This is a genomic window from Mesorhizobium sp. B2-5-13 (assembly GCF_006440535.1).
Classification (GTDB): domain Bacteria; phylum Pseudomonadota; class Alphaproteobacteria; order Rhizobiales; family Rhizobiaceae; genus Mesorhizobium; species Mesorhizobium salmacidum.
In genome coordinates, this window is record NZ_VFUI01000012.1 from 1 (window position 1) to 109675 (window position 109675).

Below are 109675 nucleotides of genomic sequence, written 5' to 3' on the forward strand. Positions count from 1 at the left end.
GACGTTGAATTCGGCCGGCCATGTGCGCTTCTTGGCGTCATAGCTGACCCCGCCGACGCCGTGAGATGTCTGTGCCACGTCTTTGATCCTCCCGTCAGCCGAGATCGCCCTCCCGTCGCGGTCGCGCGACAGGAGAAAGGCGGAGCGGCGCTGTTGTTGTTTGAGCTTAAGCGCCGCCCCCTATCTAGCGGTCTGCTACCTCAGTTCTTCTTCAGGAACTTGTCGATGTTTGCCGGGGTGACGAGCTGGAACGGGACATAGACCTTGTGTTCGACCTTCTCGCCCTTGGCCAGCTTGAGCGCCGCATCCAGCGCACCGGCGCCCTGGCCGGCCGCATCCTGGAACACGGTTACGTCGAGGTCGCCGGCCTGCATGGCGGCAAGCGCGTCCTGAGTGGCGTCGACGCCGCCGACGACGACTGCCTTCATGTCGATGTTGGCGGCCTTCATCGCCTGGATGGCGCCGATGGCGCTTTCGTCATTGTTGGCGATGACGCCGTCGAACTTCTTGCCGGTCGACAGCCAGTTGGTCATCAGGTTCTGGGCCTGGTCGCGATCCCAGTTCGAGGTCTGCTTGTCGATGATCTTGATGAAGCTGCAGTCCGGCGTGGCGATCACCTCTTCAATGTCCTTGGTGCGCTGCACGGCGGCCTGGTTGGAAAGCTCGCCCATGATCACATAGACATTGGCTTCCTTCTTGCCGGCTTCCTTGAACAGGCGGCAGACTTCCTTGGTTTCGAGCGTGCCGGAATCAGCTTCGTTCGAAGCGACAAAGGCCTGGTTGTCGGGCAGCTTGTCGACGTTGACCGGTTCGCGGTTGACATAGACCAGCGGAATCTTGGCCGCGGCGGCCGCATCCGACATCGCCTGGGTGGCCGAGGTGTCGACCGGGTTGACGATGATGGCATCGACGCCCGAAGCGGCGAAGTTCTTGATCTGGTCGAGCTGCTTGGCGACGTCGTTCTGTGCGTCCTCGACCTGCAGCTCGACGCCGCTCATGCCCTTGGCCTGCTCGATCATGCCGTTGCGCAGCACGGTGAGAAAATTGTCGTCGAACTTGGCCATCGAGACGCCGATCTTGGCGGCCATGGCCGATGAACTCATCAGCGCCGCGAAGGCGACGCCCAAAAGCAGTTTCTTCATTGTATCTCTCCTCCACTTTTGGTGTCCGGTTGCACCGATCTCTCCGGAATCCCCGATCTCCCCGGGGAATCTCTCCGCCTCTCATTACGGTCTTGAAGCCACTATCCCGATATTCGATGGCAAAAGAAAAGGATTGCCCCGCGCTTAAGCCAGCGGTGCTCCTTAGATCGATCCGCAACGATAATTGCAGATCATGCATATTCTGCAACGAACTGTGAGTCAATTCGCTTTCAATTTTCTTTTAGGAGAGAACCGATCTGCAAAATTCATTGCGAGAGCAGAGCGCATTGTCTGCCTGCTCTGCAATTGAACTTATGCTGCCACCGCGTGTATCTCTGCCATGGTAAGGGGCAAAAATAGGACTGGAAGCCGACCGGCGAGGTAAGAGGGCTATTGCCCGGTGACTATCGGGATACGCGGGTCAATGCCGTTGTTCTGCAAGCGCGCCGCCAGCGCCACGGTTAGCGCCTGAGCAAGGCACATCGGGGCCGCGAGCGATCTTGAAAACGTGTATTCGTGCTCTGGGACAGCAAAAAGCACGCGTGCGCCCTTGGTCAGCGGCGACAGGGTGCTGTCCGAAATCGCCACGATGGGAATGCCCCTGCTGGCAACCTCCTCCACAACATTCACGACCTCGTTTGCATAGAAGCGAAACGACACCGCGAAAAGCACATCCTGCGGGCGGATCGCACGAGCCATGTGCGTGGCCAGCCCGCCGCCAGGGTCCAGCAACGTGCATCGCTTACCCAGCATCGTCAATATGTAGCGCAGGAGTTCCACCACTGGCGCCGAGCGCAATTGCCCGATCAAATATATGACGTCGGCTTTCTCCAGAAGATTGACCGCTTCGGCCAAGTCCTCCGGCGGGATAGCTGTCAGCATCTCCTGCAGCGAGGCGATGTCACGGACCACCAGATCGTGCATCAAAGCGAATTCGCTGCGGTCGGTTCGCGCCCCCAGTTCCGTCTCCAGCGCCTTGATGCGCGCCTCAAAGCCGGGCGCCGCGGTGGACAATCGCTTCTGGAAAAGGGTTTGCAGATCCTTGAAACCCTCATAGCCCAATGCCTGGCCAAAGCGCACGAAGCTCGATGCGTGAACGCCGCTGCTTTCAGCGATCGCGTTCACGGATCGCACCGCGACATCATTCGGGTTCTGCGTGAGATACAACGCTATCTTCTGGTATGACTTACTCATCTGCTCATACCGATCGTGGATCAAGCGGATGAGTTCCTCGTAGTCCTTTGGGGCTTTGACTTTCTCTTCCACGACCGACATCCTTGCAATTTTCGTTGCATGATGGCTTTTTTGCCCTTGGTTTACCAGTGTTGAAATTACACGTTGAAAACCGGTGGTCCGAGTCTGCGTTACCTTCTGCAATGGCACTTGCAAAAAATCAAAATTTGCAATAAGGATTGAATTCATCATTCGGCATGAGTTGCCGCGATGCCCGGAGGAATCAAATGTCAGTCGTCCGTCTGACCATGGCGCAAGCCCTGGTCCGCTATCTTTGCAATCAGTTCACGATCGTCGACGGGGAGAGAGTTCCGCTCTTTCCGGGCGTCTTCGCCATCTTCGGGCACGGCAACGTCACCTGCCTATCGGAAGCGCTGGAAGCGGTCCAGGATCGGTTGCCAACCTGGCGCGGGCAAAACGAGCAGTCGATGGCTCTCGCGGCAATCGGTTTCGCTAAAGCCAAGCGCCGCCGCCAGATCATGGTGGCCGCGACGTCGATCGGCCCCGGCGCCCTCAACATGGTCACCGCCGCCGGTGTCGCCCATTCGAACCGTCTGCCGGTGCTGATGCTCTCTGGCGATACTTTCATCAATCGCCGCCCTGACCCAGTCATGCAGCAGGTCGAACACTTCGGCAATCCGACCATCAATGTCAACGACGCCTTCAAGGCGGTGACCCGTTATTGGGACCGCATCGTCCATCCTGAAGGCATAATCTCCTCCCTCCCCCAGGCAGTAGCCACAATGTTGGATCCTGCCGATTGCGGTCCGGCATTCATCGCACTGCCGCAGGATGTCCAGGAGATGGCTTGGGACTACCCAGAGGAATTCTTCGCGGAGACGGTGCACGCGATCCCGCGACCGCGCCCCGACGCCAATCGACTGGCGGAAGCAGTGAAGCTGCTGAAGGCAGCCAAGCGCCCGCTGATCATTTCTGGCGGCGGCACCCGTTACTCCGGCGCCGAGCAGGTGTTGGCCGACCTGGCCCTCATCCACGGCATTCCGTTGTGTGAGACGATCGCCGGCAAAAGTACCGTCAGCCACAACCATCCTGCTTATGTCGGCCCTATCGGCATCGTTGGCTCAACCTCGGCTAACGCGCTTGCTGCTTCAGCGGACGTGATCATTGCCGTCGGCACCCGGCTGATGGACTTCACCACCGGCTCCTGGAGCGCTTTCGCAACGGACGCCAAATTCATTTCCATCAACGCTGCCCGCTGGGACGCGACCAAGCATCGTGCCTTGGCCGTGGTAGGCGATGCTCTCGCCACGCTCAGCGAATTGGGGCAGTCACTCGCAGAGTGGCAAGCACCACGCGAATGGACCGAGAAGGGCCGAATAGAGTTCGCCAAATGGAACAAGGCGCTGGACGGGTATCAGCAGCCGACCAACCAGCCCGTTCCCAGTTACGCCCAGGTCATCGGCATAGTGAATGAACGCGCAGGCGAGCGCGACCTGGTCATCACGGCCGCGGGCGGCCTCCCGGGCGAGGTCATGAAGAACTGGCGCGTCAAGTCGCCCAATACGTTCGACTGTGAATTCGGCTTCTCGTGCATGGGTTACGAGATTGCCGCCGGCTGGGGCGCCGCGCTGGCCGATCCCACGCGAACCCCGATCGTGATGATCGGTGACGGCACCTACATGATGATGAACTCGGACATTTATTCCACGGTCCTGTCGGGCCATAAGATGGTGGTGATCGTCTGCGACAATGGCGGGTACGCCGTCATCAATCGTCTCCAGAATGCCAAGGGCGCGGCGTCCTTCAACAACCTGATCAAGGATTGCCGTGTCAAGGAGCCGTTCAGCGTCGATTTTGTGAAGCACGCCGAATCGATGGGCGCGCTCACCCGGCGTGTCGACAGCCTCGCGGACCTCCCGCAAGCCGTCGATTGGGCACTCGGAACGGACCGGACGACGGTCATCACGCTGGTGTCCGATGGTTTCACCTGGACACCAGGCGACGCCTGGTGGGACGTGGGTGTGCCCGAGGTAAGCGCCAGGCCGCAGGTGCGGGAAGCGCATGCGGAACAGGCTCAAGCTCGCAGGAAGCAGCGCGTAGGCGTCTGACTTCTCGCAAAACATCCCTCTCTTCCAACTCACGCTCGTGCTGCCGCATTGGCGACGACAAACACCGAATAGAGCGACTGCCGCGCCGTGATGAACAGGCGGTTGCGCTTGGCGCCGCCGAAGGTGAGGTTCGCCACCGTCTCCGGAATGCGGATCTTGCCGATCAGCGTGCCGTCGGGATCGAAGCAGTGGATGCCGTCGCCGGCGCCCGCCCAGATGCGGCCCGCTGTGTCCACGCGAAACCCGTCGAACAGGCCGGCCGTGCAAGTTGCGAAAACGCTGAGTTCCTTGAGCGCCGCACCTTCGATGGCAAACTTGCGGATGTGCCGCGGCCCATCCTTCTGGTGCGTCACACCAGTATCGCCGACATAAAGGATGCTCTCATCCGGTGAGAAGGCGAGGCCGTTGGGCTTGGCCATCGTCGAGACGACGCGCGCCACCTCGCCCGTTAGGGGGTCGGCGCGGTAGACGTGGCAGCCCTCGATCTCCTGCTCGGAGCGGTCGCCCTCATAGTCGGTCGCGATGCCATAGGGCGGATCGGAAAACCAAACCGTGCCGTCCGAGCGCACCACGACGTCGTTCGGCGAGTTGAGCCGCTTGCCCTCGAAACAGTCGGCGATCACCACGATCGAGCCGTCATGCTCGGTGCGGGTGACGCGGCGCGCGCGGTGCTCGCAGGTCACGAGCCGCCCTTGCCTATCCACCGTGTTTCCGTTGGCGTTGTTGGAGGGTTCGCGGAACACCGAGACCGCGCCACTGGTGTCGTCGTAGCGCATGATGCGGTCGTTCGGGATGTCGGAGAAGACGAGGTAGCGGCCGGCCGCGAACCATGCCGGACCCTCCAGCCATCGTCCACCCGTCCACAGCCGCTCGACCGCCACATGGCCGACGAAACAGCTCTCGAACCGCTCGTCGAGAACCTCGAAGCCAGCACCTTCTGTGTCTCCGAACATGCTTCATCCTCCGCGAAACCGGAGCTATCGATAGCCTTCGGGGCGAGCCATTTTCAAGACTTGACCCGCAAAAATGTTAGCGATAACATCAGTGCCAATTCAGATCCGTTTGTTTGGCTTGGGAGGGCCATGGATGCGGCCCAAGCTCATAGAATTCATCGACATCTCCAAGCGCTTCGGGGGCACGCTGGCGTTGAAGTCGGTCTCGCTCGACATCCACGAGGGTGAGATCGTTGCGCTGCTGGGCGAGAACGGCGCCGGCAAATCGACTCTTATCAAGACGCTGGCCGGCATCTACAAGCGCGACCAGGGCGCGATCCGCTTTCGCGGCGAGGACTATCATCACCGCCCGCCTCGCCCCAACCTGCCGCAAAAGGTCGCGTTCATCCATCAGGATCTCGGGCTCATCGAATGGATGACGGTGGCCGAGAATGTCGGCATGGCGCAGGGTTTCTCGCGCCGCTCGGGCCTGATCGACTGGCGCGACACCGAGCGTCGTGCCGAGAGCGCCCTGGCCCTGGTCGGCTGCGCCTTCGATCCGGCGACGCGCGTCCAGGATCTTTCGCGCACCGAGAAATCGCTGGTTGCCATCGCCCGCGCGCTCGCTACCGAAGCCGACGTGCTGGTACTCGACGAGCCGACGGCAAGCTTGCCCGCGGATGAGGTCGAACGCCTGTTCCAGGCACTGCGACCGTTGCGCGAGCGCGGCGTCGGCATGATCTATGTCTCGCACCGCCTGGATGAAGTGTTCCGCATCGCCGATCGGGTCGCCGTCATGCGGGACGGCCGCATGGTGGCGGTCAAGCCGGTCGCCGAGACGACGCCGCAGGAACTGGTCGATCTCATCGTCGGCCGCCCGGCGCACCAGATGTTCGCCAAGTCGCGCTGGCAGGACGGACCCGAGCGGCTGAAGGTCGAGGATTTGCGCTGCGGCAATGTCGGACCGGTCCACTTCGAGGCGCGGTCTGGCGAACTTCTGGGACTGGTTGGCCTGCGTGGTGCTGGACAGGAGGCCGTCGGCCGCGCGCTGTTCGGCGCCGAGCCTTTCGACGGCACTGTATTACTCGACGGCAAACGCCTCGACCTGTCCTCGGTCGGTGCGGCCCTTGCCGCCGGTGTCGGCTTGATTGCGCGCGACCGCACCGAGGAGTCGGTAGCGCTGTCGCTGTCCGTGCGCGAAAACATGTATCTCAACCCGTCCGCCGTCGGCCGCGGGCTTTTCTCCTTCATGACGCCGGCGCGGGAAAGCGAACTGACGCAGGAGCTCGGTACCCGGCTCGGGCTGCGGCCGAACGACCCGCACCTGCCGATCGAGGCGCTATCCGGCGGCAATCAGCAGAAGGTGGTCGTCGGCCGCTGGCTGGCGACGGGTCGCAAGCTGCTGATCGCCGAGGATCCGACGGCGGGTGTCGATGTCGGCGCCAAGGCCGAAATCTATCGGCTGATCGCGGCAGCTGTCGAAGCCGGGCTGGCGGTCGTCGTCGTTTCCACCGATTTCGAGGAAGTAGCGCATATCTGCCATCGCGCGCTCGTCTTCTCGCACAACCGCGTCGTGCGCGAACTGGCCGGCGATGCCTTGACGACGGCGGCGCTTATCCATGCCGCCTCCGTGTCCGAAGCCGCCTGAGGAGTGTCCATGAACTCGATCAAATCGACTGCGCTGGAGCCGACCCGCTCGGAACTCTCCGGGCTCAGCTTTGGCCAGAGGGCGGCGCGCTACCTGCCGGTCTACGGCCTGCCGATCCTGACGCTGCTGCTCATCCTGCTGTTCTCGCTGCTCCTGCCGCGCACCTTCCCGACGCTGCTCAATTTGCGTTCCATCGTCTCCGACAAGGCGATCATCGCCTTGCTGTCGCTGGCGGCGATGATCCCCATGGCTTCGGGCCGCATCGACCTGACGGTCGGATACGGCATCGTGCTCTGGCATATCCTGGCCATCAGCCTGCAGACCGCCTTCGGCATCCCCTGGCCGATCGCGGTGCTGATCGTCCTGCTGCTCGGCGTCGTCACCGGCTTCATCAACGGCCTGCTGGTCGAGGTGGCACGCATCGATTCCTTCATCGCCACGCTCGGCACCGGCACCGTGCTCTATGCACTCGCGATGTGGTACACGGGCGGCCGGCAGGTCGTCGGCGTGCTTCCCGAAGGCTTCCTCGCCCTCAACGGGACGATGCTGTTCGGCCTGCCGATCACTGGCTACTACGTGATCGTCCTGGCACTGGTGATGTGGCTTGTGCTCGAATACATGCCGATCGGCCGCTACCTCTACGCCATCGGTGCCAATCCCAAGGCTGCAGCGCTCAACGGCATACCGGTGCAGAAATTCGTCATGGGCGCGTTCGTCGCCTCGGGCGCGCTGACGGCGCTTGGCGGCGTGCTGCTCGCCTCCAAGCTCCGCATCGGCCAGGCCAGCGTCGGCCTTGAATATCTATTGCCGGCGCTGGTCGGCGCCTTCCTGGGATCGACCACCATCAAACCCGGCCGCGTCAATGTCTGGGGGACGATCATCGGCGTCGTCATCCTCGCCGCCGGCATTTCCGGCATCCAGCAGTTCGGTGGCTCGTTCTGGGTCGAGCCGCTCTTCAACGGCGTCACCTTGCTCGTGGCGATCGGCATCGCCGGCTACGCGCAGCGCCGCCGCGGCGCTGTCGTGCCGCCGCCATCCACCGGCCAATCACCCGCGCACCAACCAACAAAGAAAACCGACAATGCTTGATGGGAGAAGAAACATGCATCGCAGAACAGTCCTTCAGCTCGGCGTCGCCTGCCTGGCGCTCAGTATCGCCTCGACCGCCCGGGCCGACCCGATGGCCGACGCCAAGGCAGTGGTCGGCAAATATGCCAGTAAGGTCGACAAATGGGATGGCCCGACGACCGGACCGAAGGGCGCGGCCGGCAAGACGATCGTGGTGCTTGGCGCCGACATGAAGAACGGCGGCATCCTTGGCGTCACCAAGGGCGTCGAGGAAGCAGCGGCAGCCCTCGGCTGGACCGTCAAGACACTTGACGGCGCCGGCTCCATCGGCGGCCGCACCGCGGCCTTCGGCCAGGCGCTGGCGCTCAATCCCGACGGCATTATTATCAACGGGTTCGATGCCGTCGAGCAGAAGCCGGCGCTGGAGCAGGCCAGGGCGGCCAAGATTCCGATGGCGGCATGGCATGCGGCGCCGACGGTCGGTCCGATCGACGATCTCGGCATCATCGCCAACGTCTCGACCGATCCGATGGAAGTGTCGAAGGCTGCCGCCGACTGGGCTTTTGTCGACGCCAAGGGCAAGCCCGGCGTCATCATCTTCACCGACTCGACCTACCAGATCGCCATCGCCAAGGCCGACCGCATGAAGAAGGAAATCGAGGATCTCGGCGGCAAAGTGCTCGAATATGTCGACACGCCAATCGCCGAGACCTCGCAACGCATGCCGCAGCTCACCACCTCGCTGCTGCAGAAATACGGCGACCAGTGGACTCACTCATTGGCGATCAACGACCTCTATTTCGACTTCATGGGACCGTCACTGGCGGCGGCCGGAAAGTCCGGCACCGACGCTCCGATCAACGTGGCGGCGGGCGACGGTTCCGAATCGGCTTACCAGCGCATCCGCTCCGGCCAGTTCCAGAAGGTGACGGTTGCCGAACCCCTGAACCTGCAAGGTTGGCAGCTCGTCGATGAGCTCAACCGCACCATGGCCGGCGAGAAATGGTCTGGCTACATCTCGCCGCTGCATGTTGTGACGTCGGACAATGTCGAATTCGACGGCGGGCCGGACAACCGGTTCGATCCGGGCAACGGCTACCGCGACCAGTACAAGAAGATCTGGGGCAAATAGGCTGACCGAAACTCCGGATAGGCTGCAGAACACGGCCCGTGATCATCTCGCCGGCCGTTTGCATTTCCCTGTTGTCAGGCGGTTTGCCGCACGATCACCTTCGGCGTCATGCCGACAACGACCCTATCCCCGGCCACGCGCCGGCCATTGAGCAGGTCGAGCACCAGCTCGGCGGCGCGGATGCCGATCTCATGCGCGCCGACATCGATGGTGGTGATCGGCGGCACCGACTGCTCGGCAAGGTCATAGGCGCCGAAGCCGGCAATGGCGACATCTTCGGGCACGCGGATGCCGCGCCGCACGCATTCCATCAGCGCGCCGAAGGCCGAAAGGTCGGACACACACATCACCGCCTGCGTGTCCGGCCAGCGCGAGATCATCTCGACCATGGCGGCGGCACCCTCGCGCATCGAGATCGGCGGCACGCCGGAGGCGATCACGCGCGAGGCATCGAGGCCGCGGTCCTGCAGCGCCGCGACGAAGCCGCGCCGGCGGTCGAGGCCGCGCGTGTCGCGCGAAGTATCGCCGCCGATAAAGCCCAGCCTCGAATAGCCGCGCGCGACGAAGTGGTCGACCATCAGCCGCCCGGCCTCGGCATTGGAAAAGCCGACGACATGGCCAATCGGCTCGCTCGGCAGGTCCCAGGTCTCCACCACCGGCACGCCGGCATTGGCCAGCATCTTGCGGCAGCGCTGCGTGTGCCGGCCGCCGGTGACGATGATCGCCTCCGGCCGCCGCTGCAGCAACTGCCCGACCAGGCGCTCCTCCTCCTCGACATTATAGTCCGTGAAGCCGAGCAGTATCTCCAGCCCGCTGTCGCGCAGGCCCTCAGTCATGCCGCGCACGGTGTCGGCGAAGTTGGCGTTGTTGATCGAGGGGATTGTGGCCGCTACGAAGCCGGAGCGCCGCGACGACAGGTTGGCGGCGATGCTGTCGAAGACGTAACCGAGCTCTTCGGCCGCCTTCAGGATGCGGTCGCGCGTGTCGGCGCTGACCGAAGCGTCGCGTTTGAAGGCGCGTGACACGGTCATCGTCGAGACGTTGGCGCGATGCGCGACATCGGCCATGGTCGGGCGTTTTGGCGAAGGCTGCATGGCCGTACGTTATCGATATCACAGCGGAATGCAACGCGTCGTTGCAGCTCAGGCGAAGGCAATCTGGACCTTCATCGCCTGGCTGCGGTCGTTGGCGAGTTCGAAGCCGGAAAGCGCCTCGCTGAATGCCACCGTATGCGTGATCAGCGGCTTCACGTCGATCAGCCCCTTGCGCATCAGCTCGACTCCGACGGCGAATTCGGGATGGAAGCGAAACGAACCGTTGATCGTCAGTTCCTTGGCGGTGACTGCCGACATCGGCAGCGCCATCTCGGCACCACCGAGGCCGAGCTGGACTATCGTACCGCGAGGACGCAGCGCCGCGATGCCCTGCGCCAGTGCCGCCGCGGCACCCGAGCATTCATAGAGGATGTCGAACGTCCCCTTGTTGGCGAGATACGGCGCCAGCCCTTCCGGATCGGTTTTTGTGTTGATGGTCTTGTCGGCGCCGGCGCGCATTGCCATCGCCAGGGTGAAATCGGTGATGTCGACCGCGACGATCTCGGCAGCGCCCGCCCGCCGCGCGCTGAGGATCGACAAGAGGCCGATCGGTCCGCAGCCGGTCACCAGCACGCGCTTGCCGAGTATTTCGCCGGCCCGGCGTGTGGCGTGGAGACAAACCGCCAGCGGTTCGGCCATCGCCGCCTCGCCAGCGCTCAATCCGTCGGCCGGCACGCATTGCAGCGCGTCCGCCACAAGCATTTCGCGGAACGCGCCCTGGATGTGCGGAAATGGCATGGCGCTGCCGTAGAAGCGCATGTTGAGGCACTGGTTGTGCATCCCTTCGCGGCAGTAGCGGCAGCCGTAGCAGGGCCGCGACGGCGAGACCGCGACCAGCTGGCCAGGCCGCAGCCCGTCGACGCCGGGGCCGAGCTTTTCGATAACGCCGGAGACCTCATGGCCGAGAATCATCGGCTCTTTCAGGCGCACCGTTCCGAAGCCGCCATGATTGTAGTAGTGCAGGTCGCTGCCGCATATGCCGCCGGCGGCGAGACGCAACAGCACCTGCCCCTGGCCCGGCGCCTCGACCGGACGGTCCTCGATGCGCAGGTCCTTCGCGGCGTGGATGACGATCGACTTCATGGTCAGTGAACTCCTCGGGCAATTCCAGAAACAATGTGCAGCGGTTTTCCGTCCGAATCTGCGTAAGACAAGCCTAGAGCACCGGCGTGAGCAATGGCTGGCCAGCGAAATGGGCGGCAAGATTGTCGCGCACCAGTTTGCCCATCGCCTTGCGCGTTTCGATGGTGCCCGACGCATGGTGCGGCTGCAGCAGCACATTGTCGAGCGCCAGGAAGCGCGGATTGAGTTTCGGCTCGCCTTCGAACACGTCGAGCGCGGCGGAGCCCAGCACCTTCGTCTCGAGCGCATCGAGCAACGCGTCCTCGTCGATGTTGGAGGCGCGCGAGATGTTGATCAGCATGCCGTCCTCGCCGAGTGCCGCAAGCACATCCTTGTTGACGATGTGGCGCGTCGCGGCCGACGCGGCAAGCGTCACGAACAGGAAGTCCGAACGCCTCGCCAGCTCGACCGGATCGGCGACGAACGTCCAATCCGGGGCGAAATCCTTCGGCGCGACGTCGCTGTAGGCGATGTCCATGCCGAAGCCGGCGAGGCGCTTGGCCACCTCGTAGCCGATGCGGCCGAGTCCGAGCACGCCGGCCCGCCGGCCCCAGACGCGGCGCTTCAGCGGGTAAAGCCCCTTCGCCCAGCTGCCATCGCGCACCCAGCGCTCGGCACCGATCATGCCGCGCGACTGGCACAGCATCATGGCGATGCCGAGATCGGCGACGTCGTTGGTCAGCACGTCCGGCGTGTTGGTGACGCGCACGCCGCGCTCCCGGCATGCCGCGAGATCGACCGCATCGAAACCGACGCCGTAGACGGAAACAACCTCAAGCGAAGGGCAAGCCTCGATCATGGCGCGGTTCGCGCCGAGCTCGCCACGCGTGGCTATGCCGCGCACCTGCGGTCCGATCCCGGCGAGGAAAGCCCGCTTGTCGTCGGCCGCGAAATAGCGGTGCACCGTGAAGGCTTCGTTGAGCGGCTCCTCGTCCCATGCCGGATAGGGTCCAACCTGAAGGATGTGAGGCCGCTGCATCGCTATTCTCTCCACTTGACTTGACAGATTATGTTATCGATAACATAAGACGCTCGGCGACAAGAGGCAATCGGAAAATGTCATCCAATCTGTTCAATCTCGGCGGGCGCACCGCGCTCGTGACCGGCTCCTCTCAGGGCATTGGATTTGCTTTGGCCAAAGGGCTAGCCGAGGCCGGCGCCAGAGTGGTGCTCAACGGCCGTGACGAGGCGAAGCTCACGGTTGCGGCTGGGCAGATTCCAGGCGCTGCGACGCTTGCCTTCGACGCGACCGACCACGACGCCGTCAGGGCCGCAATCGACGCCTTCGAGCAAGCCAGCGAGCCGATCGACGTTCTCGTCAACAATGCCGGCATGCAGTTCCGCACGCCGCTGGAGGATTTTCCCGCCGATGCGTTCGAACGCCTGCTGCAGACCAATGTCGCCAGCGTCTTCCATGTCGGCCAGGCGGTGGCCCGGCACATGATTAAGCGCGGTCGCGGCAAGATCATCAACATCGCCAGCGTGCAGACGGCACTCGCCCGGCCGGGCATAGCGCCCTACACGGCGACCAAGGGCGCGGTCGGCAACCTGACCAAGGGCATGGCGACCGACTGGGCAAAACATGGCTTGCAATGCAATGCGATCGCGCCGGGCTATTTCGACACGCCGCTCAACGCGGCACTCGTCGCCGACCCGGCCTTCAGCGCCTGGCTCGAAAAGCGCACGCCGGCCGGCCGCTGGGGCAAGGTCGAGGAACTGGTCGGCGCCTGCGTCTTCCTGGCCTCCGACGCGTCATCCTTTGTCAACGGACACATTCTCTATGTCGATGGCGGCATCACAGCTTCGATCTGACGGGCCGCCGCGCATAGTGGTCATGGGCGTTACCGGTTCGGGCAAGACGACGATCGGCGAGGCGCTCGCCCGCGCGATCGCGGCGACATTCGTGGACGGCGACAAGCTGCACCCTGAGGCCAACATCGCCAAGATGAGCGCCGGCATTCCGCTGGAAGATGCCGATCGGTGGCCATGGCTGTCCAAGGTCGGCGAAATGCTGCGGCTAGCGCCCGCGCCGGTCATCGTCGGCTGCTCGGCGCTGAAGCGCGCCTATCGCGATTTCATCACCGAGCAGGCGGGTGCGCCGGTGCTGTTCATCCATCTCGACGGCTCGCGCGAGCTGATCTCGAAGCGCATGCATGAGCGCACCGGCCACTTCATGCCGACCAGCCTTCTCGACAGCCAGTTCGCGACACTGGAAGTGCCGGACAAGGACGAGAATGCGATCGCCGTGCCGATCGACGCGCCGCTCGATGAGATTGTCGCGGACATAACAACGAAATTCGGGGAGCGATCGTCATGACCCACAAAGTCTCATTGATCGGCGCCGGCGCCATGGGCGGTGCCATCGGCGAGCGCCTGCTTGCCACCGGCAATCGCCTCGCCGTGTTCGATCTCGATAAGGCCAAGGTGGAGGCGCTGGTTGCCAGAGGCGCGACCGCCATGGCGAGCGCGGCCGAGGCCGCCGGCGCGTCCGACTACGTGATCCTCAGCCTCAATTCGGCGGCGATCGTGCGCCGCGCCGTGTTCGGCGATGCCGGCGTGGCGGCTGGAGCGAAGCCCGGCACGCTGATCATCGACATGTCGTCTATCGACCCCGACGCGACGCGCCAACTCGCCGCCGACGCCAGCGAGAAGGATTTGCGCTGGGTCGACAGTCCGCTGTCTGGCGGCGCGCCCAAGGCGCTGACCGGAGAATTGACGCTGATGGCCGGCGGCGAAGCCGAGGACGTTGCCGCCGCCCACAAGGTGCTACGCCACATCGCTACCAACTACACGCATATGGGCCCGGCCGGAGCCGGCCAGACGACCAAGCTGATCAACCAGGTGCTTTGCGCGCTGAACTTCATGGCCGTCGCCGAAGCGACCAAGCTGGCGCTCGACGCCGGCGTCGACGCGCTCAAGATCCCGCAGGCGCTGAAAGGCGGCCGCGCCGACAGCGCCATCCTGCAGGAATACCTGCCGCGCTTCGCCACCCGCGACTACCGGCGAACCGGCCGCATCGACAACATGGTGAAGGACCTCAACGCCGCCCAGGACCTGGCGCGGCGCACGCACACCGCAATGCCGCTGACGGCCGTCTGCGCCGAGGTGCACCGGCTATTGACGGCCGCAGGGCTGGGCGGCGAGGACCAGGCCGCACTGATGGAATTTTTCCAACGCAAGGATGAGGAACCGAGCAGATGATCACGCGCTATGCGTTGTTTGAAGGCAAAGTGAAGGAAGGTCAGATCGAAGCGTTCCGCAAGGACGTGATTGAGACGGTTCTGCCGAAGTGGAAGGCCTTCCCGGGCGCGCTCGACATTCGAGTCAGCTTCGCGGAAAAACGCGACGATGGTGCGCCTGAATTTCCGATGATCTTGGCGATCAACTACCCAGATATGGCGGCCGTCGACGCGGCTTTGGCCAGCCCCGCACGCGCTGAATCGCGTGCCGCGACAGAGGCAGTGTTGTCCAGGTACTTCGAGGGTCGCATTCACCACCACGTCACCATCGCCAACGAGTTTTCATTGGCCGGAGATTGACCAATATCAGGACGAAGATTCGATACTTATCAGCGCTCGATAGGAGACGCAGTATAGAACGCAGTGAGGTCGGTTTGGTGCAATCTTTTGAGTAAGCATGCCAAAGTCATGCCGAACACCGCCGGCAACGCGAAAGTATGGCCCCATTGCTGGCGAGCACTCCTCCGCACCTATTTTGCCGAACTTTCCGTTGTCGACGCGTTCGACGGACGCTTCGATCGGCCCCAAATTGGCCTTCAGCGGCTGACGTAGCTATGTCGGCTTTTGGACGACGGCAATAGCCGATTGAATGACCGAGGTTGAGGCGCTTTACTGACACTCAGTCTATTTGCCCCTGGCAAAGGTCTGCTTCCGATTCAAAAACGGGCGCTTCTCGACAAGGCGCGTAGGGCATGAAATCTTTCGCTAGGTATTTGCGTGACGCGGGACTAGCATCCACTTGGGAGGTGGCGATGACCAATGTCTCGATCCGCCGGGCGGATTTCATGGTGGTCCTCGCCTATGCTTCGGACCTCGCCACCGGCCATTCGCGCTATTTCGCGCTGAAGTCCTGCGTGCTCGCTATGCGGATCGCGGATCTTGCTGGTGTTTCCGAGCTGGACCGGCGCAATGCCTACCACCAGTCGATGCTGCGCTATGTCGGCTGCAATGCGGACACCGATCTTCTGTCGGCCACTTTCGGCGACGAAATTGCGCTCCGCCAGGACCTTGTCGGTCTGGACATGAGCAACCGCGCCGAACTGGGCCGGGTCTTCGTCCAGGCCTTCAAGCGGCTCTATTACGATCTTGACCCCGACGCGCAGGCCAAGGCGATCGACGCCGCGATGTCGCAAGCGCTCGCCGTGGCCCGCCCGGTACTCACTGCCCATTGCGAGGTCGCGCAGCGGATCGGCGAGCGGCTCGGCCTGTCCGACGAGATCCGGCGCAACCTTGGATAGATATACGAACAGCTGGGACGGCAAGGGCCTGCCGCGTGGACTGAGCGGCGAAGATGTCTTGCCCGCCGTGCGCCTGATTACATCCTGATAGCGGCCGATTTCACTAGGATCACGGTTTTCAGCGTCCGCTGAACGAGGCAGTTTGGTTGAAATGGCTTGTGGGATTTCATTCGATATGCCATTTTTAACAGATGTTGAAAACAACTGAATCGATGAAAAATCTGGAACAGCAGGCGGCAGACGCGCTCACCGCGCTTCTGCAACGCGTCCCAGCGCTTGTCGTTGACCATATCGAGATCGAGCCTGTCGGCTGCCCCGACCGCGGAGTTGATATCTTGGCGCATGTGGTCGTTGCTGATCGCCGGCATACGCTCGTCTGCGAGGTCAAGTCGAGCGGCCAGCCGCGCTACGTTCGTATGGGGTTGCTCCAACTGCGCAACTACGCTGCCCATTTCGATGGGAGCGCAGTACCGATCTTCGTCGCGCCGTACCTCTCTCCAGAGGCTCAGTCGTTGTGTAGGGACTACCAGGTCGGATTTCTTGATCTGGCGGGCAACGCCAGTATTGTCTTTGACAGCATCTTCATAGAGCGGCATGTCGAAAGCAAGCCAAGCGCGGAACGGAGGGAACTCAAATCCCTTTTCAAACCCAAATCTGCGCAGGTGCTGCGCGCGTTGTTGCGAGATCCGGACAGGCCGTGGCGCGTTGCTGAACTCGCCGAAGCTTCGGCGGTCAGCCTCGGTCATGTCAGTAACGTCCGTAGCGCCCTTATCGACCGGGAATGGGCAAAAGCATCTTCCGATGGCCTGGCGCTGATCGAGCCCGATGCATTACTCGACGCTTGGCGCGAAGCTTATGAGCCGCCCGCCGGGAGGCGCTTGCGCTTCTATTCGCCACTCCACGGAGCTGGCTTTCAGACAGCCGTGCGCGGCGCCCTTAACGCGAGGCCGGAAGCCGGACTAGCGATCCTCGCGTCATTCTCGGCGGCGCAATGGTTGTCACCATACGGGCGAAGCGGCACGCAGTACATTTATGCCGACGACGACGGGCTCGCACGGCTGAGCGATGCAATGAAGCTGTCTTCCGCATCCAAAGGTGAAAATGTGCTGGTCACATTGCCCAAGGACATCGGCGTTTTCCGGGATGCCATCGAGCCCGTGCCGGGCATTATGTGCACGGGGCCGGTGCAAACGTATCTCGATCTGGCGGCGGCAGGTGAGCGAGGGCGCGAAGCCGCCGACCATTTGCGTCAGGAGAAGCTCATATGGCACCACTGACTCCTGCAGAGCCACAATCGGCAGCGGATTATGACGATCGCACCACAGCGGCTGTGAAGACGGTCCTGGTCGAGATCGGCCAAATTCTGGGAAGTTTCCAAGGCAAGTTCGCGGTTATCGGCGGGGCCGTGCCGTGGCTCTTGCTCGGAAATGAAGACATGCCGCATGTCGGAACACTGGACGTCGATCTCAGTCTTGACGCCGAAGCCCTGGGTGATGGCGAATACACGACGCTGATCGGCGCGCTCCTCGGCCACGGGTATGAACAGCGCGCCGAGTTGAGGCGCTTCCAACTCGTTCGGCAAGTCCCGGCTGGCGATGGCGGAGGTCCGATCGACATCATCGTCGATTTCCTCATGCCGCGGGACGCAGCAATCGTCAAAAACGTGCCGCCTCTGATCAGCGAGTTCGCAGTACAACGCGCCGACGGCGCCGATCTGGCGTTGCGTTTCTATCAGATGGTGGCGATCACCGGGCCAATGCCAGGGGGCGGAACGAACCGCGTCGAAATCGCCGTCTGCTCGATTCCAGCGTTACTCGCCATGAAGGGTCATGCTCTCAACGGCCGCTATAAGCAGAAAGATGCCTACGACATCTATTACTGCGTCCGGAACTACCCTGAGGGTAGCGAGGCGCTAGCCGAAGTCTGTCGGCCATTGCTGGATCACGCCAGCGGCGCGAAAGGCTTCGGCTTCATTGCCGAGAAATTCGATACGATCGACGGTTATGGTCCGACTTGTGTTCGCAAGTTCGTCGAGGAGACGGACATCTTGGGCGATCGCACAGCCGACCAATGGCAACAGGACGCGTTTGGTCAGGTCGACGCCTGGCTCCGAGCGCTCGCGTTGAGATGATGGCGGCTGCCCGAGAGGCTGACAAGATCGCCGTTTCAGACCTGTCCGATCTCATTGCCGGCGCCAACGAGAACCTGGGCGTCGAATTCAAGGCCTGGATGGACACGGGAGAAGCCGAGCACAAGGCCAAACTCGCTCGCCATATCGCGGCCCTTGCCAATCATGGCGGGGGCTATCTTGTGTTCGGCGTCGACGACAAGACTCGCAAGCCCCTCGGCGCTACCGACCTGCCGCTTTCTTCGTTCGGGCAAGACGCTCTGTCCAGTATCGTGAAGAAGTATCTCGATCCACGATTGCAGCTGCTGGTCCAAGGAGCCGAGTTTGACGGAGCGACCTATCCGGTCGTTGTGGTGCCATCGCATGGGTCGCGCCCTGTCGTCGCCATTGCAGATGGCCCGCAAGGCGCAAATGGCAGGCCGATCGGGATATCTCAAGGCACGGTCTACATCAGGGCGGCCGGTCCCGAGAGCGTGCCCATCCGAGGCGCCGATGATTGGAACGCCCTTCTGGAAAGATGCCTCTCGCATCGCGCGGACCTCTTGGGAAAAATCCTGCGTCAGTCGCTCGGAGGACGGTCGCAACCAGACGTCCACCTAGTCGAGTTGCTCGTGGCGGGAGTATCGGAGACGGCCGCTGACTTCACCGCGCAGACCCGCGTCCTGGCAGGGCGGGTGGACTCCAAATATCAACCGCAGATACTTGAAGCAGGCGATAGCTTTTCAGCCATGGGCTATGCGTTAGTCGATGCCGACGGTGACCCGATCAATATTGAGAATGCGCGGGATCTCAACGAGCGCGTCTCCATTGCGATGCATCGCAATGCCTACTACGGATGGGGTTCGTTCCTTCCCCTCACCGTGCCGGAACGCGCGCCGCAGGTACGCATGTCAACATTGGCTGGCAAGGAAACCACCTATCTTGAGGGCATGCGAGTGGAAAACACCGCATTGATCTCAAGCGCCTTCGACTACTGGCGGATCTACGAATGCGGCATCGCCGTCAGCGTGGAATCCTTTCGCGACAACTGGTCAAGAGAGGGCCAACCACCACCACCCAAACATTTGACGCCGCTTTGGACGCTTGTAGCGATCCACTCGTTGCTCGCTTACACTGTCATCTGGTACGGACGACGGGGCATCGTCGACAAGCATACTTTCGACGCCGAGAAGGCTGCGAAGGACTATGCGACCTCCATGTTCCAGACCCGAAAGGGCGACGATGGGGTTTTGTCCGTCGAGGTTCGCAAGGACAACGGGACTGTCGTCATCAGCCACGCGGAGAATTAGGCGCCCCTGGCGCTCGGAGCCCGTTGGTGCGCTCGACAACCCGCTGCCGGCGGTGCTGGCAGCGGGCTATCGGCGGGAATCAGGTCCCCAAACGCGCTATTTGTAGCGCCCGTGGCGCTGCAGAACCTCGATCTGATAGCCGTCGGGGTCCGCCACGAAAAAGAACCGCGCAAGCAGCGCGCCTTCACGGTTGAGCTCGACAATTTTCCGCGGACTGAACCCTGCGGCCGCCAAACGCCTGTGCTCTGCGTCGAGATCGTCGACGCAAAGAGCCAGGTGTCCATAGCCGTCGCCAGGCGCGTAGGACTCTCTCCTGCCCTTGTTGATCGTCAGTTCCAGCTCGAAATCGGCTTCCGCATTGCGCAGATAGACCAGTGTGAACGTGTCGAAATCCAACCGGTCAGCAATATCGAGTCCGAATGCGCTTTTGTAGAAACTGACCGAAAGGTTCTCATCCACCACCCGAATCATCGAATGAATTGCTTTCGCCAAGGGAGTCTCCAGTCTGCCGCGTGGTCTCGGATACCGTGCCTATTGGCTGCAAAAAGGGGTGGCAGCCGGTTACCACGTCTGAAAATTGGCGTGAGGCTGATTCACGCGCTAAGGTAGTCACTGTGAATTGAGCGAAAAAATGCGCTTCGGGTTGGTATCATTGCGGCGAACGGGCGCAGAAGCCGCGCGTCGCCCAGAAGGAAAATCAAACGGGAGGTCTTCGCATGTGTAAGGTCTTTGCCAAGCAGGATCCGGAAGGGTATCGGCTGGTCAACCGCTCAGTTCGAATAGGCGGCCATTCGACGAGCATTCAACTCGAGGCTACTTTTTGGACGCTGTTGGACGAGATCGCCCAGGGACAGGGAATGACGGCGCCAAAATTCCTCTCGACGCTTTACGATGAAGCGCTGGAGATGAACGGCCATATCCCGAACTTTGCCTCCATGCTGCGCACCACATGTGCACTCTACCTGCGCGACAGGCAACCACTTGACAGCGAACCATCGGAGTTTACGAACAAGGCAGCCTGATCCGTCGATGGCATTGCTCAATTCGTCCAAATGGCGGAAATCCAGTGTAGCAGCCGCCTGCTACCACCGATGCGAATTTTGGCGCTATGTGTGTGATATGAATGGCGAACTTCACCGAGGCGGTGTAGGGTTCACCTCAAAAGAAGAAATAAGCTGTATCGACGGCAACGCTTCGCGAATCTGGGAGGATTCATGGTCGAGATCATCTCGAAGCGGGATGGCCCGCGGCGCGAGGACACGCAGGTCAAAAGACTGATCGAGCAGAACCGCTCGACCATAGTGCGCCTCGCCGACCAGATCAGCGGCGGCGGTTATTCGGCTTGCAGGAAGCCACGCCAGCAACCAAAGGCGGAAGGTCTGATCATCCATGTCGGCGGCAGTGCCGCGCCCGCGGTCGAAGCCAGGCCGTCCATCCAGGTCACCATGAACGGCCGTGTGATTTCGAAGGATCAGAACACAGGCCGCCAACTTCATCACATCGGCGACATCCGCAACCGCGGCGGGGAGCAAATCTTCGTGCTGGCGACAAAGCAGAATGGCTTCTTCTCGCCGGTCGACGAAACCGTCGCCGCGGCGCTTGCCGGCCTGGACGGATCACGTCTCGCCACCACCTATACCGAAGAACAGCTTGCCGCCGACATCGGCGTGAAACTTGGCATCGACTGATCAGGCAGACGGCCCGGGCGTGCTCTTCACGTCCAGCCGCGACAGCATACGAACGCGACAGCATACAGAAATGGCATGCCTCGAAGGTTCCGTGATGACTGAATGAAACGCGAGATAGGCCCCAATCATATGAAGATCGATGCTCTTCCGGCGCGTGCGACGGCTGCTGCCGGGCAAATGCTTCTGGGGAACATCGATTATGACGAGCGCGCCACCATGCGCGCCTGGGAAGATTTTCTGGCCGACGAGCCCAAATGTGCCCGCGACCCGGTCCACCCAGGCAACGTCCGCTCCCTCATTCACGAGTCCTGGTATCGCAGCGCGACCGGCGGCATCAACGCTCAAGGGATTGAAGCGCCGCTAAGCAGTGATCGCGACGAGATCGAATATCTGACCCGCGCCAATGCAGAACTGCTTTCGGCGGCGCGCCGGTCGTTCGCCTCTCTTGGCCAGTTGCTGGACGGGACAGGTGCAATGCTGGTTCTGGCCGACAGCGACGGCGTGCTGATCGACGCCATCGGCGACAAGAAAACGCTGCATGACGGCATGGATATCCATCTCGCCATCGGCGGCAAATGGAACGAGGGCGCCGTCGGCACCAACGGCATCGGCACCGCGCTGTGGACCGGAGAGCCGACTTTCGTCCATGCGGCCGAGCATTTCTGCGCCGGCATCAAATCCTGGACATGCGCCGGCGCGCCGATCCGCGATCCGCTCGACGGCAAGATCATCGGTGTGGTCGACCTGTCAGGCTATTCGCCGATCTTTCGGCCGCACAACACCGCGCTCGTCGCCGCCACAGCCCGGCAGATCGAAAAGGCATTGGCCGAACAGCAGCAGGAACAGCGCACCCGCCTGCTCGAAGCTTTCATCTCGTCGGCTCCCAGCTACCGCCAGAAAGACGGGCTGGTGATCGTCGACCATCGCGGCCGCGCTATCTTCTGCAAAAACGTGCCTGACGGCGAGACCACAGAGATGATGGACGGCCCGATGGAGCCAGGTCGTGGCCGCTGGCTGATGAACCTTCCGTCCTCCGGCTCCGACGCCGACCTTGCCAAGGCGCTGCCGGCCCATCTGCGATCCTGCCACATCACGCCTCTCAAGCTCGACGGCGACCTCCGCGGCGCGGCGCTGGTATTCCCCCCCGTGCCGGTAGCCTCCGGCGTGGCGGTGGTCCGCCGGGAAGTGAACAAGCATCTTCAGGATGCTGTCGCCATGATTGTCGGCGAAAGCGAAGCGCTGCAGGCCGCAATCGACGTCGCCTGCCGCGTCGCCCGGTCGGGCAGCGTCACATCGCTGTTGGTCGAAGGTGAAACGGGGACCGGGAAGGAGCTGTTTGCGCGGCTCGTCCATGCCAGCAGCCGGCGTACGGCGAACGATCCGTTCATCGCGATGAATTGCGGGGCAATCACCAGGGACCTGTTCGGCAGCGAATTGTTCGGCCATGTCGCCGGCGCCTTTACCGGCGCCTCGCGTGAGGGAAAACCGGGCGTTTTCGAGCTCGCCAATGGCGGCGTCCTCAGTCTCGACGAGATCGGCGAATTGCCGCTCGAGATCCAGCCCTTCCTGCTGCGTGTGCTGGAAGAGCGCGTGGTCAACCGCATTGGCGACAGCCGAGGTCGCCCGGTCGACGTGCGCCTGGTCGCCTCTACCAATCGCGATCTCAAGCAGGAGGTTGCCTCAGGCCGCTTCCGCCGCGATCTCTACTATCGAATTGGCGCGGTATCGATCACTGTCCCACCGCTGCGCGAGCGCGGCGAGGATGTGCTGCTGCTGATCGAACATTTCAACCGGCAGATCGCAACCGCGGCCGGCGAGGAACCGCTGGAATTCTCGCACAAAGCGCTCGAGGCCCTGCTCGCCTATCATTGGCCAGGCAATGTGCGCGAACTGAAGAACCTGGTTGGGCGGTTGCACATCCTGGCGCGCGGCGGCACTGTCGAGCTGCAGGATCTTCCGGGGGAAATCAGCGCCGGCAATCGCACCATTCACAGCGATCACCCCGCAACCGTGCTCGAAGCACCGGTGTGCACATTCGAGGATGCGGAATGCCAGGCGATCAAGAATGCGCTTGCCGCAGAGGGCGGCAATCTCAGCAAGGTCGCCCTGAGGCTCGGTATTTCGCGGCCGACGCTCTATCGCAAGCTCGGCCAGTACGGCATCCGACGCGGCTTCCTCTAGACCGAGACCCGTTTTCCGGCACGAAAAAACACCGCGGCATTGGCGCCGCGGATTGGGGGAAGTTCGTCACCCGCTGCCTTCAGGCCGCGGTCCTGGGGATCATCAGGCCTTTACGACGGCACCGGTCACTTTCTCCGAGACGTAGCCGAGGATGTTGCCGATGATCAGCGAGACAACCACAGCGGTCGCGACCTTGGTGATGGCGCCGATGCCTTCGCCATAGGCGGCGGCACCAAGCAGAAAAAGCGCGGCAGTTGTCGCATAGCCATAAACCGCCGACGGGATGGCGCTCAGCAATGGCAGCTTGGCGGCGAGAATCAGGACGACGATTGAAATGCCGACGCAAATGCCGGCCATGATGGCCGTAACCCCGATAGATGTCAGTGCAATCAGTGCGCCGGCGGCGCAGACCGCTCCCCAGAGGTTTGCGACCGCCGAATTCTTGAACCCGGCTTCCTTGCCGCCACAGTGATAGAAACTCCCCCAGCCGACAAACACCGCCCAGATCAGCAAATAGGGGTTGCCGATGGTGATCGCTGCCCACGTTGCAATGCCGCCCATAATGCCGATGACGACGGCCAACCCTGTGATAAGATCCATATTGTCCTCCCGTTTTTTCAAAGCCCGAAGCAAAGAAGCTCATTTCAGGATCGCGCTTCGCCTGACGTCCCGACACCAGAACGCCATGGCATCAACCACGGGGTTCAAGAGGAAAAGCCTGCCGGATCCGGCAAGCAGTCAGGCTGGCTGAGCCGCCGGTTCACCCGCGCCGATAACGCCAACGCGCAACGCCAGCCCGGCAGCGGTCGCGCCGAGGCACGGCGCCACGATATAAAGCCAGAGCTGCGACAGCGCCGCTCCGCCGGCAAAGAGCGCCGGACCAAGCGAGCGGGCCGGATTGACCGACGATCCGGAAACCGCAATGCCGGCGAGATGGATCATGACAAGCGTCAGCCCGATCGCCAGGCCGGCTAGGGGGCCGGCACCGCCTTCGGCGGTGGCGCGAAGGATGATGAGCAGAAACAGGAAGGTTGCTACCGCCTCGAACAGGAAGGCCGAAGTTGCCGAATAGGCCGACCAGCCGTTCTGGGCGAAGCCATTTGCCGCCACGTCGTAGCCGCCCCCCTTGCCTTGCACGATCACGTAGAGCACCGCCGATGCGACGATCGCGCCCGCGCATTGCGCGACCACATAGCCGATGAGATCATTGGCTTTCATCCGGCCTGAGACGAAGAAGCCGAGGCTCACCGCCGGGTTGAGATGGGCGCCCGAAATCGGTCCGATCGAATACGCCATCGCCACCACCGACAGGCCAAAGGCCATGGCGACGCCGAGCAGACCGACCTCGGAGCGCATGAACAGGACCGTCGCGCAGCCGAAGAAGACCAGCGCGAAGGTTCCGACGAATTCACAGATGTATTTGTTCATATTTTTCTCTCCCTCTGGACGATAGTGGGGACCGGACGCACTCGTGCGCGCGAAATCCGGTCCAAATGTTTCAGGGCACGATCACGCCGCGGCCGGTGAACCGCCGGTTCTTGAAATCGTCGAGCGCGGTGTTGATGCTGGCGAGGTTGTATTCGGTGTAGTGCATCTTCACCTTGCCGTCGGCGTTCAACTCCATCAGTTCGACGAGCTCGGTGAAATTGCCGACCAGGCTGCCGCCGATGTTGATCTCCTCGATGACGAGGTGCGCGGTCGGCACGTTGACGGTGCCGCCATAGCCGACGACGAACAATTGGCCACCCTTGCGCACCATCTTCCAGCAGATGTTTTCGACGCCAAGTTCACCGACGAAGTCGATGACCACATGCGCGCCGCCGCCGGTGATCTGAATGACCTCCTCAGCAACGTTCGGCCCGCCATCGAGGACGAAGTCGGCGCCAAGATCCTTGGCCAGCACGCGCGCCGCAGGCTCGCGGTCGACAGCAATGATCCGGCAGCCCGAGATCGCGTGAAGCGATTGCAGGGCGATATGACCGAGCCCGCCTATGCCCAGCAGAACGCAGTAACTCCCTGGCCTCAGCAGCTTGGCGGCCCGCTTGGCGGCGCGGTAGGCAGTGATACCGGCATCCGCGAGCGGCGCCACCTCGATCGGCGTCACATTGGCGTTCAGTTTGATCAGCGAGCGTTCGCTGGTGATGAAGTACTCGGCGAAGCCGCCATTCATGCCAAGGCCGGGGAACTGGCCGTTGTCGCAGTACATGTCCTCGCCGTGCCGGCAGTTGAGGCAAATGCCGCACGAGCGAAAGGGATGGCAGATCACCGCGTCGCCGCGCTTGACCGACCTGACGCCGCTGCCGACCTCCTCGACCCAGCCAGCATTCTCATGGCCCATGATGTAGGGCAACAGCCTGCCTTCGGGGTCCATGGTCGGCTTCCACACGCCTTCAATGATGTGCAGGTCGGTGCGGCACAGGCCGGCAGCACCCACCCGCACGATCACCTCGTCGGGGGCGGTGATCGTCGGCGCCTTGACCTCCTCGATCCTGAGCTGGACGTTCATGTGTGGATCGTATTCGTATAGTCTGGCAGCTTTCATCGTCGTATCCTTTCAAGTCGGGATTGTTTGCTTAGGCGCGGCCGAGTTTCTCGGAGCCGCCGCCGCGAGCCGGTCCGGCCGTCGGGTCCTCGTCCTCGGCGAGATGGCCGATCAGCGTTTCGGTGGTCAGGATCAGCGTTGCCACCGAAGCTGCGTTGGCGAGTGCCGTGTAGGTGACGCGGACCGGATCGATAATCCCTGCCTCGAACATGTTCTGGTAGCTGCCGGCGGACGCGTTGTAGCCGTAGCCGCCGTTGATGCGGGTGACTTCCGCCACGACCGCTTCAGGATCGGCGCCGGCATTGGCGGCGATACGCCAGAGCGGCCGCGACAGCACCGACCGCACCAGACGCACGCCTTCGGCGACATCGCCGTCGACGCCGGCCGACACTTTGTCGAGCAGCGGCGCGATCTGGGCAAGTGCCGAGCCGCCGCCGGCGACCACGCCCTCTTCGGATGCGGCGCGCACCGCATTCAGCGAATCCTCGATGAGCTGGATGGTCCGCTTCTGCTCGACCGGCGTGACACCGCCGGCATAGAGGATCGCGGTTCCGCCGGAGAGCTTGGCCAGGCGTTCGCGCAGCTTGTCCTGGTCGATGTTCGGGGGCGAGGCTTCATACTGTCGCTGCACCTGGGCGCGACGCGAGGCGATTGCAGCATGGTCGCCGCCGCCGCGAATGATCGACGTATAGGACGAACTGGTTTTCACCCGGTCGGCCGTGCCGAGGTCTTCGGCGGTGATATCCTCCAGCCGGCCGCCGAGATCGCGTGCGATCACCTTGCCGCCGGTGATGATGGCCAAATCCTCCATCATCGCCTTGCGCCAATGGCCATATTCCGGCGGATGGACGACGAGGTATTTTCCCGGTCCTTGCTTGCCGAGCAGCGTCACCACCACTACCGGCGACATTTCCTCGGACACGATCAGCAAAGGCCGCCCATCCTCGTCGGCGATGCGGCGCGCCGCATCGAGCGCCTCGGGCTCTTTGATCTTGAGATCGGTCATCAGGATATAGGGGCGATCGAGAATAACCTCCATCTTCTCCTGGTCGGTCACCATATGGTGCGAGAGATAGCCGCGTTCGAAGGACATGCCCTCGACCACGTCGAGCGTGGTCTCCGTGGTTGCGCTGAAGTCGGTGGTGATGACGCCCTCGGCGCCGACTCGCTGATGCGCTTCCGCCACCAGTGCGCCAAGCTTGCTGTTGGTCGCGGCGATGTTGGCGACAGCAGCCAGGATGCCATTGCCCTTTGCCGGCTTGGCGGAAGCCTTGAGCGCTGCCACCACAGCCGCCACGGCAAGGTCAATACCCTTGCAGAGATCGACGGATTTGGCACCACGCTCATTGGCTCCGATGCCGGCCTGGATGAGCGCGTTGGCCAGCACGATGGCCGTCGTGGTGCCGTCGCCGGCGACCTCGTTGGTCTGCATCGACACTTCGCGGACCACTTGCGCGCCCATGTTCTCGAAACGGTCGTGCAGTTCGATCTCTGAGGCGATGCTGACGCCGTCGCGGGTCACCATGGGTGTCCCGATCGGCCGGTCGATCATAGCGTTCATGCCTTTGGGGCCGAGCGTCGGCTCGACGGCGGCCGCCAAGCGGAAGACGCCGCGGGCCAGAGCACGACGGGCGTCGGAATTGTGAAGCATTATTTTAGGCATGATTCCTCCTTCCGCCTTACGGGCGGGTTGTTGGTTGGGGGCCTCGTGCGAGGGACGCCGTTGCTCGTCAGTTCTGCTTCAGGCAGCCGGCGCGGCTCGAGCAGGCACGCGATCCATGATGAAATCGACCAGCGTCGGTTCGCCGTCGACCACATCCAGTTCCTTGTATCTTGTGTGTTTGAGCCCCCGGCAAAGCGCGCCGTTGAACTCCATGTTGATGCGCACTCCGCGCAGTTCGCCGAGATAGGCCGTTAATGCCGTGGGCGGAATCTGCTGCCCATCCCATGTCACGAAGACCGGATCTCCTGCCCGGCGGTCGGGAAAACGCTCAAGCAGGACGGCCCTGTACCTCGGCTTTTGCTTGGCCGCTTCGCCCGGTTCGATCCGTGCGACGTCGTACGCAGGCAAGCCCATGCCGAGGATTTCTCCATCGGTCAGACCTTGCGCCTTGAGGCCGCGCAGGACTGCCTCCTGGCGCCGCTTGAATGCCTTCATCCGGAAGGTTTCGCGCAAGGCACTGAGGTCCTGATCCTCCGCAAGTTCGGCGAAGATGTCGCCGAAAGATTTGCCCGCTTCCATGCCGCGATTGACCTCTTCCGCAAACATGTGGTCGTGCAGCTTGACGCAATAGGCAGGCGACCAGGACAGCTGTTCGAGCGCCTGGCGGACGCCGTCCAGCATGAGGAAAGCGAAGTTGGGCGAGCACCAGTAGGTCGGCAACCGGAAGTCGACTTCGACGCTGCCGTCGCTGGTCATCGTGGCCCGCTCGACGAAGCCCATCTCGGTGATCGGTTCGTCGAGTTCCGGGTCGTTGACCTCACCAAGGCGCCGCCAGAGTTCCTTCTCGCGGCTGCTGGACACGCTGGCGGTTGCCATGGTTGCTACTCCGCCGCGATGCTGAAGGGCGAACTGGCGAGCGCCTTCTTCTTGGCTTCGATGTCGATGTTGTAGAGGCGCGCGGCGTTGAGGCCGAGAATCTTCTCCTTGATCTCGTCGGTCAGCTGCACACCGCTTTCCGCGGCGATATCCTGCGGAATCTGGTAGGCCCAGAATTTCTCGACCAGCCAGCGCGGCGTCCAGATCGCGTAGTCGGAACCGAACAGGATCTTTTCCGGCCCGATCCAGAACAGAAGTTCGGCAATGACTTCGCCGAAATAGCGCGGGCGGGAATGGATGAAGGGCAGCGCCACCGCCAGCCCACCATAGACGTTGGTTTCCTGCGTCGCGATCCAGCAGAAATCGTCAAGGCGCGGCAGGCCGCAATGCTCGACGATCCAGTTGAGGTTCTGGAAATCCGTCGCCGCGTGGTCGACGTCATGGACGTCGAAAGCGTCCTTGCTGAGCGGGATGATGGTCGGGCCCTTGTGGACGTGGATGTTCTTGATACCGAGCTTGTCGCAAAGCTCGAAGCATTTGTAGGCATCCGGATCAGTGAGCTTCCAGCCTTTGGAATCGCCATTCCACTCGGCCGTGTACATCTTCACGCCCTTGACGTTGTAGGTCTCCTTGAGGAAGTGGATGTACTCAAGCGCCTTTCCGCCATCGCGCGGATCGAAGGCGCCATTGACGATGAAACGCTCGGGATAGCGTTTGGCCACCTCGGCGTTGCGCTCGATCGTGTTGAAGCCGTTCTTGTAGAAATCCTTGAGATAGGTCGATTGAACAATCGCCACGTCATCGGGACCGTCGATGAACAGGTCGCGGTAGAGATCGTCAGCGCTGTACTTTTCGAACTTGCTCTTCTCCCACAGCTGCTCTTTGGGACTGAGTCCCGTGTGATAGGCATAGAAGCACTCGATGAACTGCTTGCCGTGGACATTTTTCTGGTTCTCGGGGCTGCCGTCCCAGAAATGGGTGTGGCCGTCGACCACGAAAATATCCTTGCCTTCCGGTGTCCTAAACATTCTTCCCTCCGCGAGATGGTTGTTGATCGGCTTGGCGCGCCGCCACCAGGCGACGCGCCGGTTTTTTCGCGTTTATTCGATGTATTCGAACATCTCGTCCATGTTGCCGAACAGGATCACGGTGTTGTCGTCGATGCGCACCATTCGCCCGTAGTGGGTGGAGCTGTTAACCTCGAAGGTTTCCGCCGTCATCTCGCGGCCGAGATATTCGCTGATCTCGTCCATCTTGAAGATCAGCTTGCCGGTGCCATCGATGCGGATCATCGCCGGCTGGTAGGTGACGGTCACGTTCGGCTTCAGGCCCATAAATTCAGCGATGGCCCTCGCTTCCACGGAGTCGTTCATGGTGACGCCGCACTGATGCGAAATCGTCTGCTCGAAGGTGATGTCCTTCATCTCCTTGAAGATGTTGGAATGCGTTGCGTCCCGTGCTGCTAGTGACATGATAATTTCTCCTTGTGTCAGCGCTTGAGACCGAGTTCGCCGAGGATCTGGCCAATCCGTTCCTCGGATTTGGCGCGGACGTCGGCGAACGCGACCGGCTTGGAATGCGGCATCGACCAGACCGGCTGCAGGCCGATGGCTGCCTTGTCGGCGAGCGCGCCGTGCTTCTTGACCCAACCCTGGAAGAGCTTCTTGTTCGCCGCGCCGTGCTTCTCGTCGTTGGCGAGTAAGTGCATGAGGTCGATCGTGTTGGCGAGGTTGCGCTCGTAGTCGGCCTCGGCTGCCGAGATCACCGCAGGCGTGATGAAGTCGTGGTTGGCGGCGGCGATCTGCATCAGGAAGCCCGAGCGGAACACTTCCCCGACCAGCGGTTCGAAAACGATGTTGATGGCAAAGTACTGTTCGAGATAGTCGGTCGCGCCCATGATGGTCTCGACCGCTTCGCGGGTGCCTTGCCAGTTCTTATCCTCGAGCCAGGTCTTCTTGCCGAGTTCATCGTCCCAGCCGGGAAGGTCCATGCCGATCTCGGCAAGGTAGAGCGTGATGTCCTGCGCAAGTCGCAGCTTGTAGGACGAGTTGGTCAGCGTCGCGTTGTTGATCATCTGGGTGTAGCCGTAGCGCTGCGCCTGCATCAGCGAGGTGCCGAGCCCGAATTCGGCGTGTTTCCAGGCGCCGAGCTGCGTCTGCAAAATCTTAACCCAGGCCTTGTCGAAGGTCTTGGGTGCCCCAGACTTGCGGGCATTGTTGATGACGCTCTGCACCATCGTCTCGATCTTCGACTGGCGCTGGTAGTGCGTGCGCTCCCATTCCTGGTCGGGCGCGCGGAAGGCATGCCAGTTGGAGCTCTGCGCGGCGGTGTTCTGCTTGACATAGGCGCCCTTGCCGTCGGCGAAGGAGATGATCCAGTCCTGGATCAGGTAGCGCTCCGGGTCAGGCTGCACGTCGACCGTCATGTCCTCATAGTGGGTGGCACGCTGGCCCTTCGGGTCGAAATACCGGTACTTCCGGCTGTCGGAGTCGGCAAAGATCGCCGCGCCGGCGGCTCCGGATCCGACTGAACTCGAGGTAGCTGGCATAGTCTTCACTCCCTTGTTGCAGTTGTGGGTGCAGTTGCGTGGCCGCCCTCTCAGTGGGCCGGCGTTGCACCTGCCGATGTGGTGAACTTGTCGAAGAAGATCCGCTCCGTCTCGAACCCGTTCATGAACAGAACCGGCTGAAGCGCGTCGATCATCGGCGGCGGGCCGCAGGCATGGACATCGCCCTGCCCGTCGACCGCCAATTGCTTGAGCTTGGCGTCGACACTCTGGTGTACGAAGCCGCGCTCGCCTTCCCATTCGGCGTCATCAGTCGCGTGCGACAGCACGGGAATGAACGTGACTTCCGAATGCTGACCGACCAGCTCGGCGATCCTGTCGAGATAGAATAGGTCGCTGCGCGTCCGGGCACCGTAGAAGAAATAGACCGGACGTTTCTCGCCGCTTTTCAGATGGTCGTTGAGGATCGACCATATCGGCGACATGCCTGATCCGGCACCGACCAGGATCAGGGGTCCTTGCCGTTCGTCGCGACGGAAACAGGTTCCGTAAGGTCCGACGACGGTGACTTCGGCCCCGACCTCGATGCCTCCGGAATCGAGCTCTCCGGAGAACTTTCCCTCAGGGTACTTTTTGATGATGAAGGAGAGTTTTTGGGTTTGGTCCGGCGTATTTGCCATGGAGAACGAGCGCGTAATCGTCTCCCCTTTTTGCGTGGTAACCGTGATGTCGACATATTGCCCCGCCCAGAACTTCATTGGGGAGCCGAGTTCGATCTCGATGCCGCGAATGTCGTGGGTCAGATGCTCAATCCGAGCAATCCGGCCCCTGAACGTCTTCACGGCGATCGCTTTCGCCAAAATCTCCTCGTCATAGTTGAGAAGCTCGACTTCCAGATCGGAGTAGGCGATGCAGCGGCATAAAAGGACGTGGCCGCTCTCCTTCTCCATATCGTTCAGCGCGAAGGTCGAGTACTTGAGCATGTCGACTTCGCCTTCGAGCAACACGCTCTTGCAGGCCGAGCATTGCCCTTCCTTGCAACCGTGCGGCAGCGCGATGCCCTGGCGGAACGCGGCGTTGAGCACCGTTTCGCCATTTTCGACGTCGAATTCGACGCCGACCGGGCTGAGCCTGACCGTGTGGGTTTCTGACATACGGACCTCCAGTGAAAGGAAGGGGCGGGACGAACCCGCCCCTCTGGCCTGATCAGATGCAGGGATTGATGGTGAAGCCGGCCCGGTATTCGGCCAGGTGCTTCTCACGGTCCGCTGCCGACATGCCTCGCAGCGCGTTCAACGGCGATCCGAGCGTGTTGCCGCGCACATCGTCCAGCGTCCACATCTCCTTGTCGTCGAAGCGCATATGCGGCTGCGGGACGAGCGTCTTGCCATCGGAGCGGACGAAGTTCAGGTCCTTGATGGCATCGGCCAGATCCCAGCCGTCATAGAGCGTCTCCCACTCGCGCTTGCCGCTGAAGCGGCCCATCGCGGGCGTCGGACGGCCCTGATACTCGTCGGCGAACGCCACGGTGGCAGTCCACTTGTCGAGCTCGTGGGCGAAGGTGTGCAGCTGACCATCGATCTCGCCGACAACCATATCCTCGCGGATCAGGCAGGGTACGAGGCAGGACCAGCAGCGGTGCGGATAGACGTAGCCGACGTCGCTGTTGAACAGGAGCACCTTCTCGCCCTTGTGGCTGAGCTTGGCATACCATTTCCAGAACTCGCCGAATTCGGCGTACCAGCCCGGATACTTGTGCTCGAACCACTCGAAGTCCTTGTCGGTCTGGGCTTCGATCCGCCAGAAATTGACCGGCCAGCCGACCGCGAAGAACTGTCCGACCTTGTGGACGTAGTTCTTCTTGGTGATGCGCTCCCAGGCCGCCTGGACGTCATCGTGATGGACCTTGATGCCGTATTTCTCGAGCGGCAGCATGTAGGTGCGGTAATAGTCCTCATAGATCCAGCGGTGCCACATTTCCGCGTAGGACTCCTTGTTCTTGTCGCGGTTGGTGGTGCCGTATTCGATGAAGGTGCCGATGGCCGCATCGACGATCGCGTGGTTCTGCCAGAAGGCGTAGCGCAGGTCGCGCTCGAGCAGCAGGTGGTTCTCCGGCTCCTTAAGCGCTGCCATCAGCAGCGAGTGGCCATTACCGATATGCCGGCTCTCATCGGACTGCACCGACAGGAAGACGGTGGGCAGCGCATAGTCGCCGTTGCGGGCGGCTTCCGAAGGCATGGCGACGAACAGCGTGTTGGTGAAAGCGGTCTCGGCGACCACGGTCAGGTACATGCAGGCGGCAGTCATGGTGTCGCCGGTGATGAAGCCCTCGGCGAACTGGCGGCCGATGGTGGTGGCGTAGCACTTGCCGAAGGCCTCTTCGGTGATGTCGAAGCCGGCCGGATCGATGTAGTTCTCCATGTACCATTTCTTCAGATTCATCTGGATCGTCGAGTGACGGAACTCGTCGATCATCTGCATGGTGAAGCCGGTCCGAAGTTCCTCGCCGGGGGCGATGCGCGCGACCATCGCCATCGAACGAGCGGCCGAGATTTCCGGGAAGGGAATGATGGCGAGGAAGAGTTTCATCCACTCGACCCAACGCGGCTCGACATTGCGGAACATGTCGCCGCGCAGCGCCGCATCGAGCGCGCCGTAGACGCGGTTGTCCTTCTCTTCCTGCATCGGGAAATAGGACCGCAGGACCTGCTTCATCGGGTCGCGCGGCGTCTTGTTGATCTTGTAGTCGGTCGGAAACGTCATCGCTTCCTGGACGTAGGAAGGATTCCAGCCGAGGTCGGCAATCTTCTTGGTCGCCTCGCCCACGGAGATGCCGCGTTGCGAGGTGATCTTGTTGAGCGTCAGAGACGTCATCGTCATAAGCCTCCACCAGGTTTGAGCCAAAGGTCCCTTGACCCCGGCATGGAGCGGCGCACGGCACCGCCAGTGAAATTGCGAACGGCACGACAAAGGGTTTGCGCATTCAGGCGCGACTCGTGGTCCGGCCATTCAAGTGGATCGCGGCAAAGGTTTTCGAGGCGTCCGGCAGGGAGCCGCGAGACGCCGACCGCATGTGCGCTGGCGTATCGAAGCGAATGTACCCTGCCCCTGCTTCCTCCGGTCCTTCGTTCTTTTGGCACCGCTCAAGCGCGATGGGCTTCTTATGCAAATAGGTAAAGCAATCGCCGTGCCAGTTTGAAAAACGGAGCCTCTGACCACCGTTCAAAGCGAAACCTCGGGCATTCCGCCCATAAACGCTGGCGCAACTGTAACGTTAATTTACAAATGTATATTACGACTGTAACATTTAGCATTTTTGCAGTGCAATATAAATGGTTCGCTTACGCAATATAATCAAACCCTGTCGAGATCTATTCATTTTCTCTTTCTTCTCTAATATCTATGAGGCAAGCCTTAGACGGTTCAATGCCGGAGAAGATGATGCCGAACGATAAAGACAACCGGGGTCCGGCCCAGCCAATGTCCAACCAGGCCGATGGGGTGACCGGCGACCTGGTCAGGCTGATGCCGCGCGACCTGGTTTTCGTCATGCGGTTCATGGGCGAAAGCCAGTACCGGCTGCAGAGCCATTTCCAGGACTTCATCCGCGCCGAGCTCGCCGCCGGCGGCGTCACAACGCAAACCCATCCGATGATCCATCTGTTCATCGAGAACCATGCAATCCTGCTGCGCGACTTCGTGTTTTCCGGCGTTTCGCTGACGCGCCAGTTCCACGTCGACGAGATCGAGCGCCTCACCGGCGACACCACATCGATGATCCGCGTCGATATCTGGGATCAGCTCAAGAGCCACATCGAAACGGCCGAGAAGCAATTCCAGTCGCAGGCCCACACGCTGCCCAAGCTGCTCTCGGCCTTCGAAAAGCCGACCGGGCCGACAGCCCAGGAGGAAAAATGATGGCGACTTTTGTGAAAGCCGCTACGCGTGAGGTACTGCTCGACCGCCGGCTGGCACTTGTCGGCAATGTCTCGGCGCTCACCGCCGAGGCATTGCGGCTCAATCAGAAGCTCGCCGGCCTCGAGATGGAGGTGCTGCGCGTGGAACTCGAGATCGGCAGGAGCGGCACCAGCCCGCAACTGGTGCAGGATTTGCATGAGGCGGAGGAGAGCGCCGAGGCGATCGTGGACGCGCGCGCGGCGTGCGAGGACCATATCGCCGCTGCCGAAGGCGAGGTCGCGGATGTCGATCGCGAGCTTGCGGCGACGGTGAACGAGGACTGACGGGAGAGGCACAATGAACCAGCAAACGATGCAAAACCTGACCCTGTTCGACCTGCTGGCACGCAGCTGGCGACGCCCGTCGGCGATCGCCGACCTCTGCTTCAGCGCCGATGGTTCGACCGTTGCTTTCACATCCGTGGATGGAACCGTCGCAATTGCCGCGCTCGCCGACCAGGAACCACCGGGATCGCGGATCCGGGTGAGCGGCGACCTCGGCCAGACGACGATCCGCCCGCGCGAGAAGCCGCCGGTGCCGTTGATCGCTTCCGCGGCATTTGGCGACGGCGATGCCCCCCTCGCCGCCTACCTGCATTCAGGCTTCCTTATCGGAACGGCGGCCGGCGAAGCAGTGCATCTGACAGCTGACGGCGACGTTGCGGAAACGCTTATCAAGATCGAAGGGCCCGTCGTCGCCATCGATCATAGTGCCCGGACGACCGTGATGGCGGTCAGTGACGGCCACGATGTCTTCCTGTCGCGCAACCGCGGCGATGTGGCGAGACTGGGACACGCTGCGACATCGTTGACGGGTGCACTGGCCTTCTCGCCGGACGGACGCCGCCTAGCCTGCGGCTCAAGCAATGGGCTGTCGATCTGGGCGATCGAAGGGCCTGCTAACCTGATACGGGACTTTTCCTTTCCGGCGCGCCCGACATCTATTCGCTGGAGCGGCGACGGCACATGGCTGGCTTGCGGGTTGGAGGCAGGGGGTTTTGCGCTGATCGGCCTTGCCGATGGTCTGACCGATACCGTCGCGGGATTTCCCTCGCCGGTACGCACGGTGTGTTGGAGCCCGCCTGCGAATGCGCTGTTTGCGTCGGGCGCGTTCCGGATCGCCGGCTGGTCGATGACCGCGCCGCCACTTGACGGCGGAACGGCCGGAGCATTGGAAACCGGTCGCGCCGGTCTCGTTCTGGTCGAGACGGTGGCGGCGCACCCCCAGAAGAAACTTGTTGCGGCCGGTTACGCCAACGGTCGGATCACCGTCGCCCAGATCGGCGGACGCGACGAGCTTCTCGTCAGGCCGCTGGGCAGCGGGATAACGGCGCTGGCCTGGTCCGGCGACGGCCGGCATCTGGCGGCGGGCATGGTCGACGGCACCGTGGCGATCATCACCTTCCCGGCGCAGATGTTCAAATAGCGGGCGCAGTCCGCGTGAAACAGGAGGATAGAGTGCAGACCGAAATCACCACCGAGGAAGAGAGCAAGGACGCGTTCTTCGAACAACTCGCCAAACTGTCGGAAGAGATGGTGGCCAAGCATGGCAAGGATTTCAGCATGGGCGCATTGGTGCTCGCCGCGCGCTGGATCGCTGAGGGCCGGGTTGGCCAGTTGAAGACGAACTAGGCAGCTCGCCGCTTGATCCTCGAATTGCCGGGCGGCGGCGGCTATGGCGATCCGTCCAGGCGCGGCGCCGACGCACGCGCCAACGACCGCTCCAAGGGATACATTTCGGAGAACGACAAATGAGCTACATTGCCTCGCGCCTGTCGGCGGTGAAGCCCTCCGCCTCGATGGCTGCCTCGCAAGCCGCCAAGGCGTTGCGCGCCAAGGGCGTCGACGTGATCGATCTCGGCCTGGGCGAACCGGATTTCCCGACGCCTGGCCACATCATCAATGCCGCCCATGTCGCGGCCAAGGCGGGACAGACGCTCTATACGGGTGCTGCCGGCACGCCCGAGGTTCGTGAAGCGGTGGCGCAAAAATTGCGGCGCGAGAACGGGCTGGACTACACGGCTGATGACATCGTCGTCGCCAATGGCGCCAAGCAGATCATCTTCAACGCGCTGATGGCGACGCTGGAGACCGGTGACGAGGCGATCCTGCCGGCGCCCTATTTCGTCTCCTATCCCGAAATGGTGAAGCTGCTCGGCGGCACGCCAGTTGTCGTCGAATGCACATTCCGCCCTGTGGCTCGAATCCAAGATGGGATACAAGCGACTGGCGTGGCAAATTGAGCGTGACGGTGTTCCAGGCCTCGCTGCCATTGTTGGCGAAGTAGGTCGCCGGCCGAGCCGAATCCACGAATGCGACATCGCCCGGGGCAAGTTCGACGGCTTGTTCGTTGTGGCTCATCGCAGAGCGGCCAGCGGCCTGAAAGACGGCGAAGTAGTGGTCTACGCTGTCCAGACGAGCATCCCGATAGGTCCGCTCGATTCGCTCGGCGTTGCAGCCCATGTTCAGCGCCATGAACCCACTGACATTGACGGGGGACACCCAACCGGCAAAGGGGTAGGGCCCGGTGCCTTCCGGATTGTACCGCCCACACATAGTTCTGAGCGTATCTCTCCACGCCTCGAAATCCATTGTGGCGCTGCGATACCATCGTCGCGTTGAAACATCATTGGCTTCATTTTTGTGGCTTCTCTGGCAACAAACGACTGGCTGTCGGTCTTTCTGCTGTTTGAACCAGCCAATCGCGGGGACGTGATGAATCGTGAGCGATGCTCAGCGACGTCTTGGCCTTGGCGAGCAGGTCCCGCCAGTTCGCTTGACTGACCAGGACGCACCGCGGAGGCGGCGGCTTGCGCGCAGCCCTTTATCTGAAGCCCGTCAGGCGCTCTGCCGTCCCGCGGCTTCCAGGATGAGTTGAGCAATCTCATGCGGATGAGAAATCAGCGACAAGTGGCTTGCCTTCACTTCGATGGTCTTTGCGTTCATGCGCTTGGCCATGAAGCGCTCGAGATCCGGATTGATCGTGCGATCCTCGGTCGAGACGGCGTACCAGCTCGGCTTCGAGCGCCAGGCCGCCTGCGTCGTCTTGCCGGTGAAAAGCTTGTCTGAAATCGGTGCCTGGGCGGCATAAAGGATGCGCGCTTTCTCACGAGGAATACCGCCGGCGAAATCCCGCAGGAAAGCCTCCTCGTTGAGCTTGCCATAGCCTTCGGACCAGACGAGGCCGGCAGAGGCCGGCGGCGCCGCAAAAGTCTTAGCGAGTGCGGTATAGTCTTCGCCGGCGTCGGGTGCGCGCGCCGCGACGTAGACGAGTGAAGCGATCTTCGGATCCACCCCTGCCTCGGTGACGATCATGCCGGCAAAAGAGTGTGCGACAAGCACGGTTGGTCCGTCCTGAAGCGCGATCGCGCGCCGCGTTGCCTCGACACCGGCCTCCAGAGTGGTCAGCGGATGTTGGACGGCGGTTGCGTTGAGGCCGGCCTTCTGAAGAATGCCAATTACCTCCGACCAGCACGAGCCATCGGCATACGCGCCATGGACCAGGACGACATTGCGAATTTTGGAGCCTGTCTGCGCTCGGGCCTTGTCGGCGCCGGCCAGCAGAGTTGTTGCCATTCCAGCGGCGAGAGCGGTCGAGAAAGTACGCCTGTTGATCATGATTGTGGGTTCCTTGGGAGGACAGCTGAGTTGAATCCACTCGCATCGAAACTTCGAGCGAGGCGAGCCGCAAACGTTTGCCGCTCATACCCAGCCTTCGCAGCGCGCCAGTGTTCGTTACACTCGTCACCGCTTCGTGATGACATCATCTCCTGGATTAACAGCCAGAAAAGGTGCCACGAAACTTTCGATGACGGCCGGTGGCGAAGTGCCAAGGACTATGGCTATGTCGTTCTGATGGCATGCCTACTTGGGCTTGTCGCTGGGCACCCATTTGAAGTGCTCGCCATCTTTCTCGATGGACCCGATGCCTGGAAACGCGAAGTGCGGCGCAAAGATTATCTCGTGATTCTTGGCGAAATAGTCAGTGTTTTAGCTCTGCTCGCTTGCGCTTCCGGCTTGTCGCCGTCAAAGGCAACGGCCCAGTCCGGTTTCGCCAGCGAAATGATTGAGCTGTGCACCGTGGCGCCGATGTCAAAAAGCCGCTCTTCTCCGGATTTGATCTGGCAGCCGACATGGCCGGGTCGGCAAAGCCGATGGCGCCCCTAGCCGGTGTGCCTGAACGTTTGCGACGAAGCGCGGCCAGCATGGACACGATCCTCGATCTGATAGCCCGCGGCGAAGGCGGCCAGGGCCGCGAAGCTGTCATCCATGCCACGAAACCGAGGCCGCGCTGCTTCCTCGATCGCCGCGCGGCCGACCAGAGGCTTGCCCTCCCAGGTCGCACAGCCGCCATCATGCCGTAGATCCGCGCCAGTGCAGATGCCGTCGACTGGCCATTGCCGCCCGGTTGAAAGAAGGTGAAGTGGCTACGCACGATTTTCGCGCCGAAGATATCCCCGCTTGGACGACCTTGACCGAAACTCGTTCAACCTTCGGCACTGGTGAGGCATTCCAGCGCCTCGCCGGTCAAAGTGCCTTTAATATGCGCCACGATTATCTCGATGGCCTCATCGCGGGAAACGTCGTCACCCGCAGCCTTGCGGAGCCACATGCCATCAATCAGCGCACCGACCGCCAAGGAAGCTGCGCGCAGGCTCGGGGGATCAAGCACACCCGCGAACGCCGAACTCAGGTTTGACTTCAGGCGCCGATAAAAGATCGCCTGCAAAAGCGCGAATTGAGAACTGCTGGCAGCCGCCGCGCAGACGGACAGCCAAGCCTTCGCCACGTTCGGTTCGAATGCATTCTCGGGGAAGTTTCCCTCGACCACGGCGATGAACCGCTGCCAGGGTGTCTTCGCTGCCCTCAATTTCGCGACGATGTCCTCCATCAGGATCCGGTTGTTGTGCCGCACCATCCCGAAGAGAACCTCGTCCTTGCCTTTGAAATAATAAGCCAGGATGCCCGGCGACATGCCGGCTTCGCGGCATATGCGGGCCGAAGTCATGCCTTGCAGCCCATGCTCGAGGAACACACGGTGCGCGGCAGCGACCAGTTCGACACGCCGGATGTCCTCGATTTTCGTTCGCTTGCTCTGAGTCGTCATTACTTTTTGTAGCAGAAAAGATTTTTGTATGCATGTACAGGGTTCTGTATTGACATATAGCGCGAGTATCATACGGTCCACGGCCAGTCCGTCTGACCAAGAAAATGGGGAACCTCAATGCGCACCACATTCGTTTTCGCTTTGCTTTCAGGACTCATCGCCTCGCCTGCCCTGGCCGCCGACGCGGCTCAGTGCCAGAAGGTCCGCATGGCGGATCTTGGCTGGACCGACATCGCCCTGACCAACACCACTGCGCAGGTGATCCTCAACTCACTGGGGTATGACGCCTCGCAGACCCTGCTCGGCCTAGGCGTTGCCTATTCGGCGCTGAAGGAGAACGACATGGATGTCTTTCTGGGCAACTGGCGACCGGTCCAAGACGAGGAATACAAGTCCTATTTCGATGAGGGATCGGTCGAAGTGTTGGGCGTGAACCTGGAGGGCGCCAAATACACGCTCGCCGTTCCGCAATATGTTGCGGACCAGGGCGTCAAAAGCTTCGACGACCTCGCTGCCCACGCCGACAAGTTCGGCGCCAAGATCTATGGCATCGAGGCGGGCTCGAACAAGCCGCTGCTCGACATGGTGGCAGCCAACCGACACGGACTGGGCGAATGGCAGATTATCGAGTCTAGCGAAGCAGCGATGCTGACGCAGGTCGCAAACTCCGTGGCAGACAAGAGCTGGGTCGTCTTCCTCGGCTGGGAACCGCATCCGATGAATCTTGACTACAAGATAACCTACCTGTCGGGCGGGGACGTCGAGTTCGGGCCGAATTTCGGCGGCGCCACTGTCCGCACCATCGCCCGGAAGGGCTTTTCGGCGGAATGTCCCAACGCAGCCAAGCTGTTCGCCAATCTGGCATTCGATCTCACTTATGAAAACTATGGCATGCGGATGATCCTGGGGGAGGGAAAATCCGCGGACGAAGCCGCCCTCGGAATGGTCAAGCGCAACCCAGACAAACTGGCGAAATGGCTGGACGGCGTCTCGACCTTTGACGGCCAACCGGGCTTGCCGGCCGTGAAAAGCGCCTTGGGTCTGTAGATGGGCCACAGCATGCTTGCAGCCGTGCTGGAAGGCGCTGGCCAGCCGTTGCGCATCATGAGTGTGCCGCGGCCGGAACCGGGTCCGGGAGAGATATTGGTTCGTCTGGAGGCGAGCGGCATATGCCATACCGATGTGCATGTGTGGCAAGGACATCTGCGGCCGGCGTCAGGGCAACAGACCGCAATTCTCGGCCATGAGGGCATTGGCAAGGTGGCGCAGATAGGCGCCGGGGTCGCGGATTGGCGCCTTGGCGAGCGCGCCGGTATCGCCTGGCTTCACGATACATGCGGCGGCTGCGATGAATGCCGTTCGGACATGGAGTCGTTCTGCCAACACCAGCGGGCGCATGGCTTCGATGTTGCGGGCACTTTCGCTGAATATGTCGTTGCCGATGCGCGTTTTGCCGCGCGAATACCCGGAGACGGCGATGCCGCAGCGCTGGCGCCATTGATGTGCGCAGGCCTGACCGCCTTTGGCGCCGTGAAGCGCGGGGGAGTTGTTGCCGGAGACACCTGCGCGATATTCGGCTGCGGCGGCCTGGGCCTCTATGCGGTCCAGATCGCCCGGCGGCTGGGTGCAACTGTCGTCGCCGTCGATACCGATGAGGCCAAGCTCCGCCTTGCATCCTCCCTTGGCGCCGAACACATCTTGCTTGCCTCGCCCGCTCTGGCTGGCAAGTGGCCGGTGAACCTGCGCGCCCACGTCTGCATCAATTTTGCGCCCACGCCAGTAACCTGGGACGCTATGATCGCAGCAATCCGTCCGCGTGGCAGGATCATCGCAGCTGCGATGGTCTCGCAACCGGTGCCACTCAGCCAAGAGTGGCTCACCGCGACTGGCGTGTGGATAACAGGTACCAGCGTCGGCACGCGCGCGCAAATGCATGAACTCATTCAACTGCACCAGACGCAGCCGTTCGAGGCACAGGTGCAGCGCGTCACGCTCGCCGAGGCGACGAGCGCACTGGACCGGTTGAAAAACGGAAAAGCTGAAGGGAGACAGGCGATTGTCTTTCGTGGCGAGATCTGACGTTCTTGCCGCAACTCAACCGTTGGTCAATGCCAACGTCACACCAGCGGATAGCGCGCCTTTGACGTACCCCAAGAAGACAGCGAACCGTGTACTCACCGGCACTGCCGACCACGGAATCATCGGCGTATCTGCGCGCCGTTTGGAGATCAGTCCTTCAGGGTGTTTTGGAAGGACTTGAAGGCCGACGCGGCCGGCTTGGCGGTGAGTTGCTCCTGGAATCTGGCGAAGTCAGCGACTTCCCAGTGCTCCGCGAGTTTGCCATCGGCGATTCGGTAGAACTGGAAGGCGGCGAAATCGACCCGATTCCCGGTCGCCTTGATATCCCCGAAATCATTCACCTGAGTGCCGCTGACGCGGTTCATCACCGCCACCCGATCGCCTTCGCCGATGATCTGCTCAATGGTCCATGTGAAGTCGGGGAAACTGACCTTCAGCCCCTGGAGGTAGCTCCTGATGACTTCGATGCCTGACGTTTGCCCTTCGAGCTTGTCGCCATAGTCCTCCGACACAATCTCGGCGAGTTGACCGAGGCTGCCGGAATTGAACATCTCGAAATAGCGACGCACGATGGCTTTGTTGGCTTCGGAGTCGGACATGGTCGGATCCTTCTTGTAACGGTGAGGCGGCTAAGCGCTTTGTGGATTTAGGACATGTTTTGCCGAGGCATCGCCGGCGGCGACCGCCTCATAAGCCTGCACCGCATCATCGAGTGGCCAGGTCTTGACCGGCGACGGTCGCAACGCGCCGCTCTCGAAACCCGGGCGAAGCGCGTTCAGGATCGCCGCGATTTCGGCGCCTGTGAGCTTGGCGGTATCAACGCCGATCAAACGTTGCCGGTTGTGATAGAAATCCATCAGATCGAATTCGACGCGGCGCGAACCAACGCTTGTGATCGCCACCTGGCGGCCGTCCAGACACATCGACTTCATTGCTGGCTCGAAGACCGGCCCGCCGACGGCGTCCAGCACAAGGTTCACACCTTTGTTCCCGGTCAGCGCCGCCACCATGGTGGGCAGGTCCTTGGTCTTCGTGTTGATGAAAATATCCGCTTCGGAATCCTGGCTCATGTTGATGTCGGCACCGATCACACGAGCCTTCTTCCAGTGCGCAATCTGGATCGCCGCGCGGCCGACGGCGCCGGACGCACCGGTGATGAGCACCGTTTCGCCGGCCCGGATATCACCTGCCACGACAAGCGCGGACCACGCCGTGACAAAGGGGACGCCGACGGTGGCGGCCTGTTCCATCGAGAGGTTCGCCGGCATCTCCGAAAGCCAATCTTCCGGCACGGCGACGAACTGGGCGTGGGAGCCGTCGCGGCCGATACCGAAGCCCGCGCCGTTGCCCCATACCGACTTGCCCGCCCAAGGGCCCGAAGCTGCGACGATCGTCCCCGCGTAGTCCCGGCCAGGCGTGCGCGGCAGCGTCGGACTGAACACGCCGGAGACAAACTTCACGTCGCTGGGGTTGATCGCGGAAGCATCCACTTTCACCAGCGCCTCGCCAGTTTGCGGGACAGGCCTGGCAATGTCCTTGACGCTCAGGACCGAGGGCGGACCATAGGCCGAGAAACGAACGGCGCGCATCGTGGTCATCGCCAAGGCTCCAGGGATAAGTCTTCAGGAATGCGAACCCCGCCGGGTTACGTCCGATCGAAATCCTTGAGGTCCAGAAGGCGAAGCCCGCGGCAGCTTAACAGCGGGCGTCGCCGTGCCATCAGGCTCCGCCGTGCGAGCCGAGCAATTGCCACTCCCACGCCAAACTGGTGCCGGTCGCTCCACCGTGATCCAGGAGCACCTGCGCTAACGCGGGAACGGTCGATTCCCGCGCCCAATCGCGCTGGAGTTCCGATGCGAACACTATCCAGGTCAGCGGCACGCCGCCGGCCTGGATCATCCGTTGAACGCCGCGGTCATGCGCTTCAGTGCTGACGCCGCCGGAAGCGTCGGTCACAAAATAGACTTCCCAGCCTTCGCCAAGCGCCTGGATCACGGGAAAAGCGAGGCATATTTCGGTCCACAGGCCCGCGATGACGACTTTCTTCCGGCCGGTCTTCTTCACCCAGTCGACGCAGGCCTTGTCTTCCCATGTGTTGATAGTGGTCCGGTCGATCGGCACCTGATCGGGAAACACGTCCTGGATCGCCTTGAGAAGCTCACCACCCCGAGCCTTGATCACAGTTGTCAGAAGTGTCGGGACATTGAAGGCCTTGGCCACCTTCGCGAGGGCCACCGTGTTGTTGATCATGATTTGAGGGTCGATGTTTCGGACACCCGCAACCTGGAACGCCTGATGATCGATAAGCACAAGGACGCAATTTTCGGGCGTCAACATCGCCTCGAGACCAACCTTGGGGAATACTGCAGCGGCCATGTAATTTCCTTTTGTTGTTGTCGCAGACGGCCTGCGCCCATCTGCATGATGGTTCGATCTTCAAATAAAGTGATCGAATATCTGGCTAGTACGGCTCAGATTTGACCGTAATCGTCTGAGGCGAACAGCCAGATACGGTCGCGCGTGACGTTCGATGCGATCGACAAGCGATCACGAGGGGTCCGGACCGTCGGACCTACCGTTGGCTTGCACTGCATGAGAGGAGCGGTCGCGCAAGGCCGGAAAAGGCCGATCGCTTGGCGGACCGATGAAGAGCGGGGACTCTTGGATAGCCACGGCAGGGCGATGCTTCCCTAAGACCGCTGGAGTGGCCGGCGCCTAGCTCGTTTCATTGCTCAATTTGACGTCTGCCGCCCGTGAACGAGCGGGCCTTCGATTTGTGCCACGCGATGTCCGGGGGCATCGACAACGATGGGCGCGCCTGCATCTGCCGATGCTAAGGCATGCAAGCTGCCACCGTTCATACCATGGGATTGCCACTCGAACTGGTTGATCAGGAAAGAGCCAGCCGGGCCTGGAGGCATGTCCGTCCGGTGGATCGCAAAGAAGCGATAGTGACCGCCTTTGAAGTCCGGCAGGTCCAGCAAAACGAGCTTGCCGCATGCGAGGTCTTCGCGGACCATGGGTTCCGGCATCGTCCCCCAGCCAATACCTTCCCGAAGCAGCATGTGCTTCGTGGCCAGGTCGGCGATGCGCCAGGTGTGGGTGCCCATGACGCCCAGGTCCTCACCGGCGGTGCGCGACGTCCGATCGGTAAGGACCAACTGAACATGATGTCGCCCCGCGCCGAGCCCATTTGCCTGGGACACCAGGGGGTGGTCGGGTGAGGCGACAGGAACCAAATTGACACTTCCGACGCCGATCCGCTCCAGCCCGTCGATTTCCACGTCGGGCGGTCCGCGAACACCAATCATCGATGTGCGATCAAGGACGAGCTCCGTCACGGCACCCAAGGCTTCCGCCCTCAACTTGAGCGGTACGGTGGGAAATTCCTCCCGGAAGCTCTTGAGCGCGGCAACAATTCGCGACGCCGGCAGCATCACGTCAAGGGCGACGTGAACTTCCGGTTCGAGGCCTTGATGAAGACCCTTGGCCTTTGCGCGCAATCGATTGAAGCCCAGGGCAACATTGCGCGCTTCTGAAAGCAGCGCTTTCCCGTCGTCGGTGAGTCGGGGCCGGCGGGTGGAATCTCTTTCGAAGAGCGTAACGCCAAGCTGGGCTTCCAAATTGGTGATCGTGTAGCTGATAACCGATGTGGCTCGGTTGAGCTGGCGGGCCGCGCCCGCGAAACTTCCAACATCGATCACTGTCAGAAACACTCGCAACTGATCGAACGTTGGCGTGCCGGGATCAGACATAACGATTTCCTCGAATAGAAGACTCGAAATTTTACAACTTTCGTACCCTAGGTCAGCAGCGCTAGCCTACGCAACCGACCACTCCACCGACGTTTGAGGGAGCGAGCAAAATGACTTATGCGATAATCGGATCTGGTGCCATCGGCCATGCCATCGCAACGCAGTTCGCGCGCCAGGGCATCGATGTAATGGTCGCCAATAGTCGAGGACCGTCGTCGCTCACAGACATGGTCCGCGCGCTTGGTCTCAACATCAGGCCCGCCACCACCGGTGACGCGGCCCATGCGGACGTGGTGATCCTGGCGATTCCCTTTGGTGCCATTCGGCCGTTCGTCGAGGACGCGGATGCCGCGGGTGCAAATTGGGATAACCGCCTGGTGATCGACGCGAGCAACGCGATCGACTTTCCGTCGTTCAAGCCTGCCGACCTGGGCGGCCGGCTCTCAACCGAGATCGTCGCGGAGGCGTTTCCTGGCGCCCGGGTGGTAAAGGCCTTCAATACGGTCCCGGCCGCAAAACTGGAAGCGCCGCCAGCACAGGCGGGCGGACGACGCGTTGTGGCGCTGTCTGGCGATGACGGCAGCGCCAGGTCCCAAGTTGCCGCTCTCATCGAGCGACTCGGCTATGCGGCGCTTGACCTCGGCACCCTGCGGCAGGCCAGCCATCTGCAGCAGTTTGGCGGCACCCTCGTGGCTCAGGACCTGATCAAGCTGGCCTAATCTGGCCGCGCACCGAATAACGCCATTGGCAGCAACGGTGAAAGCCGCTGCCGCGAGAGTGAAGCTTCCGGCAGGAGCACGTCATGTTGAATGATTTCGATGGCAAGGTGGTTTTGGTCACTGGGGCCGGGTCGGGGATAGGTCGGGAGGCCGCCTTGGCGTTCGCCGCTCGCGGCGCCCTTGTCTGCGGCGGGGACGTCAATGAGCAGGGCCTCGCGGAAACCCAGGCTCTCGTCGAAAAGGCGGGCGGTAAAGCGCAGGTCGCTCGGGTCGACGTCTCGTCGGAGGAGGACGTCGCGGTATTTCTCTCGCGCATCGCCACTGAGGCGGGTCGGTTGGACGCCGCCTTCAACAACGCCGGGATCACAGGCGGCGCGCATCGGATCGAAGACTATCCGACGGATGATTTCGACAGAGTTTTGCGCACCAACCTGCGCAGCGTCTTTCTCTGCATGAAGCATGAGCTTCCGCTTCTGAAGCGCGGCGGCGGTGGTGTGATCTGCAACACGGCCTCCGTAGCGGCACTGACTGGCCCAGGCGGGATGTGTGCCTATGCGGCGTCGAAACATGGCGTTCATGGGCTGACGCGGGTCGCGGCGATGGAGAACGCCGCACACGGGATTCGAGTGAACGCCTTGGCGCCGGGGTGGACCGAGACCCCAATGGTCGTAACGGCAAGCGCCCAAAATCCGTCTTTTGCGGCACAGACGACGAACGCCATTCCCGCCAAACGAGGCGCTAAGCCGAGTGAAATTGCGCAGGCCGCCGTTTGGCTCTGCTCAGACGCATCAAGCTATGTGTTCGGGCAAATGCTGGTTGTCGACGGAGGCATGACCATCGGCGGCTTCGAGTTTTGAGCGGAGACCGCTTGACTGCCCCGTCAATCCCTACTGACGCATACTCCTGTCGGAACGGCGAGCCGAGGAAACTGAGGCGTTCCACCGTTGCTATGGCACCAATCTGCCAGCAAAACGAACTGCGTCCTACTCTTCCTTCGCGGCAAGGCGATCTGGCCGATGCTCCGCGCCCGATGATCGCCGCTAACGCGGAATTTTACGATCTCGATAGAGCACCATGCCAGCATGGTAGAGGACTCCATCTCTGAACTCACCATCGGCTGTGAAGCCGGTGTCATCCCAATAATCGATGTGGTTGCCACGGACCTCATAACGGCCCTGGTAAGCACTTTCTCGACAGCCGCGCGCTTCGTCATAGCGACCGTTCTGGAGCAGGTTGTGGCGAATTTGGCCGTCTGCGGTGATCCATAGACCGACATAAGCATGCATTCTGTCGGGTGCGGAGGTTGACTTATATGGGCTATTCATCTGAGCAAATCCTTTGCAGTCGATGATCAGCGTATTTGGTTGGCTGCAAGGCGTAGCGACGGCTTATGGCAATTGCCGCCACTTCGTCATGCGGTCGCTTAGATCAAGCAGGCCGCCGTCGACCATGAAACTGCCGTCACCGCGGTGATGTAGCATCCGGCGTTCTGTCCGGGCTTCGTCAATCCAGATCCGTTTCGCCTCAAGGATGAACAGGTTGTGGGTATCGACAAGGCTCGCGTTGGCGACCCGGCATTCGATGTTGGCTAGGCAGTCAGCGACCAACGGGGGCTTCACCTCCTTTGCCGGGCGCGTCTTCAGCCCAAAACGCTGAAACTTGTCTACGGAATCGCCAGAGCAATTGCCGATGTCGACGACGGTCTCGGCCAGATCGATTGTTGGAATGGCGATGACGCATTCACCGGTTTCTTTCAACGCCCGCTGGCTGTAGTCCCAGGGCCCGACGACGCAGCCGATCAGCGGTGGCGAATGCTGGATCATCATGTGGAAACCCATGGTCATCACATTCGGCTTGCCCTTATAGCTCGTCGTTACCAGAACAATCGGACCCGGTTCGAGTAGGTGATAGGCCTGAGAAGCAGGTATCTCTTTCATCGTAAGCTCCTTTTCGAGGATGCCTCTCCGTGTGCGGGCGGAGAGGCAGAAAGATTTTCTGATTTCAATTACCAACCTTGTTCAACCGGCAGAACGAAAAGCTCCGCAACATTCACGTGAGCGGGGGCCTGCGCGGCAAAAACGATGGTGTCGCCGATGTCCGAGCCCTGCAGGAACGTCATCTGCTTGCCGAGATCGTCCATCTGCTGCCGATAACCGGCATCGGTGATGTGGTCGTAAAGCTCGGTGGCGACGGCGCCTGGCTGGATGCAGGTGACCCGGATGTTGTGCTTCTGGCCGACTTCCATGCGAAGGCCGTCGGACAAGGCGGCAACGGCATGCTTTGTCGCACAATAGACCGCCAGGCCCTTGAAGACCTTGCGACCAGCGATCGAGGACATGTTGAAGATATGGCCGGAATGCTGCTTGACCATCCGGGGCAGCACGGCGGCCGTGACGTTCAGCAGGCCCTTCACATTGACATCGACCATGCGGTGCCATTCGTTGGTCTTGAGTTGATCGAGGTCGGAAAGCGGCATCAACCCTGCATTGTTGACGAGAATGTCGATGGAGCCATAGGCGTCGGCCAGCTTCTTCACGCCAGCCTCGACTGCGGCAACATCAACCACATCCATCGCGATCACCAGGGCCTCACCGCCCTTCGAGGCGATTTCGCTCTTGAGAGCTTCGAGCTTGTCGGTGCGCCGTGCTGCGATACCGACCCTGGCGCCGGCCTTGGCAAGCTTCAGGGCAGTGGCGGCGCCGATGCCGCTCGATGCACCGGTGACCAGTGCGACTTTTCCAGAAATGTTCGTCATTGTTCAACTCCTTGTTGGGCCCGTGCGGGGTCGTTGGAACAAGGACGAACTTAGTTGGAGTGGTCGGCGCCTTCTCACGGCAACCTGCGCGAACTGTCGGGATTTTGCTCTATTGTGGTCGGGGAAAGTCTCAGTCACGGCGATAGGCCCGGGGCGATACCCCCGTTTCGCGGCGGAAGATCTGGGCGAAGTGACTGGGGCTGGAGTAGCCGACGGCCATTGCAACCCCGATGATGCTGGTATCGGTCTCCTGTAGCAATCTCTGCGCTCTGGCGACGCGCAGGCGGATGAACTGATGAGATGGCGAAAGTCCCGTCGCCTTCTTGAACAAGCGGCTGAAGTGGAACTTGCTCATACCAACGCCTCGCGCCACCTGGGCCAGATCAAACGGCTCCTGCAGGTGCGCCTCCATGAACGCAATTGCCCTGCGCAGTTTCGCACCTGGAAGAGCGTTTTGCCGGCGCCCTCTGTTTTCCCATGACGTGTAGTGCCGGACCAAATGAACAGCCAGACTTTGCGCCAATCCCTGGATGAAAAGTGCGCTGCCCGCCCCTTCCGCAGTCAACTCGCGGTGAATGAGCGCCAGCAGGTGAGATAGTTGCTCGTCCCGGCCGCCGGAGATGTCACGCAGGCCCAGCGTAGCTTTGCCTGAAACCTCCTCCGCCACTCGTTCAAACAATGGAACCGAGAGGTAGAGATGCATGACCTGAAACGGTTCGTCGCCGTTGGCAACCCAGCGCAGTTCATATGGCGTCGCGGAGCGCGTGAGGAAGAAATCCCCGACGGCTACCCGGTTGGCAATCCATTCGCCTCCCAGATCGCGCTCCTCGACCAGCGCTTCCCCTGACATCACCCACACGATCAGCGGTTCAGCAACCGCCGGAACCAGGAACGGCTCTTGTATCGTGAGACGAGAGAAGACCTGCACGAACATGTCTGTCCACGCTGGACCATCGCCACTGATCAGCGTGCGACCGGCAATGTACTTCTCATGGCTCTGCGGGGATGTGCGATCGGGAGGTGTATCAAGGCTTCTTGTCGTCTTCGAAGGCCATCTCACCAGTTTGTAATCCAGCTTACCACACGGTTGCAGCGCCATTTCACTGAGTCCGCAAGAGCGCTGTAGAATAAGAAATTTTGCCACTGCTGCAATTATCGCTTTTGCGCGATTTCTATCGCACTGCTGTGTCACAACCACCATCGTCATTCCACCAACCGCTAACTCCTTCATGACTTCGACAGCCTCGCCAACCAACTCCGGGTCGAGTCCATTCGTAGGTTCGTCCAAGAGCACCCTTTCCGTGGTCCTGGTCGGCGTCAGCGATAATCGAAAAGAACGCCGCACGGGCGATGTCTTTCTTTGACGCGTCCGGGTGTTCCTTCCTTGCGCCTTCAATAGGAGCCAGCGCGCGTTCCGGCTGGATCGGCTTTTTTTATAAGGGGGGAAGCGCTTCGCCGTAACGGCGTCAACCCGCCGGCCCGCAATGCCCTCAGAAACGGAGAAGCCTTGCCGACAGTTCAGTTTTCTTTCAAATCTTCGGCTTCGTCCTTGAGCCTAGTCCAGTCGGCACCATGCTTTCGCAACAATGCGCGCGCCTGTTTCGGCGTGACGTCGGCAATTTCCGTCAGGTGCTCTACCTCCAGCTCTTGCCCCTTCACCACGCGGCTCGCCTCTTTCTTTTCTTCTTTGGTAGCCATCACTGTGTGTCCTTCTCTTGCATCATCGGATGAACGAGGACCGGAAAGTGTGGTTCCGGCTGGCGCATTGGGGCCTGTCGCCTCGGTCGGGACGTCCGGTCAATACCTTGCCATCGACATCGCCGGCACGCCGATCTTCGCCATCCGGGGCCGGGACGGGACCTTGCGCGGATTTAAGAACGTCTGCCGCCACCGGGGGGCGAAACTTCTGGCCGATGGCGCGGGCAAATGTGGGCTGATCGTTTGTCCCTATCACAAATGGTCCTTTGCCGACACCGGCCGGCTGGTGCAGGCCCCATGGTATGGCAAGGATCCCGCGATCATCGCCGAAGACTGGCCGCTGGAGCCGGTGCAGTTGTCCGAATCGCGGGCTGCTCTTCGCGGCACTCGACCCGAAGGAAAGTCTTTTGGATCAACTTGGCTCTCTGCCCGCCGAACTGGCGGACGAGCCGTTGGAGACCTATGCCGCCACCGATCAGGCCACTGTCAGCTTTGCGGCGAACTGGAAGATCTACACCGACAATTTCGTCGAAGGCTACCACATCCCTGGCACGCATCCCTCGTTCTACGCTGCCATCGACTTCGAAGCTTTCCAGACCACCGCCCATCCCGGTTATGTCCGGATGACCGCACCGCCGAAAGACGGTCTGTTCTATCGCGGGAATGGCTTTGGATGTGGCCGAACTGGACGCTGTCGCTTTTCGATGGCGGCATGAACGTTAGCCGGATCAATCCGACCTCACCGCTTCACACAGACCAGCATTACCATTTCTACTTTGCCGATATCGCTGCTGAAGCATCCGAGAGCAGGGCGAAATCTGTGCAAGGCACTCTGGCCGTGGTACGCGAGGACTACGCCATCTCGCGCCGATACGCATCGCAACTATGCCGCAGGGGCCTATAGCTCCGGCCCGCTCTCGGGGCGGCATGAGCGGGGAGTGCAGTATTTCCAGGAACGGGTCGCTGCGGCACTGGGCTGTGAGCGCCCCTGGCGTCCTTGTCCGCCGCATAGTGCTCTGGCTCGGCGCCTGCACAAGAGCCCCCCGCCAGCCGAGGGTATAGGGCGGGCACGGTAAGACGAGTTACGAGCGTCGCGGCAATCGGAGCTCGCTCAATGCGGAGAGCAGATCGGCGAACGCGGCTTTGACGACCAAGTTTAGCGGGCGCTCTTACCGGCCGGACCCTTGACGGCTGGAACGGGGCCGCTAGCGGATCGACGGCTTTCGAATGAGAGCATAGAAAGCCGATCGTCCCCGCCTATTGACGTTCATTTGGTAAGCGGTCATCGCCAAGTAAGCGACTTTAGCGATCAGCTTGGTGCGCGATCCCTCTCAGAAATATCTGAAAGCGCTGGCGAATGTCTTGCTTGCGCTGGTCTCTTGCGTCGTCGCCCTGCTGTCGCCTTCTGGGCAACAGTGCTCCAAAGGCGATATCCATCAGCATGCCCGCACACAGCACGACATCATCCATCTCGATCGCGCCACGATCACGCTCGGCCTCCAGCCATTCGATCAGGTCTTCGCGCGTCCGGAGTATCTTTTGCTGGTAAAGATAGTCCGACAGTTCAGGAAACAGAACGGACTGGTGCAAAATGAGGTTCAATAGCGCTTCCCGTTCCTGGTCGCGTCCGCGGTCCATATCAAGGCGGAACACCTTCACAAGTTTGTCAATCATCGGAAGGTCATCGTCGGGTGGGCGTGGCAGATCGAGCAGCAGATGCCGGTACTTCAACACGACCGCCCCGAACAGTTCGGTCTTGCTCGCGAAATGCTCATAGAGGGATCGTTTCGAGACGCTGGCCCTGGCCGCGACCATCTCGGTGGTCGTTCCGGCAAAGCCCTTTTCTAGAAAAACCTTATAGGCCGCGTCGATGACGAGAGCTCGACGCGCCTGTGGCGCGATCGTCAGTGGGCGCCCTCGTCTCTTATGCGTTGGAAGCTGCTCGATCCGTTCGCTCAAAAAAGCCACTCCTCATTGAACCGTCGAACGTCCGCCACAATTATGGTACTTAACAGTACCATAAATTGCACTTTTGTCCAGACGAAGGAACAGCGCCTGTCATGCATACTCTGCCCAGACTCAACGGCCGATACTGGCTCGCGCTGGTGCTGGCCAGTACGTTCGGAACCAACACCGGTGACCTTATGTCAGACGGCCTTGGCCTTGGGCATGTGGCCGGGCTTCCCTGGATTATTGGGGCTCTGGTTCTGGTATTTATAGCCGAACGTGCCAGTCCCTGGAAAACAGCGCTCTTCTTCTGGGCCGCAATTATCATAATTCGCACCGGCGCGACGAACATCGGAGACGCATTCCATGATTACAAGATCGATTTCTCGATTTCGCTTCCCGTTGTCCTAGTTTGCTACGTTGTGAGCGTGCTGCTTTATCGAACCTATTGGCTACGTTCGGGGTCTGCGTCATTAGGCGTCAACCCGATATACTGGATCACCATGGTTCTGGCGGGCGTGTTGGGGACGATCGGCGGAGACGCGGCATCTTTTAGACTCGGTCTTACGCCAGTTGGTACCGCGATCGTGTTCTTTGCCCTGGTCGCGCTTGTAACGACCCTTTGGAGGCAGGACGGCAAGCTGAGCGAGCCGATACCCTATTGGACGACCCTGGCCCTTATCCGCACCGGCGGCACCGGCGCTGGCGATGCCCTCGCCCACAAGATTGGTCTAGTCCCCAGCACGTTGCTGACGGGAGCCGTTTTCGTGGGAATACTTATCTATTTCTATGCCATCGAAACCGACAACTCGGCCCGCGTTTCCCAGGACGCCACAGCCTTACATTGTGAGGACACTCCATGACCAACGTATCGAGACGAGATTTTGTGGCAATCGGCGCGACCTTGGCTGCAGCCGCCTCCGTAGCGACGCTCGGAGTCAAGGAGGCCCATGCAGAGAATGGAAACGGCTTTTCGGCTGCTGCGCCAGACGATGCGGTGAGCTCGGATGGTCATAGAGGTCCCGGCCTGCAGGACATTTATGCGCTCTGCGAAGTCACTGGTGGTGGCGAGAAGGCTTACGGAATTGCAGTTGAGTATGACGTCGATATCGATCCCGCCAGTTTAGCGACTGACACATACGGCGCGGCCGTCTTCCCGGCTGCCGAAGGATTTTTCCCGGGAATGCCGCAGGAACCCGACAAGAACGCTATGACCGGCCCCGCCAAGCCACGGGCGATCGCCACCATCTATACCAACGCCGAGCCTGCGCTGCGTCCCGACCAAAAGAGCGTTGCCGGCCGGTACGTTATCACCGAATTCGAGCATGACCCCGACCTCAGCCTTCCAACCGCAGACAGCGACAAGGTCGCGCTGACACAGGACAAGAGCGTCAGAGCGGCAAGCGGCTCGGTCTACGCCGCAACCGGAACCGTATGGACCAATGCCGGCCGGCGCGGAAACAGGGTCGTCATTCGCGGTGTGGACGCCTGGGAACAGAACCACTGGTGGTGGGACGATACGCGTTCCGCCTGGCTCGAATACAGTATCTACCTGCCAAAGTCGTTCCTCGAGAAAGGCGGCGAAAACAAAGCCTACCCTCTCCTCCTCGCGATCACCCATTCGGGAACCAGCTACGACGGTACTTGCGCTCAGACATTGGCTGAACAATGCATCGCCAGCATCTGGAGCTTGCCGGAAGAGCAAGACAAACATGAGTGCGTGATTATCACCCCGCGCTATGAGCGCACCACGATGAACGATTATTGGGAGCACACGTACGACGTTGAAAATACGTATCGGCTGGTCGATTCGTTGCTCAGCAACACCTGGAATTATGGCAACCCGAATCTAGACGATCGGAGGGACAAGGTCCTGAAGATCGATCCCAAAAGGGTTTACTGCACGGGGTGGTCAATGGGCGCCATGACTTCCCTGTGGCTGATGGCAAAACATCCAGAAACTTTTGCAGCGGGACTCATCATCGCCGGCCAGCAGCGACCCAGCGATGTTGTCACCCTTGCCAAGCAGAAGGTCCTGATCATCACGGGCACCGACGACAATAAGGCGACACCCTGGAATGAGAAGTGCGTGCCAGTGTGGGAAAAAGCCGGAGCCAAGGTAACCCGGCCTGCCGAGCAGTTCGACCCAACGCTCATATTCCCACTAAATAACCAGAAAGCGCTGACCAATCAGATCGACGGCTACCTATCGGAAGACGGCAACATCACATTTCTGACTTTCAAAGGCGTCGACCACATGGGTTCCGCGCGGAAGTTTTTCTACATCAACGCCGCGAGGGATTGGCTCTTCAAGGAGGTGAAGGCGTAAGCTTGCTTCGCAACGCAAAGGCCGAGCCGAATGGGGAACTCATTCATGCAGATGGGTTCAATGTCCGCATCCGAACGCCCGTTCTTGGTTTCCGAACGTCTGAAATGGAGGCGCAAAGCTGGGTTGCAGCGGAAGTCCGTTGCGGGGCCGACTGACAGGCCAGCACGGGATTTTGACTCGCCAAACCATCTCCAATTGCTATCGTGCGGCCGCGCACGAGGAATGACTTTCGCCCTCGTGGGGCACGAGGGAAAACATGGCGAAACACGGACTGTCAGCACTCGATGCGGATATTCTGAGGACGACCTTTCAAAAATCGCTCTTGGAAGAAAACATCCCGGAGAGCGAGTGGCGAAAATACGCTGAGGAACTTGTCCGGGTATATACCGGCTCTCCGATCGTAGATCCCCGATTGTTGGACTGGATCGTAGGCAAATAGCACGGGGAAAGCCTCGGCGCTTACGGCCCGTCTTGGCGGGCACCGCGGCACCACCGCGCCGCGTGGCCAACAGTGGGAAGGCTGAGCGGACGTCCATCCAGACCTTGAGTTTGGGCGCTACCTTGCTCTCACTTGACGGGGTGCGGAACTTGAGCTCCGAGATCACCAACCTCAATTGCCTCGTTCAGGACAGCGACAGTGAACTGGCTGGCTTCAACGCCTGCTCCAGCATTCACAAACTCTGCCTCAATTGCTTCGCCGCCGTCTGTGAAAAGGCAGGCGGCACCGGCCGGGGAGCTGGGCAACTTCCTAGCCGAGGTGCAACGGCTGTCGGCCATAACGTTCCGGGGCGGAAGCTGATGCTGGAGCGGCTGCTTTAGCCGTCCGGCCCGGTTCCTCTCGGCGTCCAGTAGTTCCTCCTCGGTTATCAGGCCGTTCATAAACAGCTTGAGCAGATGGGACGCGATGCGCTGGGCCTGCTGCGATTCAAGGGGAGTGCCGTTCTCGTTGCATACAATGCGGCACACGCGAGAGAGCATGTCGATCTCGCACGGCTCCAAGCACTGACCGGGGTACAACATAGCCTTTCCTCCTCGAAAGCTACGAAACCCGGACAGTGCGACAGGGGTGTGAATTCCGCAATTGATTTTGACGTGATCGGGTGTGCTGTCAGGCGCGCGTGTGCACTCGGGAAATGTGGTGAGTTGACTCTTCTAATAGAGGACATCCCTCCCATTTTAGGAGCTAGCTTCTAATGCCTGCCCGTACAAAGGCTTCCCCCCACAGCCCCTCGACCGCCTTGATGCGAACGATCCGCTTTCGGCATGCCCGCTAGAAAGCCGCATCTTGCCTTCAAGGAGCAGCACCGCTCTGAGCTCAGGACGAGATTTGGTTAGTACAAAACCGATCGATATTGTTGGACATTCAGGGGTCAATTCATCGGCACGAAACATTGGGAGGACGGAGGTGACCAATTCCACCGGGAGTTCTTTGGGCGTCGCTGTCATTACCGGAGCATCCTCTGGAATCGGCAAAGCTTTTGCCGAGCGCCTGGCCAGCGACGGCTACGATGCTCGCCAACTTCATGGGCTTTGTCAAACTTGCCGCTATCGCTATCTGGCTCAGGTAGTTAAATCGTCACTACGCCCTTGGCGTAAACGTTTTGGGTGAGCGTGTTTCCCACTGCTGGCGGTGCTTCTCGTTTTTCCAATCGCTTTCATGCTGCGCAATGTAGTCGCGGGCGAAAGTTTCAAAGGTGTCGCCCGAAGTGCTTTTCGATCGGTTCGCGGTTGCCTCGCGCATTGCAAGGGGATCGATCCCGGCTTTCACTTTGTCGCGATACTCGATTGCGACCATTTCCAGTTCTTTCAGCTTGCGTTCGCTGATCGGGTCGGAATGCGGTTCGAGTCATCACGCGGCACTTGGCGTTGACGGTGTAGCGGATAACCATGACGCCGCTCCGTTCTTGGCGAGCGCGAAGCACAAGCCGTTGCCGTGCGACCAAAGGTTGGGTTTGCCTGCCTTGACGCGGTTGCGGAGTTCGCGGTTGAGAGTGTCGATTTTGGTTGCCATTGCGGAGTGGTCCTTTGGTTAGTTGGCCAGTGCCGTGCTAACCAATAGGAGTCCGACAGATCAATTGAATAGCTACGACAAAATCTAGCGATATCAACGGGTTGGCTACTAGCGACTAATCACGACTAGACCAACTTAAGGTCACACCCTCCGTGCCGGCACGATTGAGCGCAAGGCTAGGCTCCTGGGCGAAGAGTTCGGCGAGGAAATCGGCGAAGACCCGGACTTTGCTAGCGAGGAAGCGGCCCGCTGGCCGCACGGCTGTGATTGCTAATGGCCTCGGCGCATAGTCCGTCAGGATTTCGCGCACTGCGCCTGATGCTATCTCTGCTCCGAACAACCAACCGGGAGCATGAGCGATTCCGATGCCGGACAGGACGGCGGCTCGTATTTGTTCCGCATCGTTGGTGCGGAAGGCGCACTTGGGATTATGCATGACGGGACCAAAGCGATCCCGGAACCCCCATACGCGGGACGAACCCTGCGGCGCGTATATGATACAGGAATGCTGTTCCAGTTCGGCCGGTATTGCCGGCTCGCCGTGAGCCTCGAGATAAGCGGGGGTCGCCACGGTTACGACCGGCGTCTGCGCGATCCTCTTGGCAATCAAACTGGAGTCGGAGAGGTCGCCGTTGTGCACGGCGAGGTCGATACCGTTTTCGATCAGATTCATCATCCGGTCAGCCACGACCAATTCCACCGACACGTCGGGATAGCGGGCGAAAAACTGCTCAAGCCGCGGCACGACGTAGATGCGACCAAAGACCGGGACAACCGTGGCGCGGACCAGCCCCGACGGTGCCACCCGACCCCGGCCCACCCGCGATTCAGCGGCTTCGAGGTCGCCCAGCAGCCGAACGCCGGATTCGTAGAAGTCGCGGCCGGCCTCGGTGAGCGTGAGGCTGCGTGAGGTGCGCTGCAGCAGCTGCGCACCTAGGTGCGCCTCGAGCGCTGCAACTTGCTTGCTGACGGCCGGCTGGCCGACGCCGAGCGAGCGGGCTACGGCCGAAAAGCTGCCACTCTCGACTACCCGAACGAAGAGCCTGATCGCCTCCATCCGATCCAAATGCACCTCCACCATTCCAATTTGGGAATTGTTCCTATTCCATTCACCGTTCTACCCCTCCTTCAAGGGATGGGCTAGCTTCTCCATATCAGGTTGAAGGCAGCCCGAGCAACTCGATGAAGGAGAATGAAAATGACCAAGATTGCTGAAAATCAGCAGGGCGACACGGAAGCTCTGATTGCGATCGTGAAGGAGATGGCGGCTTCCATGACGGGCGAACAAAGCACGCGGCACTGGGCGGACGACGCGCTGTGGTTCGACATCCCGCCGTTTGCCTCGCGCGGCATCCAGCCGGCAATGAAGATGTTCGATCGCGTCTTCAAAGGGTTTAAGTCGTGCGGCATCAATATCCTGCAAGAAGACGTCACCGTCAGCGGAGATATGGGCGTGGTCTGCACCATCCAGGAAGTCAACATCGTCCTCAAGAACGGTGACGCCAAGCACGCGCTCGTCCGCCAGACGGACTGCTTCAAGCGGCGCGGCGGCAGCTGGAAGCTGTTCCATGAGCACGCCTCGGTTCCCTCGGGTGGCGAGTGGGACGGCAAGATCGTGACGGCCTAAGCTCGCGGCGACGGGCCGGCGGCCCTCGGGCCGCACCACTCGCCCCCTCAATCTCATGACACTCGTCTCATCCTCTCTAGCGATACTGAATCAAGACTTCAAATCGCCAGCAGCTCCGAGTTCAAGGACATCCGGCAGTGCCCGGCCGGTGGCATTGCCGCGGGTAGATAGATATTCAACTCGGGGAATTCTGCTCATGCGAGTGTTCGCGCGACGAAATTGCGCACGACCGGCGATGTCTCCTGGCGCCGATGCACCAGAGCTACCGCGTCGATCGGGGCGTCAGCCGCGATCGGTCGATACGCGATCCCCGCAACCTGTAGCCGACTCATCGATGCCGGCACGATCGACACGCCGAGTTCCGCAGCCACGAGCACGACGACCGAGCCAATCACCGGCGCCACCTCGCCGATCACCGGCTCGAACCCAGCCTTGCGGCAAGCGCCAATGATGCTGTCATAGAATGTCGGACCGAACCAGCGCGGCACCAGCAGAAACGTTTCCTTGCTCAACGTTGCAAGGTCGACCTCTTGCTGCGCGGCGGCATGGTGGCTGGCGGGTAGCGCAACGAGCATTGGCTCCTCGGAAAGAACGTGGAGATGGAATGCCTCGATTCCGGCGACGTTGGGCCGCAGGAACGCGGCGTCCAGCGACCCGTCCTGTAGTCCTGTAATAGTTCAAACTATGGATGCAAATCACGCCTGCCAGAATGGCTTTTGAAGTTCCGCCTCGACGGCAGCCAGGGTGAGACCGACGTCGTCGATCCGCTGAGGCCCATCTTGCGCCAGTCGCTTCAGCTCCTCGCGATAGTACATGCGCTCGCGCCAGACCGCGACCAGGCCGCGCAAGGCGATGAGTCTCGCCCAGACCGATGTCGGTCCAGTCGTCCACGTCGGCTGTTCGCTCCAGAAAGACTGGTAGAACCTTGAGGTAAGAAAAAGCTGCGCGCTCATTTGGCTCGTCCTTTGTTGGTGCTGCTAAAATCGATGACGCTACTTTGGCGGATGCGCGGACCTGCGTACTAAAGCGTGGCCGAAACTGTTCCGAAAAATTCCGAAACGTCTAATATGGCGGGATGCAACGGGTTCACCTCGCCTTTGGTCCCTTCGTGCTCGACCCTGAGAGGGGGACCCTCCTGCGGCAGGAGATACCGATCTCCATCGGGCATCGCGGCATCACGCTGCTCGCCACGCTTGCGGCCCGGCCCGGCGACATCCTGACCAAGGCCGAGCTGATGGAAGCTGCTTGGCCGGGCCTGGCGGTCGAGGAAAGCAATCTCACCGTCCAGATTGCGACGCTGAGGAAGGCGCTCGGCCCTACCGACCAAGGTGGCGACTGGATCGCCACCGTGCCTCGCGTCGGCTACCGCTTCACCGCGCCTGTCGAGCGCGTGGAAGGTTCAGTGCAGAGACCGATCGCGCCGTCCGGCAAACCCACCATCGCCGTGCTGCCCTTTGCCAATTTGAGCGGCGATCAGGACCAACAATATCTGAGCGACGGCATCACCGAAGATATCATCACCGAACTGGCGCGATACCGGTCGCTCGTGTTGATCGCGCGCAATTCATCTTTTCAGTTTCGTGGGCCAGCGCTGGACCCCGCGGAAGTCCACCGGCAACTCGGCGCGCGCTACCTCGTCGAGGGCAGCGTGCGACGGCTCGGGGACCGCATCCGGATCACGGCGCAACTGATCGACGGCGCCAGCGGCTTCCATTTGTGGGCTCAACGCTACGACAGGGCGCTTGAGGACATCTTTTCGGTTCAGGAGGAGGTGGCGGCCCTCGTGGCTTCAACCGTCCAAGGCGCTGCCGAGGCAGATGCGACTAGCCGCTCGCGGCGAACCCCGCCGGCCGATTGGGCCGCCTACGACTACTACTTGCAGGGTCGCGCGCACTACCATCAGTATGAAATGGACAAGGGCGAATCCATGTTCGCCCGGAGCGCCGAACTCGATCCGGCTTTTGCTCAAGGTCATGCCTATCTGGCGCAGTGCCTGGTTGCGCGATTCTGGTACGACCGCGATCCTCGCACGCTGCAAAGTGCCTTGCAGTCTGCGCGCACAGCGCTCCTGCTCGACCGGAATGACGGCATCTGCAACCAGAGCATGGGTCTCGTGCTTGTACATATGCGCCAGCATGGGGATGCCGGACTGCATTTCCAGCAGGCCCGCACGCTCAATCCGCACGACGTCAACATTGCCGGAGACTATGCAAGCTGGCTCAACTACGGCGGCCAGCCTCAGCAGTCCTTGGCAGTCCTCGAAAGGGCCATACTGCTCGACCCGTTGCCCCCGGTCTGGTTCTGGGAGGTGAAGGGCAGCGCGTTCTTCCTGCTCGGCCGATATGCCGAGGCCATCGACGCTTATCGGAAGGCCGGCGACCAGTTCTTCATCCATGCCTTTCTTGCGGCGGCCTACGCACATCTGGGCGAGATGGAAAACGCGCGTGTCGCAGTCGAGGCCACACTGAGCCGGCAACCGGACCTCTCGCTTGGCTACCTTGCCCACCTTCCCTTCGCAGACCCGTCATCCTTCGAGCTCTTCCTCTCCGGCTTCAGAAAGGCCGGCTTTTTGTAGGATCCAGTCGGTCCGAGAACCATCGCTGCATGTGGGTGCATGTGAGCAGTAAGAACACGATGGCGATGATCATCGACATGACAACCTGCCATACTGTAGGAACCTGACATGCGGGGTCATTGCTGGATCAGGCCCATCGTCGTGCAACGCACTCATGTTACCTTCGGCAGACCGTCCGATTTCGAGCGAAAGTAAAGTTGCCCAACGTCCGACAAGAGGGCCCATTGCGATCCGGCACGTTGGGGGGCCGGCAAGAGAATGTCGGCTTCTGGCACCCCATAGGCCCTTAGCAGCCATTAAGGTCCGGGGTCAACGATCGGCTGAACCATGTCCGCGCCCGAATAAGCGTTTGTACTCGCGGCTGAATTGCGATGCGCGCTCATACCCACCGAAAATCCGACCGTAGGTTGATCGGCCCAGGGGCGCGTTAGGCGCCCACGCGCGAGCGGCGACCAGGGAATGGCTCCCACTCCTTCCGCAGACACAGCGGCAGCATCTCCCGCTCCTCCTCACGGTTGAACAGGTGGTAAAGGTTCAGGACCCGGCGGGCCGCAAGCGGTGAGCTATGGGGTTTGTGTTTCGGGGTGTGGCAGCAATGCGAGCGCAGGCTGCATGCCAAAGGTCGGCAGGGCTGCTGCAGGCAGGCGTAGTACCTTTCTAAGCGAGTCTTACCCAAACCATCGCAGCCGACCGGTATAACGCCAACTATTGGCTGTTGGAAGTGAGTCATTCTTAAGATTTATAAGGTATGATTTTGCCGTGAACGAAACAACAGAAACTAACTCGAATGATTCGGATGTGACGCCCTTCCGTTTCGGCAGGGGCGCGGCGGTGCTGCGCAATTTCGTAGAAAACGCAACGATCCCGACGTTCCTTTTCAATACTGACGGAGTGATAGTCTACGCCAATCGGGCCGGAAGCCATGTGCTTGGGTACACGGCCGGCGAGTGTGTCGGTATCCATTTCACGACAATTGTCCATCCCGACAACATGGCGACGGCGCGCACGCAGACCGAAGATTTGATTGCCGGAAAGATCCAGGGTTATCAGGCAGAGCGACGGTACATCCGCAAGGACGGCGAGACCATTTGGGCGCTGACTTCCGTGACCCTGATGCATGGCGACGAGGACCAGGTTCGTTACCTCTCTGTGCAGGCAGTGGATATCGACCGCAGAAAACGCGCTGAGGCAGCGCTGTCGGAAAGCGAGCGTCGCCTGCAAGTGGCGCTGGGCGCCTCGCAAATAGGGGTGTTCGAGGGCGACCTGGCAACTGGCGAGCTGTTTTGGGACGACAGGACGCAGGACATTTTTGGCATTCCGCGAAAGCGGAAATCCCTTCGCGCCGCCGACTGGGAGAATGCCCTATATCCCGAAGATGCTGCAAAGACCCTTGAAGCGATGTCACGCGCCATTGAGGAGAAGGGTACCTTCAACGCGAAATTCCGGATCGTAAGGGCCGACGGTGAAATCCGCACTCTTAGGTCCCGCGCAACTTACTTTCAGGACGACGGCGCAACGCCAAAATTCATCGGCGCAAATTGGGACATCACCGACGAAGTTGCCTTGGAAGAGAGGCTCACGACGGCAAAGGCGCTTGCCGAGGCTCGCAACGTAGAACTGGAAGCCGCTAAGGCGCGGATCGAAACCCAGGCCCTCCATGATGCGCTGACCGGGCTCCCCAACCGGCGCTATCTCGACCAAATCTTGAACCAGTACCGCAACCGGTCGCGACTTCCAGGCGATAGCTTGGCATTGCTCCACATCGATCTGGACCGCTTCAAGCAGATTAACGACACACTGGGACACGCGGCCGGCGATGCCATGCTGGTTCACGTTGCCCGGCTTTTAAATGCTAAGGTCGCAGGGCAGCATTTCGTCGCGCGCGTCGGTGGCGACGAATTCGTCATAGCCTGTTTCAATGATGCAGACGCCCAAGGCCTCGCCGATCTTGCCGATCAGATCATCGCCGAGATCCGACAGCCGGTACCATACGAGGGGCACTTTTGCCGCTTGGGCGCAAGCATAGGGATTGCCCTCGAGACGGGCGCGGACATCGACACGCCTCGCGAGTTGATAAACGCCGACATCGCGCTCTATCGGGCCAAGGGCCGCGGCCGCAACCGCCATGAATTCTTTTCAAAGGCGCTGCAAAGTGAAATTGAAACGACCAAGCATATGGCCGATGAAATTCTCAGCGGCATCGAGCGGGGTGAATTCCACCCCTATTATCAGCCGCTCCTCAACGCAACATCCCTCGACATCATCGGGGTGGAAGCGCTTGTGCGCTGGCAGCACCCCAAAGAGGGCATCCTCAGTCCGATCCGCTTCCTGCGGATCGCCGAGGATCTCAATGTCTTGGCTGCGATCGATCGCAGCATCCTGCAGCAAGCGTTGCTCGACCTCGACCAATGGCAGTCGCAAGGCATTGCAGTGCCCTCGGTTTCGGTCAATGTCTCGTTCCGACGCCTTAGCGATGACCGCCTAATTCCTAGCCTTCGCGAACTCAATATCAGGCCGGGCGCGATTTCTTTCGAGCTGCTCGAGTCAATTTTCCTCGACGACTTAGACGATGGGGTCGCATGGAATATCGATGCAATCAGGGAGATGGGTATAGGCATCGACATAGACGATTTTGGCACCGGCCATACATCCATCGTCAGCCTGCTGAAGCTCAAGCCGCGCCACCTCAAGATCGATCGCCAGCTCATCGAACCCATCGTACACAGGCCCGAACAGCGACGTGTGGTTGCGTCCATCATCGACATAGGACGGTCTCTTGGGATCAAAGTCGTCGCCGAGGGCGTCGAGACGATCGAGCAAGCCCGGATTCTGCGAGAATTGGGCTGCGACATTCTGCAGGGGTTCGCTTTCGCCCGGCCGATGCCTGCCGATCAACTGGTGGGCTGGATTGCAGGGGAAAAATGGCGAAAAGCCTCGTAGCCCGGTCCGTAGGTGCCGGGTGGGTGGGACTGCAAGTCGCGCAGGGTCGGCTGGATGTTAGCCCTCGTGGCGCAACCACGACCTTCAGCGTGGTGGCCGGCGATGTCTGCTTACAAGGGGCGAAGCTTATCTCAACGGCCGACCTGGAGGCGCTTTGCGGTGGTTGGCTGCTCACGAATGCAGGTCTACCGAATCCTCAATGGACATAAGCCAGCGGGGATTGGGCCGCAGGCCATCTGATCGCGAAATCCCTACGATTGCGTCGCTATGGGACAAGCAGCGGCGAGTCCTCATCGCTCATAAGTGCACGGTGAGCTGCGGCTAATTCTTGACGCAATCATTCCGAACCCGCCTCATCCTGTTCGACGGGAAGTCCGCAGCTGCGGGTGCGCTCGATCACTCGGTCTTGGACCGAAGCGGCTTCGTAGTGTCGAATGGGTTGATGAGTGGTCGCCTAATGAAGGACGTTGTTTCTTCCCGTTAGGATCAAGGGCATGGTGCTCTCTTCCCACGTCGGATTGCCGTGCTATCCATCCCCAAATCCCGCTTAGGGCATGTTCGCGTCGAACTCAACGATAATTCCGGCGTCGCTAGCGCTTCTGGCTATGTGATCGGCCAGTTCCCAATCCGTTAACTCGCAAAGCGGGAGCACCTCTCTCACGGCATGGAGGACCTCCGATATGGAAACGCTCGGATGGTCGACATTATCAATAAGGTAGCGGACGATTGCTTGGCGAGCGGCCGATGTAGGCGTGACGCCAAGCGGAGACATTTGAAGCCTATGGATGCAGCCGCTGTTCGGAACCATCGACCGTTATGGTGTCAAACGCGACGGGCACATTATGAATGATGCATGCCGCTGCCAATATTTCCTCCAAGTCGTGGTCGGTGGCCTTGCAGGCTGGCATCAGTGTTCGGATGGCGCGGATGGCCTGTGCGATGGAAAGAAACCGGGCTCTGCCTCTGGAAAGGACATAGGCCTCGGCGGCTCTGTCAATCGTAATGGTGTGGAAAGCCTTGGTCATCGAGAATTCCTCTCTGGACCCAAACCGAGGCCATCTACTGCCAATAGTTCGCGATCTTCAAGGCTCTGTCTGTTTCCGACCATTCAGCGGGACGCCACGCCGAAGTGACGTTGCTCCTCGTCGCCATATGCGCCATTTGTGAGTTTTATCATTCCAACGCGGTCGATAATGGTGATCTCGCCGCGCTTAGCATGAACCATCCCCCGATATTCGAGCATTTGGAGGGCGGTGGTAACGCCCGGGCGCCGAGCGCCGAGGATGGTCGCCAGAAATTCGTGCGTCAGGTAAATGATATCTCCTTCAGCGCGATCGTTGACCATCAGCAACCAGCGGGCGAGCCGTTCCTCGATTTTGGAATGGCCATTGACCAACGCCGTTCGCGACGACTGGATCAGGAATGCGTGGGCGTAGCGTAGCAGCGACGGGCGAAGGGTCTGGCTCTCGGCAATCGCGATGCGCAGATGTTCAACCGGCAGGCACCAGCCGTTGCTGGCGACGGATATAGGTTTCATTGGGAGATCGGTCCTGGCCGAGAACGACCGCTATCCCCGTCATGCCGTCGCGGCCGATGATGCCGACTTCGCTTTGCCGCCCTCCGGTCATGGCGGCGACAACCGACGCGATGCCCGTCTCGGGAAAATAGACATGCTCGATCGGCTGATAGGCGATCTCCAGCCCGGCCTTGATGGCCAGTTCGACGTGATGCATCGATGGCCGCAAAAGCGCGAAATCCTCGGGCGTGAGGGTATTCAAGACATGGTTGCGAAAGCTGGATTGAGGCATGGCTCTTCTCCCTATCGGGCAAGAGCACGTACCCTCTCACTGTCGGCAGCATCCGGGCAAATCGGCGACCGATGTCTGAGGCTACGCCCCATTGGCGCGCTTAGCAAACGGCCGCCCATAAAATTGCCAACGGCTCGTTGAGCATGGATTAACCACGACACACAGGCTCACGGATCGTGAATGAACAAGCTTGGAAGGCGGCGGTTAAGCTCGTGCATCCAAAGAGGGACCACGTTTTGTTCGCGACCGCCTTCGCTTTGCTGATCTCGTTCTCGATCAGCGTTGCCCTCGTTTCGTGGGCCGCGCCGACCACCGCGCAAGCTATTTCGCTCGACGTGCAGAAGTCCATAGACGGGTGGCAATTGCGTCAAACAGTGTCCGATGCGCTGCACAGAGAGCCCAAGTGATCGCTATGACAGCTGGATGGGGATGACCGTCCTGGCCATGCTGGAAAACCGGCCCTGGTGTCAGCCGAGACGAGCTCCCCTCAGTTCCAGTGCTTTGATTGGGCAATCGACAGATGTCCAACTCCAAAGCGCGGGGAATGTTCCTGCGGTTGTACAGACTGCCGTGGCGACCCAGCAGGGCCAGCAAAGCTATCCACTAGACGGCAACGGCTGCACAGCCCGTGAGAGATCTGAGACCCAACAGAGGCACTTCGGGCCAATTGCTATTCCTGTACGAATCGCCTCTATTTATTCAAGGATCAATCGCAACACAGTTTGCTGAATCCATGGTCCCTATTCTTGATGGCGACCGGCGTGTACCCCGCCCCCCAACCCGGCGTCGGTCGCCTACTCTCCGGGCAGCTCCAACTTTTTGGCTAAATTTCGAACTCGCTGCTCCTGGTCACGAGCAGAAGTTACGGAGTGGCCATTAACGCAGGTTAATGCGCCAAGTTGGTGACGGATTAGAGTTTGTAGCTGGTGCTTCCGATCCGCTCTTCGGCAGCCTCGTCGGACACGCGGAGAGAAGCATATGAGACGCAAGCGCCCCGTGATCTCAGCCTTTGATTTCGACGTCATAAAAAACGCTCTGAAAGCCATAATCGCACAGGGCGACATCCCCGAATGCGAATGGGACAAGCAAGCTCGCAACCTCGCGAAAACCTTTTCCGGCACCAAGGCAGACGAGACAATGATCAGAGTTCTGCTTGAGACCTGTCGGACCTGCGCGACCAACGCGTCCGAAGAGGAGCGTCTTGCCACGCTCGCTCGTGGTGCTCACGTCGAAGGCAGGCAGCGCAATATTCAGCGTTTACGCGAACTGGTTGCCCGCAGCCGTCATCCTTTGTGCAAAGGAGAAGCCGAGCGCACGGGTTCAGATGGCCCGAAACGCGAAATTCTTCCCGATTAGATCATCGGGTGTGTGGAACGCCTAGAGATCGATTCGACGGCGGCATTGCGGGTTGATATCTGCAGTCCGCGACGATGCCCAAATTCCCGACCTTACAACATCGAGAACGCGAACAACGAAGCGACGAACAAACGGCAGTTATCAGAAAGTTGCGATCAGCGGGGTTGTGGCCGTTATGAGGCGCAATCCCTCTGGGCTGCTTCTGACGGAACGGGGCCGACAGCGGATCGGCAGCTTTGAGCCTCGAAATCCAAAAGAACGGACGTACAACTCGAAGCGACTAAGGTCTCGGATTGGCCCTCAGCCGACATTCGGAATCGACGCGCGGGACCAGACGTCAAGCCGTTTGGTCGGACACACCCTCCGTGCCGGCACGATTGAGCGCAAGGCTAGGCTCCTGGGCGAAGAGTTCGGCGAGGAAATCGGCGAAGACCCGGACTTTGCTAGCGAGGAAGCGGCCCGCTGGCCGCACGGCTGTGATTGCTAATGGCCTCGGCGCATAGTCCGTCAGGATTTCGCGCACTGCGCCTGATGCTATCTCTGCTCCGAACAACCAACCGGGAGCATGAGCGATTCCGATGCCGGACAGGACGGCGGCTCGTATTTGTTCCGCATCGTTGGTGCGGAAGGCGCACTTGGGATTATGCATGACGGGACCAAAGCGATCCCGGAACCCCCATACGCGGGGCGAACCCTGCGGCGCGTATATGATACAGGAATGCTGTTCCAGTTCGGCCGGTATTGCCGGCTCGCCGTGAGCCTCGAGATAAGCGGGGGTCGCCACGGTTACGACCGGCGTCTGCGCGATCCTCTTGGCAATCAAAGGCTGCGTGAGGGGCGCTGCAGCAGCTGCGCACCTAGGTGCGCCTCGAGCGCTGCAACTTGCTTGCTGACGGCCGGCTGGCCGACGCCGAGCGAGCGGGCTACGGCCGAAAAGCTGCCACTCTCGACTACCCGAACGAAGAGCCTGATCGCCTCCATCCGATCCAAATGCACCTCCACCATTCCAATTTGGGAATTGTTCCTATTCCATTCGCCATTCTACCCCTCCTTCAAGGGATGGGCTAGCCTCTCCCATCGGGTTGAAGGCAGCCCGAGCAACTTGATGAAGGAGAATGGAAATGACCAAGATTGCTGAAAATCAGCAGGGCGACACGGAAGCGCTGACTGCAATCGTGAAGGAGATGGCGGCTTCCATGACGGGCGAACAAAGCACGCGGCACTGGGCGGACGACGCGCTGTGGTTCGACATCCCGCCGTTTGCCTCGCGCGGCATCCAGCCGGCAATGAAGATGTTCGATCGCGTCTTCAAAGGGTTTAAGTCGTGCGGCATCAATATCCTGCAAGAAGACGTCACCGTCAGCGGAGATATGGGCGTGGTCTGCACCATCCAGGAAGTCAACATCGTCCTCAAGAACGGTGACGCCAAGCACGCGCTCGTCCGCCAGACGGACTGCTTCAAGCGGCGCGGCGGCAGCTGGAAGCTGTTCCATGAGCACGCCTCGTTTCCCTCGGGTGGCGAGTGGGACGGCAAGATCGTGACGGCCTACTCGCGGCGACGTGCCGGCGGCCCTCGGGCCGCACCACTCGCCCCCCTCAACCCCATATCATGAACGCTCGCCTCATCCTCTCTAGCGATACTGAATCAAGGCTTCAAATCGCCAGCAGCTCCGAGTTCAAGGATATCCGGCAGTGCCCGGCCGGTGGCATCGCCGGCGAGTAGATAGATATTCAACTCGGGGAATTCTGCTCATGCGAGTGTTCGCGCGACGAAATTGCGCACGACCGGCGATGTCTCCTGGCGCCGATGCACCAGAGCTACCGCGTCGATCGGGGCGTCAGCCGCGATCGGTCGATACGCGATCCCCGCAACCTGTAGCCGACTCATCGATGCCGGCACGATCGACACGCCGAGTTCCGCAGCCACGAGCACGACGACCGAGCCAATCACCGGCGCCACCTCGCCGATCACCGGCTCGAACCCAGCCTTGCGGCAAGCGCCAATGATGCTGTCATAGAATGCCGGACCGAACCAGCGCGGCACCAGCAGAAACGTTTCCTTGCTCAACGTTGCAAGGTCGACCTCTTGCTGCGCGGCGGCATGGTGGCTGGCGGGTAGCGCAACGAGCATTGGCTCCTCGGAAAGAACGTGGAGATGGAATGCCTCGATTCCGGCGACGTTGGGCCGCAGGAACGCGGCGTCGAGCGACCCGTCCTGTAGTCCTGCCACCAGCCCGTTTGTGTTGGCCTCCTGCAACGTGACTTCGACGTCGGGATGCGCGCGGCGGAATGCCCGGATCGCTGTCGGCACGACCGCGTTGAACGCCGCGGATGGGATGAAGCCGACGCGAATCGAGCCGGTCTCGCCCCGAGATGCCCGTCGCGCCGCCTTTGCTGCTCGCTCAGCGAGCGTCGGCATCTCCTTCACGCCCTCCAGGAAAGCCTGACCCGCCGGCGTGAGCTCCGCGCCATGGGCGACGCGGTGGAACAGCTGAGTTCCGATCTCGACCTCAAGATCCTTGATCTGCTGGCTGAGAGGTGGCTGCCCGATGCCGACCCTTGCGGCGGCACGCGTGAAGTGACGCTCCTCGGCGACCGCCAGAAAATAGCGGATATGACGCAATTCCATTGTCATCTCCAAAAGCTATCGCACTTGCCGGTTTGATATATTGGAACAATGGCAAAGTTGGGCCCATCTTTGAGCGACGAAAGGAACCGTCGTTGGCACGCTAGGCACCTAGCCGCGCGAGAAGCGAATCTGCCCGGCGGCTCCACTCATCTGAGCGAGAGCCATGGTTTCCGCAAAACGGCAGAAGGACGAGGGGCTGGTGGCGATCCGTGATCGCCAAGCCGCCATGGCCCTCATCGATCGACGAATTGAAGCCGTGATCGATCGCAAGGCGCTGGGCCGGGCCGGCCTGGTCCTGGCACCGCTGGTGCTCGCCACAGCCTTATCGGGTGAGACGGTCTGGCCGCAGGCCGCGCTCGTGACGATCTCCGCCTTTATCGCCGCCGAGCGGTCGGGTCTGGCGCCACTCGGCGTTGTCCTTCATGGACTCGCCATTGCGACCGGCTTCATGGTGCTGCTCACATCGGTTCATCAACCAGCGCTGTTCGTCTTCCTTGCTGTGGCAATGGCGGCTGCCTCGATACTCCTGACTGCGCGGGGCGCCGAGTTGCGCTCGCTGGGAAATTTCACGTTCATTCCTGCGCTCTATCTGGCTTGCGAAATCGCTGAGCAGGCATCCCCGGAGGCACTCGTCTTTCGCGGATTGCATTTCCTGCCCTTTATTGGCTTGGCGATCGTTCCGGTGCTGCTGGTGTCGATTCTTGACCATCTTGAATGCCGCCGTGATCACATCACGCTGCTCCGCCATTTTTCGCAGGTGGTGGGTCAGACGGCGCCGAGGACCTTGGTTCCTTATCGTGAGGCCTTTATCGCTGTGGCGTTTGCCGTGGCTCTCGCGGCAGCTCTCGTGGAACGGTACCACATCGGGCATGGCCAATGGGTGATCTGGTCGGCTGCCAGCGTCGTCACCGGCGACGCAGCAAGCGCTCGGGCGAAGTTGCGTGACCGGGTGCTCGGCGCGGTCGTTGGGGTGCCGGCGGGGAACGCACTTGGGTTGCTGCTGCCGCATAACCGCATCGTTCTTGAACTCACCGCGCTTCTGGCGGTGCTGACCTTGGTCGGCTTTCGCCGATACAATGTTGGCTTCGGCGCCCGCAGCGCCTGCGCTGCGATGGCATTCATCGTCATCAATCAATCCATCTTCGCAGCGGGAGAGCGGGCGGCCAACGTCATCCTTGGGGGTGTCGTCGGCATCGTTTTTGTCCTCGGCGTGCACGTTGTTTTCCAACGCTTGCTCCGATGCAGCGCGATACGGCGGATGGGTTCCATTGCGGCGGACGGAGCCGAGTGCGTCGTTCGGCTCCCAACGAGCCACTGGGCTACAACAGCAGAAGACTGATCAGGAGGCAGCCATGGCAATCCAAACTGCGGTGATGTCTGCTGGCGGAAGCGAGGGGGGTACGGAATCTCGAAGCGACGCACCGGCAGGCGTTTCGCTCGCAATACCGAGCATGCCGAATCTATCAGGGCACGGTGTTCTCAGGCGAGAAACGTCGCCCTGAGTTGAACAAGGAGTGAAGCTCATGTCCGTTACCGCGGAATACGTCAGCAACATATTCAAGGGTCTGGAAGAGGGAGATGGCGCTTCCTTTTTCAGTCATGTCGACGACAACGTCGATTGGATCGTCCAAGGTACACATCCATTGGCCGGCCACTATCATTCCAAGGCGGCTTTCATCGAAGGAACCTTCACGAAGCTGAGCAAAGTCCTGCCGAAAGGGGCGCAACTTCATGTCGAAAACCTCTTGGTCAACGGCGACGCCGCAGTGGTGGAACTTCGGTCACTGGCGACCGCAAAGAACGGCCTTCGATTCGACAATCGTTATTGCTGGATTGTCTATTTCCAGAATGACGTGATTGCGCGCGTGCGCGCCTACTTGGACTCGGCGATGGTTGCCCGGCTGTTCGAGGAAAATCCGATCGGATGATCGGGTGTCGGCGCGGTCTTGCCGCAGGGCCTCGACGCGCCCCTCGGCATTCCAGCCGAACCAAGTCCGTTTCAACAAGAAGAGGAGCGACGATGACAAAAGTCTGGCTCACTACCGGCAGTTCCAGGGGTCTCGGCCGCGCGCTAGCCGAAGCCGTATTGGCGGCAGGTCACAAGTTGCTTGCTACGGCCCGCAACCCGGCGCAACTCACCGATCTTAGCGCGAAATATGGCGACCAGGTGCGCACCTTCTCCCTTGACGTGACCGATCCCCGCGCGGCCTGCGAAAGTGTCGCGGCGGCTGTCGACACCTTCGGCAGGTTGGACGTCCTGGTGAACAATGCCGGTTACGGAAATATCGGAGCCATCGAGGATACCAGCCTCGACGAGATCCGGGCGCAGATAGAGACGAACCTTTTCGGCGTCATCAACATGACAAAGGCCGCAATCCCGTTCATGCGCGAGCAGCGGTCAGGCCGCATTATTCAATTTTCATCGGTTGGTGGCCGCGTCGGCGCCATGGGCCGAGCCGCCTATTCTGCCGCCAAATGGGGCGTTGAAGGCTTCTCCGAGGTACTCGCCAAAGAAACAGCGCCGCTTGGCATCAAGGTCACAATAATCGAGCCGGGCGGATTTCGCACGGACTTTGCCGGTGCGTCAACCAAGCTCGACGCCGGCCGGCCGGAATATGATTCCACGGTCGGAGCCGCTGCGCGGTTCCAGCGCGGCTTTGACGGCAGGCAGCCCGGCGATCCCGCGAAGGCCGCAAGCGTGGTTCTTCAAGTGGCGGGAATGGATGAGCCGCCGCTGCGGCTGCTGCTCGGCAGCGATGCGGCTGCTGCCGTCGAACAGAATGATCTCGCCAAACGCGAAGCGGATCGGAAATGGCGGCATCTGACGGTCTCGACCGACTTTGAGATCGAGAGCTGATGCAATGAACCCAAGCATCGAACACGACCGACCCACAAGAGCGGAACTCTCCCCCGCCCATAGGTCGGGCAGTTATGATTTTTACAAAAACCTACGGCAGAAGGAAGATTATCGTGAAGATGAACAGACGCACTTTCTCGGCCGGCCTTGCTGTTGGCGCTGTGGCCTCACTGATCTCCACTCGCGGGATGGCCGCAAACCCCGCTCCGCCGAAGGCTCGCAATGTCGTCCTTGTGCACGGCCTGTTTGCCGATGGGTCATGCTGGTCCCAGGTGATTGCACGATTGCAGGCGGCAGGACTGAACGCCACGTCGGTGCAAAACCCCTTGACTACGCTGCCCGAGGCGGTTGCCTCGGCCGAGCGTGTGCTGGCACGGCAAGATGGCCCGACGGTTCTGGTTGGTCATTCCTTCTCCGGGATGATCGTCACCGAGGCAGGTATGCATCCGAACGTGTCGGCGCTGGTCTATGTGGCGGCGCGGGCGCCGGATGCGAACGAGGACTACACGGCGTTGGCCAAGACATTTCCGACGCCGCCCGCATCCGCAGGGATCGTCTTCGATGGTGATGAAGGACGCCTCAGCGAGGCTGCGTTTCTGCGCGATTTCGCCGGTGATCTGCCGGAAGCGAAGGCCAAGCTTCTTTATGCGGTCCAGGAGCCGTTCCAAAAGATTCTGCTCACGGGCAAGACCACGCATGCGGCCTGGCGGTCGAAACCGAGTTTCTATGCCGTTTCAACCGAAGACCGGACGATCAATCCCGACCTAGAGCGCTTTATGGCCAAGCGCATGGGGGCCAAGACCATCGAAGTGAAGTCAAGTCATCTGTCGTTGATCTCTCATCCACACGAGATCACCCAACTGATCCTGGAAGCCGCAGGACAGGGCAGCTAGTCTAAACGACCACGCTCAAGGACTGATGACCGAAATCGCGTGTCGCTGCGAATGGCTGCTTCAAGGAAGTTGGAAGACTGGCTTCTAAGACCGATAGGCGGAGAGCTGACCAGGCAAACTTTGCCTGAAGCGGGGCCGTTTGCAGACAGTCCGCTTATCGGCGATCGGAGATCGAAAGGCTGCCACTGAAGCGCGAGGGAGTTGTAGCCTCGACCTCTCCCTTACCAAGGGAGTGCTCTACCACTGAGCTACCGCAGCAACGGGCGTCTGAGAGCCGAGACGCCTTGAATTGCAAGGCGTTGCGCCCCCAATCTGCGCATTCCTGTAAGGCGTGCACTTGTAACCATTGAGGCACCAAGCAAGCACGGAACACCCCGCCAGACGGCACCGTTTGGCCGAGAGCTACACCAGAGTTGTAATAAATGCGGTGCCACATTGGATGCGAATTGACATGGAGCCCCTACAGAGGCTTCTCGCACCCCGGCCTTCGCTCACGACCCGCAAAGGCCCTCGCGCGAGTCCTTGCCCCTCCACGCCCTGAGCTGACGCGGTTCCGAGGGTGAGCTACCGCCGATTCCTGACCCTACAAGCGCTTCGCTAGCGCCTAGTCTGACTGTCTCGGCTGAGTGCCCTCGATGGCTCGATCGTCATCCCCTGAACCTCTCCGTGTACCAGGTGATTTTGCCATCCACCTTCACCGGCTTGTGGATCATCAGACGCTTCGGAAGATGCTCCGGATGGACTTCAAGGAGCGTGATCTTGATCGATGGCTTGCACCGGTTGCAGTCGAATTTCAGCTTCAAAGGATCAACGCCGCCGCCATAGACCATCATGAGATCGGCCGATCTGCAGTAGCGGACGTTGCCGCAACTGCATTCCACCTTCACAAGCATATTGTGCCGGGTCGCCTTCCCCAGCGTGTCAATCGGATCATGCCCCATGAGAACAAAAAAGGAACAAATTCCTCTTTCGTCAAGAGCGCATTCGAACTAATGGCAACGCACGTCCGGCCGGAACAATCCTCGCTTCTCGAGGTTCGTTTATTTTAGCGAACTCAGGAGGCACCTATGTCGTCAGAATCGCGCGAATGGATGATCCAGTGGCTGAGGGACGCCCACGCCATGGAGGAACAGGCCGAGACGATGCTCTCAGGACAATTGAGCCGTATCGAGAATTACCCGGAGCTCAGTGAGCGCATCCGCCTACATCTCGAAGAAACAAGGCAACAGGCTACCCGGCTAAAGACCTGTCTTGACGGGGTCAGCGAAGGATCGTCCACCATGAAGGTCGCAAGCGGTAAGCTCACGGCGCTCGCACAATCCATAAGTGGGGTATTTGCCGGCGATGAGGTGATGAAGGGCTCTCTGGCCAGCTACACATTCGAGCACATGGAAATCGCATCCTATACAATCCTTATCGCGGCCGCCAACGTCGAGGGCGAAACTCAAATCGTGCAAGCGTGCGAGCAGAATCTGCGCGAAGAAGAAGCAATGGCGGAGTGGCTGAAGAGCCATCTTGGCCAGACGACGCAGACCTTCCTGTCGCGTGCCGCCGCTGACAGTGACGCCGCAAAACGGTGATTTACTAGGCCAGTCAAGGCGGGCTGTTGTGTGGTGCTCTGTCTCGCTGGCTACGGCGAGTTCCCAACCTCAGGCCGATCAGACTTCGAACAAGTCGCTCGGCCCCCGCCCGATCTCGTCAATGATGTCGGGCGTGTTGTTGCGCGGCGAACCGACCTTGCTGTCGATCGGCCACATCTTCATCAGATCGGACGGAAAGGGCTTCATCAGGTCGCGAGGGTCCTGCTCCGGCCCAAGCCAGCGCATGTAGTCGGTCGGCGCCAAGATCACCGGCATGCGGTCGTGAATGGTCGCCATCAGATCGTTGGGCTCGCAGGTGGCGATGGCAAAGGTCCGCACGAGTTCGCCGGTCACCTTGTCGGTATACTCTTCCCAGATCCCGGCCATGGCGAAAGGCTCGTCAGATTTCATCGCGATGGCGTAGGGCTGTTTTTTCTTTCCCGACGCGTCGAGCTTCTGCCATTCGAAATAGCCGTCGACGGGCACCAGGCAGCGGCGCGAATTGTAGGCCTTCCGGAACAAGCCATTACTGGCGATCGTCTCGCAGCGGGCGTTGACCGGTGGCGGGCGGCCGCCACCGTCCCGAGCCCAACCGGGGGCCAGCCCCTAGCGCGCCGAGCCAAAGCCGGCCATGCTGGTCGACAGCTCTTCACGGATGATGATCGGGTAGGTCAGGCTTGGCGCGCCGTTCCACAGCGGGAAGCTGTTGCCAAGGCGTTCAACCTCGCCAGGCTGGGCGAATTCAAACCGACGAACCATGTCGGGGATTGTGGTCTTCACGAAAACGCGTCCGCACATGCATCAGAGATAGGCACCCGAAAAGCAAGAGTCTACTTCGGGGCGGCTACTCAATCGCCCAACGGAGGGCGCCGGTCATTCTGTCGCAGCCAGAGGTTCAGGAATATCCAGCATGATCGTCACCTCAATGGAACGGTTTCCAGCCTTGCGGGTTTGAGTCTCATGCAACAGATCAACGACACCAAAAAGCTGGTTAAGCAGTTCGACGAGAGGGAACGGCAAAGCCTCATCCGCATCAAAGAAACTCAGGAACTCATCGAGCAGAACCGCCGGCTGACAAAGAGGTCTCGCGAAATCCTTGCGCACGCGTCCTCCGCGCTTGGCAGCACTTAGGACCCCATACCCTGTCGGCGTGGTGTCGGGCGTGTAGATGACGCCGATCAGACTGAAGCGTCCAGGTGGTACCTATCAAAGTACGATGTCCCTATCTTTCCCGAAAGTCCTTGAGCGAGGCGTGACGTAGCTTCTCCTCGCCCTTCAGGAACCGCACACGGCCGACCAGACCAGGCTTTAGCCATTCTGCCTTGCCTTGGCCAAGCCTATCGGAACGGGTCCGCCGACCTTCCCCTGCACGCGGTCCCATAGCGCTTGCCGTTTGTGAGCCTTGAACGTGACGAAGGCGCCACCGGCATAGCGGCCCTTGTCCGCCATCAGGACCATCGCGGGTTTCCCCGCCTCACGCTGGACGCCAATGATGTCCATTTCCTTTTCGGCATAGCACTTGATCTTGCGCCAGTTCATCGTCGGCCCGCTGCGATAAGTGCTGTCCTTTCGCTTTGAAACCATACCCTCCAGGCCGGCTTGGTCGACAAGGTGATAGACGGCATCGCCGGTTCCCGGCATTGCTTCGCTGAACTGGATGCGGCCGCCAGTGGGGATCAATCCCTGTAGAATATCGCGCCGCTCTTCCACCGGCATCTCGCGCAAATCGTGGCCGTTGAGGTGCAGGAGGTCGAACGCCACCAGATACAGATCGCGAGACGGGTTGCGGCTGGTAACGGCTGATTGCAGTGCGTGGAAGTCCGACAGGCCGGCTTCGCTGATGCTGATCGCCTCGCCGTCGATGATGAAGTCTTTCGCTTCGATCGCCTCTGCTTCGCCGGCGAGCTGGATGTAGCGCCCGGTCCAGTCATAGCCGTTTTTGGTGATCAACCGAATCCCGTCGTCATCCTTGATGATCTGGGTCCTGTACCCATCGAACTTGATCTCGTGGATCCACTCATCGCCTTGGGGCGGGGTGTCGACCAGCTCGGGCTCCATCGGCTTAATGAACTTCAGACGCATCAACTCACTCGCGAAACTGTCCATTCAATAAGCTTTAGCTAAAATAGTTCCGGAACATTTAGCATGGCCGGATGTTGCAGCCCGCATGACAAAGCTATCCGACCTTGGCCCTCCGATTCCCGGCAAACTGCACGGAGGGCAGCGCATCGACGAGCATCTTCACTTCTACAACTGCCCGCACTGCGGTCAGCGCGTTGACCAACGCGATTTGCGCCAAGTCTTCTGGCATGAGCGGCCTGGTCATGAACCGCTGGAGCCCGAGCCTGAGGCGAAGGTGATCGAATTTCCAAAGCGGGAATGACAAATCCCTACCTGCGCGGGGCCAGCCGCAAGGAACAGGTGGCGGTACTACGCCGAACGGTCAGGTTTCCGCACATGTTTATGCGAGGATACGCCAATGTTTGGACTCTGGGAGTTCCATAAGATTGCGGCCACACGAGGTGACGGCTTACGTCCAGAGTTCCTCAGACTGTTTCCGGGACAGCCCGTGAGTGAACGCTGACATGCATCCAAGGTGGGATAGCCGAAACTAAGCGGCCGTCGCCTGCTGCCGATGCGAACCGCGAGCGGGCTTCTCGGCTTCTTGCGCCCAAGCATTAAACAGCCCGCCCGGCGTGAACCGAGACGGGGTTATGAGAGCGGACTGTGAATGTCTCGGCGTACCACATTGACGGCGCGGCGCTCGTCCTACCTTAACTGCCCTGCAATAGCTACGTGCTAGCGGTTCTTAATGGACTCCTATCTGAAAGCACATTTATCGCCAGTGGCTCTGCTAAGCTACGCAATTGCGATCGGCTCGCTACTACTGCGTCTTGTATACTCGAAAAGGGTTTTGGTAGGGCTGTTCATCCTGAGCATATTGCTCGCGACATGGGGCACACGGATTTGCTTCCAAGGCTGGCATCGGGCGACCTCAGTCGGCCAAAAACGCGGCGTCGTGATACTGCTCTTCGTGTTTCGGGCCTTAGCGCAGCGGGCGGATACATGTCGCTAAGGGACATTCTCAGATGAGACCAGCGGGCCTGTCCTTGGGACAGCTTTCCTGTCATCGCCGCTCGATGGTCGTCTTTGAGAAGCCGCCTGCAACCTTGCAGCGGCAGGAGAATGCTGTCCAGGATCGGTTCGGGATGCTCGCGCTTTTTGGGACGCGCTGCCAGCACCACGGGGGCTGCCACCTTTTCCCGCCGCTCCATTCACGGCAGCGGCGGGCGCCCCTATGGAGCAAGGGGACTCGCCCGGGCGGGGACCCAGGCTCAGGCTAGGCCGCGCGCAGTGGACGGCCTGCTCCCGAACCTCTATGATCGGCACATGTTCCAGCCACCCAAAAAGGCCGTCAGGCCTGCCAGCGGCAAGTTGGAATCAACCAAGGTCAAGGCGACACTCTTTGGCGATCTCCGTTTTGAGAGAGGGCCGCCGCCATTCCCTTTGTCCGACATTTCGAACACCCCAACACAGGCGCCAGCAAATCACCACGATGCGTTGATGCTCCACGGCTAATGCCCGCCCGGCTGCGAAATCTTAACGGATCGTTGACCGCGCTGTCCTATTCTGAGACAGCGCGGTCAAGAGATCCCATCCGGACTGCGCAGGCGGCTTCGGCATAGCCCCGCCCGCTTTTGTCGGGGCCGCCACCACACTCTGGAATAATACCAGCAATGGTTGAATCAACCGTTACTGCAGTTGTTAAAAAGCTAACGGCTCAGGCTGGCGCGTGAGAACAAACCGGGGATTCACATTTGCCCGGTTCCGATCCAGATTCTCGGCATGGAACACGCGTTTGATGACATTGCTGCTGCCCTGAGAGCCCCGCCAGCGCGTTTGCGGGACCGCTACGGCGCCTTTGTCCAGCGCATGGCCGAAAGCCTCACCACCGGCCTTGCGATCGGCATAGGCTTCGCGATCGTCCACGCCTTCGCAGGCTGTCGCCGGGATCTCTCCAATATTAGCTGATGCTTGACTAAGCCGTCGGCCGCACCAGAATCATCATATGGCGGGGGAATTTAGCATCGGCGACGAGGTGTCGATCTCGGCAACCATCGTCAGGATCATTGACGGCCGGGCAAGCATTGCGATCCCGAGCTACAACCACGCGCATTCGATTCCGGCACCGTGACGCTCTCGCCGGACGTTGTGCGGCTGGAGGCAAAGTATGTGCCGCCGAAGCGCAAGCGGCCTCTGGCGGCCCCATTACGAAATTATGGCAATTGCTTCACGCCACGCGATTCGCCTGAAAATATTTGAGCGTAGACGGCGTTGTGAAGGGCGAGGCCGCAACTCCGGCACATAACCGGACGAAGGGAATATCTCCGAAATCCTGCTTTGGAAGGAAGTAGCCCTTGTCGACCATTCTGGATATTCCCGTTGATAGCCGCATGTCCGGCTTTCGATAATAGACGTAACTGGGGCCATTGATGAACGGGTGTTCGCCGCCGGCAAACTGGCACGTTGTGTCGTGTTTGATCCCGGGCTTGATACTACACACCGATATCAGCAGGTGCTGACCGTCCTTGCAGGGTGCCGTCACGATAATGAACAGGTGCTTCAGATTCCCTGGACCTGAAGCTGGCCGACATCATCGCCAGCACGTATTCATTGCCGAACGCCTGCCAGTAGTTGAACGGGATCGCCACCTGCACGGTTGATCCGTCTTCCATGTCGAAGATGCAGCCCACCCATTCGCCTTTCGGCGCTGGGCCCAGGTGTATGCCGGTGACATGACGCGCCTTGAAGTCGCCGAACCGCTCCTGGAACGCCTTCTGATTTGCGCGCACCTTGGGGTCGTGTTGATCGCCGGCCTGCGGAATCTTGGAAGGATCGAAGTCGGGTAGATCTGCCATTTTCATCTCCTACCTGGCCTGCGGCCATTGCTGGCCATCGCTTCACTGAGGACGAACTGCTGAAGACGCTGCACGGGATCAAACTGCCCGATCAGGTCGATGACATCCTGCGGGCTCGTGCCGTATTGAAGCTTAAGGTTCACAGTCTTGCCCGAGAGACCGGAAGCGGGCGCCAGATTGGAGGTCGCAAGTCCGCCGCTGGCAAAACGCGGGATCGACATCGATCGGTTGAAGTTGTCGACAGCACCGCCAAGGCTGAAACCTCGAAGGCCGTCGAAGGAACCCTTGCCATAGTTCCAGGCGTCGAGCGCTTGGCGGCCGATCCGCTTCACCGCCTCGGCCGTGATGACGTATTCGCCGTTGCTCAGCCAAGCCAAAATCGAGTCCGTCTTCGGCCCACCGGGTCCGCTGACGAAGCCGCCGCCGGCGAAACCGCCGTGAGATCCACCGCCGTCCGATGACGATCCGGAGGCCGCCTGTGAGCGAAGGCTCTGCGCTGCCGCCGCTGCCGCGCGAAGAGATGCCAGGATGCTGGCGATTGCCGATTCGATCTGACTGGCAAGGCTTGTCACGACGCCCTGGAGCCCTGAGAAGCCGCCTTGCAGCAAAGCCCTGATGCCGTTGAGGATGGTCGAGAACTTGCCCGGCAACGTTTCAAACGGAGCCACGATGGCCTCCGCCGCTGCCTGGGCTGCACCGGCGTCAAGATTCCCCAATGCGCTTGTAAAACCGTCCGCGGCCTGCTGCGCGGCTGGTGCGATTTGGGCGATGCTGTTGGTGATCTCATTCGACACACCGTCGACCGAGTCACTGGTGCCGTCGACGCTGGATTTCAGACCGTCGATCGCCTGTTTGCCTTGTTCCGCACGCACGGCAACACCGTTCACGAGGTTGAAGGTTTCCGAGGTGAGCTTGTCGCCACCGCCGCGAATGACGGTGGTCGCAGTTACCGCATCGGCCAAGTCGGCAGCTTCGTCCGCATCCCTCAGGGCTATCACGACCTGTACGGTATCATCTCGGACGTCGGTGCTACGGCCACGCCTGAGACACTAGTTAACAGCGCGGCCAGAGGGGACCGCTGGATCAAAGTGCAGCTCGTTGGCGAGGTTTTGGAGGCGACCTTCGAACGCGGGATCAGCCAGTATCCGGCGATCAACGATCAGGTGCACCTCGTCGTCGAGGAGGATCTCGCCCGCATCTATGGGACCGCCGAAACGGGTCAGGTGACCATCGGAAGATTGTCGGGGGCCGAGAGCATCCCCGTCCGTGTCGATTTGGACAAGCTCGTGACGCGCCACTCCGCGGTATTGGGTCAACGGGCGCTGGCAAGTCGACGACAGTCACAAGTCTGCTGCGCTCCCTTTCGGTCGGCCAGGGTGACCACTCCGGTTTTTCGAACGCGCGGGTGCTGCTGATGGACATCCACGGCGAATACGGCCGTGCGCTTGGCGAAGTCGCCAAAGTCTTTCGTGTGAACCTGCTAGAGAATGAGGAGCGCCTCTACGTTCCCTATTGGGCACTCAATTTGGACGACCTGCTGACCTTCCTGCTCGGGAAGACCGAGGAGAAGGCGCTGACGGGGATTCAGGACCGCATTTTGAGAGCGAAAACCGCAGTGTCAGCTCAGATGAACTATCCGGGTGTTGATCCCAACTCGCTGACTGCTGACAGCCCTCTGCCGTTCAGCCTGAAATCGCTCTGGTTCGATCTGATCGGCCCAGAAATCAAAACATGGATGGAGAACACTCAGCAGAATTCGGCTCAGACCGCTCCCGGCGACGCCGAAACACTTACGGCGCCTACCTATCCGCTGCCTGGCCAAGGCAACACACCGCCGTTCGCAAACAAGTCGAATGTTCTTTCCATCCGACGACAGCTCGAACAGCTCCGGTCACGATTGCTGGATCGACAGTATGATTTCATGCTCCACCCTGGGCCTTGGGAGCCGAGCCTCAACGGAGCTCCGCAGAACGACCTGCCCCAACTGCTCGAGAGTTGGCTCGGGCACGATCGGCCGATCACGGTGCTGGATCTGTCGGGCGTGCCAAGCTCGATCCTTATGCGCCTAATTGGAGGCATCCTGAACATCATTTACGAGGCTCTCTTCTGGAGCCGCGAGATGCCCGAGGGCGGGCGGGCGCCCCCTGCTCGTGGTTATGGAGGAGGCACATCGCTACCTGGGCCGGGACGATGACAACCTTGCGCGGGACGCCGTCCAGCGCATTGTCAAGGAGGGCCGCAAGTTTGGCCTCGGCGCGATGATAGTGAGCCAACGCCCTTCCGAGATCGACGAGACCATTCTCTCCCAGTGCGGCACTTTCTTCTCGCTGCGCCTATCCAACTCGTCGGATCGCAGCAAGGTTCAGGCTGCCCTGCCCGACAGTCTAACCGGCATCGTGGACAGCTTGCCTGTGCTTCGTACGGGCGAGGCTGTGATCACCGGCGAGGCTGCCAAGTTGCCTGTGCGATGCAGGATAACGCTCCCCGAGGAAGGCAAGCGGCCCGCGAGCGAGGATCCGCGTGTTGCCCACAACTGGAGTAAGGGACGCGGCAACGAGAACTATGTGAACGTCACGGCTGCGTGGCGATCTCAGAACCCACGATGGACGGAGGAATGAATGGAACGACAGTCAGTAAGCTCGTCGAGTTTGGCTTCGGTAGGCTGTAACCCTGGTTCGGAGACACTTCAGGTGGAGTTCCTCGCTACCGGCAAGGTGTACGAATATTACAATGTCCCCCAATTCATGTACGATCGGCTGTTGGAAGCCTCCTCTATCGGACAATTCTTCAATGCAGAAATCAGAAACGTCTTCAATGCAGAAATCAGAAACGCCTATCCCTGCAACCCGATCTGATCGGCCAGTTCTGGTCGGTGCCGTTGCGGTGAAGTGAATTTCCAATGTCCGCATCGGCCATTCGTAATGTAGGTCGAACGACTGACTCGAAGGTGCATTGCCGCCGCCAGCTAACAACCGCTACGGATGAGGAAGGACAAGCAGTGCACTGGAAGGCTCAGACCTCTGTTCACTTGCTATGCGCTCAAATGTGCATATATTGTGCATATGGTCGGAGATTTGTCATGACTCACGCACAGCTCGCATCATCGAAAGTGGTCTCAGGCTTTGTTGATAGCCTGCAGGAGCCGCGCACACCTTATATCTCGCCGAAGCGCCTGTCGCAGGCGCTCGGCGTGAAGGTGGCCAACCTCGCCCAGTTGACCGGTGTTCACCGCAACACGCTGCGCAATCCCTCATCGGAGCGCCTGCAGGGTCGGATGCGCGAGATGGTGAAAGTGATCTCGGCCGCGACGGAACTCACCGGCGACGTCGACAAGGCGATTTACTGGTATCGCAACGAACCGATTGCCGATTATGGCCATCGCACGGCGGCCGAGCTCGTCGCTGACGGCCAAGTTGAAGTAGTCCTAGCCTTCATCCGGGATCTCGAGAACGGGGCGCGCGGGTGAAGGTCACCCGCGTCGGGCCGGACGAGATCTTCCATCGCTATCTGACACCCAAATGGGCTTTCCTGCCCACCAGCGGTGCAGGCGCGGCGAATGACGGCGGTCGTTTCAACCGGCCAGGCGTCGAAGCCCTTTACCTCTCCCGCGCACCTCAGACGGCGTTGGAGGAATACAAGCAGGGCGCCAGCATCACTCCGCCGGCCACCCTTGCCGCCTACAAGATAACGCTCGCCGACGTCGCCAACCTTTCGCAAGGATTTGATCCGGACATCTGGGATAGTGCCTGGAAGGAATGGGATTGTGCATGGCGCCAGATCGCGCGCCTCGACAAGAAAATCCCGCCATCGTGGAAGCTCGCGGACCTGATCATCACGGCCGGGCTTCGCGGCATCCTGTTCCCATCGCTGCGTCACGCCGGCGGCACCAATCTGGTGATCTTTCCGGCCAATCTTGTCGACGGCGATCATGTCGCGGTTCACGATCCCGATCACCGGCTGCCGCATGACCAGTCGTCCTGGTCCTGAGTCATCGACTGTCTCTGTGGTCGCATCGCGACAACGCCCCGCTCATGGCACCTGGTCCTCAACGATATCGTCCTCGCCCTCCCGATTCGCCAACCCGGCTGGAATACCGCCGGCGAGCAGCTTCTCCTTCGACAGCAGTCCTGCGTCCTCGAGCGCCTCGAAATCCGGCAGCTGGCGCAGCGTGTCGAGCCCGAACTGCGACAGAAAGTTTTTGGTCGTCACATAGGTATAGGGCGCGCCCGGCTGCGGGCTGCGCGGCCCCGAGGCGATCAGCTCCTGCCCCCGCAGCACGCCGATCAGATCCCGCGACACCTCCTTGCCGAAGAAGGAAGACAGCTCGCCACGCGTGATCGGCTGGAAATAGGCAATGCACATCAGCACGAGCGCCTCCGACTGCGACAGTTCTTTTGTCCCCTTCCCCGCCGTGCCAAATGCGGCGTGGATGATGTCGCCGAAGTCGATTTCGCCGATTCCTTCGAAGGCGAACTTTTGAAATCGCAGCCCGTCACCCTGATAGTCCGATGGCATCAGGTCAAAGCGCAGACGGCTCCTGGAAGGGTCAACGAATCCGAGCAATTGAGGATCGTCGAGGAAGATATCGATGTCGTGGCTTTCGCGATGGCTGATCTGGATCATCATAGCCGTCCCACCGCCAAACGACCATTCGAAGTCGTAACCGTGGGCATTCTCCCGAAGCTGGTCAATCAGATCTACGGCGATGCTAAAAAGCCGCCGCCATTCGGAAGGGCGCCGGCTGTCGCGTCCAGCCATTACGCGGCGAGCGGATAGCTCTCGCCGGACCAGGCAGAGAACTTGGCGGCAAACGCCTTCAGGTCGTCGACCGCGATGTGGTGCGCGGTTGCGAACTCGACTTGCTGGGCAAGAGGGACCTCGCCGAGAAAGGCGCTAATATGGCCGGGATGCTGCTTGGCCAGATCGATATCAGCAAGGCAATGCGCCAGCGCCACGTCGTCCAGTTGATCACTGTAGGGCGCGTTCACCGTCGTCAGGACTGAACCTAGATGCTTGCTCATGATGCGTGCAAGATATAGTCGTTTCAGGCTTGTCGCAAGTTGCCACCCTCTTCCGCACCCACCGGCGGTCTGCGACGTCAGCGTTGTTCTCGTGAGCGAAATCAGCCAAAATCGCCTCCAAGATCTCCGACGACGACGCACGGCGTTCCCTTGACGAAAAAAAGCGCGGATTTCCCACCGACCGGAGCCCGAGAGTGACCGAGCAAAAACCCGTCCGCCTGCCTGCCCCCGCCTCCGTCGAAACCGTGCTCGCGGCCTTAGAGCCGCAGTCGGCCGACGTCGATCTCGCCCCTGCCCTGCGCGGTTCCGCGGTCGAGACACAACAGCTCGCAGGGCCAGTCTACCGGGTGCGCGGCCGCTCCGGCGGCGGCATCGTCCACATGCGCAGTTTCCTGTCGCGCCGGACGCGCATCGAGCGCGAGCTGGCGCGAGGCGCAGCGGCCGAGCTGGCGGGGGTGAATGCCGGGGATTTCGACGGATGGCACAACCTGCAAGTCTGGGAAGCTGGGTTTGACTGGGTCTGAAGGGGCGACAGTGGACAGGCAGCTTCGCCAACCACCTCAAATTGCTATCGGGCGGCAATGTCTTTCGCCCTCGTGGAGCACGAGGGAAAACATGGCGAAACACGGACTGTCGGCACTGATGCGGATATTCTGAGGACGACCTTTCAAAAACAGGCCATGCAGGCGCGGACTGCTTTCTCTCGGTGGGGGCCGCGTTTGTTCCATTTCAGTAATTCGGCAGCGGCGCCCTCAACGTTGGAGCAGTGATACGTGGAGCCCATCTCACCCGTTGTCACAGGGACTGCAGGGCTAAACCATCTGAGCGCCATCGGGGAGGTTCCTCGTAGAGGCTGGCTTCTTCTGCATGGTCCAGCCGTTCAAGGAGTTCTTTGAGCCTATCCGGGATCGTTTCGTCAACGCGGAAGATGGGCAAGGTCGCCGTGTAGTGCTTCAATGCCTTTGAGCTAATCTGACGCCTGACAGACGCAGCTAGAGTCGTCGGCCCGTTGGCATTATCACGATCGGTCATGTCGGATTTGTCCCGCAATATCCGCGGCCCAACACCTGAGCCGGCGAATCGTTCCGAAATAATCAAAATTGTGGCAAGGACCCTTACGCGACTGACCAGCGAAGAAGGCCGACTAGGCCGGGAGCCCAATCGACCTCCATCTTCGCGGGGGACTTGGAGGGGACCAGTCCACCCGGTTCGAACCTTCATTTAGCTCTATCTAAAATAGATTGGCAACATACACCTTTGGATGGCAGAGCTGTCATTCTTCTTGATCCATGTCCCTCAAAGTCCGGTGTGCCGTTATGCAGGATCATTTATTTCTCCGAAGCCGGATCAGCCGAGCGCTGCAGCGCCGTCCGATCGTTTCATTCCCATTGCCAGCAGGTAACGGCGGATCGAGCGGCGTCGCTTTGACCTTGATCAAAGCTGGGCAACGCCATGACCGGTCCATGATAGCGAACGATTTGGCCGTTCAAGCCTAAAGTGGCCGTAAGCCATCGACAGGAGCGCATCCTATCGGCGTCCCGGCTCCAACACGCTCGCCGGTCGTCGGGCATAGGAAAGCTCGGTCTAAGCCTCTTCCTTCTTCGCTCTCGCAAAGCCGCGGTCCGTTGCGATGAACCGTTGAAGCATCGGCGCAATCAAGCGTGATGGATCGGCAGATGGCCGCCCGGTCTCGCGCCCAAGGATCTCTGCGTATTTCACCAAGTCGCGATGCAGAGGCGCCGGCAGTTCCACCGTAATCTTCACCGGCTTGTCGTCGGCGATCGTTGCAAGTTTCAACTTGGCCATGTCAACCTCCGTATGGTTCAAGGGCAAGGTCGCGGGTGACGAGGACGCGAACGGGAAACCCCGGCCGGATCGTGAGCGTCGGGGCGATAGCGAGTTGCCGCTGAACGACCTGTTGGCCTACCTGGCTGACGCTTTCGGAAGCGCCGCTACGCAAAGCCCGCACGATATCGCTGTCTTGATCAGAAGAACCGGCCTGCGCGCCAACGCTCAGAATGGTCGACAACGCCGCGGCCTTGAACAACTCGCCCCAGTGATAGTCGACGGCATCCTCTAGGCCGGCATAGCCCTGAGCGTCCGCGCCAGGCTGCCGCTCCAGCACCATGGAGCGTCCGTCGGGAAAGATCAGCCTGTTCCAGACAAGCAGCACGCGGCGCTGCCCAGAACCAATCCCGCTATCGTACTGCCCAACAATTCGAGTGCCTTGCGGGATGAGCAGCGAGCGGCCGGTGGGGCTGTCATAAACATTTTCGGTCACCTGGGCGCTGATCTGCCCGGGAAGGTCCGACCGGATACCTGTGATGAGCGCGGCCGGGATCACGGCACCGGCTTGAAGCACATAGGACGACGCGGGAGGGGTGATGTGATCCGGGGCCACGGTACGCCGGTCAGCGGCGGCGGACAGGAAGGAAAGCTGGCGATCCTGCGCATTTGGCTGAGCGTATTGACCGGCAAGATCGCTAACAGCAGGAGCGAACGCTTCGGCGGTCCTGGAATCTCCTTGCGCTGTCTGGAAGAACACGCGCGAGGTTCTGGCCGCTTCCTCTTCGGCTTGCCGGCGCTGCTCGGCTTCGTCGATCGCGGGACTTGCGATTGATGGGGGCGCCATGGCTTGCCCTTTGTTCTGCGCATCGAGAATCGGCCTGCCGAGATCGCCAGGCAGCGGCGGCCCAAGGATCGGGCCGGCATAGTCGCGCGGAAGTGTTGCCAACCCGTCGGCGGGCGGCCGATTGGAGGTAGGGTAGAGCTCCTCGCCCCGCTTGAATGTGCTGGCCTCCTGCAGAGCGTAAATCAGCGCGCCGCCGACACCGAGCGAGGCGACGAAGCCGATGCCTGCGAGCATCTTGCGCGATAGACGCGTTACACGCGGCGGGTCGGCGCGAAGCCGCATGGGTTCGGCCATATTCTTCTCGTTCATGGCTGCAGCGCTCCCCTGTGCATTGCGTTCGGCAGCTCCGCCGCGGCGCTGTCGCTTGGGCCCCGCCACAACCCATCGCTTCTTCTGTCGACGCGCACTATCCTGACCGTCTGCTGCCGCTTGCCTGCGCCAAGACGCAGTTCGGCCGCACCAAAAAGGCGGTCGATGATGAGGATGTTTTGATAGACGCGGCTGTTGGTGATTTCAGCCTCGCCGTCCGGACCGATGACGAAAATCGGCGGCATCTCGCCTTGCACGATGCCGCGCGGAAACTCGACATAGACCCTGCGGCCATCGTCATAGGCGCTCACCGGCTTCCAGGGCGGGCTGTCGCCGGTGAGGCCGTAGCGATAGTTGCGCACCGTAACGTCCGGTATGACCGGCGTCGCGGCGATCGTCTGCAGGAGGCCCGCTTTCAGAGCCGGATAGGACCACGCAACGGCGGGCATGTAGGGCTTCGCGCCTGAGCGTAGCTCAAGCATATAGCTGCGCCGGTCCGTGGCGATGATAAGGTTCGTTGTGATGTCCGCGCGCGAGGGTTTCACCAGGACGTGGACCCGTCGAGCAATGCCGGACCCGCTTTCGGTGTCGCCGATGATCCAGCGCGCGGTATCACCTGCCGCGATCGGACCTTCTCCGGTCAGGCTCTCGCCCGGCTCAAGCGCGATGTCCGTTATCTGGCCAGGTGAGGCGTAGACCTGGTAGAGCGCTCCTTCGCTCCATGGGTAGATCTGAATCGCGTTGTAGTAGCCCTCACGGCGCGGTTCCACGCGCGCCGCGGCGTTTGCATTCTCGACACGGGCGGCCGGCGTTTCCCCGATGGCGCCGCCTCTCGCGGGCGCCCAACCTGGTGGCACGCGAAGAGGTTTCGGCCGTTGGTCGGTCGCGGCGGCTGGAGCCGGCGGCAAGGGCGGAACATAGGTATCGTAGCTGATCTTCGGCGGCTTCTTCGCAGGCGTGGCGCAACCCGCAAGCAGCGTCGTCCCCGAGACCAGCGCCGACAGCAGATATCTTGGGAAAGTCGTGCGGGCAACAAGACGCGATGTCGGGCTCATTGGCTCATCTCCCGCGACCAGTTGATGGCGTTGACGTAAATACCGAGCGGATTGGCGCGAAGCCGTTCGGCGTCGCTTGGCATCTGCGTCACGATCGTCAGGATCGCGGTCCAGCGCTCGGTGCCTGAAAGCTGACCGTTTTCGTAGTGGTGCTCGATCCAAGCGACACGAAAGGAGCCCGGCGAGGCTCTGATGACCGACGAAATGTCCACTGCGACCTGCTGCTTGCCGACCTTGGAGAAAGGATCCGCAGCGCGCGCATAGTCGTTGAGCGCCGCCGCGCCCAGGTCGGTGGTCCAATCATAGGCGCGCAGCCAGTCCTGGCGCAGGATGATCGGGTCAGCGGGGATGGAGCGTACCTGCTCGATAAAGCGGGCGAGATGCCACGCGATCTGCGGATCGGTCGGCTTATAGTCGGCGGTTGCGGGCTCGATCGCTTGAGCCTGGCCGAGCTTATCGACCTGCACGACCCACGGCACGACCGTGCCGCGGCCCGACTGCCAGACCAGCGAGGTGGCGAGCCCCGCCGACAGGATGAGCGACCCGAACGCCATGGCGCGCCAGTTGCGTGCCTGCACGCGTGCGGAGCCGATGCGTTCATCCCAGATCTGCTCCGCCTTTTGATAGGGGGTTTCTGGTCGAGGGCTCTTGCCGTAATGGACGGCGGGGCGCCTAAAGATGTTCATTTCGTCATTCGCCTTCAGAAAGAGAAATCGAGGCTCCGCCGCCATGGCTGTCACCGGCGCGCACCGCGCGGGCGGCGGTCTGGACGCCGTGGGCGAGGCGTTGAGAGCGATGCAAGCGTCTGGCCCATTCGGGCTGTCCTTGAGTGCTGGATGGCTTGCCCACGCCGGACGCGGTTGACGCAGCGGCGCCGCCAATCGTTCCCATGGTCGACGAGCCGCCGGTGATTTCAGCGGCCGAACGGGCGCCAGTGGCGAAGCTCGAGCTAAGCGATTGACCGGCGTTTGCGGCGGCGCGCTTGAGTGGAGAGGCTGCCGCCGAAGCGCCAGCGCGCGCAATGCCGCCCAGGCCGGAGGCGATGCCCACCACGCCAGACTGGCCGGCGGCGCCGAGCGTATAGGCAGCCGAGCCGCCGCCAGCGAGTGACGTCCCGCCACGCGCGGCCGACGCCACCCCCGCGAATGCGGCTGTCCCGCCTCGCGTCGCGAGGCTGGCTGCTCCGTAGCCTGCAACTGCGATGCCGCCCGCCGCAAGGCCAGTCCCGACGGCCGCACCGGCGCCGAGCTGCGGTCCACCCGCGACGAGGCCGCTGGCGATGCCAGGACCGAAGATGCCGAGGCCAAGCAGCGACAGCGCCGCCAGCACGATCGCCATGGCCTGGTCGATGGTGGGGCTCTCGCCGCCGAAGCCTTGGGTGAATTCGCCGAAGAGCGTCGATCCGATGCCGATGACCACGGCAAGCACCAGAACCTTGATGCCGGACGAGATGACGTTGCCGAGCACGCGTTCGGCCATGAAGGCCGTCTTGCCGAAGAAGCCGAAGGGGATCAGCACGAAGCCGGCCAGCGTCGCCAGCTTGAACTCGATCAGCGTCACAAAGAGCTGCACCGCCAGGATGAAGAAGGCGAGCAGGACGAGCGCCCAGGCAAAGAGCAGGCAAGCAATCTGGATGAAGTTTTCAAAGAAGGAGATGTAGCCCATCAAACCGGAGATCGCCTCAAGCAATGGTCGTCCGGCGTCGAGGCCGGTTTGCGCCACCTTGCCCGGGTGCAGCAGGTCCTGTGCCGAGAAGCCGGTTCCACTCGCCTTGAGCCCAAGGCCGGAGAAACTCTCGAAGACGATTTGGGCGAGGCTGTTCCAATTCGAAATCAGATAGGCGAAGACACCGACGAAGAGCGTCTTCTTGACCAGCCGCGCGAGGATGTCGTCATCGGCGCCCCAGCTCCAGAAGAGCGCGGCAAGTGTCACGTCAATGACGATCAGCGTGGTGGCGACGAAGGCGACCTCGCCGCCGAGCAGGCCGAAACCGCTGTCGATATAGCGGGCGAAGGTGGCCAGGAATTGGTCGATGACGCCGGTATTGCCCATGTCTATCGAGCCTCGTGGGGGCGAGCATCCGGCGACCGCGAAGCGGCGGGCTCGCTTAGCGAACTCCCCGACGGCCTTTCGAGACCGAGGAAGCGATTACGCTGTTCGGCCCACAGCCGCGCACATCCATCCTCACGCAGGGCAGCCTCGCCGAGGGCCTGGCAGCGGCGCAGGCCATCGGGAAGCGGATTCGGCACCGAGGCCGCCGGTGTGTGCGGGCCCTCCCCCACCGGCTTGTCTTCCTTCCGGCTCATCTCGAGCGCCGTCGCCGTCATGGCGACGGCGACGAACACGATGGCCACGAGGCGAGCAAGGGTTTTGCCGTCCATGGCCATCGACCTCAGCGGTTGAACATCTGGACCGAGCCGGCCTGGTAGCTAGAGCCAGGCGCCAGGAAGCGGCGGCGTTGCTCACGGCCCTGATCGACCGCGGCGGCACGTTCGGCCTCGCTCAGCGCCTGGGCGCGACCATTGGCGGCTACCAGGGCGGTCAGGTCCGCAAGCTGCTGGCCCTGGAGCGCAAGCAACTGGTTGCCAGCTTGCGTCGCCTGCAGCGCACCGATCGCCGATTGGCTGGCGCCGACCAACGCCGACATCTGCGCGCGGCCGGTGTCGATGTTTCCGACGACGCCCGCCTGGACGCGCATTGCGTCCTGGAGACCGCCCACTGTGTTTTGCCAGCGCGAGCGCGCGTCCGTGACGAGTTGCTGGTCGGAAACAGAGAGCGAAACACTGCTGTATTGCTGCTGAAATGCCTTGTCGACCTGCTGGACGTCGAAGGCGATGTTGTGTGCTTCGCCGAGAAGCTGTTGCGTGCGCTGTACCGACTGTTGCAGTTGCTGCAGCGATGACAAAGGCAGGCTGGCGAGGTTGCGCGCCTGGTTGATCAGCATCTGGGCCTGGTTCTGAAGCGAGGTGATCTGGTTCGTGATCTGCTGCAATGAGCGCGCAGCCGTCAGGACATTCTGGGAATAGTTCGACGGATCAAACACGATCAAGGCATGTGCTGGCGCAGTCATCATCGGCGCGATCGGCGTGGCGAGCGTCGACGCGACCAGAAGAAGGACGCGCCGGCGGCTTTGACGAATAGTCATGGTTTGGAGTCCTTTTCAGGTTCGGGAACGGTGAGGTCGGGAATGAGGTCGGCGGCCCAGCCGACGTCGCGGGCACGCAGCCAGGCCGACAGGAAGCCGTCGCGGCCATGCTCGGCGATGATGCTGCCGATCAGCGCCTGATCGCTCTTCGAGGACGCGGCGCAAAGTGCCAGCCCGACCTCGGACAGGCCGAGCTCGAAGAGACGGTTGCCGCGACGGGACTGGCAGTAATAATCGCGCTTGGGTGTGGCTCGCGCCAGGATCTCGATCTGGCGGTCGTTCAGGCCGAAGCGGCGATAGATGGCGGTAATTTGCGGCTCGATCGCGCGTTCGTTGGGCAACAGCAGCCGGGTTGGACAGCTTTCGATGATCGCCGGCGCGATAGCCGAATTGTCGATGTCGGAGAGCGACTGCGTGGCGAAGACGACGCTGGCATTCTTCTTGCGGAGCGTCTTCAGCCATTCGCGCAACTGCCCTGCGAACGCGTCATCGTCGAGGGCAAGCCAGCCTTCGTCGATGATGAGCAGGGTCGGACGACCGTCGAGCCGGTCGCCGATGCGATGAAACAGATAGGACAGGACGGCCGGCGCGGCCTGCGTGCCCACCAGACCTTCGATTTCGAACGCCTGCACGGATGCCTGCCCGAGATGTTCGGCCTCTGCATCGAGCAGCCGGCCGTTCGGGCCACCGACACAGTAGGGCCGAAGCGCCTGCTTCAGGTCATTGGCCTGCAGAAGCACGCTGAGCCCGGTGATGGTGCGCTCCTCGACCGGAGCCGAGGCGAGCGAGGTCAGCGCCGCCCAGATATGCTCTTTTGCGTCCGGGGTGATCTGGATGCCCTCGCGCGTCAGGATCGCGACGATCCAGTCAGCCGCCCAGGCGCGCTCGTATGTGTCATGAACGCGGGCGAGCGGCTGCAGCGAAACGGAAGCATCCATGCCTTCGGTGAGATGACCCCCGAGATCGTGCCAGTCGCCGCCCATGGCGAGCGTCGCCGCGCGGATCGAGCCGCCGAAATCGAAAGCGACGATCTGAGTGTTGCGGTAGCGGCAGAATTGCAGCGCCATCAACGCCAGCAGCACCGACTTGCCGGCGCCGGTCGGGCCGACGACCAGCGTGTGACCGACGTCGCCGACATGAAGAACCAACCGGAACGGGGTCGAACCTTCGGTCTTGCCGTAAAGCAAGGGAGGACCGACCAGATGCTCGTCCCGTTCCGGCCCCGCCCACACGGCAGAAAGGGGGATCATGTGGGCGAGATTGAGCGTCGAGATAGGCGGCTGACGGACATTGGCATAGGCGTGCCCGGGCAATGAGCCGAGCCAGGCGTCGACGGCGTTGACGGTCTCGACAATGGCCGTGAAGTCGCGGCCCTGGATGATTTTCTCGACAAGCCGCAGTTTCTCGTCGGCCACGCGCGGGTCGCAATCCCATATGGCGATGGTGGCGGTGACATAGGCCATGCCAGCCATGTCGGCGCCGAGCTCCTGCAACGCGGTGTCGGCGTCGGCCGCCTTGTTGGCGGCGTCCGTGTCGAGGAGTGCTGATGCCTCATTGGTCATCACCTCCTTCAGGATCGAGGCGATGCTCTTGCGCTTGGCGAACCATTGCCGCCGTATCCTGGTCAAAAGGCGGACAGCGTCGACCTTGTCGAGCAGGATCGCGCGGGTCGACCAGCGGTACGGGAAGGCCAGCCTATTGAGGTCATCAAGCAGGCCGGGTGTCGTGGCGGTCGGAAAGCCGACGATGGTGAGCACGCGAAGATGCTTGTCGCCAAGCCGCGGTTCGAGCCCGCCGGCGAGCGGCTCGTCGGCCAGCAGCGCATCGAGATAGATCGGGGTCTCGGGGACGCGCACCGGATGGCGCTTGGTCGAGATGGTCGAATGCAGGTAGGTCAGCGTTTGGCCATCATCGAGCCAGTGACACTCAGGCATGAACCCGTCGAGCAGGGACAGCACGCGCTCAGTCCGGTCGACAAAAGCGCGGACGATCTCGCCCGGATCCGCGCCCGACTGGTCGCGACCCTCATAAAGCCAGCCTTCGGCGCGCGTGGCGTCCGCGGGCGGCGCCAGGAAGAGGAATGTCAGAAAGTAGCTCGATACGAAGTGAACCCCTTCCTCGTCGAAGTCGGCTTTGCGCTCGGCATCGAGCAGGCCGGAGGCCGCGTTGGGAAACTGGCTTTCGGGGTAAGAAGCCGCTTCGTGCCGCTGCGCTTCGACGAAGATGCTCCAGCCCGAGCCGAGACGACGAAAGGCATTGTTGATGCGCGATGTCACCGCGACAAGTTCCGCCGCTACGGCGGAATCGAGATCGGGTCCGCGAAACCTCGCGGTGCGCTGAAAGCTGCCGTCCTTGTTGAGCACGACCCCGGGGGCGACGAGTGCCGCCCAAGGCAGAAAGTCGGCAAGGCGAGCAGCAGTCCGGCGGTATTCGGCGAGGCTCATCATAGCGGCGCCCTCAAACCGACAGATGCCCGGGCAGCCGCAGGTGCCGGCGTGCGACTTCGAAAAAAAGCGGATCCCGCCTGGCGGCCCACACCGCCGTTAAATGACCGATAGCCCATATGAGAAGACCGACCAGCCAGAGCCGCAGCCCAAGACCGACGGCGCCCGCCAACGTGCCATTCAGGATCGCGATTGCACGCGGCGCGCCCCCGAGCAGGATCTGCTCGGTCAGCGCCCGGTGCACGGGCACCGTCCACCCCGGCACTGTGTCGAGCTGTTCGAATCCGGTTGTCATCAGATCAACGCTCCACCGCCGAACGAGAAGAACGAAAGGAAAAAGCTTGATGCCGCGAAGGCGATCGAAAGGCCAAAGACGATCTGGATCAGCCGCCTGAAGCCGCCTGAGCTGTCGCCGAAGGCCAGCGTCAGGCCGGTGACGATGATGATGATGACGGCGATGATCTTGGAGACCGGTCCCTCAACCGACTGCAGTATCTTCTCGAGCGGCTGTTCCCACGGCATCGAGGAGCCGGACGCAACGGCGACCGGCGCGACCATGAGGTTGAAGGCAATGGCGGCGCTGGCCGCGGCCAGGCCGGCGCGGCAGCGCGAAAGCAGGCGGGTCATGAAATCTCTCCTGTGTTGATCGGGGTAGCTTCAGCAATGCGATAATCGCCATCGGGCCCCAAACCCTCGACCCGGACCAGTTCGACAAGCCGTCGCTCCGCGCCGCGTCCGGCGAGCACGGCGACAAGGCCGATCGTGTCGGCGATCAGCGCACGCGGGACAGTGACGACGGCCTCCTGGATCAGCTGTTCAAGTCGGCGCAGAGCGCCAATACCGGAGCCGGCATGAAGGGTGCCGATGCCACCGGGATGCCCGGTGCCCCAGGCCTTGAGCAGGTCCAGCGCTTCGGCGCCGCGCACCTCGCCGATGGGGATGCGATCGGGCCGCAGGCGCAGCGAGGAACGAACCAGGTCGGAAAGCGTGGCGACGCCATCCTTGGTGCGCATCGCGACGAGGTTGGGGGCCGCGCATTGCAGTTCGCGGGTGTCCTCGATGATGACGACCCGGTCCGTCCCTTTCGCCACTTCGGCGAGCAGCGCGTTGGTCAGGGTCGTCTTGCCCGTCGACGTGCCGCCGGCAACGAGAATGTTTGCGCGGCCCGCAACCGCGGCGCGCAAGACAGCGGCGTCGCCAGAAGTCATGATGCCCGCCGCGACATAGTCATCGAGCGTGAAGACGGCGACCGCGGGCTTGCGGATCGCGAAGGCCGGCGCGGCGACCACCGGCGGCAGCAGGCCTTCGAAACGCTCGCCGCTTTGCGGCAACTCGGCTGAGACCCGCGGTGACCGGGAATGGACCTCGGCGCCGACGTGATGGGCGACCAGACGCACAATCCGCTCGCCAGCGGCAGGCGCGAGCATTTCCCCCGTATCGGCCAAACCTTCAGAAAGCCGATCCACCCAGATCCGGCCGTCAGGGTTCAGCATGACCTCGACGATCGCGGGATCGTCCAGGAACCGGGCGATGGCGGGTCCGAGCGCGGTGCGCAGCATACGGGAGCTGCGCGCGCGTCCTTCGGTATCGTTGTGCGAGATAGCCATCCTGTCCCCGTTGGATCGGGAACTCGTCGAGCAGCTCCCGGTCGGGATGAGCAAGAAAAGCCTGGAGCGGCCGGATTCAACAGCTTTCGACTGCCGTCGTAGCGCAGCGAGCAAAAACCGCCGAACGGCGGCGCCGAGGTCAGTTAGCTTTATGGCGGCATATCGGGGCGTTCCAAGATCGGCGGAATATAAACTTCAGCAATCATATGTACATGTTTATTGACACCGGACTCCCACCGGGTTTATGAGATCGCCTGGCAGTGGCGGCGATCGCCCTTTCCACGGCGCGGAGGATTGTCATGCGGTTCGGTCCCGAGGACTCGGCGCCAAGTGGTCGTTTCCAAATATGCTCGAAGGGCCCCGACAGTCGCAACGCCGCGCCCTTGACGACAAAGGGCGGTGAAGCGTCATGAGCATGCTAGACATCTGGCTTGGGATCCTGCAAGGACTGCGGATAACGGCAGCGGTCACCGCCTATGGCTTGGTTTTCGCAGTGCCCTTCGCGCTTGTTTTCGGCGTGGCCCAGTTTCTGACCACCGGCTTTACGCGCTTTCTGGTCACCGCAATAATCGAATTCTGGCGCAGTTCAGCGGTCGTCGTCCTGCTCTTCGTCTTTTACTACGTTCTGCCGGTCATGGGGGTCACTCTATCGGCAATGACCGTCAGTGCATTGGTGCTCGGCCTCAATAGCGGCGGCTATGCCAGCCAAGCGGTGCGGGCCGGGCTCCAATCTCTTCCTGCCGGCCAACGCGAGGCTGGCATGGCGCTCGGCCTCTCGCGCCCGGCGATCCTGCTTCTGATCGAGCTGCCCCAGGCGTTGGTCGCCATGAGTCCCACATTCGTCAACAACCTTATTCAGCTCGTCAAGGCGACTTCCCTCGTCTCGTTGGTCACGCTGACGGACATGACCTTCCGCGCCAAGGAAATCTCGCAGACCGAATACGACCCGGTGGCGATCTATTCGGCGCTGCTGCTGGCGTTCTTCGTCGTCTGTTATCCGATCGCGCTCGCCGGCCGCTGGCTCGAGGCGCGGGTCAACCCCGAAAGAGGAACGCCCCGTGGGATTTGACCTCGACTTCGCGCTCTCGACAATCCCGACCATTATCGGTGCGATCGGGACTACCCTGCTCGCCACGGTCTTGAGTTGCCTCGGTGCGTCGGCGCTTGGCTTCGCTTTCGAAATGATCCGCCGCGGGGGCGGTGCGCCTGGCCTCGCCGTGCGCTTCCTTATCGACTTCATCCGCTCGACGCCGGTCTTGGCCTGGCTCTATTTCCTTTACTTCGTCATGCCCTTCTATGGGATCCGGCTTGGCGCCATGACGGTGGGCATACTGGGGCTAAGCCTGTATTACAGCGGTTATCTGGCGGAGGTGTTCAAGGCGGGCATCGACGCTATCCCGAGGGGCCAGCAGGAAGCAGCCAGAGCCTTGTCGCTCACACGCCGCGACACGGTCATGTTCGTCATCGCACCCCAAATGCTGCGCAACATCGCCGCGCCGCTGGGCAACTACCTGGTTTCGATCCTTAAGGCGACGCCTTATCTCGCGATACTGGCCGTGCCGGAAATGCTCGGGCGCGCCTTCGATATCGCTTCCGAGACCTATCGCTATGCGGAGCCGCTGACCGTCGCCGGCGTTCTGTTTCTCGCCCTGGCGCTGATCATTTCATATGGAGTGAAGCGCATCGAGAAGCTCCTTCTTGCGAGCGGGCGCCGCTGATGCTCGACCGGCGCGCGCTTCCGACTTCGACGCTTCAATCCGTCCCCCTCGTGCGGATCAACGGCCTCAACAAGTGGTTCGGTGCCGTGCACGTTTTGAAAAGCATAGATCTGACCTTGGGAGCGGGTGCACGCGTCGTCATTTGCGGGCCGTCCGGGTCCGGCAAGTCGACATTGGTTCGCTGCATCAACGGTCTTGAGCGTTTCCAAAAGGGCACGATAGAATTCGAAGGGAGAAGTCTGGGAAAAACCGATCGCGATGCCGCGACGGCGCGCCGGCTGACAGGCATGGTGTTCCAAAGCTTCAACCTCTTCCCTCACCTCACCGTGCTTGCCAACTGCACGCTGGCGCTGCGCCGGGTCCTCTTGAAATCGGCGCACGAGGCCGAAGAGATCGCCATGCGGCATCTGACCGCGGTGCACATCCCCGAAAAGGCACGGGCCTATCCGGCTGAGCTGTCGGGCGGTCAACAACAGCGAGCGGCGATCGCGCGCGCTCTCTGTCTCGATCCCCGCATCATGCTGTTCGATGAACCCACCTCGGCTCTCGATCCGGAAATGATCAAGGAAGTGCTCGACGTCATGGTTGCGCTGGCGCGAAGCGGCGTGACCATGGTCTGCGTGACGCATGAGATGGGCTTTGCGCGCGAAGTCGCCGATGAGGTCGTTTTCATGGATGAAGGCCGCATCGTCGAGCACGCGTCTTCCAGTGATTTTTTCTCTAGAGCCGCTCATCCGCGCGCCAGGCGGTTCCTGGATACCATCCTGAGCCACTGAGAGCTGATCCTGTGAACCGCGCACGCAAACCGGCGCGATCGCCGACATGACAATTGGATCGACGCCGGAATCGCCGCGCGGACTACCAGTCCGGCGCGAATGCGTAACCAGCAGAGCGGACCGTCCGGATCACGTCGCTTCCCACAGATGCCCGAAGCCTTTTGCGCAACCTGGCAATATGAACATCAACACCCCGTATATCGGTTGCGGCGGCGTGTTCAGGCCATGCGGTCGCGACCAGTTCCTCGCGGCTGAAGACCTTTCCAGGTTGCGCCAGAAGGCTGCGCAACAGTTTGAACTCTATCGGTGGCATGACGATTTCTTTTTGTTTGAAGAATGTCCGGTGGGTCTGTCGCTCCAACCGGAAATCACCCTGCACCAGATCCCCTGTCTTGGTTTCCCGCGCGTGCTTCGCGACCCCTGCCTTGCCATGCAGCCAGGTCAGAAGCTGCTCGGGCGCAAACGGCCGCGAAAATATCTCGTCGACGCCCGCTTTGATAAGGTCCAGGTGCAGTTTGCCGGAACGAGGCGCAACCAAGCCGACAAGGGGCGTTGCTTTTGTCGCTTCGTCCGACTTCAGCGCCAGGCATTGCTTAGCGATTGCGCGGTCGCCCGCATGACAGTCCAGGATGACGGCAAGCGGCGCCGCCGCCTTGATGGCGGGGGCAATCTTCGTGTCTGCCGTGATCAGCCGGGCTTCGAAGCCTGCCACCGAAAGGATGTGCCCGTAAACCAGAAAGAAATCCGGGTCCTTCGAAGAGATCAGGACCAGCGGCGTCATGAGTCGATCAACCGAATTCGGTGCATCATAGGGCTGACTACCGCGCAAGTGGGCGCGAGACAATATCCCCTGGCGGGCGAACTTTTAGCTCCCGGTGGGTATCATCCTAGATTTTGTCTGCAAGTATGACGCCGCTGATGCCATAAGCGCGGCGCGTCTGCTCGATAGCCTCAGGGGTTACATCGATAAGCAGCGCGATGATGTCGCCATCCGGATGCTCGAGAGAGTTGCCGAGCTCGAAAAGTGTCCAGCCAAGCGCACGCAGGCGTTTCGGCCAGAATGTTTCGCACACCACGCTGATCTGTCGAATCCCCAGACTTTGGGCCGTCTCAAGAAGACCGCACAGAACAAAGCCGGCGATCGGCGACGACGCTCCGTGCGTGCGAAGCGATGGAACGACAAAAAAACGCGTCCATTCGAAAATGTCTGCCGCTCTCGGAGGCGTGCCGCCGGCGAGAACTGGGAAGACCTCGCTCATCAGATGCGGCTCCAGCGTCGGAACAAGACGGGAGCCGCCGACGATCTTGCCGTTGGTATCGAGCGCCAGAACATAAACCGCATGCTCGTTGTCGAAGGCGTCGATCTCGATGTTGATGGGCCGGGCGACGGCGCGCCATCGTCTGTGCTTGACGTAAATGTCGTACCGGATGCGAAAATAGCGCTCCAGCACTTTTCTATACTGCTTCCTGTTTTCCCAGGTGACCAAGTGCACACGAACCATGACGCCTCCAGGCGGAGGTCGTAGGAAAACGGACTTTCCGTACGTATGACGGTATTCAGGTATTGTTAAATCTGGATTTCCTGCCGTCGCAGCGCCTTGACGATGGCATGGGACACGTTGATCGCGTCGAGCTTTCCTCGTATGTTGCGTTGATGGCTCTCGACCGTGTTTCTGGTGACGCCGAGGATGCAGGCGATGTCTTCGGTGGATTTGCCTTGTGCGCTCCACTCCAGAAGTTCGCGCTCGCGCGCCGTCAATGGCGTGGGCTGATCTCCCCCGCCAGGTGTTCCTAACGCTGAAAGGCTCCGGAACGTATGTACGCAGAGCGTCTCGATGAAGGGCATGGCGCTCGGCGGGAATTCAATCCGGTCACTCGCGGCGGTGACCACGCCGGGACCTGACAGCGGGACGTGTACCGGGACGCAGATACCTTGTTTCATCCCGAACTCCGCCGCCTCGTCCATCACCAATCTTGCGCGTTTAAACAGTCTTGCGGCTGGAAGGTCGCCCCACAGGAAGGGCTGTGGCGAGTGCCGGCACTGCGCTACGCAAGGATCATGCAGAAAATGCTGCTCCGAGACATATCGAAAATACCATTCGGGAGGCCATCCGTCGCCCAGGATCTCGCGTTGCCAGTCCGCGTCGTGCGGCACCGGCAGGCCGGTGATCAGAAAATTGCGCAATCCATACCGCCCCATGATGGAGCGAAACTCTTGCAGGATTGCATCAGTTGACCGCGCAGTGTCGATCCTTGAGATTGCTACGAAAAGATCAGCAACACCTTCGCTCTGCATTGGCAGACCTCGACAAAAGCCAAGCCGCACGCCGCGCCACAACTTATGCGCGTCTCCACGTTCTTCAATGGGACCTAGAGCGAATGTACACTGCAGGAGTCAATTAGACGGCTAAAGTCGACAAAAAGCGGGCGTTCAATATCTCGAAAGAACATGTGAGCCTTCATTCAGTCGACTTCGCAACCCCTTGTTTCGTCACACGCACAGCCTTCGATGGAACGGCCGCGATCAACTCTTGCGGCTCGACATCCAAGGCCTTCGCCAGGATCTCGACTGTATCCAGCGTGGCGTTGCGCCGACCGGCCTCGACGCTGCTGATATAGGCTCGCGTGCGGCCCGAAACGAAAGACAACTGCTCCTGAGACAGTCTTCTTTCTCTCCGTAGCCGCTGCACGTTCAAACCAAAAACGCCGCGCAGTTTCATTGAACAACGGATGCTACGACGCGCACTATGGTGCGACACACTATAGTGCACATTCCGCATTGACAGCGGTGCGGTTGGCTGTTTGAAACAACCAGCGAATTCATCGTTTCCTGACACAGGAATAGCCATGTCGAGCCGGCCGTTTCGCGACCTCGCGCACAACGTACAAGTGCATTCCTCTGGCGAGATTAGCCGACCCAGAACGGAAGAAAGCCGGGTCCTGGAATTCGTCTGCATCCGATGCGATGCTTCCTACCCCGCCGATGTCATCATCGACTCCAAGGGATGCGCGCGGTGTCAGCAAACCGCACCCGCAAATCTTCGGCCGGTTTATGCCGATCCTCCTCCTCATCCCTTGGACGGTGCCACCTCCTTGCGCTCGCTATGGCGTTTTGCGCATATGCTGCCTTGCACAGCCGCGGATGCAGTGAGCCTTGGGGAGGGTTTGACGCCGTTGCTTGCGGCGCCGCGCATCGGCGCATTTCTCGGTGTTCCCAACCTCGCAATCAAGGACGAAGGCCGAAACCCGACCTGGTCGCATAAGGACCGCTTCTCGACCATCGCGGTCAGCGTGGCGCGGGCGCGTGGCGCAAAGATCATCGCGACCGCCTCCTCTGGCAACGCCGGCGCTTCGCTGGCGGCTTACGCAGCTAGAGCCGGGCTGAAGTGCGTTGTCACCACCTTCGCCGGGTCGGCCGGCGCGATGCTGGCGCAGATCCGAAAATATGGCGCGACCGTGCTGCCCCTGGTCAACAAAATGGACCGATGGTCCCTGCTGGACCAGGCGGCTGCCCGCTATGACTGGTTCATTGCCTCGCCCTATCACGGTCCGGTCGTCGGCAGCCATCCACTCGGCATAGAGGGCTACAAGACGATCGCCTACGAGATCGTCGAGCAATCGAATGGCACGGCGCCGGACTGGTGCGTCCTGCCGGTCTGCTATGGCGATGCATTGTCGGGCGTGTGGGCGGGCTTTTGCGAGTTGTACGCGCAAGGGACGATCACGCAGCTGCCCCGGCTCGTCGCCGCGGAGGTGCACGGGTCATTAGCGGACGCTCTCGCCAGCGGCGCCGATGCCTTGAGCGAACGCAAGATGCTCTTCGACAGCCTCGCCGTATCGATCGGCACGCCACGCAGCACCTTCCAGGCTTTGAAGGCTCTGCGCGAATCCGGCGGGCACGCAGTGCCCGTCGACAATCGCGGCCTGATCGCAATGCAGGAACGCCTTGCGCGGGACGAAGGGATCTTTGCCGAACTGGCGTCGGTCACACCGCTGATCGCAATATCCACGTTGAGGGATCAAGGGATCATCGCAGCCGCAGACCGCGTCGTGGCCGTTGTGACCGCCAGCGGTCTCAAGGACCTCGATCGGTCCACTGGAACGAACGAACACGATCAGATCTTCCAGACGACGGAAGACGCCTGGCGCTGGCTCGACAAAAGCGGGCTGGATCTCGCCTTATAGGTTGTCGACCGCACCAATAGCCGACGGCACCTCACTTGTTGCCTGCGTCTCCAGCACATCGTCGAGACGGCGGCGCAGCCAAAGAAAGCGAGTCCATTGCGTCTCTGCGGCCGGTGCGATTGTCGTCAGCGTCCTCGGCTCAGACGGCTCTTTGCAGGGCCAGCCAGGCAAGGTCGCAAGCCAGTCGTCATTGTAGACAGTTTCGGCATGGCGATGGCCTTCGTCAGGCATGATGACCACGACCTGTGCGTCCGGAAGGGTCGTTGCAACCCATTGTGCGACCAACGCGGCGGCGCCGCTGGTCGGCCCCATGAAGATGCCGTGCTCGCGCAGCAAACGGTGCGCACTCAGATACGCCGGATAGGCGCCGACCCAATGGATCTCGTCGACAAGCTCATGCCTGACATTTTTCGGCAGAACGCTGTTGCCCAAGCCCCGCAGCATGCGTTTGCCGACGGGCTGCCCAAACAGAATGCTGCGATGGGTATCGACGGCAAACACCGTCAGATGGGGAAAGACCGTTCGCAGAAAAGACGCGGTGCCGCATAGCGAACCGCCTGTGCCGACGCAGCCGACCAGGCAGTCAATCTTTCCCACTGCCCGGATGAAAAGTTCAGCCAGCCGCGCATAGGCGAGCCAGTTTCCCGGACTGTCGTATTGGCGGGTCCAGAAGCCCTCCGGCTCCTTGGCCAGGATTTGCTGCAGGCGCTCAAGCCGGCCAGGCTGATTGCCGTCACCGCGCGGATCATCAAGTGCGATGACCGTCGCGCCGATGCGCTCCAGCCGGGCTTTGTATTTGGCATCGATAAGCGTTGAAGCGGTGACGAGGGTAAGGCGATAGTCACGCGCCGCCGCGAGCAGCGCCACCGCCATGCCGAACGTGCCGGACGTCGTCTCGACAATGTGGGAGCCTGCCTTCAGTTCGCCATTCGACGCTGCCCGATCCAGAATGTAGCGGGCCGGCATCAGCTTCATCAACGGAAAAGCCGCCGCCACTAGATTTGGCGCCAGGCGAGCAAGGCGCGGGGTCTCAAGGTCCCTGAAATAGTCAACTCCGAGGGTCACCATGTCCAGCCCTCCGCATTGACCAGATGGACCTCGACTTCCTTGAAGCCGGCGCGTCTTATCTGTTGCGCGACCAAAGCTGCCCGTCGCTTCAGATTCGATGCGAGAAGATCGAAAATCAGACCAAACAACGAGCCGCTATGGGCGACTTGCACCCCGCACGCTCCGGCTCGCCTGGCAATTTCGGCGACCTCCTCGAAACCCTGTTTCGGCAAGTGCCGTTGACTGATCACCGCACTGGCAGAGGCGGCGCGTCCGAGAAGATTTGGATCCTGAAGGTAAACCGCCCGCGCCACCAGCGCCCGAAGGACGCCGAATTCCTGGATTTCGGCACTGTCGTAGCGCGCCGGCGGCAGCTGCAATGTGTCGACGGGGACGCCGCCATTCGCCTTGAACCCGACCAGAAGCAGCGGCGGCAGCGAGCCGCCGAAATTCTCGATCACCGTGCCCTCGCGTTGCGCGAACAGGACCGCATGCTCATCGAATGCGATCGCATCGCTGGCGCGCTCGGCGGCAACGGCGAGACGCCCTATGCTCGAGGGCCGCAACTGGACCTTGAGGGCCGCGGCTACGGCGCGAATGGAAGCGACGACGTCCGCGGTCGATGAGCCGTAGCCGTGCCCCACGGGAATCGAGCTTTGAAGCGTCAGCACGCCACCGCCGGTTACGCTCAAGAAATTGAGCGTGAGCCGCGCGGCTGCCGACGCCTTGACCTTATGATCAGGGTGGACAACGACCGTATCGCCGTCGCTCTTGGCAAAGGTGGCCTCGGACCTCAAACCGGCGATCGGCAGCGTGACGAGCCCGCGATGAAGGCGCCCGCCATCATCCTTGAAGACGCCCTGGATGAGTTCGCCGTGATGCGCTATCGCCGCTCCCGTCCCGATCGAAGACCGCAGCGTTTCACCGCTCATAAGATCGCCGGCGCCAGCCATTTTCATCTCCCCCACGCTTTCTCGCAGCGCAGAAGGATGGCGCCGACGGCTGACATCCGCCCTCAAGGAATTCCGGTATTGACGCTTCCTATCGAACGAGCCGGCGGGAGATCGATGTCAGGCGGCGGAGCCGAGGTGCCTCAGCGGCCGGCCAACCGAAACCGCTTGCGCAGCAGCCATGATACCTTGCGCATCGATCCCGTAATGCCGATAGAGATCGGCGATCGTACCAGTCTGGCCGAAATGCTCGACGCCCAAAGCGCGTGTACGGTGGCCATGGACCGACCCCAGCCAGGCGAGCGTCGCGGGGTGCCCGTCCAACACCGTCACGATGGCGCAGGAAGCCGGAAGACCGGCCAAAAGGCGCTCGACATGACTTGAGGCGCGTGGATGGCCGTACTGGCGCGCCCGGGCCGCGGCTGACCAGCCGGCGTTCAGCCGATCGGCCGAGGTCACCGCCAGAAGCCCGATATCGCGCCGATCGCCGGCCATCAACCCCAGCGCCTGTACAGCTTCCGGCGCGACTGCGCCGCAATAAGCTATCACCAGCTCGGCGTTCGGCCCGGGCTTGCGCAGCCAGTAGGCGCCATCGACGATGTCGCGCGCCAGCTTACCTTCGATCGGGCGTGTCGGCTGCTCGATCGAGCGCGTCGAGAGCCTGAAGTAGACCGAGCCTCCGGTCTGATCGCGCAGCCAGGTATGGTCGTCAGGCTCGGCTTCGCCGCTACGCTGTATATAGTCGAATGCCCATCGCAGGATGATTGCCAGTTCATCGACATAGGCCGGCTCGAACATCGCCAGACCGTCCTGCGCCATGCCGATCAGCGGCGTGGCTATCGACTGATGCGCTCCGCCTTCGGGAGCCAGTGTCACGCCGGAGGGCGTCGCGGCCAGTATAAAGCGGGCGTCCTGGTAACAGGCATAGTTGAGCGCATCGAGGCCGCGCTCGATGAAAGGATCGTAGAGCGTGCCGACCGGAAGCAGGCGCTCGCCGTGGAGCGCGTGCGACAGGCCGAGCGCCGAAAGCATCGTGAAAAGGTTCATCTCCGAAATGCCCAGTTCGAAATGCTGTCCCGACGGCGCAAACGTCCAGTTGAAGGTGGAGGGGATGCGCTCCTCGCGGAAAATGTCCGCCTGGTCGCCGCGCGCGAACAGACCCCGCTTGTTTACCCAGGCGCCGAGATTGGTCGAGACGGTGACGTCGGGCGATGTCGTGACGACACGGCCTGCAAAGTCGCTGTCCGATTTTGCGATCTCGTGCATCAGAAGCCCGAAACCTTGTTGTGTCGACATGGACGGCTGAGCGCCGAAGCTGATGCACGCCGGAACCGGAATAGCTGGGGCTGTGTGGCGCCGCGGGGCTGCCTCCGCGAAAGGCGACGACGCGAGGAAGGACCGTATCGCAGCCTCGTCATGGGCGAGGCCCTCGAACATGTCCCATTCGCGGCCCTCGCGGACTCCCATGCCTTGCCGCAGCGCGTCGACTTGCGCCGGTGTCATCAATCCGGCGTGGTTGTCTTTGTGGCCGGCCAGGGGCAGGCCGAAGCCCTTGATCGTATAAGCGATGAAGCAGGTCGGACGATCATGCCCGCGTGCTTGCTCGAAGGCATCGATGATGCTCTCCAGATCGTGGCCGCCGAGGTTTGCCATCAGGGCCGCAAGGTCTTCGTCGCTGCGTTTCTCGATCAGACGGCTGACCGGACCCTGATCGCCGAGATCATCGAGCAGGCGCCTGCGCCAGGCAGCGCCGCCCTGGAAGGTCAGCGCGGAATAGAGCTGGTTGGGGCATGCATCGATCCAGGTTCGCAGCTTTTCACCGCCATCTTCCTCGAAGGCTGCCTGTTGCAATTTCCCGTGCTTGAGGATGACGACATCCCAGCCGAAGTTGCGAAAGATGGATTCGAAACGCTGCCACAGGCTTTCGCGCACCACCGCGTCGAGGCTCTGCCTGTTGTAGTCGACGACCCACCAGGTGTTGCGCAAGCCGTGCTTCCAGCCCTCGAGGAGAGCCTCGAAGATATTGCCTTCGTCCATTTCGGCGTCGCCGAGCAGGGCGACCATCCGCCCTTCCGGCCGATCGGTCTTCCAGCCTTTTGCCCTGACATAATCCTGGACCAGCGAGGAGAACAGGGTCTGCGCCACGCCCAGTCCAACCGACCCGGTCGAGAAATCGACATCGTCGATATCCTTGGTTCGGGACGGATAGGACTGCGCGCCGCGATAGCCACGAAAATTCTGCAGCTGTTCGAGCGTCTGCTTGCCGAACAAATACTGGATGGCATGGAAAACCGGGCTGGCATGCGGCTTGACGGCGACGCGGTCCTGCGGCCTCAGGATCTTGAAATAGAGCGCCGTCATCAAGGTCGAGGCGGACGCCGACGAGGCCTGGTGGCCGCCTACCTTGAGGCCGTCCGTCGACGCTCGAAGATGATTGGCATGATGGATCATCCAGACGGCCAGCCAGAGGATCTTGCGCTCAAGCTCGGAAAGGATCGTCATCGTCGGCTCCTGTGAAATCGCGGCTCAACGATACCTGCGTCGATCTTCCGAATGTGACTATTCTTGCGCAAATTGATCGGTGATATTGGCTGATCGAGCCAATAGTGGCGACTAGACGAGGGAAGCATGCCAAATCCAGCGCTTGACGCAATCGACCTGAAGATCATCGCCGCGCTGCAGAAGAACGCCAAGGCGACTTCGAGCGACCTCGCCGAAGCCGTCGGTCTGTCGCCCTCGCCTTGCGCGCGGCGGGTCAGGCTCCTGGAGAGCGCCGGCGTCATCAAGGGCTACACCGTGGTCGTCGACCAGAAGAAGCTCGGCCTGCCGATCAGCGCTTTCGCGTCGATCAAGCTTGAACGGCAACGCGAGGACGATCTCGACCGCTTCTCGCAAGCCGTGCTGCGCTGGCCGGAGGTGGTCGACTGTTATCTGATGACCGGCCAGCGCGACTACCTGATGCGCATCGTGGTGCGCGACCTCGAGGCCTATGAACGGTTCATCAAGGACAAGCTGACGCGGCTGGACAACATCGCTTCGATCGAAAGCAGCTTCGCCCTGGGTCAGGTCAAGCGCTCGGAAGTCCTGCCCATCTGATGGAGCGAGTATTCTGCGGCGGCCATCGCGGCGGCAACTGAAGCGGGGGCGGGCACCCGTGTGACCCACCCCGATGGCGTTTTCACCCGCAGAATGCATTCCACTTGCGCCACCCGCGAGAGCCTCTCATTGCCGAGTCGGCAATATTTTGTACATATTTTGTTTATCTACATTGACGCGTTGGCCGCCCTCAACGTAGCGTTGAACGGCTGCGGCGGGAACGCCTGCGCGCAACTCAATCTCACGGGAGGACTGCACGATGAAATTTCGAGCCCGATCTGTCGCCATTGGCCTGGCCTGCATCGCCTATGCCACGATTGTTGGATCCGTGCTGCCGGCCACGGCGGAAACGACAAAGGAACGCGTATTGAGAGAGGGGAGGATCGTGATCGGCATCCACAACCGCTCGCCATGGGGCTACAAGCAGGAAGGAACCGGCGAGTTGCTCGGCTGGCATCCGGACCTGCTCAGAGCTGCGTTCGCCGATCTCGGCGTCAAGCAGGTCGACTTCGAGGTCACCGAGTTCGGCGCGTTGATCCCTGGGTTGATGGCTGGGCGTTTCGATGCCGTGGCGTCCGGCTTGTCGATAACGCCGCCGCGATGCCAGCAGGTTGCCTTCGGCGCTCCCGACCTTAGGCAGGACGACGCGGCGATCGTACTCGCCGGCAACCCCAAGGCGATCCATGGCTATGCGGATCTTGCCAAGAAATCCGACGCCATCATGGGCGGCGGCCGCGGCAGCAACGTCATCCAGAACGCCATCGCCGAGGGCGTCCCTGAGGATCGCATCCTGCAGTTTCCCGACATCGAGACCAACATCGCGGCACTGCGCGCCGGCCGCATCGACGCCGCGGTATTTTCTTCCCCGACGGTGATCGGGCTGCTGTCCGGCAAAAAGAGCCCCGATCTGGAACGCGCCAACCCATTCACGACCGACGAGAAGTCGATCAGCTACGTCGCGGTCGCGTTCAGGAAGGATGATGGCGACCTGCGCGACCTTTACAATCAGGGGCTCGCCAAGGTCATATCGAACGGCACAATTGCCACCATCATGGCGAAGTACGGATTTGGCCCCACCGAAAACGTGCCGCCAGGATTGACGACCTCGCAGTTGTGCGGAGCCGCCAACTGACCGGGTCGACAACAGAAGCCGTCCAGCATCAACACGACAGGGTGGCGCGCCGCGCGAGCTCGCGCGGCGGCCTCTGTGCGCCGACAGGCTCTCACATCACTGTCGTTCAGGATCGCTGGACGGCGCGATGTCTTCGGGGATTTCTTGCCGCAGGCTCGGCCCCTTGGCCAGGCGCCTGCCAAGCGCGGAAATGAAAGCTTCATAGCGCTCGCTTGCCTTGGCTCGCGC

The 109675-nt window shown here is 61.2% G+C and carries 116 protein-coding genes and 5 pseudogenes (1 of these 121 cut by a window edge); 52 read left to right on the forward strand and 69 right to left on the reverse strand.

The genetic code is table 11. The features are described from left to right. Positions 1 to 200 precede the first annotated feature (200 nt). Together FJ434_RS19645 and FJ434_RS19650 are read right to left on the reverse strand one after the other, a co-directional pair. On the reverse strand, positions 201 to 1142 hold the full coding sequence (locus tag FJ434_RS19645) for a sugar ABC transporter substrate-binding protein (RefSeq protein ID WP_140509606.1): 942 nt from the start codon (positions 1140 to 1142) through the stop codon (positions 201 to 203). Positions 1143 to 1532: 390 nt separating this feature from the next. Next, entirely contained in the window at positions 1533 to 2567 is a 1035-nt protein-coding gene (locus FJ434_RS19650) for a MurR/RpiR family transcriptional regulator (RefSeq protein ID WP_246678405.1), read from the reverse strand. 35 nt (positions 2568 to 2602) lie between these two features. On the opposite strand from FJ434_RS19650, the gene iolD reads away from it, so the two are divergent. Continuing rightward, complete coding sequence (gene iolD, locus FJ434_RS19655; RefSeq protein WP_140752261.1) at positions 2603 to 4444, forward strand: 3D-(3,5/4)-trihydroxycyclohexane-1,2-dione acylhydrolase (decyclizing); 1842 nt, start codon at positions 2603 to 2605, stop codon at positions 4442 to 4444. Positions 4445 to 4473: 29 nt separating this feature from the next. Here iolD and FJ434_RS19660 read toward each other — a convergent pair whose 3' ends face one another. Continuing rightward, the gene (locus FJ434_RS19660; protein WP_140752263.1) at positions 4474 to 5397 is read right to left on the reverse strand and encodes an SMP-30/gluconolactonase/LRE family protein; all 924 of its coding nucleotides are present in this window, start codon (positions 5395 to 5397) and stop codon (positions 4474 to 4476) included. 133 nt (positions 5398 to 5530) lie between these two features. Between FJ434_RS19660 and FJ434_RS19665 the strand changes: the two genes are divergently transcribed. Genes FJ434_RS19665 through FJ434_RS19675 form a run of 3 tightly spaced genes read left to right on the forward strand, consistent with a single transcriptional unit; the run spans position 5531 to position 9224 of the window. Further along, on the forward strand, positions 5531 to 7024 hold the full coding sequence (locus FJ434_RS19665) for a sugar ABC transporter ATP-binding protein (RefSeq protein WP_140714437.1): 1494 nt from the start codon (positions 5531 to 5533) through the stop codon (positions 7022 to 7024). Between the two features lie 9 nt (positions 7025 to 7033). Further along, a complete protein-coding gene (locus FJ434_RS19670) occupies positions 7034 to 8113 on the forward strand; it encodes an ABC transporter permease (protein WP_140714435.1) in 1080 nt (359 codons plus the stop codon). Between the two features lie 13 nt (positions 8114 to 8126). Then, positions 8127 to 9224 carry a substrate-binding domain-containing protein gene (locus tag FJ434_RS19675; RefSeq protein ID WP_140714433.1) on the forward strand — a complete coding sequence of 366 codons (1098 nt, stop codon included), beginning with the start codon at positions 8127 to 8129 and terminating at the stop codon, positions 9222 to 9224. Between the two features lie 74 nt (positions 9225 to 9298). Here FJ434_RS19675 and FJ434_RS19680 read toward each other — a convergent pair whose 3' ends face one another. From FJ434_RS19680 to FJ434_RS19690, 3 genes are all read right to left on the reverse strand, one after another. Further along, positions 9299 to 10318: a LacI family DNA-binding transcriptional regulator gene (locus FJ434_RS19680; RefSeq protein WP_181166113.1), complete on the reverse strand. Its 1020-nt coding sequence runs from the start codon at positions 10316 to 10318 to the stop codon at positions 9299 to 9301. Between the two features lie 48 nt (positions 10319 to 10366). Continuing rightward, the gene (locus FJ434_RS19685) at positions 10367 to 11401 is read right to left on the reverse strand and encodes an L-idonate 5-dehydrogenase (protein WP_140714431.1); all 1035 of its coding nucleotides are present in this window, start codon (positions 11399 to 11401) and stop codon (positions 10367 to 10369) included. Between the two features lie 73 nt (positions 11402 to 11474). Then, positions 11475 to 12419: a 2-hydroxyacid dehydrogenase gene (locus tag FJ434_RS19690; protein ID WP_140752265.1), complete on the reverse strand. Its 945-nt coding sequence runs from the start codon at positions 12417 to 12419 to the stop codon at positions 11475 to 11477. A 77-nt stretch (positions 12420 to 12496) separates the two neighbouring features. Between FJ434_RS19690 and FJ434_RS19695 the strand changes: the two genes are divergently transcribed. From FJ434_RS19695 to FJ434_RS19730, 8 genes are all read left to right on the forward strand, one after another. Beyond that, a complete protein-coding gene (locus tag FJ434_RS19695; RefSeq protein ID WP_140714427.1) occupies positions 12497 to 13252 on the forward strand; it encodes an SDR family oxidoreductase in 756 nt (251 codons plus the stop codon). Between the two features lie 22 nt (positions 13253 to 13274). Then, positions 13275 to 13757 (forward strand): gluconokinase, encoded by a 483-nt coding sequence (locus FJ434_RS19700; RefSeq protein WP_246672769.1) that lies wholly within the window; start codon positions 13275 to 13277, stop codon positions 13755 to 13757. Continuing rightward, positions 13754 to 14641, forward strand: a complete 888-nt coding sequence (locus FJ434_RS19705) for an NAD(P)-dependent oxidoreductase (protein ID WP_140752267.1) — start codon at positions 13754 to 13756, stop codon at positions 14639 to 14641. Before FJ434_RS19700 ends, FJ434_RS19705 begins: the two co-directional genes overlap by 4 nt. Then, a complete protein-coding gene (locus FJ434_RS19710) occupies positions 14638 to 14979 on the forward strand; it encodes a hypothetical protein (RefSeq protein ID WP_140714422.1) in 342 nt (113 codons plus the stop codon). The genes FJ434_RS19705 and FJ434_RS19710 overlap by 4 nt, the downstream gene beginning before the upstream one ends. 452 nt (positions 14980 to 15431) lie before the next feature. Beyond that, on the forward strand, positions 15432 to 15917 hold the full coding sequence (locus tag FJ434_RS19715; RefSeq protein WP_246678406.1) for a hypothetical protein: 486 nt from the start codon (positions 15432 to 15434) through the stop codon (positions 15915 to 15917). A 212-nt stretch (positions 15918 to 16129) separates the two neighbouring features. Continuing rightward, positions 16130 to 17194, forward strand: a complete 1065-nt coding sequence (locus FJ434_RS19720; RefSeq protein ID WP_246678407.1) for a type IV toxin-antitoxin system AbiEi family antitoxin — start codon at positions 16130 to 16132, stop codon at positions 17192 to 17194. Then, the gene (locus FJ434_RS19725) at positions 17182 to 18048 is read left to right on the forward strand and encodes a nucleotidyl transferase AbiEii/AbiGii toxin family protein (protein WP_140752271.1); all 867 of its coding nucleotides are present in this window, start codon (positions 17182 to 17184) and stop codon (positions 18046 to 18048) included. Before FJ434_RS19720 ends, FJ434_RS19725 begins: the two co-directional genes overlap by 13 nt. Beyond that, entirely contained in the window at positions 18045 to 19334 is a 1290-nt protein-coding gene (locus tag FJ434_RS19730) for an ATP-binding protein (RefSeq protein WP_181166114.1), read from the forward strand. The genes FJ434_RS19725 and FJ434_RS19730 overlap by 4 nt, the downstream gene beginning before the upstream one ends. Before the next feature lie 96 nt (positions 19335 to 19430). Here the strand turns inward: FJ434_RS19730 and FJ434_RS19735 are convergent, their stop codons facing one another. Next, on the reverse strand, positions 19431 to 19826 hold the full coding sequence (locus FJ434_RS19735; RefSeq protein WP_140752275.1) for a VOC family protein: 396 nt from the start codon (positions 19824 to 19826) through the stop codon (positions 19431 to 19433). Between the two features lie 224 nt (positions 19827 to 20050). Here FJ434_RS19735 and FJ434_RS19740 point away from each other — a divergent pair, with 224 nt between their 5' ends. From FJ434_RS19740 to FJ434_RS19750, 3 genes are all read left to right on the forward strand, one after another. Then, positions 20051 to 20356, forward strand: coding sequence for a ribbon-helix-helix domain-containing protein (locus FJ434_RS19740; protein ID WP_140752277.1), 306 nt, complete (start codon positions 20051 to 20053; stop codon positions 20354 to 20356). Positions 20357 to 20548: 192 nt separating this feature from the next. Beyond that, a complete protein-coding gene (locus FJ434_RS19745; RefSeq protein ID WP_140752279.1) occupies positions 20549 to 21022 on the forward strand; it encodes a hypothetical protein in 474 nt (157 codons plus the stop codon). Positions 21023 to 21124: 102 nt separating this feature from the next. Further along, positions 21125 to 23203 (forward strand): sigma-54-dependent Fis family transcriptional regulator, encoded by a 2079-nt coding sequence (locus tag FJ434_RS19750; protein WP_140714414.1) that lies wholly within the window; start codon positions 21125 to 21127, stop codon positions 23201 to 23203. A gap of 102 nt (positions 23204 to 23305) precedes the next feature. Here FJ434_RS19750 and FJ434_RS19755 read toward each other — a convergent pair whose 3' ends face one another. From FJ434_RS19755 to FJ434_RS19800, 10 genes are all read right to left on the reverse strand, one after another. Then, positions 23306 to 23803 carry a DUF1097 domain-containing protein gene (locus FJ434_RS19755; protein ID WP_140714412.1) on the reverse strand — a complete coding sequence of 166 codons (498 nt, stop codon included), beginning with the start codon at positions 23801 to 23803 and terminating at the stop codon, positions 23306 to 23308. Positions 23804 to 23941: 138 nt separating this feature from the next. Then, entirely contained in the window at positions 23942 to 24631 is a 690-nt protein-coding gene (locus tag FJ434_RS19760; protein WP_140714410.1) for an MIP family channel protein, read from the reverse strand. A gap of 70 nt (positions 24632 to 24701) precedes the next feature. Next, a complete protein-coding gene (locus FJ434_RS19765; RefSeq protein ID WP_140714408.1) occupies positions 24702 to 25745 on the reverse strand; it encodes an NAD(P)-dependent alcohol dehydrogenase in 1044 nt (347 codons plus the stop codon). A 31-nt stretch (positions 25746 to 25776) separates the two neighbouring features. Beyond that, positions 25777 to 27408: a molecular chaperone GroEL gene (locus FJ434_RS19770; protein ID WP_140752281.1), complete on the reverse strand. Its 1632-nt coding sequence runs from the start codon at positions 27406 to 27408 to the stop codon at positions 25777 to 25779. A gap of 78 nt (positions 27409 to 27486) precedes the next feature. Continuing rightward, positions 27487 to 28284 carry an iron-sulfur cluster assembly protein gene (locus tag FJ434_RS19775; RefSeq protein ID WP_140714404.1) on the reverse strand — a complete coding sequence of 266 codons (798 nt, stop codon included), beginning with the start codon at positions 28282 to 28284 and terminating at the stop codon, positions 27487 to 27489. Between the two features lie 5 nt (positions 28285 to 28289). Further along, positions 28290 to 29312, reverse strand: a complete 1023-nt coding sequence (locus tag FJ434_RS19780; protein WP_140752283.1) for an amidohydrolase family protein — start codon at positions 29310 to 29312, stop codon at positions 28290 to 28292. 72 nt (positions 29313 to 29384) lie between these two features. Further along, positions 29385 to 29756, reverse strand: a complete 372-nt coding sequence (locus FJ434_RS19785; RefSeq protein WP_140752285.1) for an MmoB/DmpM family protein — start codon at positions 29754 to 29756, stop codon at positions 29385 to 29387. 17 nt (positions 29757 to 29773) lie between these two features. After that, positions 29774 to 30832, reverse strand: a complete 1059-nt coding sequence (locus tag FJ434_RS19790) for an aromatic/alkene monooxygenase hydroxylase subunit beta (RefSeq protein WP_140714399.1) — start codon at positions 30830 to 30832, stop codon at positions 29774 to 29776. Positions 30833 to 30882: 50 nt separating this feature from the next. Then, on the reverse strand, positions 30883 to 31944 hold the full coding sequence (locus tag FJ434_RS19795; protein WP_140752287.1) for a 2Fe-2S iron-sulfur cluster binding domain-containing protein: 1062 nt from the start codon (positions 31942 to 31944) through the stop codon (positions 30883 to 30885). A 52-nt stretch (positions 31945 to 31996) separates the two neighbouring features. Further along, positions 31997 to 33664, reverse strand: coding sequence for an aromatic/alkene/methane monooxygenase hydroxylase/oxygenase subunit alpha (locus tag FJ434_RS19800; protein ID WP_140752289.1), 1668 nt, complete (start codon positions 33662 to 33664; stop codon positions 31997 to 31999). 567 nt (positions 33665 to 34231) lie between these two features. Here FJ434_RS19800 and FJ434_RS19805 point away from each other — a divergent pair. The 5 genes and pseudogenes from FJ434_RS19805 to FJ434_RS19820 form a co-directional block, all read left to right on the forward strand. Then, positions 34232 to 34708, forward strand: a complete 477-nt coding sequence (locus FJ434_RS19805) for a hypothetical protein (RefSeq protein ID WP_140752291.1) — start codon at positions 34232 to 34234, stop codon at positions 34706 to 34708. Further along, positions 34705 to 35031, forward strand: coding sequence for a hypothetical protein (locus FJ434_RS19810; protein WP_140752293.1), 327 nt, complete (start codon positions 34705 to 34707; stop codon positions 35029 to 35031). The genes FJ434_RS19805 and FJ434_RS19810 overlap by 4 nt, the downstream gene beginning before the upstream one ends. 13 nt (positions 35032 to 35044) lie before the next feature. Then, a complete protein-coding gene (locus FJ434_RS19815) occupies positions 35045 to 36172 on the forward strand; it encodes a WD40 repeat domain-containing protein (RefSeq protein WP_140752295.1) in 1128 nt (375 codons plus the stop codon). 32 nt (positions 36173 to 36204) lie between these two features. After that, positions 36205 to 36378: a hypothetical protein gene (locus tag FJ434_RS29845; RefSeq protein ID WP_181166115.1), complete on the forward strand. Its 174-nt coding sequence runs from the start codon at positions 36205 to 36207 to the stop codon at positions 36376 to 36378. 119 nt (positions 36379 to 36497) lie between these two features. Beyond that, positions 36498 to 36923: pseudogene (locus FJ434_RS19820) on the forward strand (aminotransferase class I/II-fold pyridoxal phosphate-dependent enzyme); the annotation flags it as partial. A gap of 661 nt (positions 36924 to 37584) precedes the next feature. On the opposite strand, the gene FJ434_RS19830 reads toward FJ434_RS19820, so the two are convergent. Both FJ434_RS19830 and betI read right to left on the reverse strand, forming a co-directional pair. Then, on the reverse strand, positions 37585 to 38367 hold the full coding sequence (locus FJ434_RS19830) for an alpha/beta hydrolase (RefSeq protein WP_140752297.1): 783 nt from the start codon (positions 38365 to 38367) through the stop codon (positions 37585 to 37587). Between the two features lie 865 nt (positions 38368 to 39232). Further along, positions 39233 to 39853: a transcriptional regulator BetI gene (gene betI, locus FJ434_RS19840; protein WP_181166117.1), complete on the reverse strand. Its 621-nt coding sequence runs from the start codon at positions 39851 to 39853 to the stop codon at positions 39233 to 39235. Between the two features lie 117 nt (positions 39854 to 39970). Between betI and choX the strand changes: the two genes are divergently transcribed. Both choX and FJ434_RS19850 read left to right on the forward strand, forming a co-directional pair. Beyond that, positions 39971 to 40900: a choline ABC transporter substrate-binding protein gene (gene choX / locus FJ434_RS19845; RefSeq protein WP_140714383.1), complete on the forward strand. Its 930-nt coding sequence runs from the start codon at positions 39971 to 39973 to the stop codon at positions 40898 to 40900. A gap of 12 nt (positions 40901 to 40912) precedes the next feature. Continuing rightward, entirely contained in the window at positions 40913 to 41932 is a 1020-nt protein-coding gene (locus tag FJ434_RS19850; protein ID WP_246678409.1) for an alcohol dehydrogenase catalytic domain-containing protein, read from the forward strand. A gap of 149 nt (positions 41933 to 42081) precedes the next feature. On the opposite strand, the gene FJ434_RS19855 is transcribed toward FJ434_RS19850, so the two are convergent. The 4 genes from FJ434_RS19855 to FJ434_RS19870 all read right to left on the reverse strand — a co-directional run bounded on the left by FJ434_RS19855 (position 42082) and on the right by FJ434_RS19870 (position 45687). After that, entirely contained in the window at positions 42082 to 42531 is a 450-nt protein-coding gene (locus tag FJ434_RS19855; RefSeq protein WP_140752303.1) for an ester cyclase, read from the reverse strand. Between the two features lie 30 nt (positions 42532 to 42561). Next, complete coding sequence (locus FJ434_RS19860) at positions 42562 to 43530, reverse strand: zinc-binding alcohol dehydrogenase family protein (RefSeq protein ID WP_140752305.1); 969 nt, start codon at positions 43528 to 43530, stop codon at positions 42562 to 42564. A 121-nt stretch (positions 43531 to 43651) separates the two neighbouring features. Beyond that, positions 43652 to 44308 carry a hydrolase gene (locus tag FJ434_RS19865; protein ID WP_140752307.1) on the reverse strand — a complete coding sequence of 219 codons (657 nt, stop codon included), beginning with the start codon at positions 44306 to 44308 and terminating at the stop codon, positions 43652 to 43654. A 356-nt stretch (positions 44309 to 44664) separates the two neighbouring features. After that, the gene (locus FJ434_RS19870; RefSeq protein ID WP_140714370.1) at positions 44665 to 45687 is read right to left on the reverse strand and encodes a LysR family transcriptional regulator; all 1023 of its coding nucleotides are present in this window, start codon (positions 45685 to 45687) and stop codon (positions 44665 to 44667) included. A gap of 110 nt (positions 45688 to 45797) precedes the next feature. On the opposite strand from FJ434_RS19870, the gene FJ434_RS19875 reads away from it, so the two are divergent. Beyond that, positions 45798 to 46406, forward strand: a complete 609-nt coding sequence (locus FJ434_RS19875; protein WP_140714368.1) for an NADPH-dependent F420 reductase — start codon at positions 45798 to 45800, stop codon at positions 46404 to 46406. Between the two features lie 83 nt (positions 46407 to 46489). Beyond that, complete coding sequence (locus FJ434_RS19880; RefSeq protein ID WP_140714366.1) at positions 46490 to 47263, forward strand: SDR family NAD(P)-dependent oxidoreductase; 774 nt, start codon at positions 46490 to 46492, stop codon at positions 47261 to 47263. A 183-nt stretch (positions 47264 to 47446) separates the two neighbouring features. Here the strand turns inward: FJ434_RS19880 and FJ434_RS19885 are convergent, their stop codons facing one another. The 5 genes from FJ434_RS19885 to FJ434_RS19905 form a co-directional block, all read right to left on the reverse strand. Beyond that, entirely contained in the window at positions 47447 to 47731 is a 285-nt protein-coding gene (locus tag FJ434_RS19885; RefSeq protein ID WP_140714364.1) for an Atu4866 domain-containing protein, read from the reverse strand. Positions 47732 to 47794: 63 nt separating this feature from the next. Next, positions 47795 to 48343: a flavin reductase family protein gene (locus FJ434_RS19890; RefSeq protein ID WP_140752309.1), complete on the reverse strand. Its 549-nt coding sequence runs from the start codon at positions 48341 to 48343 to the stop codon at positions 47795 to 47797. 68 nt (positions 48344 to 48411) lie between these two features. Further along, positions 48412 to 49161, reverse strand: coding sequence for an SDR family oxidoreductase (locus FJ434_RS19895; protein WP_140714362.1), 750 nt, complete (start codon positions 49159 to 49161; stop codon positions 48412 to 48414). 130 nt (positions 49162 to 49291) lie between these two features. Continuing rightward, positions 49292 to 50449, reverse strand: coding sequence for a helix-turn-helix domain-containing protein (locus FJ434_RS19900; protein ID WP_281406454.1), 1158 nt, complete (start codon positions 50447 to 50449; stop codon positions 49292 to 49294). Positions 50450 to 50679: 230 nt separating this feature from the next. Then, positions 50680 to 50859, reverse strand: a complete 180-nt coding sequence (locus FJ434_RS19905) for a hypothetical protein (RefSeq protein WP_140714358.1) — start codon at positions 50857 to 50859, stop codon at positions 50680 to 50682. Positions 50860 to 51161: 302 nt separating this feature from the next. On the opposite strand from FJ434_RS19905, the gene FJ434_RS19915 reads away from it, so the two are divergent. Then, on the forward strand, positions 51162 to 51575 hold the full coding sequence (locus FJ434_RS19915) for an SRPBCC family protein (RefSeq protein ID WP_140752311.1): 414 nt from the start codon (positions 51162 to 51164) through the stop codon (positions 51573 to 51575). Positions 51576 to 52161: 586 nt separating this feature from the next. Here FJ434_RS19915 and FJ434_RS19925 read toward each other — a convergent pair. Beyond that, positions 52162 to 52818, reverse strand: a complete 657-nt coding sequence (locus tag FJ434_RS19925) for a TetR/AcrR family transcriptional regulator (protein ID WP_181166118.1) — start codon at positions 52816 to 52818, stop codon at positions 52162 to 52164. Between the two features lie 101 nt (positions 52819 to 52919). Between FJ434_RS19925 and FJ434_RS19930 the strand changes: the two genes are divergently transcribed. Then, the gene (locus FJ434_RS19930; protein WP_140714350.1) at positions 52920 to 53669 is read left to right on the forward strand and encodes a hypothetical protein; all 750 of its coding nucleotides are present in this window, start codon (positions 52920 to 52922) and stop codon (positions 53667 to 53669) included. Further along, positions 53666 to 55135 carry a prolyl oligopeptidase family serine peptidase gene (locus FJ434_RS19935; RefSeq protein WP_140752315.1) on the forward strand — a complete coding sequence of 490 codons (1470 nt, stop codon included), beginning with the start codon at positions 53666 to 53668 and terminating at the stop codon, positions 55133 to 55135. The genes FJ434_RS19930 and FJ434_RS19935 overlap by 4 nt, the downstream gene beginning before the upstream one ends. 567 nt (positions 55136 to 55702) lie before the next feature. On the opposite strand, the gene FJ434_RS29850 is transcribed toward FJ434_RS19935, so the two are convergent. From FJ434_RS29850 to FJ434_RS19955, 3 genes are all read right to left on the reverse strand, one after another. Continuing rightward, on the reverse strand, positions 55703 to 56113 hold the full coding sequence (locus FJ434_RS29850) for a hypothetical protein (protein WP_181166119.1): 411 nt from the start codon (positions 56111 to 56113) through the stop codon (positions 55703 to 55705). A 601-nt stretch (positions 56114 to 56714) separates the two neighbouring features. Beyond that, positions 56715 to 56930: a hypothetical protein gene (locus FJ434_RS19950; protein ID WP_140752317.1), complete on the reverse strand. Its 216-nt coding sequence runs from the start codon at positions 56928 to 56930 to the stop codon at positions 56715 to 56717. Between the two features lie 331 nt (positions 56931 to 57261). Further along, a complete protein-coding gene (locus tag FJ434_RS19955) occupies positions 57262 to 58203 on the reverse strand; it encodes a LysR family transcriptional regulator (protein WP_246672797.1) in 942 nt (313 codons plus the stop codon). 141 nt (positions 58204 to 58344) lie between these two features. On the opposite strand from FJ434_RS19955, the gene FJ434_RS19960 reads away from it, so the two are divergent. Beyond that, positions 58345 to 58773 carry a nuclear transport factor 2 family protein gene (locus tag FJ434_RS19960; RefSeq protein ID WP_181166195.1) on the forward strand — a complete coding sequence of 143 codons (429 nt, stop codon included), beginning with the start codon at positions 58345 to 58347 and terminating at the stop codon, positions 58771 to 58773. Between the two features lie 194 nt (positions 58774 to 58967). On the opposite strand, the gene FJ434_RS19965 is transcribed toward FJ434_RS19960, so the two are convergent. Together FJ434_RS19965 and FJ434_RS19970 are read right to left on the reverse strand one after the other, a co-directional pair. Next, a complete protein-coding gene (locus FJ434_RS19965) occupies positions 58968 to 59447 on the reverse strand; it encodes a LysR substrate-binding domain-containing protein (protein ID WP_140751637.1) in 480 nt (159 codons plus the stop codon). Positions 59448 to 59468: 21 nt separating this feature from the next. After that, complete coding sequence (locus FJ434_RS19970; RefSeq protein ID WP_140751635.1) at positions 59469 to 59726, reverse strand: hypothetical protein; 258 nt, start codon at positions 59724 to 59726, stop codon at positions 59469 to 59471. A 155-nt stretch (positions 59727 to 59881) separates the two neighbouring features. Here FJ434_RS19970 and FJ434_RS19975 point away from each other — a divergent pair, with 155 nt between their 5' ends. Beyond that, a complete protein-coding gene (locus FJ434_RS19975; protein WP_246678379.1) occupies positions 59882 to 61348 on the forward strand; it encodes a winged helix-turn-helix domain-containing tetratricopeptide repeat protein in 1467 nt (488 codons plus the stop codon). A gap of 410 nt (positions 61349 to 61758) precedes the next feature. Here the strand turns inward: FJ434_RS19975 and FJ434_RS19980 are convergent. Beyond that, positions 61759 to 61886: pseudogene (locus FJ434_RS19980) on the reverse strand (aldo/keto reductase); the annotation flags it as partial. Positions 61887 to 62107: 221 nt separating this feature from the next. On the opposite strand from FJ434_RS19980, the gene FJ434_RS19985 reads away from it, so the two are divergent. Next, complete coding sequence (locus FJ434_RS19985) at positions 62108 to 64288, forward strand: EAL domain-containing protein (protein WP_246676101.1); 2181 nt, start codon at positions 62108 to 62110, stop codon at positions 64286 to 64288. 779 nt (positions 64289 to 65067) lie between these two features. On the opposite strand, the gene FJ434_RS19995 is transcribed toward FJ434_RS19985, so the two are convergent. The 3 genes from FJ434_RS19995 to FJ434_RS30300 all read right to left on the reverse strand — a co-directional run bounded on the left by FJ434_RS19995 (position 65068) and on the right by FJ434_RS30300 (position 66096). After that, complete coding sequence (locus FJ434_RS19995) at positions 65068 to 65313, reverse strand: hypothetical protein (RefSeq protein WP_140751629.1); 246 nt, start codon at positions 65311 to 65313, stop codon at positions 65068 to 65070. Positions 65314 to 65396: 83 nt separating this feature from the next. After that, a complete protein-coding gene (locus FJ434_RS30295; RefSeq protein WP_246676102.1) occupies positions 65397 to 65825 on the reverse strand; it encodes a Crp/Fnr family transcriptional regulator in 429 nt (142 codons plus the stop codon). Continuing rightward, on the reverse strand, positions 65779 to 66096 hold the full coding sequence (locus FJ434_RS30300) for a hypothetical protein (protein WP_246676103.1): 318 nt from the start codon (positions 66094 to 66096) through the stop codon (positions 65779 to 65781). Before FJ434_RS30300 ends, FJ434_RS30295 begins: the two co-directional genes overlap by 47 nt. Before the next feature lie 176 nt (positions 66097 to 66272). Between FJ434_RS30300 and FJ434_RS20005 the strand changes: the two genes are divergently transcribed. The 3 genes from FJ434_RS20005 to FJ434_RS20020 all read left to right on the forward strand — a co-directional run bounded on the left by FJ434_RS20005 (position 66273) and on the right by FJ434_RS20020 (position 69065). After that, positions 66273 to 66503 (forward strand): hypothetical protein, encoded by a 231-nt coding sequence (locus FJ434_RS20005; RefSeq protein ID WP_140751627.1) that lies wholly within the window; start codon positions 66273 to 66275, stop codon positions 66501 to 66503. A 571-nt stretch (positions 66504 to 67074) separates the two neighbouring features. After that, positions 67075 to 67452 (forward strand): hypothetical protein, encoded by a 378-nt coding sequence (locus FJ434_RS20010; protein WP_140751625.1) that lies wholly within the window; start codon positions 67075 to 67077, stop codon positions 67450 to 67452. A 1121-nt stretch (positions 67453 to 68573) separates the two neighbouring features. Next, positions 68574 to 69065 (forward strand): nuclear transport factor 2 family protein, encoded by a 492-nt coding sequence (locus tag FJ434_RS20020; protein ID WP_181166078.1) that lies wholly within the window; start codon positions 68574 to 68576, stop codon positions 69063 to 69065. Between the two features lie 137 nt (positions 69066 to 69202). On the opposite strand, the gene FJ434_RS20025 is transcribed toward FJ434_RS20020, so the two are convergent. Beyond that, the gene (locus FJ434_RS20025) at positions 69203 to 70081 is read right to left on the reverse strand and encodes a LysR family transcriptional regulator (protein ID WP_140751621.1); all 879 of its coding nucleotides are present in this window, start codon (positions 70079 to 70081) and stop codon (positions 69203 to 69205) included. 163 nt (positions 70082 to 70244) lie between these two features. Here FJ434_RS20025 and FJ434_RS20030 point away from each other — a divergent pair, with 163 nt between their 5' ends. From FJ434_RS20030 to FJ434_RS20045, 4 genes are all read left to right on the forward strand, one after another. After that, positions 70245 to 71420 carry an FUSC family protein gene (locus FJ434_RS20030; RefSeq protein WP_140751619.1) on the forward strand — a complete coding sequence of 392 codons (1176 nt, stop codon included), beginning with the start codon at positions 70245 to 70247 and terminating at the stop codon, positions 71418 to 71420. A gap of 184 nt (positions 71421 to 71604) precedes the next feature. Beyond that, positions 71605 to 72009: a nuclear transport factor 2 family protein gene (locus FJ434_RS20035; RefSeq protein WP_140751618.1), complete on the forward strand. Its 405-nt coding sequence runs from the start codon at positions 71605 to 71607 to the stop codon at positions 72007 to 72009. Positions 72010 to 72101: 92 nt separating this feature from the next. After that, on the forward strand, positions 72102 to 72938 hold the full coding sequence (locus tag FJ434_RS20040; RefSeq protein ID WP_140751616.1) for an oxidoreductase: 837 nt from the start codon (positions 72102 to 72104) through the stop codon (positions 72936 to 72938). 113 nt (positions 72939 to 73051) lie between these two features. After that, entirely contained in the window at positions 73052 to 73831 is a 780-nt protein-coding gene (locus tag FJ434_RS20045; RefSeq protein ID WP_140751614.1) for an alpha/beta hydrolase, read from the forward strand. Positions 73832 to 74478: 647 nt separating this feature from the next. Here FJ434_RS20045 and FJ434_RS20055 read toward each other — a convergent pair. After that, on the reverse strand, positions 74479 to 74724 hold the full coding sequence (locus FJ434_RS20055; RefSeq protein ID WP_246676104.1) for a hypothetical protein: 246 nt from the start codon (positions 74722 to 74724) through the stop codon (positions 74479 to 74481). A gap of 174 nt (positions 74725 to 74898) precedes the next feature. Here FJ434_RS20055 and FJ434_RS20060 point away from each other — a divergent pair, with 174 nt between their 5' ends. Continuing rightward, positions 74899 to 75411: a DUF892 family protein gene (locus FJ434_RS20060; protein ID WP_140751610.1), complete on the forward strand. Its 513-nt coding sequence runs from the start codon at positions 74899 to 74901 to the stop codon at positions 75409 to 75411. 78 nt (positions 75412 to 75489) lie between these two features. On the opposite strand, the pseudogene FJ434_RS20065 reads toward FJ434_RS20060, so the two are convergent. The 3 genes and pseudogenes from FJ434_RS20065 to FJ434_RS20075 all read right to left on the reverse strand — a co-directional run bounded on the left by FJ434_RS20065 (position 75490) and on the right by FJ434_RS20075 (position 77493). After that, positions 75490 to 76209, reverse strand: a pseudogene (locus FJ434_RS20065) (SOS response-associated peptidase). A 75-nt stretch (positions 76210 to 76284) separates the two neighbouring features. Continuing rightward, positions 76285 to 76515: a hypothetical protein gene (locus FJ434_RS20070; protein WP_140751608.1), complete on the reverse strand. Its 231-nt coding sequence runs from the start codon at positions 76513 to 76515 to the stop codon at positions 76285 to 76287. Between the two features lie 118 nt (positions 76516 to 76633). Beyond that, a pseudogene (locus FJ434_RS20075) lies at positions 76634 to 77493 on the reverse strand (ATP-dependent DNA ligase). Positions 77494 to 77578: 85 nt separating this feature from the next. On the opposite strand from FJ434_RS20075, the gene FJ434_RS20080 reads away from it, so the two are divergent. Continuing rightward, positions 77579 to 77794 (forward strand): hypothetical protein, encoded by a 216-nt coding sequence (locus tag FJ434_RS20080; protein ID WP_140751606.1) that lies wholly within the window; start codon positions 77579 to 77581, stop codon positions 77792 to 77794. Positions 77795 to 79176: 1382 nt separating this feature from the next. Here the strand turns inward: FJ434_RS20080 and FJ434_RS20085 are convergent. Next, complete coding sequence (locus tag FJ434_RS20085; protein ID WP_140751604.1) at positions 79177 to 79401, reverse strand: hypothetical protein; 225 nt, start codon at positions 79399 to 79401, stop codon at positions 79177 to 79179. Between the two features lie 79 nt (positions 79402 to 79480). On the opposite strand from FJ434_RS20085, the gene FJ434_RS30510 reads away from it, so the two are divergent. Next, positions 79481 to 79606 (forward strand): hypothetical protein, encoded by a 126-nt coding sequence (locus tag FJ434_RS30510; protein ID WP_281406455.1) that lies wholly within the window; start codon positions 79481 to 79483, stop codon positions 79604 to 79606. Positions 79607 to 79702: 96 nt separating this feature from the next. Here FJ434_RS30510 and FJ434_RS29855 read toward each other — a convergent pair whose 3' ends face one another. From FJ434_RS29855 to FJ434_RS20095, 3 genes are all read right to left on the reverse strand, one after another. Further along, positions 79703 to 79840 carry a hypothetical protein gene (locus tag FJ434_RS29855; protein ID WP_181166077.1) on the reverse strand — a complete coding sequence of 46 codons (138 nt, stop codon included), beginning with the start codon at positions 79838 to 79840 and terminating at the stop codon, positions 79703 to 79705. Between the two features lie 127 nt (positions 79841 to 79967). After that, a complete protein-coding gene (locus FJ434_RS20090; RefSeq protein WP_140751602.1) occupies positions 79968 to 80330 on the reverse strand; it encodes a hypothetical protein in 363 nt (120 codons plus the stop codon). 2 nt (positions 80331 to 80332) lie between these two features. Then, positions 80333 to 81292, reverse strand: a complete 960-nt coding sequence (locus FJ434_RS20095; protein ID WP_140751600.1) for a hypothetical protein — start codon at positions 81290 to 81292, stop codon at positions 80333 to 80335. A 324-nt stretch (positions 81293 to 81616) separates the two neighbouring features. Here FJ434_RS20095 and FJ434_RS29865 point away from each other — a divergent pair. The 5 genes and pseudogenes from FJ434_RS29865 (at position 81617) to FJ434_RS20115 (ending at position 84317) form a co-directional block, all read left to right on the forward strand. Continuing rightward, positions 81617 to 82524, forward strand: a pseudogene (locus FJ434_RS29865) (ATP-binding protein). Continuing rightward, positions 82487 to 82948 (forward strand): ATP-binding protein, encoded by a 462-nt coding sequence (locus FJ434_RS29870; protein ID WP_246676112.1) that lies wholly within the window; start codon positions 82487 to 82489, stop codon positions 82946 to 82948. The pseudogene FJ434_RS29865 and the gene FJ434_RS29870 overlap by 38 nt, the downstream one beginning before the upstream one ends. Then, the gene (locus tag FJ434_RS20105; protein WP_140751598.1) at positions 82949 to 83185 is read left to right on the forward strand and encodes a KTSC domain-containing protein; all 237 of its coding nucleotides are present in this window, start codon (positions 82949 to 82951) and stop codon (positions 83183 to 83185) included. It begins immediately after the preceding gene. Between the two features lie 224 nt (positions 83186 to 83409). Continuing rightward, positions 83410 to 83796 carry a DUF2384 domain-containing protein gene (locus tag FJ434_RS20110; protein WP_140751596.1) on the forward strand — a complete coding sequence of 129 codons (387 nt, stop codon included), beginning with the start codon at positions 83410 to 83412 and terminating at the stop codon, positions 83794 to 83796. Continuing rightward, the gene (locus FJ434_RS20115) at positions 83793 to 84317 is read left to right on the forward strand and encodes an RES family NAD+ phosphorylase (protein WP_140751594.1); all 525 of its coding nucleotides are present in this window, start codon (positions 83793 to 83795) and stop codon (positions 84315 to 84317) included. Before FJ434_RS20110 ends, FJ434_RS20115 begins: the two co-directional genes overlap by 4 nt. Before the next feature lie 42 nt (positions 84318 to 84359). Here FJ434_RS20115 and FJ434_RS29875 read toward each other — a convergent pair whose 3' ends face one another. Then, complete coding sequence (locus FJ434_RS29875; protein ID WP_140751592.1) at positions 84360 to 85088, reverse strand: SMC-Scp complex subunit ScpB; 729 nt, start codon at positions 85086 to 85088, stop codon at positions 84360 to 84362. Continuing rightward, a complete protein-coding gene (locus tag FJ434_RS20125) occupies positions 85088 to 85351 on the reverse strand; it encodes a hypothetical protein (RefSeq protein ID WP_140717720.1) in 264 nt (87 codons plus the stop codon). Before FJ434_RS20125 ends, FJ434_RS29875 begins: the two co-directional genes overlap by 1 nt. Before the next feature lie 194 nt (positions 85352 to 85545). Here FJ434_RS20125 and FJ434_RS20130 point away from each other — a divergent pair, with 194 nt between their 5' ends. Then, on the forward strand, positions 85546 to 85875 hold the full coding sequence (locus FJ434_RS20130) for a hypothetical protein (RefSeq protein WP_246676106.1): 330 nt from the start codon (positions 85546 to 85548) through the stop codon (positions 85873 to 85875). A gap of 271 nt (positions 85876 to 86146) precedes the next feature. On the opposite strand, the gene FJ434_RS20135 is transcribed toward FJ434_RS20130, so the two are convergent. From FJ434_RS20135 to trbB, 12 genes are all read right to left on the reverse strand, one after another. Further along, on the reverse strand, positions 86147 to 86383 hold the full coding sequence (locus FJ434_RS20135; RefSeq protein ID WP_140751590.1) for a hypothetical protein: 237 nt from the start codon (positions 86381 to 86383) through the stop codon (positions 86147 to 86149). Positions 86384 to 86935: 552 nt separating this feature from the next. Continuing rightward, positions 86936 to 87157, reverse strand: a complete 222-nt coding sequence (locus tag FJ434_RS20140) for a DUF2274 domain-containing protein (protein WP_140751588.1) — start codon at positions 87155 to 87157, stop codon at positions 86936 to 86938. A gap of 1 nt (position 87158) precedes the next feature. Continuing rightward, the gene (locus tag FJ434_RS20145; RefSeq protein WP_140751656.1) at positions 87159 to 88292 is read right to left on the reverse strand and encodes a TrbI/VirB10 family protein; all 1134 of its coding nucleotides are present in this window, start codon (positions 88290 to 88292) and stop codon (positions 87159 to 87161) included. After that, a complete protein-coding gene (gene trbG / locus FJ434_RS20150; protein ID WP_140751586.1) occupies positions 88289 to 89347 on the reverse strand; it encodes a P-type conjugative transfer protein TrbG in 1059 nt (352 codons plus the stop codon). Before trbG ends, FJ434_RS20145 begins: the two co-directional genes overlap by 4 nt. Further along, complete coding sequence (gene trbF, locus FJ434_RS20155) at positions 89344 to 90033, reverse strand: conjugal transfer protein TrbF (RefSeq protein WP_140751584.1); 690 nt, start codon at positions 90031 to 90033, stop codon at positions 89344 to 89346. The genes trbG and trbF overlap by 4 nt, the downstream gene beginning before the upstream one ends. 4 nt (positions 90034 to 90037) lie before the next feature. Further along, a complete protein-coding gene (trbL, locus tag FJ434_RS20160) occupies positions 90038 to 91399 on the reverse strand; it encodes a P-type conjugative transfer protein TrbL (RefSeq protein ID WP_140751582.1) in 1362 nt (453 codons plus the stop codon). 2 nt (positions 91400 to 91401) lie between these two features. Continuing rightward, a complete protein-coding gene (gene trbK-alt, locus FJ434_RS20165) occupies positions 91402 to 91728 on the reverse strand; it encodes a putative entry exclusion protein TrbK-alt (protein WP_140751580.1) in 327 nt (108 codons plus the stop codon). An 11-nt stretch (positions 91729 to 91739) separates the two neighbouring features. Then, positions 91740 to 92492, reverse strand: coding sequence for a P-type conjugative transfer protein TrbJ (gene trbJ, locus FJ434_RS20170; RefSeq protein WP_140751578.1), 753 nt, complete (start codon positions 92490 to 92492; stop codon positions 91740 to 91742). Next, positions 92489 to 94939, reverse strand: coding sequence for a conjugal transfer protein TrbE (gene trbE / locus FJ434_RS20175; protein WP_140751576.1), 2451 nt, complete (start codon positions 94937 to 94939; stop codon positions 92489 to 92491). Before trbE ends, trbJ begins: the two co-directional genes overlap by 4 nt. Before the next feature lie 10 nt (positions 94940 to 94949). Continuing rightward, positions 94950 to 95231, reverse strand: a complete 282-nt coding sequence (locus tag FJ434_RS20180) for a VirB3 family type IV secretion system protein (protein ID WP_140751574.1) — start codon at positions 95229 to 95231, stop codon at positions 94950 to 94952. Further along, positions 95231 to 95563: a TrbC/VirB2 family protein gene (locus tag FJ434_RS20185; protein WP_140751572.1), complete on the reverse strand. Its 333-nt coding sequence runs from the start codon at positions 95561 to 95563 to the stop codon at positions 95231 to 95233. Before FJ434_RS20185 ends, FJ434_RS20180 begins: the two co-directional genes overlap by 1 nt. Next, positions 95560 to 96543 carry a P-type conjugative transfer ATPase TrbB gene (trbB, locus tag FJ434_RS20190; protein ID WP_140751570.1) on the reverse strand — a complete coding sequence of 328 codons (984 nt, stop codon included), beginning with the start codon at positions 96541 to 96543 and terminating at the stop codon, positions 95560 to 95562. The genes FJ434_RS20185 and trbB overlap by 4 nt, the downstream gene beginning before the upstream one ends. Before the next feature lie 409 nt (positions 96544 to 96952). Between trbB and FJ434_RS20195 the strand changes: the two genes are divergently transcribed. From FJ434_RS20195 to FJ434_RS20205, 3 genes are read left to right on the forward strand one after another with little or no spacing between them, the layout of a single operon-like run. Then, positions 96953 to 97612 carry an amino acid ABC transporter permease gene (locus FJ434_RS20195; RefSeq protein WP_140751568.1) on the forward strand — a complete coding sequence of 220 codons (660 nt, stop codon included), beginning with the start codon at positions 96953 to 96955 and terminating at the stop codon, positions 97610 to 97612. Further along, complete coding sequence (gene ehuD, locus FJ434_RS20200; protein WP_140751566.1) at positions 97602 to 98261, forward strand: ectoine/hydroxyectoine ABC transporter permease subunit EhuD; 660 nt, start codon at positions 97602 to 97604, stop codon at positions 98259 to 98261. Before FJ434_RS20195 ends, ehuD begins: the two co-directional genes overlap by 11 nt. Further along, positions 98261 to 99037, forward strand: a complete 777-nt coding sequence (locus tag FJ434_RS20205) for an amino acid ABC transporter ATP-binding protein (protein WP_140751564.1) — start codon at positions 98261 to 98263, stop codon at positions 99035 to 99037. Before ehuD ends, FJ434_RS20205 begins: the two co-directional genes overlap by 1 nt. Before the next feature lie 82 nt (positions 99038 to 99119). Here FJ434_RS20205 and FJ434_RS20210 read toward each other — a convergent pair whose 3' ends face one another. The 4 genes from FJ434_RS20210 to FJ434_RS20225 all read right to left on the reverse strand — a co-directional run bounded on the left by FJ434_RS20210 (position 99120) and on the right by FJ434_RS20225 (position 101757). Next, a complete protein-coding gene (locus FJ434_RS20210; RefSeq protein ID WP_140751562.1) occupies positions 99120 to 99818 on the reverse strand; it encodes a response regulator transcription factor in 699 nt (232 codons plus the stop codon). A 106-nt stretch (positions 99819 to 99924) separates the two neighbouring features. Further along, a complete protein-coding gene (locus tag FJ434_RS20215; protein ID WP_246678378.1) occupies positions 99925 to 100488 on the reverse strand; it encodes an acyl-homoserine-lactone synthase in 564 nt (187 codons plus the stop codon). A 116-nt stretch (positions 100489 to 100604) separates the two neighbouring features. After that, positions 100605 to 101333, reverse strand: a complete 729-nt coding sequence (locus FJ434_RS20220; protein WP_140751558.1) for a LuxR family transcriptional regulator — start codon at positions 101331 to 101333, stop codon at positions 100605 to 100607. Positions 101334 to 101496: 163 nt separating this feature from the next. Continuing rightward, the gene (locus FJ434_RS20225) at positions 101497 to 101757 is read right to left on the reverse strand and encodes a helix-turn-helix transcriptional regulator (RefSeq protein WP_140751556.1); all 261 of its coding nucleotides are present in this window, start codon (positions 101755 to 101757) and stop codon (positions 101497 to 101499) included. Positions 101758 to 101884: 127 nt separating this feature from the next. Here FJ434_RS20225 and FJ434_RS20230 point away from each other — a divergent pair, with 127 nt between their 5' ends. Further along, entirely contained in the window at positions 101885 to 103222 is a 1338-nt protein-coding gene (locus FJ434_RS20230; RefSeq protein ID WP_246676108.1) for a threonine synthase, read from the forward strand. Here the strand turns inward: FJ434_RS20230 and FJ434_RS20235 are convergent. From FJ434_RS20235 to FJ434_RS20245, 3 genes are all read right to left on the reverse strand, one after another. After that, positions 103217 to 104290 (reverse strand): PLP-dependent cysteine synthase family protein, encoded by a 1074-nt coding sequence (locus FJ434_RS20235; protein WP_140751554.1) that lies wholly within the window; start codon positions 104288 to 104290, stop codon positions 103217 to 103219. The genes FJ434_RS20230 and FJ434_RS20235 overlap by 6 nt on opposite strands. Beyond that, positions 104284 to 105222, reverse strand: coding sequence for a kinase (locus FJ434_RS20240; RefSeq protein WP_348640974.1), 939 nt, complete (start codon positions 105220 to 105222; stop codon positions 104284 to 104286). The genes FJ434_RS20235 and FJ434_RS20240 overlap by 7 nt, the downstream gene beginning before the upstream one ends. A 117-nt stretch (positions 105223 to 105339) precedes the next feature. Beyond that, positions 105340 to 107721 carry a transketolase gene (locus tag FJ434_RS20245; protein WP_140751550.1) on the reverse strand — a complete coding sequence of 794 codons (2382 nt, stop codon included), beginning with the start codon at positions 107719 to 107721 and terminating at the stop codon, positions 105340 to 105342. 126 nt (positions 107722 to 107847) lie between these two features. Between FJ434_RS20245 and FJ434_RS20250 the strand changes: the two genes are divergently transcribed. Then, a complete protein-coding gene (locus FJ434_RS20250; protein ID WP_140751548.1) occupies positions 107848 to 108315 on the forward strand; it encodes an Lrp/AsnC family transcriptional regulator in 468 nt (155 codons plus the stop codon). A gap of 259 nt (positions 108316 to 108574) precedes the next feature. Further along, positions 108575 to 109447, forward strand: coding sequence for an ectoine/hydroxyectoine ABC transporter substrate-binding protein EhuB (ehuB, locus tag FJ434_RS20255; RefSeq protein ID WP_140751546.1), 873 nt, complete (start codon positions 108575 to 108577; stop codon positions 109445 to 109447). A gap of 96 nt (positions 109448 to 109543) precedes the next feature. Here ehuB and FJ434_RS20260 read toward each other — a convergent pair whose 3' ends face one another. Beyond that, on the reverse strand, positions 109544 to 109675 hold the end of the coding sequence (locus FJ434_RS20260; protein ID WP_140751544.1) for a CopG family transcriptional regulator. The gene runs 309 nt beyond the window's last position; 132 of the gene's 441 nt are visible here — the last part of the coding sequence; its start codon lies beyond the right edge, outside the window; its stop codon occupies positions 109544 to 109546.

Excerpts from the sequence above, each read along its gene's own strand:
- FJ434_RS19645 (WP_140509606.1), bottom strand. The coding sequence starts at position 1,142 with ATGAAGAAACTGCTTTTGGGCGTCGCCTTCGCGGCGCTGATGAGTTCA.
- FJ434_RS19650 (WP_246678405.1), bottom strand. The coding sequence starts at position 2,567 with ATGATGAATTCAATCCTTATTGCAAATTTTGATTTTTTGCAAGTGCCA.
- iolD (WP_140752261.1), top strand. The coding sequence starts at position 2,603 with ATGTCAGTCGTCCGTCTGACCATGGCGCAAGCCCTGGTCCGCTATCTT.
- FJ434_RS19660 (WP_140752263.1), bottom strand. The coding sequence starts at position 5,397 with ATGTTCGGAGACACAGAAGGTGCTGGCTTCGAGGTTCTCGACGAGCGG.
- FJ434_RS19665 (WP_140714437.1), top strand. The coding sequence starts at position 5,531 with ATGCGGCCCAAGCTCATAGAATTCATCGACATCTCCAAGCGCTTCGGG.
- FJ434_RS19670 (WP_140714435.1), top strand. The coding sequence starts at position 7,034 with ATGAACTCGATCAAATCGACTGCGCTGGAGCCGACCCGCTCGGAACTC.
- FJ434_RS19675 (WP_140714433.1), top strand. The coding sequence starts at position 8,127 with ATGCATCGCAGAACAGTCCTTCAGCTCGGCGTCGCCTGCCTGGCGCTC.
- FJ434_RS19680 (WP_181166113.1), bottom strand. The coding sequence starts at position 10,318 with ATGCAGCCTTCGCCAAAACGCCCGACCATGGCCGATGTCGCGCATCGC.
- FJ434_RS19685 (WP_140714431.1), bottom strand. The coding sequence starts at position 11,401 with ATGAAGTCGATCGTCATCCACGCCGCGAAGGACCTGCGCATCGAGGAC.
- FJ434_RS19690 (WP_140752265.1), bottom strand. The coding sequence starts at position 12,419 with ATGCAGCGGCCTCACATCCTTCAGGTTGGACCCTATCCGGCATGGGAC.
- FJ434_RS19695 (WP_140714427.1), top strand. The coding sequence starts at position 12,497 with ATGTCATCCAATCTGTTCAATCTCGGCGGGCGCACCGCGCTCGTGACC.
- FJ434_RS19700 (WP_246672769.1), top strand. The coding sequence starts at position 13,275 with ATGGGCGTTACCGGTTCGGGCAAGACGACGATCGGCGAGGCGCTCGCC.
- FJ434_RS19705 (WP_140752267.1), top strand. The coding sequence starts at position 13,754 with ATGACCCACAAAGTCTCATTGATCGGCGCCGGCGCCATGGGCGGTGCC.
- FJ434_RS19710 (WP_140714422.1), top strand. The coding sequence starts at position 14,638 with ATGATCACGCGCTATGCGTTGTTTGAAGGCAAAGTGAAGGAAGGTCAG.
- FJ434_RS19715 (WP_246678406.1), top strand. The coding sequence starts at position 15,432 with ATGACCAATGTCTCGATCCGCCGGGCGGATTTCATGGTGGTCCTCGCC.
- FJ434_RS19720 (WP_246678407.1), top strand. The coding sequence starts at position 16,130 with ATGAAAAATCTGGAACAGCAGGCGGCAGACGCGCTCACCGCGCTTCTG.
- FJ434_RS19725 (WP_140752271.1), top strand. The coding sequence starts at position 17,182 with ATGGCACCACTGACTCCTGCAGAGCCACAATCGGCAGCGGATTATGAC.
- FJ434_RS19730 (WP_181166114.1), top strand. The coding sequence starts at position 18,045 with ATGATGGCGGCTGCCCGAGAGGCTGACAAGATCGCCGTTTCAGACCTG.
- FJ434_RS19740 (WP_140752277.1), top strand. The coding sequence starts at position 20,051 with ATGTGTAAGGTCTTTGCCAAGCAGGATCCGGAAGGGTATCGGCTGGTC.
- FJ434_RS19745 (WP_140752279.1), top strand. The coding sequence starts at position 20,549 with ATGGTCGAGATCATCTCGAAGCGGGATGGCCCGCGGCGCGAGGACACG.
- FJ434_RS19750 (WP_140714414.1), top strand. The coding sequence starts at position 21,125 with ATGAAACGCGAGATAGGCCCCAATCATATGAAGATCGATGCTCTTCCG.
- FJ434_RS19755 (WP_140714412.1), bottom strand. The coding sequence starts at position 23,803 with ATGGATCTTATCACAGGGTTGGCCGTCGTCATCGGCATTATGGGCGGC.
- FJ434_RS19760 (WP_140714410.1), bottom strand. The coding sequence starts at position 24,631 with ATGAACAAATACATCTGTGAATTCGTCGGAACCTTCGCGCTGGTCTTC.
- FJ434_RS19765 (WP_140714408.1), bottom strand. The coding sequence starts at position 25,745 with ATGAAAGCTGCCAGACTATACGAATACGATCCACACATGAACGTCCAG.
- FJ434_RS19770 (WP_140752281.1), bottom strand. The coding sequence starts at position 27,408 with ATGCCTAAAATAATGCTTCACAATTCCGACGCCCGTCGTGCTCTGGCC.
- FJ434_RS19775 (WP_140714404.1), bottom strand. The coding sequence starts at position 28,284 with ATGGCAACCGCCAGCGTGTCCAGCAGCCGCGAGAAGGAACTCTGGCGG.
- FJ434_RS19780 (WP_140752283.1), bottom strand. The coding sequence starts at position 29,312 with ATGTTTAGGACACCGGAAGGCAAGGATATTTTCGTGGTCGACGGCCAC.
- FJ434_RS19785 (WP_140752285.1), bottom strand. The coding sequence starts at position 29,756 with ATGTCACTAGCAGCACGGGACGCAACGCATTCCAACATCTTCAAGGAG.
- FJ434_RS19790 (WP_140714399.1), bottom strand. The coding sequence starts at position 30,832 with ATGCCAGCTACCTCGAGTTCAGTCGGATCCGGAGCCGCCGGCGCGGCG.
- FJ434_RS19795 (WP_140752287.1), bottom strand. The coding sequence starts at position 31,944 with ATGTCAGAAACCCACACGGTCAGGCTCAGCCCGGTCGGCGTCGAATTC.
- FJ434_RS19800 (WP_140752289.1), bottom strand. The coding sequence starts at position 33,664 with ATGACGTCTCTGACGCTCAACAAGATCACCTCGCAACGCGGCATCTCC.
- FJ434_RS19805 (WP_140752291.1), top strand. The coding sequence starts at position 34,232 with ATGCCGAACGATAAAGACAACCGGGGTCCGGCCCAGCCAATGTCCAAC.
- FJ434_RS19810 (WP_140752293.1), top strand. The coding sequence starts at position 34,705 with ATGATGGCGACTTTTGTGAAAGCCGCTACGCGTGAGGTACTGCTCGAC.
- FJ434_RS19815 (WP_140752295.1), top strand. The coding sequence starts at position 35,045 with ATGAACCAGCAAACGATGCAAAACCTGACCCTGTTCGACCTGCTGGCA.
- betI (WP_181166117.1), bottom strand. The coding sequence starts at position 39,853 with ATGACGACTCAGAGCAAGCGAACGAAAATCGAGGACATCCGGCGTGTC.
- choX (WP_140714383.1), top strand. The coding sequence starts at position 39,971 with ATGCGCACCACATTCGTTTTCGCTTTGCTTTCAGGACTCATCGCCTCG.
- FJ434_RS19850 (WP_246678409.1), top strand. The coding sequence starts at position 40,913 with ATGCTTGCAGCCGTGCTGGAAGGCGCTGGCCAGCCGTTGCGCATCATG.
- FJ434_RS19855 (WP_140752303.1), bottom strand. The coding sequence starts at position 42,531 with ATGTCCGACTCCGAAGCCAACAAAGCCATCGTGCGTCGCTATTTCGAG.
- FJ434_RS19860 (WP_140752305.1), bottom strand. The coding sequence starts at position 43,530 with ATGACCACGATGCGCGCCGTTCGTTTCTCGGCCTATGGTCCGCCCTCG.
- FJ434_RS19865 (WP_140752307.1), bottom strand. The coding sequence starts at position 44,308 with ATGGCCGCTGCAGTATTCCCCAAGGTTGGTCTCGAGGCGATGTTGACG.
- FJ434_RS19870 (WP_140714370.1), bottom strand. The coding sequence starts at position 45,687 with ATGTCTGATCCCGGCACGCCAACGTTCGATCAGTTGCGAGTGTTTCTG.
- FJ434_RS19875 (WP_140714368.1), top strand. The coding sequence starts at position 45,798 with ATGACTTATGCGATAATCGGATCTGGTGCCATCGGCCATGCCATCGCA.
- FJ434_RS19880 (WP_140714366.1), top strand. The coding sequence starts at position 46,490 with ATGTTGAATGATTTCGATGGCAAGGTGGTTTTGGTCACTGGGGCCGGG.
- FJ434_RS19885 (WP_140714364.1), bottom strand. The coding sequence starts at position 47,731 with ATGAATAGCCCATATAAGTCAACCTCCGCACCCGACAGAATGCATGCT.
- FJ434_RS19890 (WP_140752309.1), bottom strand. The coding sequence starts at position 48,343 with ATGAAAGAGATACCTGCTTCTCAGGCCTATCACCTACTCGAACCGGGT.
- FJ434_RS19895 (WP_140714362.1), bottom strand. The coding sequence starts at position 49,161 with ATGACGAACATTTCTGGAAAAGTCGCACTGGTCACCGGTGCATCGAGC.
- FJ434_RS19905 (WP_140714358.1), bottom strand. The coding sequence starts at position 50,859 with ATGGCTACCAAAGAAGAAAAGAAAGAGGCGAGCCGCGTGGTGAAGGGG.
- FJ434_RS19915 (WP_140752311.1), top strand. The coding sequence starts at position 51,162 with ATGGCAAGGATCCCGCGATCATCGCCGAAGACTGGCCGCTGGAGCCGG.
- FJ434_RS19930 (WP_140714350.1), top strand. The coding sequence starts at position 52,920 with ATGCATACTCTGCCCAGACTCAACGGCCGATACTGGCTCGCGCTGGTG.
- FJ434_RS19935 (WP_140752315.1), top strand. The coding sequence starts at position 53,666 with ATGACCAACGTATCGAGACGAGATTTTGTGGCAATCGGCGCGACCTTG.
- FJ434_RS29850 (WP_181166119.1), bottom strand. The coding sequence starts at position 56,113 with ATGCTCTCTCGCGTGTGCCGCATTGTATGCAACGAGAACGGCACTCCC.
- FJ434_RS19950 (WP_140752317.1), bottom strand. The coding sequence starts at position 56,930 with ATGGTCGCAATCGAGTATCGCGACAAAGTGAAAGCCGGGATCGATCCC.
- FJ434_RS19955 (WP_246672797.1), bottom strand. The coding sequence starts at position 58,203 with ATGGAGGCGATCAGGCTCTTCGTTCGGGTAGTCGAGAGTGGCAGCTTT.
- FJ434_RS19960 (WP_181166195.1), top strand. The coding sequence starts at position 58,345 with ATGACCAAGATTGCTGAAAATCAGCAGGGCGACACGGAAGCTCTGATT.
- FJ434_RS19970 (WP_140751635.1), bottom strand. The coding sequence starts at position 59,726 with ATGAGCGCGCAGCTTTTTCTTACCTCAAGGTTCTACCAGTCTTTCTGG.
- FJ434_RS19995 (WP_140751629.1), bottom strand. The coding sequence starts at position 65,313 with ATGACCAAGGCTTTCCACACCATTACGATTGACAGAGCCGCCGAGGCC.
- FJ434_RS30295 (WP_246676102.1), bottom strand. The coding sequence starts at position 65,825 with ATGAAACCTATATCCGTCGCCAGCAACGGCTGGTGCCTGCCGGTTGAA.
- FJ434_RS30300 (WP_246676103.1), bottom strand. The coding sequence starts at position 66,096 with ATGCCTCAATCCAGCTTTCGCAACCATGTCTTGAATACCCTCACGCCC.
- FJ434_RS20010 (WP_140751625.1), top strand. The coding sequence starts at position 67,075 with ATGAGACGCAAGCGCCCCGTGATCTCAGCCTTTGATTTCGACGTCATA.
- FJ434_RS20020 (WP_181166078.1), top strand. The coding sequence starts at position 68,574 with ATGACCAAGATTGCTGAAAATCAGCAGGGCGACACGGAAGCGCTGACT.
- FJ434_RS20025 (WP_140751621.1), bottom strand. The coding sequence starts at position 70,081 with ATGGAATTGCGTCATATCCGCTATTTTCTGGCGGTCGCCGAGGAGCGT.
- FJ434_RS20030 (WP_140751619.1), top strand. The coding sequence starts at position 70,245 with ATGGTTTCCGCAAAACGGCAGAAGGACGAGGGGCTGGTGGCGATCCGT.
- FJ434_RS20035 (WP_140751618.1), top strand. The coding sequence starts at position 71,605 with ATGTCCGTTACCGCGGAATACGTCAGCAACATATTCAAGGGTCTGGAA.
- FJ434_RS20040 (WP_140751616.1), top strand. The coding sequence starts at position 72,102 with ATGACAAAAGTCTGGCTCACTACCGGCAGTTCCAGGGGTCTCGGCCGC.
- FJ434_RS20055 (WP_246676104.1), bottom strand. The coding sequence starts at position 74,724 with ATGCTTGTGAAGGTGGAATGCAGTTGCGGCAACGTCCGCTACTGCAGA.
- FJ434_RS20060 (WP_140751610.1), top strand. The coding sequence starts at position 74,899 with ATGTCGTCAGAATCGCGCGAATGGATGATCCAGTGGCTGAGGGACGCC.
- FJ434_RS20080 (WP_140751606.1), top strand. The coding sequence starts at position 77,579 with ATGACAAAGCTATCCGACCTTGGCCCTCCGATTCCCGGCAAACTGCAC.
- FJ434_RS30510 (WP_281406455.1), top strand. The coding sequence starts at position 79,481 with ATGGCGGGGGAATTTAGCATCGGCGACGAGGTGTCGATCTCGGCAACC.
- FJ434_RS29855 (WP_181166077.1), bottom strand. The coding sequence starts at position 79,840 with ATGGTCGACAAGGGCTACTTCCTTCCAAAGCAGGATTTCGGAGATATT.
- FJ434_RS20090 (WP_140751602.1), bottom strand. The coding sequence starts at position 80,330 with ATGGCAGATCTACCCGACTTCGATCCTTCCAAGATTCCGCAGGCCGGC.
- FJ434_RS29870 (WP_246676112.1), top strand. The coding sequence starts at position 82,487 with ATGGAGGAGGCACATCGCTACCTGGGCCGGGACGATGACAACCTTGCG.
- FJ434_RS20105 (WP_140751598.1), top strand. The coding sequence starts at position 82,949 with ATGGAACGACAGTCAGTAAGCTCGTCGAGTTTGGCTTCGGTAGGCTGT.
- FJ434_RS20110 (WP_140751596.1), top strand. The coding sequence starts at position 83,410 with ATGACTCACGCACAGCTCGCATCATCGAAAGTGGTCTCAGGCTTTGTT.
- FJ434_RS29875 (WP_140751592.1), bottom strand. The coding sequence starts at position 85,088 with ATGGCTGGACGCGACAGCCGGCGCCCTTCCGAATGGCGGCGGCTTTTT.
- FJ434_RS20125 (WP_140717720.1), bottom strand. The coding sequence starts at position 85,351 with ATGAGCAAGCATCTAGGTTCAGTCCTGACGACGGTGAACGCGCCCTAC.
- FJ434_RS20135 (WP_140751590.1), bottom strand. The coding sequence starts at position 86,383 with ATGACCGATCGTGATAATGCCAACGGGCCGACGACTCTAGCTGCGTCT.
- FJ434_RS20140 (WP_140751588.1), bottom strand. The coding sequence starts at position 87,157 with ATGGCCAAGTTGAAACTTGCAACGATCGCCGACGACAAGCCGGTGAAG.
- FJ434_RS20145 (WP_140751656.1), bottom strand. The coding sequence starts at position 88,292 with ATGAACGAGAAGAATATGGCCGAACCCATGCGGCTTCGCGCCGACCCG.
- trbG (WP_140751586.1), bottom strand. The coding sequence starts at position 89,347 with ATGAGCCCGACATCGCGTCTTGTTGCCCGCACGACTTTCCCAAGATAT.
- trbF (WP_140751584.1), bottom strand. The coding sequence starts at position 90,033 with ATGAACATCTTTAGGCGCCCCGCCGTCCATTACGGCAAGAGCCCTCGA.
- trbL (WP_140751582.1), bottom strand. The coding sequence starts at position 91,399 with ATGGGCAATACCGGCGTCATCGACCAATTCCTGGCCACCTTCGCCCGC.
- trbK-alt (WP_140751580.1), bottom strand. The coding sequence starts at position 91,728 with ATGGACGGCAAAACCCTTGCTCGCCTCGTGGCCATCGTGTTCGTCGCC.
- trbJ (WP_140751578.1), bottom strand. The coding sequence starts at position 92,492 with ATGACTATTCGTCAAAGCCGCCGGCGCGTCCTTCTTCTGGTCGCGTCG.
- trbE (WP_140751576.1), bottom strand. The coding sequence starts at position 94,939 with ATGATGAGCCTCGCCGAATACCGCCGGACTGCTGCTCGCCTTGCCGAC.
- FJ434_RS20180 (WP_140751574.1), bottom strand. The coding sequence starts at position 95,231 with ATGACAACCGGATTCGAACAGCTCGACACAGTGCCGGGGTGGACGGTG.
- FJ434_RS20185 (WP_140751572.1), bottom strand. The coding sequence starts at position 95,563 with ATGACCCGCCTGCTTTCGCGCTGCCGCGCCGGCCTGGCCGCGGCCAGC.
- trbB (WP_140751570.1), bottom strand. The coding sequence starts at position 96,543 with ATGGCTATCTCGCACAACGATACCGAAGGACGCGCGCGCAGCTCCCGT.
- FJ434_RS20195 (WP_140751568.1), top strand. The coding sequence starts at position 96,953 with ATGAGCATGCTAGACATCTGGCTTGGGATCCTGCAAGGACTGCGGATA.
- FJ434_RS20205 (WP_140751564.1), top strand. The coding sequence starts at position 98,261 with ATGCTCGACCGGCGCGCGCTTCCGACTTCGACGCTTCAATCCGTCCCC.
- FJ434_RS20210 (WP_140751562.1), bottom strand. The coding sequence starts at position 99,818 with ATGACGCCGCTGGTCCTGATCTCTTCGAAGGACCCGGATTTCTTTCTG.
- FJ434_RS20220 (WP_140751558.1), bottom strand. The coding sequence starts at position 101,333 with ATGCAGAGCGAAGGTGTTGCTGATCTTTTCGTAGCAATCTCAAGGATC.
- FJ434_RS20225 (WP_140751556.1), bottom strand. The coding sequence starts at position 101,757 with ATGAAACTGCGCGGCGTTTTTGGTTTGAACGTGCAGCGGCTACGGAGA.
- FJ434_RS20230 (WP_246676108.1), top strand. The coding sequence starts at position 101,885 with ATGTCGAGCCGGCCGTTTCGCGACCTCGCGCACAACGTACAAGTGCAT.
- FJ434_RS20235 (WP_140751554.1), bottom strand. The coding sequence starts at position 104,290 with ATGGTGACCCTCGGAGTTGACTATTTCAGGGACCTTGAGACCCCGCGC.
- FJ434_RS20240 (WP_348640974.1), bottom strand. The coding sequence starts at position 105,222 with ATGGCTGGCGCCGGCGATCTTATGAGCGGTGAAACGCTGCGGTCTTCG.
- FJ434_RS20245 (WP_140751550.1), bottom strand. The coding sequence starts at position 107,721 with ATGACGATCCTTTCCGAGCTTGAGCGCAAGATCCTCTGGCTGGCCGTC.
- FJ434_RS20250 (WP_140751548.1), top strand. The coding sequence starts at position 107,848 with ATGCCAAATCCAGCGCTTGACGCAATCGACCTGAAGATCATCGCCGCG.
- ehuB (WP_140751546.1), top strand. The coding sequence starts at position 108,575 with ATGAAATTTCGAGCCCGATCTGTCGCCATTGGCCTGGCCTGCATCGCC.